We start from the raw sequence: 115343 nt of genomic DNA, 5'->3' as shown, positions 1-115343 counted from the left end.
CTTTTGAATAATGGAAAGGAAGCCCCGGACTGGCCAGATGACGGAGCTGACTGCCACCGTCGACCGCGAGAATGCTGCAGATGATGCCAGGCGCGAGCGCTTCAACCTTGCGGCACATCATTTCCAGCACCGGCACAAGTTGGGTGCCGTTGGCCATCGCCTGCAACATTTCTTGCTGAAGCACGTGTAGCCGCGAAGCAGCCGAGTTACACGCTTCCACTTTCGCAAGCCGGCCGACCGGACCGATGAACTGGCTGATCTCCAGCTTTACCGCGTCGGCCATGCCCCCGGACCCCGACACGGATCTTGGCGCGACCTCCAGAACAGCGATGTGCCGGTCCAGATTGCTATTGGCCCAGATCTCATCCCATCGATCCGCTAGCTCCGGCCAAACGTCACCGGCTCTGCAGTGGTTCAGGTCTTGAATGATGCTGATGCAATGGTCGGCGAAGGCTGGCGACCAGCCTTGAATTCTTCCGGCCTCATCAAACAATGCCACCGGCGCGTGAGGCGCAAGTTGGATATCGGCAGCATATCGGCCCATGGCCATCGCCCAAGCCCCCGCAGTTGGTATGACGCGCATCCGCGCTAAAGCAATTCGAACCCAATGCGCGATAAAAATAGGTTACAAACTCCGCCGATATACGTGCAAAAACCTTATTTGCGGTGCAACAAAAAAGCACAGCTGTTATTTTCAGTGCCAAATCGCCTTATAAAACGCCAATTAATTATCTCCGATCACGCCTTTAATTAATTTTCGGGAATGCTGCGATGGCGAACCAGAGCGGCCTTTTCCAATGCAGCTTTAAGCAGCGCATCAAGTTGCAGCGCCTCCTCCAGTAGCTTTAGAAACTCCCTTTCACCATCCTTGATTGCCAGATCACTGGCGGCCACTTCAGCGGCCAATGCATAAGCTGTTTCGCGAAGATCGGGGGACAGCGCGGCAACTATCATTTGAACGACCTTGCCCATGCCGTCAGGCTTTGAAAGCAGCCGACCGCAATCCTGGGCCTCCCGGCTCATCCAATCGCCACTCAAAGCGCGAAAGGCCGGCAGCTCCGCGACCATGGAATTGATGCGCAACAGCTCCGGCTGAGAAACCGTTCTGTCCGATGCGGCGGCGGCAAACATCGCGTATATCAGTGCTTCCTGCGGCGTCAGAACCCCAGAACTTGTTCGGTCGCTATTCAAATGATCCTCCGCCGTATGCTGCAGACAGAATGGGCGGCTCCCTTTGCCTCAGGGACATTGACGCCGACACCGCGTGGAACATAGGTTCCCGGCACGAAAAATTCACGACCTCCCCAATCCTCGAACCAAAGATAGCTGCTCAATGTCCGCTTCCTCCCCCGACCTGTCGTCAGCTCTGGCAAACGCGCGCGCCTGGCCCTTTGAAGAGGCCCGTCGACTGATCGCGCGTCTCGACAAGATCAAGGACGGTGCGGACAAAACGGTCATTTTCGAGACGGGGTATGGCCCGTCAGGGTTGCCGCACATCGGCACCTTCGGCGAAGTGGCGCGCACCAGCATGGTTCGCCATGCCTTCGAGATGCTGACGGAGGGCAAGCGCCCGACACGCCTGATTTGTTTCTCGGACGATATGGACGGTCTGCGCAAAGTGCCGACCAACGTACCCAATCAGGAGTTGCTGCACGCGGCGCTTGAACGGCCGCTGACGCGCGTACCCGATCCGTTCGGCAAGTTCGAGAGCTTTGCGCATCCTAACAACGCGATGTTGCGCGCGTTTCTCGACCAGTTCGGGTTTTCCTACGAGTTCATGTCCGCGACCGACGCCTACACGTCGGGCCGCTTCGACGAGACGCTGCTGCGTATGCTGGAGGTCTATGACAAGGTCATGGATATCATCCTGCCGACGCTCGGCCCGGAGCGCCGCGCCACCTATTCGCCGTTCCTGCCCGTGTCGCCCACCTCCGGCAAGGTGCTGCAAGTGCCGATGATCGAGCGCGATCCAAGAGGGGCACGATCGTCTACATCGATCCGGACAGCGGCGAGAAGATTGAAACCACCGTAACCGGCGGCGCTGTAAAGTGTCAGTGGAAGGCCGATTGGGCTTTGCGCTGGACCGCACTCGGCGTCGACTACGAAATGGCGGGCAAGGATCTGATCGAAAGCGTTCAGCTTTCTTCGCGCATCTGCAAGGCCCTCGGCGGCACACCGCCGGAAGGCTTCAACTACGAGCTGTTCCTCGACGATCGCGGCGAAAAGATCTCAAAGTCCAAGGGCAACGGACTGACCATCGACGAATGGCTGAGCTATGCCAGTCCGGAAAGCCTGTCGCTGTTCATGTATCAGAAGCCGAAGTCGGCCAAGCGGCTGTACTTCGATGTGATCCCGCGCGCGGTTGACGAATATCTGCAGTTGCTGGCCGCCTATCCGCGTCAGGAAGACAAGGCGCGGCTTGATAACGCCATTTGGCACATTCACTCCGGCAACCCGCCGACCGGCGATGTGCCGCTGACATTCGCGCTGTTGCTGAACCTCGTTGCGGCCTCAAATGCCGACGACAAGGCAGTGCTGTGGGGATTCATTCGCCGGCATGTCGAAGGGGTCAGCCCGGAGACACATCCGCTGCTCGATCAGCTCGCCGGATACGCAGTGCGCTACTACACCGACTTCGTGAAGCCGCAGAAGAAGTATCGCCCGGCCGACGAAGTTGAAGTTGAAGCCCTGCGCGCGCTTTCTGAAGCTCTGGCCAACACCGATCCCGCTGCATCCGCAGAAGATCTGCAAGCGGTCATCTATGACGTTGGCCGCGCCATCCCGCGCTATCAGGACTTCAACGCCAAGAATGCAACGCCGGAGCGGCCGGGCGTCTCGAACGCATGGTTCGGCGCGATCTATCAGGTGCTTCTGGGCGAAGAGAAGGGCCCGCGCTTCGGTAGCTTCGTGCAGGTTTACGGCATCAGTGAAACGCGCGCGCTGATCGATAAGGCGTTGAAGGGCGAACTACTCGCCTGATGGCGAACCCTTCTTCGAAGCTGGGCCTGCAAGACGGGTCCAGTTCATGACCTGAATAGCCATGCCTCCCTCGGTGGCGGCACGGCTTTCAGCGTGGTGTGATATCCGCGTCAGGCGACGACGCTGCGCACGGGTGCCGGTTGCGACATTCCCTGCACATCGATGCCCCACATGTCGCGCATCAGGCCAAGCAACTTCGCCTCACGGGCGCGGATATCCTCGGCGCGCCACGTGGCTGCCTCAGCGGCATCGCGCGTAATCGGCAACACCGGAGGATCGTTGACCGAGCCGCGGTAGATCTCCTGCTTACGGTCGAATTCCTGATTACGTGCGCGGTCGTTCTGTTTCTGCGATACGGCCACGAGATTGCCGAGACTGTCGGTGCACGCCTCGCGCTCTTCCGCATCAGCAAACCAGCGCCGCCATTCGCTTGAGGCGCCGGGCCGTTGCGGCAGCACATGCTCGACACTGTAATCGCGCGGATCTAGCACCGTGGCCGAGCGCGTCAACTCATCGTTGAGGCGCAGCAACAGTTGCTTGCAGACCTGCGCATCACGGCGATACATCGAGCGCAGATGGTAGCCGATGTTGCGCATCTCGTCGCGGCTGATGGCAAACGGCCCGCGCTGAGGATCAATCGGCTCGCCGGACTTGATGATTTGAAGCACGGCGCTCATCCGGCGGATGCGCTTGCCCGTGCCCAGACACAACACGCGCATCAGATGCACCAGCCGGTCAATTTCCTTCAGCAGTTGTGCCGCGCGCCTCGGATCATCGGCGTATTGGCTTAGCGTCAGAATGGCGGCAGGCGCCCAATCACCTTCTGGCAAGCGACCGAGATAAACGAGATAGCGGCGCACCTCGGCGTCGATATTCAGGTTCACGTCGGTAGCGCGCAGAACTGTATCGTAGGCTTTCGATAGCGGTGCCAGCACGTCATTCAAGAACGTTTCGGCGCCACCCACATCCCGGATCGTGCGACGTACGCCGGCGATGATCTTCGCGTCCTCGCGGCCGTAGATCGTGAAGATATGACTGAACAGCGTCTCGAAGTGCGGACCGAGCAACGCTGCGGCCGTTTCCCATTTTTCATTGGCCGCTTCCATGCCTTGCTGCGGCACACCCTTCAGTATTTCAACCTTCAGGATGTCGTTGCGCTGCAGCGCACGGCCGCGCTCGTTCAACACCGTGAACAAACGGTGCGCCCGATCGATATCGCGGGTGAGCACAACTACGAAATGGCACTGCCCGCACAGATAGTCCGCCAGACTGCGGCGGTCGGCTTCATTGAGGGATGACACCTCGCGCATGAAATAATCGCGGACCGCGAGCAGACGCTCCTCCGCTTCGGCGAGGGTGTCTTCCGGCGGGACGACCGTGCACGCACCGCGCACCTGAATATAATTCTCCAGGAACTCCTGTTCCCGCGCGCTTAGCTCAATGCGGAACTTCCCGCTATGCAACGGCGAAGCGAGCCCATCGGCCAATACCATGTGGTCGAGCCGATTACGCGCACCCCAACGCCAGCGCTCTGTTCCCAGGTCGCGCAGCTACGGCCACAAGAATTGCAAGCGTCACAAGCCGCTGCTGACCATCGATGATCTCGAACAGCCGCGCTCTGCGCTCGCGCTCCTTCGGCAAGCCGCGATCGGCATTGTCGAGCAGAAGGATTGTGCCCAGAAAGTAGTCGGGCTCTTCCCAACCCGCGCGACCAGCCAGACCGGCAGCGGTAAGAATGTCCTCCAGCAGTTGCCCCGCCTCACCGGTCGTCCAGGAATACGGGCGCTGGAAAGCAGGCACCGAAAAATGAAACGGCGAAGAGAACAAATCCGTTAGGGTCAGGGACGCTGTTGGAAGACCGGGGAACATAGAGCCGCTTTTTTGTTTTTGATGTTCTACTGGCCTGACGCTAAAGGCGACAGGAGCTGATAAACTGTCGTGTCGTTTTGCTTACTCGCGCAGATGCCGGGGGAGCCTAAGCGCAAGACCTTCGAGGTCTATCACGCCTGCGGGCCGTACAACAGATGAGATGCAATAAATGTGTCGCTGCGTGTTGGCTTCACTACGCAGTGTTGACGACCGGAGACTGCGACGCCGGTATCGCCTGTGTTAGACGTGCAGCCTCCACTCTGATCAAACACGTTCACAGGCAACGATAAAGCAGCGCAAGCAGATGCACACAGACACCAAATACATCTTCAAGGTTGTTCCGCGCGATGCATGGCAAGCGGCCTGCAACGATGGTGTCTATACTGGATCGGCCGACGACCTGCGCGACGGCTTCATACATTTTTCGTTGCGTGATCAGTTGCCCGGAACATTGGCCAAACACTATCGCGGGCAAAGCGATCTGCTGCTTGTTCGGTTTGATGTCGATGACCTGGGCGATGCACTAAAGTGGGAGCCATCGCGCGGCGGCGCGCTGTTTCCCCATCTTTACGCACCGCTTCCCACCCGCCATGCCATATCTGCGGACGAGCTGAAGCTGGAGGGAGAAATTCCCTCGCTTCCAGAAGGCTTTTTGTAATGCTGAAAAAACTGTTCGAGCTGACGCCCAGAGCGCTGCGCCTGCTTGCTCCGGAAGAAGCGCATGAAGTGACGCTGAAAGCGCTTGAATTTGGTGCGTTTCCCACCTCGCATACACCGGATGACCCTGTGCTGGCGACTAACTTCGCAGGGCTTAGCGTACCCAATCCGATCGGCATCGCGGCGGGGTTCGACAAGGATGCGCGCGTGCCGGATGCGCTGCTGCGTCTTGGATGCGGCTTCTCGGAAATCGGCACTGTCACGCCGCTGCCGCAGCCGGGCAATCCAAAGCCGCGCGTGTTTCGTCTGCTTGAGGATCGCGGCGTCATCAATCGCTTAGGGTTCAACAACGGTGGCCATGCGGCAGCGCTGGAGCGCCTCAAGCGTCAGCCAAATCGCGGCGTTGTCGGCGTCAACATCGGCGCCAACAAGGATTCCAGCGATCGCATTGCCGACTATGTGCGCGGCATCAGCACATTCTATGATGTCGCGAGCTATTTTACGATCAACATTTCATCGCCCAACACGCCGGGCCTGCGCGATCTGCAAGATCCGGCCGCGCTGAGCGATCTTGTGCAACGCGTTATGGATGCACGCGCCGAACAAATGCGCGCGGGCAAAGCTAAGCGTCCGCTGATCGTAAAGTTGGCGCCTGATATTCCTGAAGGCGATCTTGAAGCGGTCATAGCGCCGCTCGTCACGCTGGGTGTCGATGGCATCGCGGTTTCGAACACAACGCTAGCTCGCGCCGGGCTGCGCGATGCCAATGCACGCGAAGCCGGTGGACTATCGGGACGTCCGGTGTTTCACCGCGCAACGGTGATGCTGGCGCGCGTGCATCAGATCACCGGCGGCGCCATTCCGCTGATCGGCATCGGCGGCATCGACAGCGGTGAAGCTGCGCTCGCAAAGATCGAAGCGGGCGCTACGCTGCTGCAGCTTTATACCGGCATGATCTATGAAGGACCGGCGCTGATCGGCGACATCAAGCGTACGCTCGCGGCTGCCGCCAAACGTGCTGGCGCGGCGTCGGTCTCGCAACTCACCGGACGTCGTTCCGCCGAATGGGCCGCAAAGCCGCTGGAGGGCTAGCGGCATTCCTACTCTATCGTGCAAAGGATCGGGACGCGGCCTGTGCGAAGGCCGTTCAACCCAACCTGCGCAACTGGCGCTGCGGCCTCAAGCCTGCCCGCCATCCCGGGGCGTTCCGTCTGACTTGCCTGCGGTTTTAAGCAGGCGTGAAATGAACCAGATCGGCACCACCACGATGGCGCCAAGGATAAAGTAGCCAAGCAGCGAATCTATCGCGCCGAAGCCGAGATCGTAGATGCGTTGCAGCAGAACGTTGATACGCTCAAAGATGTTGTCGGGCGTTATTCCCAGCGCCGAGAGGATGACGCCGACCACGACGGACAGCAGCACCAGACGGATGATGACGCCCGCTACGCTGCCCCCAAGGAATGTCTCGCGATCCATGCTGGTCAATCTCCCGTTGCGCGGCCTGGCAAATATTCCGGCGCGTTAATTGTGTCTTCCCTTGCGGGATCGTGGTTTGCCTTGCGGGATGGCGGTTGGCGCACCGAACCACCATCTAAGCCCCAAGGCCTGAATACCTCAGGCGAAGCGAAACGGATCTAACATAGTTGCCGGTCCATTTCGACAGCGCCATTTAACCAACGTACCTGAGTTTGGATGCCGTCCGCCGCAAAGCCCGCCTCTGCCCCTCGATCCCGCGCCAAGCCTTTGACGCGCGGGCGCGTGGCGGCGTCCGCACCTCAGCGCGCCAAGCTTCGGACCAAGAACGAGGCTGAAGCGGCCGGCACTGCAAAGCCTGCATCCCCAGCCGCAGCCCCACCCGTAGAGCTGCCGGAACCGTTTGCCGGCTGGTTTGCGAACCGTGGTTGGACACCGCGCGCCCACCAGCTGGCATTGTTGGAAGCCGCGCGGGACCGCCGTTCCAGCCTGTTGATCGCCCCCACCGGAGCCGGCAAAACGCTGGCCGGGTTTCTGCCCAGCCTCATCGATCTGGCTGCTAAGGGCGGACGACGCGGCAACAGGGCTCCGGGCCTGCACACGCTTTACATCTCGCCGCTGAAGGCACTGGCGGAGGACGTTGCGCGCAACCTCACCCAACCGATTGCGGAAATGAGCCTGCCGATCCGCACCGAAACACGCACCGGCGATACCTCCATTGCACGCAAGGCCCGCCAACGCCGCGCGCCGCCACACATTCTTATGACGACGCCGGAGCAGCTTGCGCTGCTGCTGAGCCATCCCGACAGCGACGCGCTGTTCGCCGGTCTCGACACCGTTATTCTGGATGAGATCCATGCGCTGGCCGCAACCAAGCGCGGCGATCTGCTGTCGCTGGACCTCGCGCGCCTGCGTGCCATCAATCCGGATCTGCGCACCGTCGGGCTATCGGCCACGGTTGCCCGCCCCACGGAATTGCGCGCCTTTCTGGTGGGGCAGAAGTCGCCGCAATCGCACATCGAGCTGGCGGACCTCATTCACGTTGGTGGCGGCGCCGAACCGCACATTGAAATTCTGGAACTGGACGAAACCGTTCCGACCGTCGGCCACACCAGCCTTTACGCCATCGAAGAAATCTACAAGGCGATTGAAGCGCACCGCCTCAGCCTGCTGTTCGTGAATACGCGGCGGCAGGCGGAGCTGCTGTTTCAAGACCTGTGGCGCAACAATGAAAAGTCTCTGCCGATTGGGCTGCACCATGGATCGCTGGATGCCGAACAGCGGCGCCGCGTGGAAGCAGCGATGGCATCCGGCGCACTGCGTGCCGTCGTCGCCACCTCAACGCTGGATCTGGGCATCGACTGGGGCGATGTCGATCTGGTCATTCACGTCGGAGCGCCGAAGGGGGCAAGCCGCTTCGCCCAGCGCATCGGCCGCGCCAACCATCGGTTCGATGAAGCTTCGAAGGCTGTACTCGTGCCATCCAACCGCTTCGAGGTGCTGGAGTGCCGCGCGGCGGTTGAGGCGGCGAAGGCTGGTGCGCAGGATGTAACCTTCACACGTCCCGGGGCGCTCGATGTTCTGGCGCAGCACATTTTGGGCGTTGCCTGCACCGGACCATTCAACGCCAACGACCTTTACGCCGAAGTTATCTCAGCGTCGCCCTATGCCGGGCTGAGCCGCGCCACCTTCGACCGCGTTCTCGGCTTTGTTGCCGACGGCGGCTATGCCCTCAAAAATTATGAGCGCTTCGCCAAGCTGAAACCGACACCCGATGGATTGTGGCGGCTGACGCATCCGCGGTTCGCGCAGGCCTATCGCATGAACGCGGGCACCATCGTCGCCGAGCCGCTGATCAAGGTTCGGCTGATCGGCAAGCGCAGCGCGTCGCGCTCAACGCTTATGGGCGGCCGCGTGATGGGCGAGGTGGACGAATATTTCATCGAGCAGCTGCGCCCGGGAGAGGCGTTCGTTCTGGCGGGAGAGGTGCTGCGCTTTGAAGGCATGGGCGAAAACGAAGCCTACGTCACGCGGGCCACGGCGCGCTCGCCCATCATTCCCGCTTACAACAGCGGCAAGTTTCCGCTCTCAACGCATCTGGCGGAGCGGGTGCGCGTAATGCTGGCGGACGAAAACGCATGGTCGCGTCTGCCCACATCGGTGGAAGACTGGCTGCGCCTGCAGCAGCAGCGTTCGGCCATCCCCGGCCGCGACGAACTGCTGATCGAGACATTCCAGCGGCGCAACCTGCACTATCTCGTCACCTATCCATTCGAGGGACGGCTGGCGCATCAGACGCTTGGCATGCTGCTGACCCGGCGGCTGGACCGCATCGGCGCATCGCCGCTCGGCTTCGTCGCCAACGATTACGGCATGGCGCTGTGGACTCTCGGCGATCTTTCGGCCCTCGTCGCCGACGGCAAGCTCAGCCTCGAAGAACTGTTCGATCAGGACATGCTGGGCGATGATCTCGATGCATGGCTGGCTGAATCCAATCTGATGAAGCGCACCTTCCGCCATGTCGCGCTTATCTCCGGGCTGGTGGAGCGGCGGCATCCAGGCCGGGAAAAAAGCGGGCGCCAGATCGCGGTTTCCACCAACCTGATCTATGATGTGCTGCGGCGGCACGACCCGCACCATGTGCTCCTGGAGGCTACATGGTCAGATGCCGCAACCGGCCTTCTGGATATTGCGCGACTGGGGGATTTTCTGCGACAGATCGAGGGTAGGATACAGCACCAGCCGCTCGACAGGGTGTCGCCGCTTTCGGTGCCCATCCTGCTGGAAATCGGCCGCGAGGCTGTGGCTGGTTTTGCCCGTGAGGAACTGTTGCGTGAAGCGGCAGGCCTTTACGCCAGCGAACAGGAATGATCGCCGGGCCAATCAATTGCTGCGCGCGACGACGAGGAAGCAGAGGGAACTGAATGCTGGAGCTGAAGCCCGAGCGGCTGGCCTTCGACGATTACCAGGATCAGGAAATCTCCATCTGCGGCAAGCTGTTTCGCGCCGACATGTCGGGCGCACTTTACTGGCCTGCCGAGAACGCCCTCATCGTAGCCGATCTGCATCTGGAAAAGGGCTCGTCCTATGCCCGCCGCGGCCAGTTGCTGCCGCCCTATGACACGCGCGAGACGCTGAACAAACTGGCCGCCGCCATTGATCGCTATGACGCCGCGACAGTCATCGCTCTGGGCGACAGCCTGCACGATATTGACGCTGCGACGCGCATCGGCATTGAGGATCTGGAAATTCTGCAGATCATGCAGGAAGACCGCGAGTGGATCTGGGTGACGGGCAATCACGATCCGCACATCACCGAGCGTCTCGGCGGACACGTTGTCGGCGACATTGTCGTTGAGGGCATCACGTTGCGGCACGAACCCCACGCCGGACACATGACTCACGAGATCGCCGGCCATCTGCATCCCGCCGCGAAAATATCGATGCACGGTTACACGCTGCGGCGGCCATGCTTTGTCGGCAATGGCCGCAGGCTGGTGTTGCCTGCGTTCGGCAGCTACGCCGGTGGTCTCAATATTCTGGCCGAGCCATTTGCGCCGCTGTTCGGGCTGGAAGGCATGCAGGCGTGGATGTTGGGTCAGGAAGGATTGTATCCGGTTGCTTCGCGACTGCTGCGCGAGGACTGAGCCGCCGCCGCTGCGACAACAAAATCGCGCGGCGCAGCAACCAACGCCTCACGCCGTTTTGCGTCGGAACAGCATCGAAGCCAGCAGACCCGACAATACGGCGATGATCACGGCGATCAGGCCATAGCTCGCCGGATAAACGAACGCGAAGTTGTGCACCAGCCGCTCGATACCGGCGCGGTGCAGCGTTACGCGCGCGATATGCGCACTCACCACTTCACCGTCGCGGAACAGATACGTGCGCGCCACCAGCGGCCCCACCGGAATGTTGGCGGGCAGCGCAATCGTGCTGCGGAACAGGCTGCGCCCCACGAAGTCGACGCCTTCCGGCTCCAGCACGTAAAGATCCTGGCGATGCTTGAGCCGGATCACCGCTGAACGGAACGCCGCCAGTTGGGAATCCTTCAGTCCGACGCCGCTATTGCCCGCAGGCATCATCTTGATGTGCCGGAAGCCGATGGCATGGCGCTCCAGAACGGCCGGCCCCGCGATCTCCTCAATCGGCTTCGATGACGCGATCGCATAATAGCTCGGCACCGAATTGAAGGTGATCGACCACGTGTTCATCCACACACCGGCCACTTCGCTTTTACGGCGTGCGACGATCGGGAACGGCGTGCCCTCAACCACCACAACAACGTCATAGTAGCTCCCGGCATCGTCCTTGGGAGCCTGACTGTTGTCGATGGCGCCAAACACGACGATCTCGTGCCCGGTGAAGCCGGTGGTCACTTCAAGACTGCGGGTTGAGATGTCGGCCTCGACCGTTTCCATCGGCGGCAACGGAGGCGTCACGACTGTCGGCGGCGGCAGGTTGGGCGGCGGTGTGGCCTCTGCCTCCTGCGCCGATGACCGCGCCGCGTTAAGTGCCATGCAAAGACACATCACCGCGATGATCGCTGACCGCATCATAGCGTGCCCCCGATCAGAGGGCCGATGGAAAATATTTCCGCCGGCGTCACCATCAGATCCCAGGCGATGCGCAGACACACCAGGAGCACCAGCGCCGCCAGCATGAAGCGTAGCTGCTCGCCCTTGAGCTTGCCGCCCGCTGCCGCGCCGAACTGCGCGCCGACAACGCCGCCCACGATGAGGATCAACGCCAGCACCACATCGACGGATTTATTCTCTATCGCCTGCAGCAGCGTTGTCACCGCCATGACGAACACGATCTGGAACAGCGACGTGCCAATCACCACGCTGGTGGGAACGCGCAGCAGATAGATCATCGCGGGCACCATCACGAAGCCGCCGCCGACGCCCATGATCGCCGCCATGAAGCCGACGAACGCGCCAATCATCGCTGGCGGCACCGCGCTGATGTAAAGCTTTGAGCGGTGGAAGCGCATCTTGAACGGCAGGCCGTGCACCCAGCTGTGCTGGCCGGTCTGACGCGTCGGCACGGGTTGGCCGGAGCGCTGCCGTTGAATGCTGCCCACGCTTTCAATCAGCATGAGCGCGCCCACCGCGCCGAGGAACGTGACGTAGCACAGCGACACGAACAGCTCGAACTGGCCCATCTGGCGCAGGATTCTCATCAGCGATACGCCGATGAACGACCCGACGACGCCGCCCGCCACCAGCACCATGCCCATCTTCACATCGACGTTGTTACGCCGGTACTGGGCCATCGCACCTGAAACGGAAGACGCAAGGATCTGCATCGAGCCGGTGCCGACCGCAACCGACGTCGGCACACCGAGGAAAATCAGCAGCGGGGTTAGCAGAAATCCGCCGCCAACGCCGAACAGCCCCGAAAGAAAACCGACTGCTCCGCCCAGGCCCAGAAGGAGCGCTGCATTGACGGACATCTCGGCAATGGGCAGGTAGATGTTCATCCGCTTCGCTTGCGCATTTTCCTTTGCGGCGCCCGGATCGGTCGCCCTGGGATTGCCGCTGCCTGATGCTTCTGCCCCGCTGGCATGTCAAGGCAGCGACGGTGTTCGTTACAGCATACGCGAGGGAAGTAAAAATAGGCGCTTCGCCAACAAAAAATGCGCCACGTTGTCCGCAGCGCATCTGTTGTGATTGAAGCCCCCGCACTTTGCCTCGAAACGCGAGGGTGGCTCATGCCTTCCGATGTGGGGCATGCATCGGCGGGAAGCGGAGCCTCTGAGCGCTAGAAAAAATCAGCCGCGCTTGGCGCCGCCCTGCCAGGCCTGCCCGGCGAGCCGTGCATCGTTGACCATGTTCTGCATCGGCTTGGCCCGCCATGCAGCAGCACCCTGCTCCACAGCGCTGGCAGCCTTGGCGTCCAGCTTTTTCTTAATGGTGTCGCGGCGGCCTGCAGCATCGGTGTCACCGGCCTTGGCAGCCAGGATCAGCCACTTGTAGGACTCTTCCAGATCCTGCTTCACGCCCATGCCGTTCTCGTACAGCACCGCCAGATTGTACTGGCTGTCGGCCAGGCCGTGCTCGCTTGCGGCCTTGAACCAGCGCGCTGCGGTTTCATAGTCGCCGTTGGGGCTGCGGGAAGCGGCAAGCACAGCCAGGTTGTGCATGGCCTTCACATTGCCCTGCGTCGCCGCGCGCTCATACCAGATTTGAGCCCGCTGGCGATCAGCCTTCACGCCCAGGCCGCGCTCATAAAGCGTTGCCAGACGGAACTGGGCCAGTGCAAAGCCATTGGCAGCGGAGCGCTGATACCATTGCGCAGCTTCCCGCAGATCCTGATCGGTGCCCTTGCCCTCGGCGAGGCGCGAAGCAACCTCGAACTGAGCCGAGGCATCGCCCTGAGCCGCAGCCAGGCGCATCGAGAACGGTCCAACAGTCGCCGGCGGAAGCTTGGAAGCCCCCGGCGCGGCAACAATTTCTTCTTCCTCGGTCATGGCCGAGGGTGCAGCGCCACCATGCTGCTCAAGGATGTTCTGTTCCATCAGCGCTGCGGGTGTGGTCTGTGCAGCGGCAATGCCGAGTTGACCGGAGAGGTAAGCCATCCGCGCCTGCTCGCTCATCTGCGCAAGCTGCTCGGGCGAAACCCCGCCCTCCTGCATGGTGATGCCGTTCGGAATCGCCGCCGTCTCAAACGGGCCGTCCTTCGACATCGGCACGCTTTCAAACTCGTTCGCACCCTGCTCGATTGGCGGCACAATCTGATTTTCGCGCTGCGCGGGGGCAGGCGCTACGCCACCGAGCGGCGCGGGCTCTATCTCAGCGGGGATGGTTGCGGTGCTGCCATCGTCAAAATCGGCAGGCGCCGGCGCAATCGTCGCCGTCGGATGTTCTACGGCCGTGGAGGTCGTTGTGCGCGGCATGAAGAAGATTGCCGCCGGAATTGCTGCCAGCAGGATCAGCAGGCCCATCGCAGCCCGCTGCGAACGGAAGCTGAAGATCGAACGGCGTGCGCGTGGCTTCGACGGCCCCTCATCGCCAGCGACGGAAAGCTTGCCGGCACGCAGGTCAGCGTCCGCACCTTCAGGACGGGCAGCGGCCTTCAGCTTCGCGCGGTGCGCATCGGCGATGAAGTCGTGGCGCAGCACTTCCATCGACCGCTTCGCCTCGCCGAGGTTCTCGGCCTCGGCATCAGCCGTGCGCGAGAAGGCAGCGTCGAGATCAAAGCCAGACGTGGTGTAAACCGGAACGCGCGGCGCCTTCTCAGCGGCAGCGTCTTCGCGGTAGGCGCGGACGTTGGCTTCAACCACATCCTCAAGCGGCAGGAAGTCCGTATCGTCCTGTTCCTCGGCAACTTCTGCCCGGAACTCATCGCCAACCGATTGTGAAGCAATGACGACCGGCGCTGCCATCGGGGCCGCAGGGACAACAGCAGCCGCGCGCGATGACGAAGGCATCTGCGCAAACACACGCGCGGTGGCCGGGATCAGATCGTCCTCATCCATTGCCTGAACCGGAGTGGCAATCGGCTGCGGCGCTGGCGGAGCGGCCTGGGCCAGCGGATCGTAATCCTCCTCGACCGGCTCGGCAGCGGCAACAACCTCCTGCAACGAACGGCCGTAACCGGCCGCGCGCGGCGAGCGGACAGGCTGCGCTTCGACATCAGCATAATGGTCGACAGCATAGGCCGACGAGGACTTCGCAGGCGCCGTGATGGCTGCAACCGACGACGATACGGTGGCTGCGGCTTCGGCGGCCTGTTGTGCTGCCTGCCGGTGCGTCTCTTCAAGCTCGTCGATACGGTCCAGCACACGGATGATCGCCTGCTGCATCGTATCCAGCATGCTGGCGTTGTTTTCGTCGCTGTTGCGACGCTCGGCGATCAGGCCCTCGATCATGCCGCGCATCTCGCCGATGTCGCGCGCATTACCGGCGTCGCTGCCGCTGGTCATCTCGGTGAAGTTCGTCATGACGCGACGCGCCGTCGCGTCGGCCAGATCGTCGTAGTCGAGTTCGCGATTGGCGTTGCGGCTCACAAGCCCGCAAAGGCGTTCGTCGGAAAGCTGCACGGCGATGATGCGAAGCTGGGCATCGATTGCGTCGAGGCGGCCAACGTCGGTTACCTGCACGCCCTCGTTGATCAGGCGCGTCAGGCGTTCATCGGAAAGCTGCGACGTCAGGGTTCCGAGGTGCGCGTCGATCATGTCGAGGCGCGCCAGCTGGCGGCGGAACTGGTCGAGATGACCTGCGATCTCTTCGATCTGGCCTTCGAGTGCGCGAATTTCTTCGATGTCGGCACGTGTAGCCATCTGGCCAGCCATGCCGGTGATCTGCGCTTCCAGATCATCGAAGCGACGGCCAAGCGATGCCAGCGCCTTATCAGGGTGGATCTGTGCCAGCGTTTCTTCGATGCGGACTGCAATTTCCGCAAAGCGCTGATCCAGCAGTCCGGAATCGATGGCGCAGCCGCGCGGCGCCGGCCTGGCGCTGTCGCTGACCTGCATGCCCATCGCGCCGCCATGCGGTTGCGGCATAGCCTGCGGCGGCCTGGAGCCCGACGATGACTGCGCACGTGCGCGGACAGGCGCCGCCATTTCGTGGCGGGCTTCGTGGTTGAAGGCCTCACCGGATTCGTAGAGCCGCATCAGCGCGCTGGCCGCAGCTTCATCGAGGTGCTGACCATAATCGCGGATGTAGGCAGATGCGTCGGCCGGGCTGGCGCGGTGGCGCGGCATCGGCTGCGCCGGAACCCTGTGCGCCATGCCATAGCGATCACCCAGCGCGATGACCTCGTCAGGCGTCACGCGGGCAACCCGGACGTCGTCTTCGGTGACATAGCGGATCGCCTTGAAGCGGGCCGAGGCCGTGCGCTTCTCAGGATCGGCAAGATTGTAAGGCACCAGCGCGCCACGTCCCAGATCGGACAAACGCTCGCCCAAGCGGTGCATCTGCTGCTGAATGCGCTCGACATCGGGGCCGAATTCATTCGGCATCTGAGCCCGGATGGAGCGTGCTTCTTCGGTCAGCGCAGCGAGCCGGTCGCGCATCTGATCGAGCATGGCCGCCTGAGAAGTCTCGTGAGCAGCAATGGCAGCAGCGTCCGCGCGCACGCCATAAATTCCATTGTAGGCTTGGTTCGACATCTCAATCCCTTGGCGCTTGTGGCTAGTGCCCTACCGAGGCGGTACGGCGGGCTGCGTTGGCCGAATCGGGACGCGGATACAAAATTCCGATCGTCCTCAGGCTTTGCGAGTCGCGGTAAACGCGAGGTTAAGCGCCGGACAAAAATCGTACTGAGGGGCAAAATTTGCGCGAAAAAACAGTCTTTAAGACCAAAGTTCAAAAGTGAACCGCTATCAAAAGATTAACAGGGAGCGCTCAATGGGTGGCCACAGGTTGCATCAGCCGATGTCTCAGACCTTCGAAACTCTGCGCGTCGCCACCCATGGACCGGCGCTGCTGGAGCAAACCGGCGCCGTGCGGCAATGGCTTGATCAGATCGCGGCGCGCGACGGTCTGCTGACGCTTTTCATCCGGCACACGTCGGCATCTCTGCTGATCCAGGAGAACGCCGACCCCGATGTCCATGTCGATTTGCTGGCGGCCTTTGAGCGGCTTGCGCCCCGCCACCATGCCTATGTACACAGCGTCGAAGGCCCGGACGATATGCCGGCGCACATCAAAGCCGCCGTGCTGCAGACGTCCCTCTCGATCCCCGTGCAGTCAGGGCAAATGGCTCTAGGCACCTGGCAGGGCATATATGTTGTAGAGCACCGCGATCGCCCGCATCGGCGCGAGGTGCTGATGCACTATCTCGGTACGTTCGCCGATTGAACTGGCGCCGCCACCAGCCGCTGCGCCCGTGAGATGCAGCGCGCACGCAAGGGACAGCGCACGCTGCCAAAGGCAGCAGACTAGGCCCGTTCGCGGTTTTTCAGGCGCAGTAGACGCATCTCACGGTCATAGATGCCTTCGCCGCCGGGAATCCGAATCTCCCGCACCAGTTCCAGTTCACTGCGGCTCGGAGCGGGCGTCGCCAGACTTGCAGCCACCACCGCCAGCGCTCCGGCAGGCAGACCAAGCATTGCCGCAAGCGCGCCATCCAATCCGATAACGCCGGAAGTGCTGGCAACAATCATGAGGAACGCAACGCCGAAGCCGCAAGCCATACCGGCCATGGCGCCGAAGGCGTTGGCGCGCTTCCACCAGATGGACAGCACCAGCACCGGAAAGAACGTCGACGCGCTCAACGCCAATGACCACAACAACAGACGCAGCGGATCGGTAGGCGCAGCCAGCGCCACCACCACGCCCAGACCGGCGACACCGGCAATTGTCAGGCGCCCAAGATGAACCCGTGCAGCGCGCGGTAGCGGCTCCCACGAAAGACCGTTCACCGCGTCCTCGGCCACCACGTTGCCCAGCGCGCTCGCAGCGGCTCCGATACCAACCAGAGCCGCCGCAACGACACCCGCAGCGACCGCAAACAGCGCAATCGAGGGCAGCTCGGCAACAACGGGAAGCGACAGCAGCACACTGTCACGCATGAAACCGAAGCCGGTATAGGCCGGCGGCATGCTCGCACCGGGATCGGCAAACCCCAGCCGGGTCAGCTCCTGCATCCACTCCGGCAGCGTAGCCGGCGCCTGCCGGACCAGATCCATCAGATAATCGCGCATGTAAACCGCGACAGCAGCGGCCGTCATTGCGATCAAACCGAAATAGACGGTGGCCCAGCCGAGCGACTTGCGCGTTTCATAAACGCCGGGTGTCATCGTCACGCGCGGCAGCAGCCAGGGCGATGAGGCAATGCCAGCCATGACCGTCAGCATCGCCATTACGAATGCGCCTGAACCCACCGCCCCGAACGGTACCGCGTAGCGTTTCGCAAGGTGCGTCATGCCTTCGCCCGGCACCGCAAATGCAAAGGGCGTGGTCTCAACCGTTGGCAGGCCCTGCGCGATTTCCGGATAATTCAGCGACCGAAGCAGCGGACCGTTGGTCAACTGCGGCAGCGGGAAGTTGCTTACCATCACCGCCACGATGGCCACCGGCACCAGCAGCGCCAGCACCGCCGCGATGGCTGCAGCGCTGCCCGACCAACTCAGCGAGCGCATGCCGCCAATGGCACCGGTAACGACAAACACGAACGCCAGCAGAATGATCATCAGGGTTTGCGGCTGTCCGGAAAGCCAGCCAGCGGCCATCGCACCCATGCGCAGTTCAGCAGCGATCATCAGCAGCGCTGGCACCGCCATGAGCGCGGCAGCAAGCAGTCGCACAATCTTGCTTTCAAAGCGGCGGCCCAGATAGCTCGGCACGGTGAAGGTTCCGAACTTGCGGAAGCAATGGCGCGATCATCACCGCCATGATCACAAAGCCCGCGATCCCGCCGATGGAGAAAAACAGGCCGTCGAAACCGATCAGAAAGAACACGCCCGTCAAGGCAACGATGCCCGTGGCGCCCAACGCCGCTACGCCGATGGCAAGCCCGGTATATCCGGCGGGAACGCGACGCCCGGCAGCGAAAAATTCCAGCGAGTCCTGCGTGGGCGCACACAGTGCAATCGCCATATAGAGGACGAGCGGACCAAGCAGCATGCCCCAGCGCAGCAGCGCATCCGATGTGCCCAGCTCTTCAAAGATGAGCAGCAGCAGCGTCAGCCCGACCAGCAGGCTGACGAAGATGCCGAAATAGGTGCCAAGCCGCGGATTGACGACGCGGGCGCGCGATGTTGTGGGCATGGGCTGTTATCCCGCCAGCTCAACCGTCCTCGTGCGCGCCGTGCCAATGGTCGATCGCATCCTGGCGATTGACGAAGCTGGCAACGGTGAACACCGCAAGCACGAAGACCCCGTGCAAGCTGAGGAAATAGCCAAGCGGAAAGCCGAGAAACCGGCTGGAGTTGAGGCTGTCGGCGTAAAGCGGCAGCACAATAATAAGAACAAGGAACGGAACCACGCTGGCGATCATCTGCCATTTCGTGTGCCGCCAGTACGGCTTACGCTCTTTGCGTTCCATCATGGCCTGCCAGATCCCCCATCCTTGCGTGCTGCAACCGGTCCAGCACAGTGCCTTAGGTCACGTCAATACTGCGACGCAGATAAGGCGGGATACGCGACCGACTGTGCTTGCCCCGAAGCACCGCATATGCCGTTCTTCGCATAAGGTTCCACCGGGGCCAAAAGTTAGTGTCCGCATCCAGTGAGGGAGAAGCAAATGAAGCAGATGTGGGAAGAATTCAAGACTTTCGCAGTCAAGGGCAATGCTCTCGATCTCGCCATCGGCGTCATCATCGGCGCCGCCTTTTCTCCAGTTGTCTCGACACTGGTCGAGAACGTCATGATGCCCATCATCGGTTATGTCACGGCCGGCGTTGACTTTTCTTCGCTCGCGGTCACACCGATCGAAAGCGTCGAAATCAAATACGGCCTGTTCCTCAACGCCATCGTGCAGTTCATGATCACCGCAGTGGCGCTGTTCTTCCTGATCAAGGGCATCAATATGATGCGCAAACCGGCCGCTGAGGCTGATGCCGCACCGCCGCCACCGCCGCCCTCCGAGGTGTACCTCAAGGAAATCCGCGACGCGCTCGTGAAGCAGACGTCCTGATTCTGCGCTCGATCCATTCGCCGCTGACCTGGGCCCAACGCCTTGGGTCAGCGGCTTTCCGGTCCATAGCTCGCCTGTGGCGCTGATGTGGGATGGCCTGTTCGTGCGGCCGTTTGGCAGATCAAGACCATTTGCCGGAACAACCGAATAGGCTACAAACGAGCCCACGCTGGTGACGGCCCGCTAAATCCTTTTTGGCGCGGGCGTTACGGTGTTGCGGGCGTAGTTCAGTGGTAGAACGTCAGCTTCCCAAGCTGAATGTCGTCGGTTCGATCCCGATCGCCCGCTCCATTTTATTGTGATTTTTCAAGCCCCCACGCGCTCCAAAAATTAAACAGACGCGAAACAAATGGACAGCGCGGACACCAGTGTCCCGGAATTGTCCCGGACACTTCTCGCTTGGCAACCTTCGCACGACGCGTGCAACAGCTTTACTGTTCGCGCGCGTAGCTGATGACCGACAGGAACCGGATCGGCAGCCTGGTCAGTTCCTCCGGACCATGCGGCGCATCGGCGTCGAAGAACAGGCTGTCGCCCTTCTTCATCGGATAAAGCCGATCGCCATGCCGATAAACAACCTCACCCTCCAGCATATAAATCAGCTCGTGGCCGCTATGCTGGAACAGCGGAAACACATCTGACTTCTCGGTGAGCTGAATAAGATATGGCTCAACAATGACGCTGCCGGAGAAGCCACCGGTATGCCCGAGCAATTGATACTGATGCCCGGCCCGCGTGCCCCGGCGCTCAATCTGCAGCCCCTTCCCGGCCGAAACAAAAACCGCATCGCGCCGCTCCTCGAAGCGCCGGAACAGCGACGTCACCGGCACACCCAGTGCCTTCGAAAGCCGCTGCAGCGTTGTGAGTGATGCCGATGTTACGCCGTTCTCGATCTTCGACAGCATGCCGAGCGAAAGATCCGCCGCGCGCGCCAGATCCGAAGCGGTGATGCCCAGCTTGTTACGGAACGTACGCACCTCACGGCCAATGGCCACTTCAAGCAGGTTGTCGCGCGCACCAGTAAGCGCATGCGGATCCTGCTCGCCCACAACAGCCACGTTCTGCGCAAGGACATCACGCAAAACGGCTTCTATTTCGCCGTTGCCCGCCTCACCTGGAAGCGGCTTGCCGACAGCCTTTGCAGCGGTCTTTGCCTGAGGCGGCTTACCGGGAGATTTTTTCAACGTCGTAGGTCTTTTCATCCGCCAGCCAGCTTCTGAAATGCGCCAAGTCCAACGAGGCGGCCGTCGAACTCGTCAGCCGCATCAACAATGCAATCGCAGAAGTATTGGGACGCCGCACTGTCTACAAGCAAGTGAAAAACAGGCGTCGCACCCAGGTCAACTCGCGCCAGAATAGCGTTCATTCTGGCGACAGATGTCTGCGCAATCGACAGGTCAGGAAACTTATGCAGCCGCAGATCGATGGCGCACAATTTCGCAAACATCTCCGGAGCCGCGTCGCCCGCAACAGCAAGCCATGCGTGACTATCCCGGCGCGGGAGCGGGTAAGTACGTTCACCGTCGTCAATGTTCCAGCTGGCGTTGAGTTGCTCCAGCCGTTCTCCCGATCCATCCAATGGCGACAACAGCAGCACTTCACTCGGCGCCAGAACGAGACAGACGCTGCCATCCGGCTGACGGAAGGAGCGATTTGGCGTGGCGTCCAAAACAACACCGCGCGTCTGCATGGCTGCAATCGTGCCTCGGCCCTTAAAGCCAAGCCGAGGCAATGGCGATAAATCCGCGACGGCGATTGCGGGCAGCGTATCGTCCCGGCCGAACCGTTCAGCGTACGCCACCTCATCGGCCAGTGCGGCCCAGTTTGCGCCCTGACTGCCGAGACGACGCTGCAACGGCGAACGGCGATAGTAGGCAAATGGATCGATCATAGTCACAGCTCCTGCCGCGCGTTTTCAGGATCGTAGAACAGGGTGGCAACGGTCTCCGCCATAACCATTTGCCCGCCATCCACACGGATTTCAAAGCGACTGCCCGGCTGCGCAAGTTCAGGCGGCACATATGCAAGCCCGATCACCTTGCCGAGCGTCGGCGACCGCGTGACGGACGTAACGCGCCCTGCAATGTCGCCATCGCGGATAATGAGATGACACTCCTTCGGTGTCGGCGCCGTGCTATCGACCAGCGCGAAGCCAGCGAGCTTGCGCGCGACGCCCTTAGCCATCTGCATGTCGACCGCGCGCTTACCGATGTAAAACGGCTTCTTCTTACCGAGCGCCCATTCCATGTTGGCTTCAGCGGGATGCGTAAGCCCGTCCGTATCCTGACCGACGATGATGTGGCCTTTTTCAAGCCGCAGAATGCGCTGCGCCTCGACGCCAAACGGACGAATGCCGAACGGCTTGCCAGCCTGCATAAGATTGTCCCACAGAGCTTCGCCCTGTCCCGACGGACAATGGATCTCGTAGCCAAGCTCGCCCACGAAACCGACACGCAGGATGCGGACGGAAATACCCGCCAGCGTCCCTGTACGCACCGCCATGTATGGAAATGCGGCCGCCGAGAAATCGATGTCGCTTGCCAGCGTCTCAATCACGGCGCGCGCCTGCGGTCCGGCGAGATTGATACCCGCGTAGGCCGCCGTGACATTGGCCACATCGACATCCATCCGCCATTGCGCGTTGAACCACGACATCTGGCGGTAAACCTGATCGACCGCTCCCGTCGTCGCCGTCACGTAATAGTGGCGCTCACCAAGACGCGCGGCAACGCCATCATCGATGATGACGCCGGTCTGGTCGGTCATCAGCGCATAGCGTGCGCGTCCGAGAGGCTGCTTTTCATACGCCCAGGTATACACGCGATCCATGAATGCACCCGCATCCGGTCCGCGCACCTCAAGGCTGCCGAGTGTTGACACGTCGATCATGCCGACGCCGCGCCGAACCGCTTCCACCTCCCGCGCGATTGAGCGCTCGGCGTCGGATTTGGCGCCGTAATAGCGGGGACGCATCCAAAGCCCCGCGCTCATCATCTGAGCGCCGAGTTCAATATGCCGATGATGCATCGCAGTCAGACGTCGGGGTTCAAAAGCGCGCCCCGCCAACATACCGAATTTCTCCGGCACCAGCGGTGGCCGATAAGTTGTCGTGCCTATTGCAGCAGCCGGCTTGCCGATCTGGCGCGCAACAATACGAATGGTGTTGACGTTGGCGTGCCGGCCCTGGCTCGGCCCGAGCCCCGCGGTTGAATATCGTTTTACGAGCTGGATGTCGTCGTAACCGTCTTTAACCGTGTTGACGATATCCTTGACAGTAAGATCCTCGTCGAAGTCGACGAAGTTACTGCCGGTTGCCGCGCTGAAAATTGGATAGGGATGCGAGATATTGCTGGCGCTTGCCCCCGATGACAGCAACGGCTCATCGCCAGAGGCGCTTTCATTTTTTGCGCGGGCTGCTGCACGTTTGCCCGCGACAGCTCCACCAGCGCGGACATCGGTAGCGTCCCAGTGTCCGGCAGCGCTACCGGCAAGCGTAATGCCGTCAGGCACACCTTCGGCCCGCTGCATGTTGGTCTCAGCGTCATACACCGCACGCGCTCCGGCATGGCACGCCAGATTAAGCTGCGGCGCGAAACCCACCGCCATCAGCAGCGCGTCGCAATCGATCCACTGAGCCTGACCCGCCGTTTTTCCGTCATCCGCAATACGCGCAATGGCAACGCTTGTGATGCCGCGACGCCCTTTTGAGTTAACCGGCATGGCTCCGGTCAAAACGCGTACCCCACGGGCACGCACGGCGTCTTCAGCCATGCCGCCTTCGGGTTTCGCGCGCAGATCTACAACCGCCGCCACGGCAACACCGGCATCGAGCAGGTCCAGCGCCGCCTCATAGCCGAAGCGATTGCTGGTTGCGATGACCGCGCGATTGGCCGGGCAAACGCCGTAAAGACGCATCAGGCGCTGCGCCGCGCTTGCGAACATGATGCCCGGCCGGTCATTGTTCGGAAACACGAGCGGCTGCTCAAACGCGCCCGTTGAAAGCACGATTTGCTTGGCCCGGATCTTGTAAAGTCGGTTGGCGTCGAGTGCCGAAACCCAGTTGTCAGCAAACACCCCGCTGACCGTCGTGCCCGTCATCACCTGCAGATTTTCAGCTTGCTGCACGCGCGCCAGCAGATCGCGCCGCACCTCATCGGTGAGACCACGCGAAAACTCGCCGCGGCCATAGAGCAGCGATCCGCCCAACTCCGGCCACTCATCAATCAGCAATGTTTCCGCGCCGCTCTCGGCGGCCGCCAGCGCTGCTTCCATGCCGGCTGCACCACCACCGACAACAAGCACATCGGTGAACTTGTATGCCTTGTCATAAGATCGTGGCTTCGCTGCAGGCTCCAGATAGCCAAGCCCAGCCATGTGCCGGATCGGCTTTTCAAACCAGGGCCAAATGCCTTTTGGACGGAAGAACGTCTTGTAATAAAAGCCGACGGGCAGGAAGCGCTTGAATGCGCCCATAACCGCAAGCATGTCGAAGTTGAGCGAGGCAAGCCTGTTGACCGACGCAACAGAAATTCCGTCGCGAAGGTTGTATCGATCCGCACGGACATTCGGTTCGTCCGCTACCTGAACAATTGTGTTCGCGTCATGCCCGCTCATGGTCAGCGCACCGCGAGGGCGATGATACTTGAACGAACGCGACAGCAGGCGCTGCCCGCCGGCATATAGCGCCGACGCAATCACATCGCCCGCATATCCCATGTGCAGCTTGCCATCGAAGGTGAAGGCGAGAGGCGCGTTCTTGTCGATGAACAGCCCCCACTCCGAACCGTCAAGCCGCACACTCACTTTATTGGAAGAGCCTGTCATGCGGAGATTGCCCCTTCGCGCATGTAATATGCGTCAAGCGTCATGGTTTCGATGATTTCGTCGGTCAGCGTGTTGCGACGAGCGATGAACCAGGTGTTCGTCGGTGTGTGCAGCCACCATTCGGTGACCATGCCCGCGATGTTTGCTTCGAGGAACAGATGGTCTGTCCATGCCTGATCGGTGCACGTTGCCGGATCGACGTCAGGCTTCACTTCACCGCCCCAGGCAAACTCGGCAATGTTGCGCGGCCCGTTCACCGGGCAAATCATGATTTTCATGCGTAGCGTTCCTCTCAATGCCCGACCGAGGCCGCGCCCTTTTCGCCGACGAGATCGAATGATCCGAAGCGGTCGAGCGCGAATGGCTTGAGCAGATCCGGTTGGCGGCCGGTGGCTACGCATTCGGCCATGCGCAGCCCCGAGACCGGCGTCGCCTTGAAGCCCCACGTGCCCCAACCGGCATCGATGAAGAAGTTTTCAATTGGCGTTACGCCCATGACTGGCGAGAAATCCGGCGTCATGTCCGCCATGCCAGCCCACTGCCGCAGCACCTTGAGTTCGCCCATGAAGGGGAACAGCTCCAGCATGTGCGCCATCAGACTTTCCTTGAAGTCGAGCGTCGAGCGGGTTGAATAAAGGCCGTAGGCGTCCGTTGCGCCGCCCATCACCATCTCGCCGCGCGCCGATTGCGAAATGTAAACGTGCAACGACCCCGACACGACGATCTGATCGAGGATCGGCTTTACGGGCTCCGACACGCAGGCTTGCAGCGGAATGGTGCGGATGGGCAGCTTCAGCCCCGCCATGTTCGCGACAACGCTAGATGAGCCAGCAACTGCCTGCAAAACGCGACCGGCATGTATCGTGCCGCGATTTGTTTCCACGCCCACCGCGCGACCGTTCTCGATCAGAATGCGATTGACGCCGGTCTGCGTGTGAATCTCGACGCCATGCCGCGCCGCTTCCTTCGCATATCCCCAGGCCATGGCATCATGCCGCGCAATGGCGCCGGGCGGATGATACAGCGCACCCATGATGGGATAATGCACGTCATCCGACACGTTGAGCGTAGGGCATATGCGCTTGACATCGTCCGGTCCGATAACCTCCGACGACACGCCCATGTGCTTGTTCACTTCCGCACGCCAACGCGCCGTGTTCATCGCGGCGTCGGTGTGCGCAAGCGTGAAATGCCCGCGCTCGGTATACATCACGTTGATGTCGAGTTCGTTCGAAAGCGACCGAAACAGATCGACCGATTCCTTGTAGAACGCGACACCTTCCGGCGTCAGATAATTAGCGCGCACAATGGTTGTGTTGCGCGCAGTGTTGCCGCCCGCAAGCCAGCCTTTGTCGAGCACGGCGATGTTGGTGATGCCATGTCGTGTCGCGAGATAGTAGGCCGCCGCCAGGCCATGCCCACCGGCACCGATAATCACGACGTCATACGTTGGTTTCAGATCTGGACTTAGGCGGAAGTGGCGCTCTGCCGCGTGATCACCTTTGAAGGCGGAGCGCGTGGCGTATTTCAGAAGGGCAAACGGCATGGACGATGGATGCCTTTGGCTGAGATGTCTTGCCCGCGTGCAGCGAGCATTGGGATGCGATCTTTCCATTCCTAAAATGCAAAAATGTTTCCGGCCATTCAAGTCCAAGATGTAGGCTTCTCGCTGCAATAATTTTGGGCAGTTGCCTACTATACTGTCAGGAAAATATTATTCATCACAGTTGAATTGATGTATTCGCGCTGTTACCGTCCATCGCATCAAGATCAAACTCATCAGGTGCACCGGATGTGCGGAATTGTTGGACTGTTCCTGAAGAATGAAGCTCTCGAGCCTCAGCTCGGCGCTTTAACTTCAGCGATGCTCGCCACTATGTGCGAGCGCGGACCGGACTCGGCCGGATTTGCCGTTTACGGACAATCACTGGACGGCGAAGCAAAAATTACGCTGCAGTCTTCCTCTCCCGAGGTCGACTTCCCAGCCCTCGCCAAAGCTCTCGAAAATGAAATCGCTGGCGCTGTGAATCTTACTCAGCGCGCCACTCATGCGGTGCTGACCTGTCAGCGTGACGAACTTGACACCATCCGCGCCGCCGTGCGGCGGCTGGCGCCGTCGGTGCGCGTCATGGGCGTCGGGGAAGCGATCGAGATTTACAAGGAAGTGGGCTACCCGACGGCAGTTGCGGAGCGCTTCGAACTCAAGAGCATGAAGGGTACGCACGCCATTGGCCACACGCGCATGGCAACCGAGTCAGCCGTCACCACGCTCGGCGCGCATCCGTTTTCTACCGGCCCCGATCAATGCCTCGTGCACAACGGCTCGCTGTCGAACCACAATAACCTGCGCCGTTCGCTCGCCCATGATGGCATTCAGCTGGAAACGCAGAACGACAGCGAAGTTGCTGCTGCTTATCTGACTTGGCGCATGAAGCAGGGACTGGATCTCGGCCAGGCGCTTGAGAAAAGCCTCGACGATCTCGACGGATTTTTCACCTTCGTCGTCGGCACCAAGAACGGTTTCGGCGTTCTGCGCGATCCCATCGCATGCAAGCCCGCCGTACTGGCGGAAACCGACGACTATGTCGCGTTTGGTTCCGAATACCGGGCCCTCGTCGGCTTGCCGGGCATTGACACCGCGAAGGTCTGGGAACCTGAGCCTGCAACCGTCTACTTCTGGGAGCGCTGAAATGCCAGCGATAGATCTTTCTACGACGCCGCTGCGCGCACTCAACCAATCTCTGCACGCGCTCGCCGAAGGCTCCAGCGAAACCGAATGGGAAGTGCTGAACCCGGACGGTCGCCACGCCGTAGCGGTCGGCATTGATGCGCCAGTCAGCGTCGATATCCGCGGACCCGTTGGCTACTACTGCGGCGGCATGAACAAGCAGGCGACCGTAACTGTGCACGGCTCTGCCGGCCCCGGCGTCGCCGAAAATATGATGTCCGGCAAGGTCGTCATTAAAGGCGACGTCAGCCAATACGCCGGCGCAACCGGACGCGGCGGCATGCTGGTGGTGGAAGGCAATGCCGCTTCCCGCTGCGGCATATCGATGAAAGGCATCGATATCGTCGTCAAGGGCAGCATCGGCCACATGTCGGCGTTCATGGCGCAGACAGGCAACCTTGTCGTGCTGGGCGATGCGGGCGATGCGCTCGGCGATTCCATCTATGAAGCGCGCCTGTTCGTGCGCGGCAACGTGCAGAGCCTGGGCGCCGACTGCGTCCAGAAAGAGATGCGCGATGAGCATCTCGAACTGCTCGAAGACCTGCTGCAGCGCTCCGGCATCACCGGCGTGAAGCCCAGTGAATTCCGGCGCTACGGATCTGCCCGCAAACTTTACAACTTCAACATCGACAACGCGGACGCCTACTGATGAGCTATCACAACCCGCCAACCACGCCGCGCAAGTCGGCCACGTTCGACGACTACACCCTGTCTGAAATCCGCCGCGCCGCCACCACCGGAATTTATGACATTCGCGGTGCCGGCGCGAAGCGCAAGCTTCCGCACTTCGACGACCTACTGTTTCTCGGCGCATCGATGTCGCGATACCCGCTCGAAGGCTATCGCGAGAAATGCTCCACAGAGGTCGTCCTGGGCACACGCTTCGCCAAGAAGCCGATCCATCTCAAGATCCCGATCACCATCGCGGGCATGAGCTTCGGCGCGCTTTCCGGTAACGCAAAAGAAGCGCTCGGACGCGGCGCAAACATCGCCGGCACATCCACGACCACCGGCGATGGCGGCATGACGCCGGAAGAACGCGGCCACTCCAAAACGCTGGTGTATCAGTATCTGCCGTCACGCTACGGCATGAACCCAGACGATCTGCGCAAAGCGGATGCCATTGAGATTGTCGTCGGTCAGGGCGCGAAGCCGGGCGGCGGCGGCATGCTGCTCGGACAGAAGATTTCCGATCGCGTCGCTGAAATGCGAACGCTGCCCAAGGGCATCGATCAGCGTTCGGCATGCCGGCATCCGGACTGGACCGGCCCGGACGATCTCGAAATCAAGATCCTTGAGCTGCGCGAGATCACCGACTGGGAAAAGCCGATCTACATCAAGGTTGGCGGTGCGCGTCCTTATTATGATGTTGCGCTGGCGGTGAAGGCCGGTGCCGACGTCGTCGTCGTCGACGGCATGCAGGGCGGCACGGCAGCAACGCAGGAAGTGTTCATCGAGCATGTCGGCCAGCCGACGCTCGCATGCATCCGTCCGGCGGTGCAGGCGCTGCAGGATCTCGGCATGCATCGCAAGGTGCAGCTCATCGTCTCCGGCGGCATCCGCAACGGTGCCGACGTAGCAAAGGCTCTCGCACTCGGGGCCGATGCCGTTGCAATCGGCTCTGCGGCGCTCGTTGCTCTTGGCGACAACGATCCGGCGCTGGAAAGCGAATATCAGGCCCTCGGCACAACGGCCGGTGCATACGACGATTGGCACGAGGGTCGCGATCCCGCGGGCATCACAACCCAGGACCCGAAACTCGCCACGCGCCTAGACGCCGAACTCGCCGGGCGACGCCTCGCAAACTACCTCAAGGTCATGACGCTGGAAGCGCAAACGATCGCGCGCGCCTGCGGGCACAACCACGTACACAATCTTGAGCCTGAAGATCTGTGTGCGCTCACTATTGAAGCCGCCGCCATGGCACGCGTGCCTCTGGCAGGAACGAATTGGATACCGGGACAGGGATTCTGAGCATGTCTTTCGATTTCTGGAAAAGACAATCTCTGGAACTGCCGCAGCTAGCTGAGGAATTGAGAGAAGACATGTCACAGGACCTGGCACAAGTCGCGAAAGAGCGCGGCATCCGCTACTTCATGATTTCCTACACCGATCTGTTCGGCGGGCAGCGCGCCAAGCTGGTTCCGGCATCCGCCATTGCCGACATGCAGAAAGACGGTGCGGGCTTCGCTGGCTTCGCGACGTGGCTCGACATGACGCCTGCGCATCCGGATATGTTTGGCGTGCCCGATCCGTCAACGCTCATCCAGCTGCCGTGGAAAAAGGATGTCGCGTGGCTGGCAGCCGACTGCGTGATGGATGACAAGCGCGTCGCGCAAGCCCCGCGTGTGGTTCTCAAGAAAGTGCTGGCTGATGCGGAAAGTCAGGGTCTGCGCATCAAGACCGGCGTTGAGTGCGAATACTTTCTGATCAACGTCGATGGAACCGCCATCTCCGACAGCAAGGACGTTGCCGCAAAGCCCTGTTACGATCAGCAGGCGTTGATGCGCCGCTACGACGTCATCGCCGAAATTTGCGACTACATGCAGGAACTCGGCTGGGGCCCGTATCAGAACGATCACGAAGATGCCAACGGCCAGTTCGAAATGAACTGGAACTTTGATGATGCGCTCATCACCGCCGACCGACATTCGTTCTTCAAGTTCATGGTCAAATCGATCGCAGAAAAGCACGGACTGCGCGCCACGTTCATGCCGAAGCCGTTTTCCGGCCTTACCGGAAACGGTTGCCACGTGCACATTTCAGTGTGGGACAAAACCGGCACGCAGAACATGTTCCTCGACAACACCGATGAAGTTGGCATGTCGCAGCAGGGCTACAATTTCCTCGGCGGCATCATGCGTCACGCCGAGGGGCTGGCAGCGATCACCAACCCGACCGTCAACTCCTACAAGCGCATCAATGCGCCGCGCACCATCTCCGGCGCCACGTGGTCACCGAATTCGGTTACGTGGACCGGTAACAACCGCACGCACATGGTGCGCGTTCCGGGCAAGGGTCGCTTCGAGTTTCGTCTGCCAGACGGCGCGGCAAACCCGTATCTGCTGCAGGCTTCGGTGATTGCTGCGGGCCTCTCTGGCATCGCGCTCAAGGCGCATCCGGGTAAACGCTACGACATCGATATGTATCAGCTCGGCCATACGGTGACGGACGCGCCGAAGCTGCCACTGAACCTGCTCGATGCCCTGCGCAGCTTCGATAAGGACAGTGAACTGAAAAGCGCGCTCGGCAACGAATTTGCGAACGCCTATGTGAAGCTGAAGAATACCGAGTGGAACGCCTATGCGTCTCACTTCACCCAGTGGGAGCGGGAAAACACGCTCGACGTTTGATCTTGTCAAAACACCATAATCGGGGAGCCGTCTCCTGGGCCGGCTCCCTTTTTCGTACACGCACCATCACAGACGGCGTGGCGCACCCTTGCTCATCCACGGTGGATAGACGAAGCGCTCCGTGTTGTATGGCTCCGGCGCAATCATCGACAGCCGCTCTTTCAGATCCTGGATCTGATAGAATATATGCGGCATGCCAAGCGATGGATCGCGCGTAACCACGGGATAAGGCACGACCGCCTGCCAATCGGGATGATAGCGGATCGTGCCGTGCACGGTGCGATAGATCATGCCGCGCAACGCGAACGCCACTTTCCTGTTCTGTTCGAAATTCCCCGGCGCACCGGAGCCCCCCGCCATCGCCGCTGCAACCGCATAGTGATGCATGTTGCTGTAGGATTGGCATCCGATGGAAGCCGTCGAGCCGGAACCAAAGCGCGCCGTGTAACGCTCCTCGAAACGCTTACCCATTTCATCGCGCAGCAGCCCCACGATCGACGAGACGATCACGCCCACACTTGCTTCCTGCGCGATGTCTGTGAAGGTGCGGTGAACAGCCCCGTACTGCAAATAAACAAGGCAATCGATCGGGTTTTCTACGAACTGCCGCTGAAAATATGCCAGATCGCCAGCATAGAAATGCGTGTTGGCGAGCACGGCAGGATCTGTCGCCCGCACTTCCTCAATGACATCGCGCCACTGGCTTGTCGGCGTCTGCACGATCTTCGGGCCGAAGCACACCTTCCAGCCAAAACTTGTGGCCGAGTTCGCCATCGCGTTGGCGATGACGATACTGTACGGCGTCGATCCCGATATGATCGCAATACGATCCGATTTTGGAATCCATTGGCCGGTGTCGCGCAACCACGATAGAAACTTGATGAAGCCCGGGCCATACCAATACTCGGCCGGATCGGCCATGAAGCAGCCGAAATATCGCTGCGGATCACTCATCACCGTGTCGTGGTGTTGCAGCAGCGTGTTGGCATGCACGTAAATGATACCGGCATCCGCTATCGGCTCGTATTCCGAATTCTGCGCGCCGATATTGTATCCGTTGATGATCGCGTGAACCTGATGCTTCTCGATCAGCCAGCGAGCGGCCGTCACAACTTCTTTGGCGGTCTGCCGGCACGTATCGGCGAAGATGGGTTGAAACGGGCGCCCGAAAAGACCGCCGCGTGCATTCAATTCTTCGCAGGCCAAGATCATGCCGTTGCGGAATTCGGCACCATCCGCTGCTGACGGGCCTGTAAGCGGAACCATGCTCCCGATCGGAACGGGCTTGGAGCGATCATCCACGTAAGAGCTGTCCTTCGCTGGCGGTTTCAGATGTCGGCCGATTTCAAAAGATCAGGTTCGAAAAGCAGATTGTGCATCATCACGCGCAGTCGTGGCGGACTAACCGGCTTGATCAAGACGGGAATACCCGCGTCGCGGATGCCGGCAATCACCCGCGGCTCAGCATCTGCCGTAACGATTATGGCGGGCGTATCTTCGCCGGTCCTGGCGCGAATTGCAGCGATTACGTCCGGCCCTGTGCGTACTTCAAGATTGTAGTCCGCGATGATCATGCGGGGCGCGACCGCGCCATCCTCAACCAGCTCCAGCGCTTCGTCCTCGTTCGCGGCAGCATGCACGTCGATCCCCCAGCGCCGCAGCAACTGTGTCATTGACTCGCGCAGAAAATCATCGTCCTCGATGAGCAGCATCGGTATGCCTGCGAACTCACCCGCGACCGTCTCGCTGATATCCACCTCAGCGCTGATATCACTGTGCCAGATGTTACCCAGCGGAACCCAGACCGAAAACGTCGATCCGCGGCCGACCTCAGAGCGCAACCCGATCGGCAGCTCCAGAAGATCCGCCAGACGTTTTGCAATATTGAGACCGAGCCCCAGCCCCTTTTTCTGGATCTGATTATTGTCGGTGACGCGATAAAACTCCTCGAATATGCGCCCGAAATCTTCCTGACGGATCCCGCGCCCGGTATCGAGAACGTCGATGCGCAACCCATGCCCTTCCTTGCGACACCCTACGAGCACGCCACCAAGCTCAGTGAAACGGATCGCATTGCCGACGAAGTTGCTGAGGATGCGCTCCAGCAGCGCGCGATCGGTTGCAACGGTCTTGCTTGGCGCCACGAACCTGAGGCGCAGCCCTTTCTCCGACGCCTGATGATTAAACTGGATATGCAGGCGCTCGAACAGCTCCGAAAGTTGAAACGAGGTGATGCGCGGCTGCACGCGTCCGGCATCGAGCTGACCGATCTGAAGCAGCGCGCCGAGCAGGTCTTCCATGATCGATGTCGCCACGCCCATCGCGTGCAGCATCTCGGCGCGTTTCTCGTCGTCCTGCTCCCGCACGCAGCTGTAGATCAGGATCTTCAGAGAGGCGAGCGGCTGGCGGAGATCATGGTTGGCGGCGCGCAGAAAACGCGACTTCGCCTCATCCATCGCTTCCGCAGCTTCCTTCGCCTCGCGCAACTCCCGCTCGTTGCGCTTGATCGCGGTCACATCGGTGAATGTAACGACCATACCGCCCGGCGCTGATGGCCGCTGCCGGACATGTACAATATGCCCTGAAGCGCACTCATAATCGGCGTCAGTGGCGACGCCGAAATCGTTGAGTGTGTTCTGAAACCGCTCATCCGGTTCGCCGGGGATCATCCACTCCTGCGAATGGGCAATGAGCGAAGCGTACTCTTCGTAATCCATCCCGATGCGGACCGGCAAATCCCAGTTGCGGCGAAAGCCTTCGTTGATGAAAACGAGCGCACGCTCAGCCGACCAAACGAAGATGCCGTCATCAGTGGCATCAAGCCCCGCCCAGATGGCATCGAGCTTCTCGTCGTCGACAGATCGTCGATCGGAAGTATCACGCATCGATTAAACAGGCGCGCGGCCGAAGTGCGTCACCGCATAATGCACGGCGCTCGTCCGGTCCGGGAGATTGAGCTTCTTCATTGCATTGCCGATATGGATACGCACGGTCTGACTGCTGAGCCCCAGCTTCTCGGCGATATTTTTCACAGATGAACCGCTGCCCAGCAGCGAAAGAACATCACGCTCGCGCTCCGTCAACGTATCGACATCGCGAGTGGTTGACGTCTGCGGCTTTGGCGGTGGCGGCGAAGATGAGCGCGAACGTTCCAAGATGCGCCGCGGAAACGAGACTTCTCCGGCCAGAACACGCTCCAGCGCACGCTCTATCTCGGGCCCATCGGACGATTTCGGAATGTAGCCGATCGCGCCTTGCTCTACCGAGCGGATGACATACTCAACGTCTTCATGCACTGAGACGATAACAACCGGAACGTCTCGAAACTTGGTTCGCAGTGCCCGCAGACCACCCAGCTCCTCGAACCCCGGCATCACCAGGTCGAGCAGCACCAGACTCGTGTCCGGATGCTGGCCCAAAAGAGCAGTCAATTCGCCGAAGGTTTCCGCCTCGTACGTTTCAAGCGTCTGGTTAAGTCTACGCATCACCTGCTTGAGGGATTGCCTGACCACCCAGTGGTCGTCCGCGATAATGACCTTCATCGTTTAATCGCTCGCTAGCTCGTTGCATCAGCCAGAGCCTCTAGATGCGAGGCGCCCAACGCTGACCTTCGATTAACCACTGCCCAGATTCCACAATGGTCACACTTTGCCGCTGATTCCAAGCGAACGCCCGTAATTTCTGACGGCCTGCGAGCGGCGCTCCACCCATTGAACCCTCCCGGCAACATCCATCTCGGCTCCATCCGCATCTGCACACTTATACGGCGAATGCATCGGAAAAAACGTAAAATCGCATACCCCTTGGGCAACAACTCATGCGTTTTGTCTAGTCGATAGCTCTAGTTGGTTATAAAAATAATTCTAGCGAACGTGTCGTGGGGACGCGCTCACTCACTCCGCCAGATCCCAGGGGGTACCTGTAATGAAGATTACCCGGCGCAAACTGCTAACCACCACCTTGGCCGCCTCGGCGGCAGTTGGAATGCCGCATGTATGGATCCCGGGCTCACGCGATGCCTGGGGCGCGACGCTGAAGAAGGGCGCGCCGCTTAAGGTGGGCGTCCTCTTTTCGCTCACCGGCGCACTTGCGGTTCCTGAAGAAGACTCCACCCTCGTCCTTCAATATGCCTTTGACGAGATCAACAAGGCGGGCGGCATCGGCGGCGTTCCAGTCGAACCGGTGATTGTCGACGCGAAGTCCGACTTCAGCGTCTACTCAGAGAAAACCAAAGAGCTGATCCTGCGCGAAAAGGTTATCGCCCTGTTCGCCTGCTACACGTCTGCAAGCCGCAAGGCCATTTTGCCGACGATCATGCAGCGGGACCATCTGCTCTATTACCCGACCTGCTACGAAGGCGCCGAATGCACGCAGAACGCCATTTGCACCGGCCCGATCGCCAACCAGCATTCGAAGGACTTGATCCCGTACATGGTCGAGAACTTCGGCAAGAAGGTTTTCTTTGTCGGCTCGAATTATGTGTGGCCGAAGGAATCCAACAAGAACGCCAAGATCTGGCTTGAACAGGTCGGCGGAGAACTGGTCGGCGAAGAATACATTCCGCTCGGCAGCTCCGAATTTGGTCCGGTCCTGAACAAGATCCGCGACGCCAAGCCGAACTTCATCTTCTCCACCGTTGTGGGTGCTTCCGACGTCGCCTTCCACAAGCAGTTCAAGCAGGAAGGCTTCAAGGTCGATCAGATGCCCATCGCATCGCTGACCACCGGCGAGATCGAAACGCGCGCAATGGGTGCCGAGTTCGGTGCTGGCCATTTCCTGTCGGCGCCCTATGTGCAGACGCTCGACAATCCGACCAACCACAAGTTCGTCGAAGGCTTCCTGAAGAGCAAGTACGGCAAGAACGGCGTCACCCATTACAACATGGAGGAGACGTATCTCTCAGCCTACGTGTTCAAGGCCGGCTTCGAGAAAGCCGCTGCTGCGGTCGGCTTTGAGAACGTCACCCCGCGCGCAATTCGCGATCATTCGGGCGGTATTCGCATCAGCGATGACATCTCGCCCGAGGGTGAAGTCTGGATCGACGAAAACAACTTCAACACCTGGCTGAAGCCGAAAATTGCCCAGTGTCAGGGCGACGGCACCTTCAAGGTTTTGAAGTCCGCCGACACCCACGTCGCGCCCGATCCGTTCTCCATCTACCCGGAGTCCGGTGTGTGCACCAAAGACGGCCTCAAAGCGCCGGACGGCAAGATCCGTAAGGGCGTGATCTGAGGTGAGAGCGGGCCGCCCTGCCTCGCCGATCTGGCGGGGCGGCCTGATCCGGACGCTGGATACGCGACCGGCCGCGGTCGCAGGGGGTTGATGTGGATTTTGGCTCAGTTCTGAACGCGCTCATCCTAGGCGTCAGCATCGCAAGCATATGGCTGATAGCCGCCTTGGGCCTGACGATCATCTACGGCGCAGCCGGCGTCATCAACATGGCACACGGCGCGCTGATCATGCTCGGCGCCTACAGCTCCTACATGCTGCAGCACTATGTTGGTGTGCCCTATCTGCTGTGCATTCCAGCTTCGTTCGTGATCGTCGCGATCATCGGCCTGATACTTGAGCGCGGCCTCATTCAATATTTATACGATCGCCCGCTCGACACGCTGCTGGCAACCTACGGCGTATCGCTCGTTCTGGTGCAGGGTGTGCGCCTGATCTTCGGATCGGACCCGAAATATCTCGCAGTGCCCGAGATCTTCTCGTCAAACATCTCGCTCGGCTTCGCAAACATTTCGACATTCCGCGTTGTCGTGATTGCCGTCACCGCGCTACTGGTGCTCGCGTTGTGGATACTGTTCTACAAAACGCGCTTCGGCATCCAGGTGCGCGCGGTGATGCAGAACAAGGAGATGGCCGCATCGTTCGGCATCAACTCCAGCCGCATCTACATGATGACGTTCGCTCTTGGCGCGGGTCTTGCGGGCGTCGCCGGCTCACTGTTCGGCGTTCTGAACATCGTGCTCCCGACCATGGGCGACAGCTACGTCGTGCAAGCCTTCCTCATGGTTGTCGCGGGCGGTGGAACGTTGGCCGGCACCGTCATCGCCAGTGGCTTTACCGGTGAGCTCCAATCCGTCTTCGCCTTCATCACCAACGACACCTTCGCGCGCTTCGTCATCTTCCTGCTGATCGTGGTTTTCCTGCGGTTCCGCCCTCAGGGCCTGTTCGCAAAAGGCGGGGTACGCCGATGAACACGAAAACATCAGCAAAAGGCGTTGGAACAGACAGCGAGACGACGATGGGCAATCCGTATCACAACAAAACCGCGCAATGGATCGCATACGCGCTCTTCTTCCTCGCGCTCGCAGCCATACCGTTCAGCGTTGACGACGACTTTCTGCTCAACCAGCTCGCGACGTACGGCGTATATGGAATGCTGGCGCTATCCATCAGCCTGTGCTGGGGCTTCGGCGGCATTCTCAATCTCGGCCAGGGCATCGCATTCGGTCTCGGCGCCTATGGCATGGCGATGACCATGCAGATGCAGACGCAGACGGCCGAAAATCCAATCCCGCCGATCATGCTGAACAACGGCCTCGACTATCTGCCGTTCCTTTGGTGGCCGTTCCAGAACACGGTCAGCGGCTTGATCTTCGCCGTAGGCATTCCGACGCTGTTCTGCGCCGTGTTTGGACGGATAATGTTCAAGGCCCGCGTGTCGGGAGCATTCTTCGCCATCATGACGCTGGCGATGCTGTCAGCCTTCTACACGATCATACTGGATCAGCAGGCCTACACCGGTGGCGTCAACGGCATCACGCCGCCATCGCCGCTGCAGCTCGGCTCGTTCCAGATCGATCCATACAGCCCCGCTGCGTACTGGACAGTTTTCTTCGCACTGCTGATTGCGACCGTCATCGCCAAACTGATCACGCAGAGTTCTTTCGGCCTGGTGACGCAAGCCATCCGCGATGATGCGGAGCGCGTACGCTTTCTCGGCTACAGCGTCTCCAGCTACGAAACCACCATCTACACAATCTCCGGCCTCATCGCTGCAGTTGCCGGCTGCCTTTGGGTCATGGTGGTGCAGTACGTGTCGCCTGCACAGCTCGATGTTGGCTTGAGCATCTCGATGGTGATCTGGGCGGCGATCGGCGGGCGCATGTCACTACTCTGGGCCATCATTGGCGCGTTTCTCATCCAGGGCGGCCAGAGCTATCTGGGCGACGCGTTCCTCTCCACCTGGCTGCTCATCCTCGGTGGCTTCTTCATCGTCGTCGTACGCTTTCTGCCGAACGGCCTCGCAAGTCTGGTCGAAGCCGGACTGGGCATGCTGGCCAGCAAGCCGAAAGAAACGTCCTTCCGCGAACCCAGCGGCGTCAAACCTGTTCCCTCGGAGTGAGCCATGGCCGGATTGCTTGAAATCTCTCACCTCTGCAAAAGCTTCGACACCATCAAGGTCATCGACGACTTCAGCCTTGAGGTTACGGAAGGCACGCTGTGCTGTCTCGTCGGCCCGAACGGCGCTGGCAAGACGACAACGATGGATCTCATCACCGGGCGCATCAAGCCGACTTCCGGCAAGATCATTTTCGCGGGCGAAGACATCACCGGCGCCGACGAACACGCTATCGCCCGCGCTGGCATCGGTCGCAAATTCCAGGTGCCTGCGGTGCTGCGCGACCTGACGGTGCGTGAAAATCTTTCCGTCGCTTACAGCCGCCAGACCAATCCGTTCTGGAACCTGTGCCGCTTCAAGGTGCCGGGCCTCGAACAGAAGATCGACGAGATCGCAACACTCGCTGATCTCACGCATCGGCTCGGCGAAAAGGCCGGCATCCTCTCCCACGGCGAAACGCAGTGGCTGGAAATCAGCATGGTGCTGATGCAGGAGCCGCGCCTCATGCTGATGGATGAACCCATCGCGGGCATGACCGAAGGCGAGATCGAAAAGACCGCGCGCATTTTCAAAGATCTGCGCAAGAGCACGACGCTCATCGTGGTGGAACACGACATGGGCTTCGTGCGCGAGATCGCCGATGTCGTCACCGTCATGCACATGGGAACGCTTCTCGCGCAGGGCTCGCTGCATGAGATCGAAGCCGATCCACGCGTGCGCTCAGTTTATCTCGGCGAGCAGGAGGCTGCCTGATGCTGCTCAGCTTCGACAAAGTTTCATCCTATTACGGCGCCACCCAGATCCTGCGCAACGTCTCGTTCGATCTGGAACAGGGGCAATGCCTGTGCGTGCTAGGCCGCAACGGCGTCGGCAAGACAACCATCATGCGCACCATCATGGGGCTGACCGATCGCACGACCGGATCGATCACCATGGGCGACGAAGCCATCGCCAATAGACCGCCGTATCAGCGCGCTGGCTACGGCATCGGCTATGTCCCGCAGGGACGCGGCATCCTCGCGGATTTCACCGTGCGAGAAAACATCCTGCTGGGCACGTTCGCGCGCAAGGACAGCGCACCGGAAATCCCTGAACTCTGCCTGCGCATTTTCCCTTACCTCCGAGAAAACCTCGACCGACGCGCCGGGCTGTTATCCGGTGGACAGAAGCAGCAGCTCGCTATCGCGCGCGCGCTTGCTGTCGGTCCGCAGGTGTTGCTGCTCGACGAGCCGACCGAAGGCATTCAGCCCAACATCGTGCACGAGATAGGTGAAATTCTGCGGATGCTGAACAAAGAACTCGGCATCAGCCTCATCCTCACCGAGCAGCACATCAAGGTCGCCCGCAAACTGGGTGATGCTTTCCTCATGGTCGACAACGGCCGCGTCGTTGCACGGGGGCCGATTGGCGAAATGACCGATGAACTGGTGGAGCGGCACATGACGATCTAGGCCGCACCACACGCTCAATCCGCTCGTCTCTGCGGAGACAAATATCAAAACCAAACCTACGGAGCGAAGAATGATCTCAATCCCGAAGAAAGGTACGCCCGAGCGCGAAGAACTTATCCGGCTGCACAGGGAGTGCGTCGACTCTATGAAGGGCGTCGCAGGTTTCTCGGTGCTGAAGTGCGGTGAACCGGGCGACACCACGGTTGTATCGGGCGGTGTGCATGAGCATCCGGTTCTGCGGCGTGTGCTGCTGCGTATGCGCGGCGAGTCACCGAAGGGCAAGCTGATCGTCATCTGCACGAAGATCGACAAGGAATGGCGCATCGGCCGCCTGTCCGGCATCCGCGGTGTGCCACCCGTGTTCGTCAACGACAAGATCTACACCGATGAGCAGGAAATCCAGCACGACATATTCGTGATGCGCCTCGACGAATTGCCGGAAACGGCGGGCATGCCGGAAAACTTCACCGAAGGCTGGAAGCACCGCGACGACAACTGGCCCGTGACCTGACCCCATTCGTGAGCTGAGGCAAGCCTCAGCCCCAACCTGACAAAACAAGTTCCTGCCGCGCACTCCACCGAGTGCGTGAACGGCAAAGCCATGCAGGAAATCCTGACAGACTGGAGAAGAGCATGTGTGCGATGAGGCTAACCGGATACGCTGACAAATTCGGTGTTCATCCGGGCGAAACCATCAAGTTCTACGTCAACTGCGACGGGCCTTCGGAATTCAAGGCCGAAGTCGTGCAGATGATCCATGGCGACACCAACCCGCGCGGCCCCGGCTTCATCGAACGCCCGATCGAAACCAAGGCAACCGGCACATACAAAGGCCGCAAGCAGATCATCCACGGCGGCTCTTACGGCTACGTCGAAGACAAGCCGCAGCTCCACGTCGACAGCTTCACGCTGCAGTGCTGGATCTGGCCGACAACACCGAAGACGCATCCGCGCTACTGGAAGCACGGCGCGCAGGGCCTCGTCACCAAGTGGATGAGCGGTCAGGGTTACGGCAAAGGCTACGGCCTGTTCATCAACGATCAGGGCTGCCTTGAGCTGCGCATTAACGAGCACAAAGTTACCACCAACGTTCCGATCCGCGATCACGCGTGGCACTTCGTGGCCGCAAGCTACGACGCAGCAACCGGCGAAGTGGTGCTCTATCACGAGCCGCAGGTTGTCTATGCGCTCGATCCGGTCATTGAGCCGGTGAAGGCGAACATCAAGACCAAGATCATTCACACCCCGGCGCCGGTTGCACTTGGCGCTTACGTTGATCGCATCGACGATGATCCGCTGGCGAAGTCAGCGCTGCCGTCAGGCGTTTGGTTTTCCGGCAAGTACAACGGCAAGATCGACAGCCCCCGGATCTGCAACCGCGCGCTAAACCGGTTCGAGATCGAACAGATGAAGGCCGGCGCGCAGCCTGGACTGACGGAGCGACGCAACTCCGGTCCGACCGGCGCACTCTCGGAAGTGATCGTTGCAGCCTGGGATTTCTGGGACGGCATCGACACCATCGTCGCCAAGGACAACGGCCCGTATCGCTTTGATGCCAAGCTGGTCAACTGCCCGACGCGCGCGTTGACCGGTTACAACTGGTCCGGCCAGAACTTCGACTGGAAGTACGCCAAGAAGGAATATGGCGCGATCCACTTCCACGACGATGACGTCGACAACGCCCGCTGGCAGGTCGATGTTGAATGGGACGTTCCAGCCGAAGGCATCAAGAGCCGCTTCTATGCGCTGAAGGTCACCACAGCCGAAGGCGACGAAGATTACATCCCGTTCTGGGTCGTGCCAAAGATCGGCAAGGAGCAGTCCAAGATCGCCGTGATGGTGCCAACCATCAGCTACATGGCCTATGCCAACGAGCACGTCGCGTGCAACGCAGGCGGCGCGGAGCTGTTTGTATATCGTGTTCCGATCATGCAGCACCAGAACATGTTCCTGGCCGAGCACCGCGAGTACGGCGGATCGATCTACGACACGCACACCGATGGCTCGGGCATCTGCCTGTCTTCGCGTCTGCGGCCTATCCTCAGCATCCGGCCAAAATACGATCACTTCCTTGCGCAGGCGCCGTGGCAGTATCCCGCCGATCTCCACCTCATCTACTGGCTGGAGACGATGGGCTATGAATACGACGTCATCACCGACGAAGATGTAACCTACGATGGCGTCGCGCGTCTGGAGAACTACAACGTCGTCATCACCGGTTCGCATCCAGAACACAACTCAGGCACACAGCTCGACGCACTGCATAACTATACGCAGCGCGGTGGCCGCCTGATGTATATGGGCGCCGACGCGTGGTACTGGGTGCACTCGTTCCATCCGGCATACGAAGGCATCGGCCGCGGCGTCGTCACGGAGATGCGGCGCTGCAGATCCGGCATCCGCACCTGGCGCGCCGAACCCGGCGAATACTACCACCAGGGCACCGGCGAACTGGGCGGCATGTGGCGCTTCCGTGGTCGCTCGCTGTACTCGGTCGCCGGCGTCGGCATGACGAACGAAGGCTTCGACGTTTCGACCTACTACAGCCGCACACCGGACAGCATGGACCCGCGCGTTGCGTGGGCGTTCGAAGGCATTAGCTATGACGAACCGATCGGCAACTTCGGCCTCGTCGGCGGCGGTTGCGCCGGCCTCGAACTCGACATCGTCGACGTTACGCTGGGTTCACCGCCGCACACGCTCGCGGTTGCCACGTCCGCTGGCCGGCACACCGAAGCCTACCTCCTCGTCATGGAAGACTTCGGCTTCAACCAGCAGGGTCTCGACGGCACCACGCATCCACGCGTGCGCGGCGACATCGCCTTCCACGAAACACCGAACGGCGGCGCGTGCTTCGCGTTCTCGTCGATCGCGTTCTGCGGCTCGCTGCCCTGGAACAACGGCAAGAACAATGTCTCGACGCTGGTCGGCAACGTGCTCAACCGCTTCATGATGGATGGCCCGTTGCCACCACCACCCGCTGACGCGGTGAAGCATCGCGGCCGCGCAGACTACGAGAGCCCTGCCCTCACTCCGGCAACGTAAGGGCACATCGGCCCGGTGCCCGCGCCCCCGTCCGCGGGCACCGGTTCTCTGCCATCGAATGGCATAAACGTGGAGGGTTGTTTCGCATGTTGCTTCGCCCCGACCTCGGCTTCCACGACGAAGGACACGATCTGTCCAGCGCAGCATTCTATGCCGACGCCTGCGCTCCGTTCGGCACCGCGCGCGTGCTATCGCCGATCTCCGTTCGCTCGCTGCGCTTCAGCATGCTTGAGGACGAAACAATCTGGACCAGAGATTGGGTCGTCATCGGTTACGAAAAACAAATTCAAAACGACGGCGATCTACTGCCGTTCACGGTCGGCAATCACGGCATCCATGTGCAGCGCCAGGATGGCGGACTGACCGGACGCTTCAACAAAGCCCAGCATGGCGGCTGTCGCGCTATTCCGCTGCAATGCCGCACGGGCAAGAAAACCAAATGCTCGTTCACGTCGTGTGGCTACAGCCGCGATCGCGACGTTATCCCTGCTAGCGATCTGGGTGACGCGACGCCGGAGATGGAGCAATACCTCGGACTACGACCTGAACGGCTGCTCAATGTGCGGACGTTTACGTTCGGGCCGATGATACTTGTCAACCTCGACGTCTATCCGGCACCGATTGGCGACACGTTGCAGGCGCTTAATCAAGCCGGGGGCTTCTTCGCCACTCCCCAGCCAGCGCTGACGGATTCGTGGCTGTGCGAATTTGATGCCAACTGGAAACTGCTTGGCAAGCATCTGTCAGAGGGCGATGGCAGTGCCAGCCAGGCTGACAGCGATGCAGGCATCTGGCGGCTGGTGCACGGCGCAATCCAAGGACAACCGGCAACGTTCGCATGGCTTTTCCCCAACCTCGTCCTGATCCGAGCGGGCGATGAAACATGCGCGATCGTTCTGCAGCCGACAGCGCTTGGTCGAACGATGTGTCGCTGCTTCGTCTTCAACAGCAACCGCGATGATGCCGCCTCGTTCTGGCGCAGCGAGATAGAGCGCCGCGCCGCTGCGGCGGTGGAAGAACATGTGCAGCTGTCGCGGTGGGGCACGAGCTTCAAGCCGGAAACGATCGGCGCAGCAATGCCTCTGCAAACAAGCCAGCAAGGTCACTGGATGCAACGGATGCTTGCGGAACGCGCCGTACGTGCGCCGCGAAAACCGTTTGCGCAACCGATATTTCAGCAAGTGAGAGGATAACGGCCATGCTTTCGCTCAAACTCACCGTCGATAAGAACAACAAGCTGGCCGAAGGCGTGACAGCCTACGGGCGTGGCGCATTCACAGAAGCGTTCGAGCTGTTCACCGAACTTGCAGACCACGGCGATGGTGACGCCAAAGCCTGGCTCGCCGCGATGTATGCCAATGGTGAAGGTGTGTCAGCCTCCATGCCTACAGCGGTTTGCTTCTATCGCGAGAGCGCGGCAGCAGGAAACGTTCAGGCGCAGACCAACCTCGGCGCGATGCTGGCCATGGGACAAGGTGTTGAACGCGACGTCAACGAAGGCATCGCGTGGCTGACAAAAGCGGCCGAACAGAACGACATGTTCGCGCAATTCAATCTGGCGACATTGTATTCCAAGGGCGAAGATATTCCGCTCGACAATGAGCGTGCGGCCAAATGGTATCGCGCAGCAGCCGAGGCTGGCCATTATCCCTCGCAGGCGCGGCTCGGATATTTTTATGTCAATGGCATTGGCGTCAAAAAGGATCGCGTCGAGGGCTACCTGTGGCTGACGCTGGCTGCACAGCACGGGGTCGGCACCGCACTGAACGCTCTCGAAGCGCTCGTGCCGCAAATGTCGCTGGATGAAAAGCGCCAGGGGTCTGCCCGCGTCAGATCCTGGCGTTCGCGCACCGCCGATGTTTCCCGCCACGCGCGCCTGCGTCTTTTTTGAAAGGCGCACGCGATGGTCTTCAGTGCACAGCAGATCAAGTTCGAGTTTCTTAGCTACATAAAGGAATTCGGCGGACAGCCTGCGGAGTGGCACGTCGGATGCGCTCCCGATGCCCCCAAGGCGATGTTCGAGCAGGCTGACGTCGATTCCGAACATGACATCTGGCTTTGGAAGCCTGCCCTGTCACCGGCGGCAGCGCGTATCGTGTACCGCTACCTGACCGAACAACTGGGCGTAAACCACGCAGCATCCGCCTGCGACGGAGCTAATATATTCCTCTACAAGCGCACGCCCCAGCGTGACGCATAAATGGGCTGTTCTCCTTAAAAAACTGCACATATTCAGCTCATTGCGATTTGCGCGCCACTACCCTAGCGACATCCTCAAAACGCCAGCATTTCTCCTAGATATTCTTTCTAGACTCCATCTAGACTTTCCAGTGTCAGTTCTTGATCCAGGGGAATGCCAACTATGTCGTCGTACAAGCCTTCGCTTTTGGTTGCGGGTCTCATGTGTGCCGCTGTCTCGCCCGCCGTCGCCGGAGATTCTTCGTCTTCGCAACTTCCGTTCAACGTGCTTTTCGGAACTAAGATTGCGAACGAATACAATCTGCGCAGCGTGTCGCAAACACAGGGCCGTCCGGCCGCGCAGGGATACATCGAGCTGAATTTCGCCAACGGTCTTTACGCTGGCTTCTGGGCATCGAATGTCGACTTCGACGCGACAGATCCGTACGCTGAATTCGACTACTACGGCGGCATCCGCCACAGCTTCGATGCCCTCTCGCTCGATGTTGGCTACGTCTATATCGACTACATCGGCGAGAACCCCGGCAATCAGCTCGATTTCTGGAAGATCTACGGCATCGCCAAGTATGCGCTCACCGACGATCTCACCATCGGCGCCAACCTTTACTGGTCGAACTCATTCATCGGTTTCAACGGCGTCGATGGCACTCACTCGTCATTCTTCGCCCGTCGCGCGCTGCCGGAGTTGAACCTGCCCTACGACATCTCATCGTACGTTTCGGGTGAGATCGGCCATCAGTGGGTGGGCAGCAATTTCGCACCCGGCTACACGTTCTGGAATGCCGGCATGGGCTTCACGCACAAGGCCATGACGCTCGACCTGCGCTACACTGGCTCAGACCTTTCGAAAAGCGAATGCGTTGCCTTCATCGGCCAGGCCGACTCGTGCGGCAACCGGTTCCTGCTCAGCCTGTCGTTCGATACGTCGCTGAACCAGATCAAATAGGCGCGAAAACGCCATTGCGAACGCGCACGCTGCAATGTCGATCACACGAGCGCCATTAGCCAAGCCGCGAAGCTGGCCAGTGGCGCTTGCGTTTCGAATACTGTTCCGAGGACCGCCGACACGCGTCATTACTGTTTGCGCTCGATGACAAACTTTCCGTCCGCCAGACGCCCGGTGATGGTGCACGATGCCGCGCCAGCCTTGCCGCATGCGCTGCCGTGCACGGATATGGCGATGCGCCGTTTCTTGCCGCTACCACGCAACTTCAGGCCATAGGATAGAAACTCGCCGGCTTCGGCGAACGCGCCATTCCGGCTGCCGCTATACAGTCGCAACGTACATCCGCCCGATCCGCAGAAGGTCTCCGTCGCTCCGTCGCAATGGACGTATTGATAGTCGATGATCGCATCCTCACGGCCATCGCCGTTCAGGTCCATCATCTCGATGAAGCCGGGATAGAATTCGATCTCGCTGCACTGGCCAGCCAGCAACTGCCGCTCATGCTGAAGGATGTCCTTGACTTCGGCCGCCTGCACGCTCCCACACAACAACAGAGCGGCAGCAGTAAGCATCGCGCGGGCAATCATGGTGTGCTTCCCCCAAATCGGCTGGCGTAAATCCTCCAGCAGGATATTCCACCGCCAAACTAATGTCTGCGTACGCGTTGCACCGGCAGCCCGCTATCAGCAGCAGTCGGCTCCTGGGGCCCTCCGACGCCCCCACCGACCATGCGCCTCGGTGCCACAAATGCCGCACCCGTCCCTGGGTTGGGCGCCGATTGCAAGAAAACATGAACGCCGTTGCGTCGGGCGGGTTGACGGCAAGCCCCGCGCCTGAGAAGTCAAGCGTGCATCCGGCTGCGGTTGCGGGGCATTTCCCGCATTATTCATACCCTCAGGTCCCACCGTGCAAGATTACGTCAGAAAAGTCCTCGGCGCTCGCGTCTATGACGTCGCCATCGACAGCCCGCTCGACGACATGCCGCGCCTTTCCAAGCGGCTGCATAACCGCGTGCTTCTGAAGCGCGAGGACCTGCAGCCGGTGTTCTCGTTCAAGCTGCGTGGCGCCTATAACAAAATGGCCGGCCTTTCGCCCGAAGCACTCGAGCGAGGCGTTATCTGCGCATCCGCCGGCAACCACGCACAGGGTGTCGCCCTTTCCGCCCGCATGTTGGGCACCAAGGCCACCATCGTGATGCCGTGCGCCACACCCGGCATCAAGGTGCAGGCGGTGCGCAGCCGTGGTGGCAATGTCGTACTCCATGGCGACAACTTCGACGAAGCCGCCGCCCACGCCCGCAAGCTGGAAGCTGAGCAAGGACTCGTCTTCATTCATCCCTACGACGATCCAGATGTGATCGCCGGGCAGGGCACGATCGGCATGGAAATCCTGCGCCATCATCCCGATCCGATCGAAGCCATCTTCGTGCCGATCGGCGGCGGCGGACTGGCCGCGGGCATTGCCATCTACACCAAGTTCCTGCGCCCCGAGATCAAGATCATCGGCGTTGAGCCGGATGATGCGGCGTGCATGCAGGCCGCTGTGCGTGCTGGCGAGCGCGTGCTGCTGAACCATGTCGGCTTCTTCGCGGACGGTGCAGCCGTGCGCCTTGCGGGCGAAGAAACGTTCCGCATCTGCCGCGAATATCTCGATGACATCATCACCGTCACCACCGATGAGGTCTGCTCGGCCATCAAGGACATCTTTGAGGATACGCGTGCAGTTCCCGAACCCGCTGGCGCACTGTCGCTCGCTGGCCTGAAGCAATACGCCGAAGCACATGACATTGCAGATCGCACGCTGGTTGCCATCAACAGCGGCGCCAACATGGACTTCGACCGCCTGCGCCACATCTCGGAGCGGGCCGAGCTCGGCGAACACCGCGAAGCGTTGCTGGCTGTGACCATTCCGGAAACGCCAGGCAGCTATCGCCGGTTTATCCAGCTTCTCGGCCGCCGTGCCATCACCGAGTTCAACTATCGCTTTGCCGATCCGAAGTCGGCGCACATCTTCGTCGGCGTGCGGCTGTCCAACGGCGAAACAGAAAAGCAGCAGATCATCGAAACACTGGCCGAGAACGGCTATGGCGTCGTTGACATGAGCAACAATGAGATGGCCAAGCTGCATGTGCGCTACATGGTCGGCGGCCGCGTCGAAGGGCTCGACAACGAGATGGTGTTCCGCTTCCAGTTTCCGGAGCGGCCCGGCGCGTTGCTGCAGTTCCTCGACAGCCTGTCCGACCGCTGGAACATCACGCTGTTCCATTATCGCAATCACGGCGCCGATTATGGCCGCGTGCTGGCGGGCATCGACGTGCCACCGCATGAGCGCGCTGATCTGAAACGCAGCCTGGATGAGCTTTCGTATCCCTATTGGGACGAAAGCGACAACCCGGCCTACGCGTCGTTTCTGTCGGACCGCAACGGCAACGGCCGACTGCCCAAGACGAAGTCGGCCTAGAACGCCAACTCTTCCATCAACCACGGCGCTGCTCTGACCATACACTGGCCACGTCCGCGCCTGAAGGGGTGTGTGCGAAATGCGACACGCCGCACCTAAAGTACGTTTCGCTGGACAGCTTGAGATGCCGGAGGCGGGCACCACCCCACTCGTTCCCAACCGGCAATGCATTGACCGCAATCGATAAAAATGACTTTTTTTGTATAGTTATATTCTAGCCCACCAGCACGGACGGCAAGCGATGGTTCATCGCGCTGTTGCCAGCATAAAAGTGCTGGTTTATCGGGAGGATAGTGGCGCTCTGCGTGGCCTTCCAACTGTCTTACCGCAGGCCATGCCGCGTCCAACTCAATGGGTTCTGGGGGCTGTTTCGTATCGCGTAGTCAGCGGGGCATCTGTGGCCATCTCGGAAAATCGCTTCGACCAATATCTTCTGCACCGCGGCGAGCTGGTCGACTACGCAACGGCCATCGTGGGCGATCGCGCGGGCGGTGAAGACATCGTCCAGGACGCGTTTATTCGCCTGCGCTCCATGGCGGCCGATCGCACGATTGACGAGCCGCTCGGATACCTGCGCCGGATTGTGCGCAACCTGGCTCTGGATTGGGTGCGCAGGCTTTCGTTCGAACGACGTTTGTTCGACGGCGAGCAGGCATCGGCGACGGTAGCGGCGGACAACCCGACCCAGGAACAGGCGCTGTCTTCGCGGGATGATCTTCGCTTGCTGATGCAGGCAGTTGCGGAGCTACCGGAGCGCACGCGCATCGCGCTGGAATTGCACCGTTTCCACGGCTGGAAACTGAAGGACATTGCCGATCATCTCGGCATCTCGCCGGCGCTGGCGCACAATCTCGTCTATGAGGGGCTGGACCACTGCCGCCAGCGGCTGGCGCAGCCCAAAGCGCGCTGACCGGTCGGAAATTTTCTTGAGAACTTTTTGAAGAACTGCCGTGCCCATTCGTTTTATGAATGAGATGCGCTGTGATTCCCCAACGCGACGACTGTTGGCGCAGGAGATATGACAATTTCGCCGACCGAGAAAAACGATGATCTGTCTCGCGAGGCGCTGCACTGGCTTATCGCGCTGCGCGACGATCCCGATGATCGTCAACTGCGGTCCCGCTTTGAGGCCTGGCTGGCCATCAGCGATGCGCATCAGCGCGCGTGGCAAGAAGCCGAGCATACCTGGAGCCTGCTCGGGAATTTGCCCGAGGCGACGCAGCATCGCGCGACGGGCAAGGCCACGGCGTCGAGCGATCATCGTCGCGATGTGACAGGTGGACGGAGCCTGCACACTGCCGCAACATCCGCAAACAACAGAGGCGTGGCGCGACAGCGACTAGCATTGCGTAGATCCGCTGGCGGCACCGGTCGACATTTCGGCAAGGCATCCGTTGCAGCGGCGTTGGCGGCGGCTTGCATCGCCATCGCTTACCTGCCGACGTTTTCGACCTGGCTTGAGGCGGACTACGCAACCGGCACGGGCGAAGTACGGCGTATAGAACTGGCCGACGGCAGCGAAGTATATCTCGGTGCATCGAGCGCTATCACGGTGGACCTGAGCGCCGAAGCACGGCGTGTCAGTCTTTTATCGGGCCAGGCATTTTTTGAGGTTGCGCCCAACCAGCATCGGCCGTTCGCTGTGATAGGCAATGGCGTCGAGACGAGAGTTCTCGGCACTGCATTCGATGTGCGCGTGTTATCGGACGGCGCGACAATTGCGGTCGATCATGGCAGTGTCGCCGTTGGACAAGTCGGTGCTTCAGCGTCCGACGGCCCTCTGGGGCCGGGCGATTGGGCCCGCGTGGACATTGCCAATGGCGCCATCGAGCGCGGTACCGGCGCAGATGCCGGCGCATGGCGCGATGGCAAGCTGGTTGCTATCGATGAAGAGGTCGACAGCGTCGTTGATGAACTGCGCCGCTACTATTCCGGCCGCATTGTAATCCTGAGCGCGTCGCTTGGACAGCAGCGCGTCAGCGGTGTTTACAGGCTCAACGACCCAATCGCCGCATTGCGGGCCGTAGCGGAAGCGAATGGGGCTTCGGTCCAGCAGATCAGCCCGTGGCTGGTTGTTGTTTACGGCGGCTGATTGATCACGCCATCACCCGCGCTACTCTAAAATTCTTCAAGCCATTTTAGCCGCCATCCATGCGTACGCTGCGCATGGCAGCGGGCAGGTTTGCTGTCGCGCCCATCGCCCGCGCTTGCGAAAAAAGTTCCCTACGGTTGCCATAAATTTTTGAAAACGCCCCGAGCCCGTTCGTTCTTTGCATAGGGGACAGGACATCAGCTGCGCCTGCCCGATGAAAAGTATGTTTGAGGGTGTTTGTGTATGCGTACGCGTATTGAGGGGGCGATCAGCCATAGGCTGGTTGCAGCTTTGCTTGCCGGAGCGGCGCCGGCAGCGCTATCGGTCATCGCACCGGCTATGGCCCAGGAAACGGCGGCGGTTCGCACGTATCAAATTTCCGCCCAGCCTCTCGCCAGCGCGCTGACGAAATTTGGCCAACAGTCGGGCTTGCAGGTTTCAGTCAGTTCGGCGACCGCCAAAGGCCGTACATCGCCAGGCGTTTCCGGCACGTTGTCCGCTGATCAGGCGCTGTCGCAGCTGCTTTCCGGAACGGGTGCAAGCTTCAGGTTTAGCGGCAACGACACGGTTATCATTTCATCCAGCGAGGGCGCGGGCAATGAAACCGGCGCGACCGTCGATGGCGCAATATCTCTTGATACGATTGATGTGAGCGGAGGAGCTGGAGCCCAGCTGCAGGGTTCAGGCTGGCAGCCTGCGCCAGATCAGATCTACGAGACACCAGCCAGCGTTGCACAGATCAATGCCAGCACAATCGCAACCTATGGACACGATCTCAATGACGCGATGCGTTCCGTCGCGGGTGTATATAGCTGGGAGAATGCAGCCCAGCCCGGTATGGCGGTCAACATCCGCGGTCTTGAAGGCATGGGTCGCGTCACCAGCACGATTGACGGTGTGCGGCAGAACTATCGCTTCACCGGTCACGGCCCGGCTGGATACACGTACATCGAACCATCACTGCTGGCAGGCGTCGACATTACCAAGGGCGCTATAACGACAACGGGCGGTGCGGGAACACTGGCCGGATCGGTGAACTATCGCACGCTCGGCATCGATGACGTTCTCAATCCACACGAGAAGGTTGGTGGCATCGTAACGACGACATTCGGCGGCAATGCCAGCGACGACATGTCGATTACCAAAGCCGGCGGTGCGCGATTTGGTGTTGGAGATAATCCCACCGGCGGCAGCGTGTTTGGGGCTGTAAATCTAACAAGCGCCGACGCATACAAGGACGGCGACGACAAGCTCGTCACCAACAGTTGGCGCGATGTGAAATCGGGTCTGTTCAAGTTCTCAGTCTCACCAAACAGCGAGCATCGGCTTGATGTCGGTGGCATTTATTATTCGACGGATTTCAGGGCCAACTTCTACGATCAAACCGTCACCAACAGGACGCTGACAGCGAAGTATGCCTACACACCTGGCAACGATCTCGTCGACCTGCGCATCAACGGCGCCTTCAACGAGACAAGCTCGCAGTGGACGGGTAGCCTGAGCTATGGCGGCCGCATCATCACCAACGAGGGGCTGTCATTTGATATCAGCAACACATCGAAATTCCAGTTCGATCAAGCGGCACTGAAGCTACACTACGGCCTGGAATATTATCGCGACGATTTCTCCGGCAACACGACGGCGGATGCCAACCCGGATGGCGTTTCCAGCGTCGGCGGTGCGTTCGTGCAGGCAACGTTGACGTCTGGAATTTTCGAGTTCATCCCCGGTGTGCGTGTCGACCGGTTCACGATGAAGAGCGCGGGATCGACAGGAAATGTGTCGGATGTCTACTGGACGATTTATGACAGCGTCGCGAATTCCACTAGGGATACTCTGACGCGTCCATCGAACTCCTACTGGAACAATCCAGCGCGCTACACAATTACAGAGTCTCCGTTCAATGCACCATGGCGAGGTGACTTCTCAGTCGACGACACCACGTATGCGGTGAGCCCGAAGGCGACGTTGGCCGTCAAGCCAGTCGATTGGCTGCAGCTCTATGGAACCTACGAGGGGAGCTTCAGGCCACCATCCGTAAATGAAATGTTTTTCGGCGGCTCACACGGCGCCGGAGCAACCGCCAGCTTTCTGCCCAACCCGGCCCTGCAGCCTGAAACGGCCGCAGGCTGGGAGTTCGGCGCCAACATCCTGCGCAATGGCATCCTTACGGATGACGACGCGTTCCGCCTCAAGGCAGCGTGGTATCGCAAGGATGTAGAGGATTTCATTATCGCAAAATGTTTTGCGAGTGCATCCGTATGCTGGTTTCAAAACGCGCCTGGCACCAGCTTGCTGACAGGTTATGAGCTGGAGGCCAGCTACGATATCGGGTGGGGGTTTGCAGCCATCACCTACGCGAAGAATGAGTCAAATCTCACTTTTGGCGATGGCATCGGCGGCATGGGTGAACCAAGCCGGTTGCCTGACGACTACACAACACTGACAGGTGGCATTCGGCTGTTCGACCGCAAGCTGACGCTCGGGGCACGCATGAACGATGTGTCGCAAGGCACACTTGTTGAGGGCGGCACTTGGCAAACGGATGCCTATCGGACGTACGATCTGTTCGCCAACTTCCAGCCATCGGAGCGCTTGAACCTGTTTGCTAACGTGACCAACCTAACCGACGTCGCGTACATGCCGGCAATGTCGCAGGACATGGGCCCGGGTCGGCGGATATTCGGCGGCGCGTCGGTGAAATTCGGCGAAGGCGACTTGTTCGGAAACGGCTCTAACAGCGTGCTGGCCGGCTTGCTGCCGTTTGGTGGTCAAGGTTCAACGGATAGCACAGCGTACGACTGGAGCGGTGTGCGCATCGGACTTGATGGCGGCTATCAGTTCCTTGAAGCTGCGACTGACAAAATCATGGCTCCGGTAGCACGTTTGCCTACAACCGGCTTCCTTGTCGCCAAGGACACCCGTGGCTATTCGGGTCGTCTGCGCGCCGGCGCCGACCGGCAGTTCGCTTCCGGCTTGGTTGTCGGCATCGACGCAGGGCTATCGCTGAGCAACGCTGAGATCAAGGAGAGCGTTGTCTGGAGTGGTACAGTTACCAGTAGCGGCATAGATCGACGTCATTTCGCCGGTATCAATTCCGAGCTCGATTGGAGTGGTGCGGTGAAGGGGCGACTTGGTTACGCAATCGGAAGATACCTGCCGTTCATCACCGGCGGTTTTTCCGCGGCAAAATACAGTCACGAATTTAATTTCTGGACCGGCAGCGGACTAGCCATCACGCCAGCTCCGGCAGTGAACTACAAAGGTGAGACCTATACCGGATGGACAATCGGTGCTGGTCTTGAACATGCGTTGAGCGATAACTGGACAGTGCGTGCGGAATACAGCTTTTCTGATCTCGGCTCCAAAAGCTTTACTTGGTATCAGGCTCCTTTAACACCCGCTGGTCCTTACAACGTGCAAGGGCAGTATCACATGGACCTGAAGCTACATGACTTCAACGTCGGCATCGCCTATCGCTTCTGATCGTTGGTTTCTATCGGTGTGCCGTCGCTGCGCGTCGGCGGCGGCACACCGATCAGGATCAGGAGCCGGTTTCGACCGGCTTCACCAGACCCTGCCGCATGCAGAAATAAACGAGTTCGATATCGGAGCGCACGCCCAGCTTCGATTTGATCTCGTAGTGATAATTCGCAATCGTTTTCGGACTGAGATTGAACGCCGACGCAATTTCATCCGTCGGCTTGGCGTCTAAAATCATACGCAGCACTTCGAACTCGCGCGGGGACAGCTCATCCAGCGCCGTACCTTCGCCGCACAATCTGCTGGTTGCGAACACCTCATTTATTTCCGCGCACAGAGCTGGCCGACCAGCGTACACACTGCGAATTGCACCAACCAGAACTTCGGGCGGACTGCTCTTAGTGACATACCCACGCGCTCCGGCATTGAACGCCTGCTGCGCATAGGTTGCACTGGCATGCATCGTGAAAATCAGAACGCGCGCTTCTGAATTCAGTTGCCGGATCTGACGCACGAGATCGATCCCACCTCGCCCCGGCATGGAAATATCCACCACGACAACATCTGGCCTGGCATCCTTGAACGCCTTGTATCCGCTCGCAGCATCTTCCGCTTCGGCAACGACTTCAATATCGCGGTGCATTTCGATCAGACGCCGATAGCCTTGGCGCACCACGGCGTGGTCATCGACAAGGAGCACGCGAATGTTCGATGTCATCATGCCCCCTGTTGCGTGCATGGGAATTCAATTTCAAGCGCGAAGCCGCCGCCGGACACTGGCGCTGCGGAAAAGGTGCCGCTCAACGCGGCCACCCGCTCCCGCATGCCGACCAGCCCGGCACCAGTACCGGCAGAAGAAACCTCGCGACACCCGACCGCGTGCAGCTTGGGGCTGCCGCCCTCACCCGTGCCGATCCCGTCGTCAGCAATCCGCAGCTGGATCAGCTCATGTCCGTTCGCGCCATTCTTCTGCGACTGGCGCAACACAATCTGCACATTGCGCGCATTAGCGTGTTTGGCAGCGTTTGTGAGCGCCTCCTGCACGATGCGATAGACGTGTGCATTCGTTTCAGCATTCAATCCGTCAAGCGCGCCTTCCAGTTGCAGCGTAAAAAGTGTCGTACCGGCTGCCGTTTTATTATAGTGCGCCACCAGCGCCTCAAGGCTCGCGACAAGACCGAGATCATCAAGCTCCTGTGGCCGCAGATTGGTCAGCGTCCGCCGCACGGTTTGCATCAGGTTTGAGATCACACTTTGCAACGCTGCCGCTTCCGCAGCGAGGCTGCCCTCCTCACGTTCCGCCTTCGTGCGCAATATCGCAGCTTGCGCGTTTAGCGCACTTAGTGTCTGCGCGATTTCATCGTGCAGTTCGCGCGCAATGTGGCGGCGCTCGCGTTCCTGAGCATCAACCAGTCTGCGTGCCAAGCCGGCGCGCTCCACGTTGGCCTTTGTCAACTCCGCGGCGACATAATTGAACACCGCGCTGATGCGATCGAACTGAAGCAGGCGGAACGCGGGCAAGCGAAAAGCCATATCACCGCGGGCCATCCGATTGAGTCCATCCACGATCTGCTTCGTTGGCCGCAGCGCGCGATCTATTACCAGGAATGTCATGAGACACAGCACTGCCACCAGCGCGGCCGCGAATCCCAGCAGAGGCGCGATCCTGTTCCACGCCAGGCTGGCGCTTGCGATCGGCTCATAACGGGCGACGACGCTGCCGTGCACTGTGCCCCTATGGAAAAGCTCGCGCATGGCCGATGCCGACGACCCTTCGCCTGCCACGTTGCGGTAAAGCCAGACAAACCATGCCGGTGCTGACACCGCAGCCCGATCCAGCCCCGCGCAGTTCAGATGCCGGACCTCGCCTGTATTGGTGCGCAATTCAGCACACTGGCCGGACTGCAGCAGCGGTGTCGTCACCAGATCCCAATCCGGAAAACGCTCTGGTATATCCTCGACGCGGCCGTACATCGAAAAGCGATGATCCATCTGCCGCCCGACACCGTCCACAAGCTCAAGGTTTTGACGCTTGGTGGCCAGTGCACTTTGATAGATCAGCAGTAGCGCGCCGACGATCAGACATGCCATGGCGACTAACGCGATCCTTCTGATCAGCAGCCACTTCAAGTCCATGCAAAGCGATCCCAGGCATCAGCATTCAGGCGAGGCTATGCTCTGCTTCCCTGCATGTGAAGCGTTCCGCGCTATCGTCGGGAAATTTGCCCAACGGTCCGCATGGGCATCGCCGTTGCCATCGCCCCGGCGGGATAACACCCTGCCCGCAGCGGATCTTGAGCACTTTGCGGTTCAGCCCGTCGGCAAAGCAGAATGCGCATTGGGGCAAGGTGCAGCGTGGAACAGGCTGAAGCATACCGTGCCGAGGATGACAGCTTGCGGCAACGCAAGCCTCAAGTCAGCAGTGCCTTTCCGCTGGCGTTGCTGCTCCTGACCGCCGTGTTGCTGGCGTTGCTGGGTTTTGGACTGAAGCAGGCGAGTTCTTCTGACAACAATCTCAAAGCGCTTCTTGCCAGCCTCGAAACAGCTCTCTGCATCGAAAAAACCCAGCAACCGGTTTCGACACAGTCGCCGCATCACCCGACCAGAGATCAGCTCGCCAACCATTAGCAAAAAACGCACTCAGGAGGATCTGATGAAACCCATGCTCGCCGCGCTCGCCTTCATGGCGATCACTTGCCCCGTGTTCGCCCACGGCACAGCCGACGGCGCCAAGGAATTGAACCCTAGCGATATCGTCTTCCGCGATGATCCTGCATTCCCGAATGGCGGCCAGACTGCCCTCATCCATGGCGATCCGGACAAACCAGGACTGTTCATCCTGCGCATCAAGTTTCCGCCCAACTACATCGTGCCGCCGCACACGCATCCGGGCTTCGAAACCGTCACCGTGCTTTCCGGTGCGATGGGGAGTGGAATGGGCGAAAAGACCGATTTGACCAAGGGCAAAATGCTTGAAGCCGGGGGCATTCTTGCGCTGCCGGCTAACCACGCGCACTACGTTTGGACCACGGATCGGGAGACCATCATTCAGGTCGCGGCCATCGGGCCGTTTGACCTGATTTACATCAATCCTGAGGACGATCCGCGCAAGAAGGCAGCCAAGAAATAGCCAGGTAGCATCCCGCCGGGTCAGGGGGCGCTTCCCCGATCCCGGCGGGAGGTGCGCACACCTCCGGTGGGCGGCGCGCCTGTTCGAAAGCAACCTGTGGCTGGCCGCGCGCCATGCAGCGACGCGCGGTCAGCCAACCTTTTCTGACGCTGGCTCGGGCGACAGCTCCGCAAGTTTTCCCGGTCGCCCGTTTTCTTCGTCAGCTCCCGGCATCGGCGGTATCTTGCCGGTTATGTTCGGCCATAGTTCAGAGTATTTGCGATTGATCTCCAGCCACTGCTCCGTGGCCTGCGGTTCGCTATCCGAGAAAATCGCCTCGGCCGGACACTCCGGCACGCACACCCCGCAGTCGATGCACTCGTCCGGATGAATGACGAGCATGTTCTCGCCTTCATAAAAGCAGTCGACCGGGCACACTTCCACGCAGTCCGTATATTTGCATTTGATGCAATTTTCGGTGACGACATAGGTCATTGTCGCTTCCCAATTACTTCGGGCCGTTTTACGGCGTCACACTCACTGGCTGCCCTCTGCTTCCGCCAGCCGCATACTCTCAACAGCTTCCCGATGCAGCGCAATTCCCATCTGTAGCGACTGCGCAATCCGCTCCGCCCTGTCGATGAAAACAGCTGCAGCCGGTGGTTCGCAAACTTCCGCCGCCGTTGCGCGGAACAGCGCCAGCCAATGTTCGAAGTGCGCGCCGTTCAGCTCCGTTATGCGGGCGTGGACCGGCATCGGGCGTCCTTTATAACGACCCGACATCAACACCACTGACGACCAGAAGGCGCACATTTTCTCCAGATGCTCAGGCCAGTCATCGATACGGGCAGCAAAGATCGGCCCTAGCGTTGGGTCCTGCTGCACACGGCCGTAAAAGCTGTGCACTAGGGTATGGATAGTCGCGTCCGTGATACCAACGGCAAAACCCGGCGATCTAGGATCTGCTGTCCAATGTATTTCAGCGGATGGTGCACGTTCCATCACCAAGTCCTTAATTTGGAGTCACCGACGCTGTCCGGAGCACCGATGACCTAACTTCTGGAGCTGCTTGTGCGGTCCGCAGCATATCATGCATATCTAATGCATCATATAGCGCTAGCCGTCCATTTGCATGAGTGTCCCAGGTATCAACTCCATGTGAGCCGTGCCACCGATTGGATCAATCCATTGCCGCTGCGCGTTATCAGCGAAGGCCTGCAATATTTGGCCCCTCTGACGCTTCATTTCGGGCAAAACCCCATGGCAACCAAATCAGTCCGCCGGCAGCAATCAATCGCTCTCAAACGTGTCTACGATAGTCCCTCCGCGAATGACGGCTTGCGCGTTCTTGTTGACAGGCTCTGGCCGAGAGGCCTCAGCAAAGACGCGGCGAAGGTTGATGTCTGGATAAAGGAAGTCGCCCTGAGCGCGGAACTCCGCAAATGGTTCAATCATGAGCCGGAGCGCTGGACCGAGTTCAAACACCGCTACCGACAGGAGCTCGCAGCCAACGTCGACGCGATCGAGCATCTAAGAGAACTGTCGAAAACAAAACCGCTGACACTGCTGTTCGCTGCGCACGACACCGAACACAACAATGCCGTCGTGCTGCTCGATTTCCTGCAGCACAGCCCTGCGCCCCATTCACGCGCAGCTCAGGCTTAACCGCGCTGAACTACCAAAGACGCACGACGCCGAAGTGGATCAGCGTGATGCCAAGAATCAGAATTGCAAGGAAAACTGCCCGTCTGCCCGGATCGGCGTATTTATGATCGCGATCCTCTCTATTACTGTTAAGCATTGCTCCGGCTCCGCTTAGAAAAAGCTCATCGCTGCTTAAAAATAATGCGGCCTGCCCAACTTTGTTCAGGCGCCATCGTCTTACGATAGTCACGATCACGAAATTTCTATAAAAAATCAGTCGCGCTAATATCCCACTGGGCTATACGATGCAGCAGGCAGCCTCTGATGACATTCGGCTGCCGCACTCTCATATTATATCGCGTAACGATACGCACAAGAGATCCAATATGGCGAAAGCACCTGCGCGCAAAACGTTTCCAAAGAAAAGCTACGAAGCCCTCGCCGATTTCCGGCATGCACTCCGACAGTTCTTCGCGTTCAGTGAGCAGGAAGCCAATTCCGCAGGATTAAGCCCCCAGCAATATCAGGCACTGCTGGCGATCAAGGGCTCAGCGAAGGGCAACGACATCGGCATCCAGGAAATCGCCGACCGGCTGCTCATTCGCCATCACACTGCCGTTGAGCTGGTGGATCGCCTGGTGCGTAACGGCTTCGTCACCCGCATCAAAGATAAGTCGGATCTGCGGCGCGTTCAGGTGCGTTTGACCGCGAAGACCGAGCGGGTGATGGACAAGCTTGCCGCAGCGCACCTGCGCGAACTCAAGGGCATTCGGCCCGCTCTCGACCAACTGCTCGATCAGTTCGACTGAGGCTTCAGAAGTCGGTGGAAAAATCGCTGCAAAGCCAGCCGTAAGCGCCCTGTTCGGCGCGCAAACAAGCACGGCTCCCATATCAAATGGGCGCCGACAGCAACGAAGTATCGTGCGGAAAATGGGAAGCGATGATGTCTGCGTTTGCAGAATGCGGTCCAGCCGCTTTCCTGGCGCGCCGCTGAGCCCCTATGGCGGGTCCGGCGTGGATGGCTCGCCGGGCCCGCAAAGGGGCGCTCTTTGGCGTGAGGGCGCCACAAGCGGGATAATTTCCCCAGGTCGTCTTCCCGCACCCCTTAGTTAGCACAATTTAGAATGCTTTGAATTGAAAAACGCCGAGGGCCATCAATCCGGCATCGGGATGTGGCGATCCTGGCACGGCCGTCGATCAGGTCCCGCCCGATCCACATCCGGAGCTCCTGCCTGCGCCACCGGTCATTGAAACATGGCATTGACAAAACGGCAGAACCGGACAGACTCTCAGCATGGCAAGACTGCAAACGAGCACAACCCGGGTCGTTTTGATCGCGGAATTTTAGCCCTGGGGCTCGGTCGCGTGCGCCCCGAGTTCCAGGGGCTTTTCGGGCTTTGCGTTTTCGCCAACTAGCCCACAGGCGCCTTCAAAAAATCATCGGCCGACTGGCGTATCGTACCGCCAGAATATTTGCGCATTCACCTGGAGCAGACGGACTATGGCTGACGTTTCGAATCCGCAGAACAAGCCTGCCATCATGGTCAGCGACGTTGACTATAAGCGATTGAGCGACCTCGCCGTGGCCGCCCTCGAACGCATGCCTGCAGTGGCTGAAGTGCTGCTGGCCGAAATGGACCGCGCCGAAGTTGTGGCTTCCACGACAATTCCCGCCAATGTTGTGCAGATGCAGTCGACGGTGAACTATCGCTCTGATGCGGGTGAAGAACGCCGCGTGACCCTCGTATATCCGGCTGAGGCTGACATCGCCCAGGGCCGCATTTCCATCATGACGCCGATCGGATCGGCGCTTATCGGCCTGTCTACCGGCCAGTCGATCGCGTGGACGACCCGCGACGGCCAGCGCCATGAACTCACGGTCGTGAGTGTCGAGCAGCCGAGCACCCTGCTGGCCGGCTAGCATCCACCGATGCACAAAAAATAAGGCCGCCCCGCAGTCGAGCGGAGCGGCCTTTTTTATTAGTGCGTCCTGTACATTGGGCTCGACTATGGGCCCTGCTCGATCTGGCTTGGGGGGACGATCCCTGCGCTGATTGCCAGCCAGACGAGATGCGCGTCGTTCGCCGCACCGATCTTTGCCTTGATGGCATAATGGTGATTGCGAACGGTTTTGTGACTGAGATTGAGAAGTTCGGCGATTGTCTCGCTGCTGAGGCCGGTTGCCAGCATCCGCAGAATTTCGGTCTCGCGCGCGGACAGATCGCCGATACCGGAACTGCCGCCGCCGAGCCGATCAGCAGCGAGCGCCTGCGCAATATCTTCACTCATCGCGCGACCACCGCGTGCCACAATCTCAACCGCACGGATGAGCTCGTCCGGCGGGCTGCTTTTGGTTATGTAGCCGCTGGCACCGGCATCAAACGCCTTCAGTGCATACGCAGCACCCTGATGCATGCTGAACACCAGCACGCGCGCATTCTTGTCCCATTCCCGGATGCGGCGCAGCGCTTCCAGGCCACTTGCCCCACCCAGCAAGGTCAAGTCCATGATGACGACATCAGGCGTGTGCTTCTTGTAAGCCAGATACGCCTGCGCAACATCCTCCGCTTCAGCCGAGACGCTGAAACGCCCACGCTGCTCAAGCAACCGACGATAGCCTTCCCGCACCACCGGATGATCGTCGACAAGAAGAATTGAAATGCCGCTCATGCGCAAAGCCCCGACGCACCCAGCGGCACGGTCGCAGTGATGCGGATGCCTTGCCGGCCGCTGACTATCGACATTGCGCCACCCAATGCAGCAAGGCGTTCACGGATGCCAATGATGCCATGGCCGAAAGAGGTTTGAATTCGGCTTGCATCACCACCGCCATCGTCCTCAATCGTCAGCGCCAGTTCCGAAGCAATACTGCCGGCGATCTCAAGGCGCACCGTGACCTCTGATGGCTTGCCATGCTTCGACGCATTGGTCAGACATTCCTGCACGATACGATAGACATCGATAGCAGCCCGTTTAGGCAGCTCTGCAAGGTCGCTGACAATCTGAAGACGATATACCGTGCCGGCTTTCGTCTGCCGGTTAAAGTCGCTCACGAGCTGCCGAAGACTTGCTTCCAGGCCCACTTCCTCGATGCTTTGCGAACGCAACCGCACCAGTGTGGTGCGCAGTGTATCCATGATCTGCTGCTGGGTACGCAGGATTGAGCGCGCGTCTTCGGCTATGTCGGGTCGGTTTTCCGGAGCGTTGGTCTCGATCAACGCTGCCAGCGCCGAAGTTGCTGCGAAGGCTTGCCCGAATTCATCGTGCAGGTCGCGGGCCAGCGCCCGGCGCTCGTCTTCCTGCACCTGAAACAGCTGCGCCGTCAGTGCTAGACGCTCGGCATTCGTCTGCTGCAAACGGTCCGCGAGCCGATTGACAGCATCGGCGATGTGGTTGAACTCGGCGCTTTTGAAACGTCCGATCGGTCGGCGTAACCATCCATCTTCCAGTTTGTGCAGCGCTTCGACGATGGTATTAGCAGGCAACAAAGCATGCCCGATCATAAACGCCGCGAGCAGTGCAATGCCAGCCGCCATCAGCACTGACACACGCACTACGGTCGAAATCTCATGCCATGCGCGCCGCAGCGATGCGCTCTGATCCGCATAGGTGATCACGAGCCCGGCGTCCTTTTCACGTATCGACAAATATTGCTGCACAGGCTGATGCGCGCCGAACAACGTCATGTAAGCACTGCTGAACCAATCCGGTGGAAGCGGTCCCAGCGCTTCAAGCTGACTGCACACCGTGCGCACATCGCGCTGCGGCGGACCATAGGTTACGCAAACGCCGGGCGAAATCAGGCTTTGAGTTGAGAGCGTCTCCCACTCCATCCGGGACATGATGTGCTGCCAGTGCAGCATCTGCAGATGCTGCCCCATACGCTCCGAAGTGGCGGCGACGTCAGCTTCAATTTCGCGGTACGTATCGCGGATGAGCCACCCCACCGTGACGGCGAGGCACAGCAGCACGATGGCCGCGAGACGTATCAACAGAAGCGTTAAAAGGCGCATGTTTCTTCCCCAGTTGGGGGCGATGCTGCCACAGAATGCCGGTGGATTAGAAGCTGCGGACCGCTTCAGCGGGCAATTTGCCCTGAGCGCAACACATGTTTTACGGCCATATGTCAGCCTGAACCGGCAATCCCTCAGGTCCGGCGGCCCACCATCAGGACGGGGCGGTATAGGGTAAACGGCGTATGGCAACTGTACGTTTACAGCCCGGCAACAGCCCCAAGGGGGCAGCAACGGCTTATGCAGCTGCGAAGGCCAGTGAGCGACCCAGCCGGAGCACCGCCGCCCCCAAAAATCACGCTGCACCGCCGCAATCCATATCCCCGCAACTGGCGACGCTGGTGACCGCGCCGCCCGAGGGCGAGGAGTGGGTGCACGAAATCAAATACGACGGCTATCGCGCAATCGCTGCCATCGGCGACGGAACGTGCCACATTTACACGCGCTCGGGCCAGGACTGGACCCACAAGTTCCAGCCGATCGCTACGGCGCTGCTGAGCCTGCGTGTAAGCAGCGCGCTGCTGGATGGTGAAATCGTTGCGCTGGATGCCGAGGGCCGCTCGCGCTTCCAACTGCTGCAGAACGGCCTGCGCCAGAGCAACGCTCCTCTGACGTACTATGTTTTCGATCTGCTCGAACTCGACGGCAAGGATCTGCGCGCCGAACCGTTGCGCGAGCGCAAGGAAATTCTGCGCAAACTGCTCAAGGGTGCGCCGGACGCGATCCGTTACAGCGCCGACATTGCCGGACACGGCCGCGACGTACTGAGCGAATGCTGCCGCCTTGGTCTTGAGGGCATCATCTCAAAGCGTGCCGACAAACCTTATGTCTCGGCGCGCTCAATGGGATGGCTGAAATCGAAATGCCTCGGCAACGATGAATTCGTGATCGGCGGCTATCGCGTCTCGGACAAGAAGGGCCGCCCATTCGCTTCGCTGCTGCTGGGCGAGTTTGTCGATGGCGAGTTGCATTATCGCGGCCGTGTCGGCACCGGCTTCGACACCGCGATGCTGGATCAGCTCGGCGCGAAGTTGCACAGGCTCGAACGCAAGACCAGCCCGTTCGTAGACGCTCCGCGGGAAGTGCTGCGCGATGCCCGCTGGGTGAAGCCGGAACTTGTGGCGCAGATCGCGTTTACTGAAAGAACCGCCGACGGCATTCTTCGCCATCCGGCCTTTCTTGGACTGCGCGGCGACAAGCCCGCCAGAGAGGTGCAAACGCCAATGGCCCGATCTTCGACACAGGCTGCGGTTAAAAAGGCACCAGCCCCAAAGAAGCCCGCGAAAAAAGCTCCGGCAACGAAGCGTCCACCGCAGAAGGCGCCGGGCCGGAACACCACGCCGGTAAAAGCGCCGCGCAAATCCAGCGTGAAAGACGCGCCAGAATCCGCCGAGGGCAGCATAGCCGGTGTGAAGCTTACGCATCCCCAGCGCGTGCTGTTTCCCGATGAAGGCATCACCAAGCTTGATCTCGCCGCGTATTTTTTTGCGGCTAGCGGGCGCATGCTGCCCTATGTGCAGGAGCGCCCGCTCAGCATCGTGCGCTGCCCTGAAGGCATCGCTGATCAGTGCTTCTTCCAGAAGCACACCAAGAAGGGGCTGCCCGGCGCGCTCAAATCTGTTCCGGTCACTGAGAGCGACGGCGCTATTGCGCAGTATCTGATGCTCGACGATGCAGCGGGATTGGTCGCTGTGGCGCAGATCGGCGGGATCGAAATCCATCCATGGGGTGCTACGGCCGACAACCTTGAACACCCCGAGCGGCTGATATTCGATCTCGATCCGGACCCAAGTGTTGCATTCAGCGATGTGGCTGAAGCCGCCAGCGACATTCGCAAGCTGTTGCAGACCGCAGGGCTGACAAGCTTTCCGTTGCTGACCGGCGGCAAAGGCGTTCACGTCATCGCGCCGCTGGACCAAAGCCAAGACTGGGAAACGGTGAAAGGCTTTGCGCGCGGGTTTGCGACCAAACTGGCCGACAGCGAACCGCAGCGCTTCACAGCGACGATGTCCAAGGCGAAACGGCGCGGGCGCATTTTCATCGATTGGCTGCGCAACGAGCGCGGTGCCACCGCCATCGCGCCTTACTCGCCGCGGGCGCGTGCCACCGCCAGCGTGGCGGCGCCGGTGACGTGGAGCGAACTGATCAAGATTGAGACGGCGAACGCATTCACCATCCCGACAATGTTGCAGCGGTTGCGCAAAAACAGTGACCCGTGGGCGAAATACACCACCACGCGGCAGCACATTTCAGAGCAGGCGCTGAGTTTCTTTGCCTGATGCCGACGCCTGATTGCTTGCAATCGGCACGGCAATTTCGGCTTCAGCCGCGTCGTCATCGCCCAACTCAGGCCGTCCACTGCCGGTAACACTCGCCGCAGTTTTTGCCGCCACCACGCCTGACTGCACGCGCTGGCTTTGTTCCGCAGCAACACGGCCGACGTGCTCGGTTTTTTCCCAGTAGTGCGGTGCCCATAGCAACTCCAGCAACGCGCGATGCGCCGCGAACGAGATCAGCAGCCAATAGGCCGGCATCATCAACGCATGGGCTGCAAGATCGAGACGGGAGCGCCGGGCCGCCGCCACGGTGCCAAGCGCAATGGCGCTGACATAGCCGACGGACAGATTCAGCAAACCGACGCCGAGCAGTGCCTGCCCAACTGCGCCTTGCGGCAAGGTGAGCATGCGGCCAGACCAGAGCTCGAACGCGAGCAGCAGATAGAACCACGGGTGCACCAGCGCCGACAGGATCATGCCGCCCATCAGCACCTGAAAGCCCGCGAAGCGACGGGCGCCCAGCTCGCGCCACAGCGCGCCCGGTTCACGCATGTGCACGCCGTAGGTCTGCATCCAGCCTTTGAGCCAGCGCGTGCGCTGACCTTTCCAGACGCGGAACGTGGTCGGTGCTTCCTCCCAGGTGGTCGAAGGTATTACGCCGACATCCCAGCCACGGCGGGCAAGACGCATTCCGAGATCGGCATCTTCGGTTACGTTGTATGGGTCCCAGCCGCCGACATCATCAAGCACGTGGCGCGGAAAATGGTTGGACGTGCCGCCCAATGGAACCGGCAGACGCAGGCGGTCCAGCGTCGGCAGGATGGCGTCGAACAGCGCGGTGTATTCGATGGTGAACTGGCGCGAGAACCAGCTCAGGTTTGAATTGTGAATGTTGAGACGCGCCTGCACACATCCGAGACGCTCGCCACCGTTCTGGAGCGCTGACAACGCGCGGCGCAGCTGATCAGGCTCGGGCTCGTCCTCGGCATCGTAGACGACGACATAAGCGCCCTTGGCAAACTGCAGCGCATATTGCGTTGCGCGCGGCTTGGTGCGCGGTTCACCGCCCGGCACGACAACGATCTGCATATGCGGATCAAGCTGAGCACGCCGCAACGCCACCTGCGTGTCTATGTCGACCTCTTCGGCGATCAGCATGATTTCGAGGCGATCGGCTGGATAGTCGAGCGCGCGCAGGGCGGCGACGAGGCCGGGAATGACCGCAGTCTCGCGGAACAGCGGCACCAGGATGGTATAGACCGGCAGCTCACCATCCGCCGGAGGCAGCGGCTGCGCCTGGACGGGCCGATGCAGGCAAACGTGCGCCAGCGCGGCGACACGGACGGCGACCACGCACACAAACGGCACCAGCATGATTGCCAGCAGCGCATAAAGCGTCGCTTCCGGCGCGAAAATCGCGCCTGTCGAGGCGGCCACCAGCATGACCAGCAGCGCAAAGCTTTGCCACGGCCAGAGGCCATAACAGGCCGAGTATGCGGGATTTTTCTGCTTCAGTGCATCGACGGCCGTGCGCAGATGCCGATGACGGGTCGCCTGCAAGGCTTCAGCATCCGCCTCAGCCCGGGCCCCCACATGCACGCTATCGCCGGTGGTTGATCCACCGCTTTTTCTGGTCGAATTACTCAGCACAACGGCCCTCCCCCCGGTGAGCCAGACGCCATCTTGCCATAGTATGGCGTTTCACCATAGTGAGCGCGACTCAAAGTGGAGCCCCCGGCCTATGCTCATGGTTAACCCCCCGGCACTTCATCTGGCAGCGATGCTGCGTGCGGTGGCGGCTGGTCTCATCGCCTTGATGGCGGTGGCGCTATGGCTGCCTGCCAGCGCACAGGCGCAGCAGGAGCCGGCTGCACCTGAGGAAGTGCCGGTGGCGGGCGAGACCGATGGCACATCGCGCCGTGTTGTTGTGCGCTTCCTTACCGAAGGCGATTTCCCGCCATTCAATTTCTACGATGAGGATGGCTCGCTGGCCGGCTTCAATGTCGATCTGGCGCGCGCGATCTGCTCGGAACTGAACACGGCCTGCGATATCAAGGTGCGCCCGTGGGGCGAGCTGCTGCTGGCGCTGCGGCGCGGCGATGCCGACGCGGTGATCGCCTCGCATGCGGTGACGCCACAGGCGCTGACCGAGGTGGATTTCACCGACCGCTATTTCCAGATGCCAGGGCGCTTTGCCGGACCGAAGTCGCAGGAGCAAACGGAGATCAGCCCGGAAACGCTGGAGAGCAAGCGCATCGGCGTGGCGCGCAATTCTCCGCATGAAGCGTTTGTGCGCGCGTTCTTCCGTTCCAGCGCCGTGCGGCCGTTTGAAAATCCCGATCTGGCGCGCGATGCGCTGCTGCAAGGTCAGGTCGACTACATCTTCGATGACTCTGTGAGCCTGGTGTTCTGGCTGCACGGCACCGCATCCAAGCGCTGTTGCGAGCTGAAAGGCGGGCCATACCTGGAGCCGAAGTTCTTCGGCGATGGCATGGCGATTGCGGTTCCCAAGACCGACTCCCAGATCAAGGCGATGCTGAACGGTGCGCTGGCCAGACTGCGGTCGGACGGACGCCTGGAAGAGATCACCGAACGCTATTTCCCGGTGAAGATTTTCTAGGGGCAGGAGAGCGTCGCAAGGATGCGTCGGCGTAGTGCGGATGGAAGCCTGCGGGCGCCGCGATCGGCCCTCAACGAAGCAACGGGGAGCCTCAGCGGTTAATTTCAACCCTGATTAACCGCGTTGGCTGCGGCATCGGCGCGACTGTCACAATACTGCAAACTGAATCCGGTCATTGGAGCCATCCAAGCGCAAGCAACCTTGCTGCTGAAAAGGATGGACAATGGTCCAATACCGCACACTGTTCATTTCCGACGTCCACCTCGGGACGCGCGCGTCACAGGCGGATTTGCTCCTAGACTTTTTACGCGAGACGGAAGCCGACACGATTTATCTGGTCGGCGATATCGTCGATTTCTGGCGTATCCGGCGCGGTCCGATCTGGCCGCAGGCGCACAACGACGTGCTGCAGAAGCTGCTGCGCAAGGTGCGCAAAGGCACGCGGGTCATCTTCATTCCCGGCAACCACGACGAAGGTTTGCGCCCCTATTGCGGCCAACACTTCGGCGGCATCGAGATCGAGCATCAGACGGTGCACGTGACGGCCGATGGCAAGCGCTATCTGGTGCTGCACGGCGATGAGTTCGACGTCGTGGTGCGTTACGCGCGCTGGCTGGCGTTTCTGGGCGACCGCGGTTACGAGTTCGCGCTGTGGCTCAACCATCCGCTGAACTTCATCCGTCGCCGGTTCGGGCTGGGATATTGGTCGCTCTCGGCGCATTTGAAGCTGCGCGTTAAGACGGCGGTGAACTTCATCGGCGAGTTTGAGAAATCGCTTTCGGATGAAGCGCGGCGGCACGGTGTTGACGGCGTGATCTGCGGTCACATCCACCACGCTGCCTCGCGTCAGATGGACGGCGTGCACTATCTCAACACGGGCGATTGGGTTGAGAGCTGCACGGCGATCGGCGAAACCGAAGACGGCCGCATGGAGCTGATCCGCTGGCACGACGTTGTGAAAGCCCGCGATCAATCCATCACCAAGCAGTTGACCAAAGCCCTGCAGGTGGCGTGATGCGCATTCTCACTGCGTCGGACGCTTGGCACCCCCAGGTGAACGGCGTAGTGCGCACCTACGAGCGTTTGTCGATCGAGCTTGCCGCGCTCGGCGTTGAGATGAGCGTGGTGGGGCCGGAGGAATTCCGCACGCTGCCGTGCCCTACCTATCCCGAAATACGCTTGGCAATGCCGGGTATGAAACGGTTTGCCCAGCGCTTCGAAGCGTTGAAGCCCGACGCGGTGCACATCGCCACGGAAGGCCCGATCGGCTGGATGGCGCGGCGCTACTGCCTGAAGCGCGGCATACGCTTCACGACCAGCTTCCACACGCGTTTTCCGCAGTACCTCAGTCAGCGCTTTGCCGTTCCGGAAAACTGGACGCTGTCGCTGCTACGCCGGTTTCACAATGCCGGAGCGGGATTGATGGTGGCGACGCCGTCTTTAGCGCGCGAGCTTGAGGCCAGCGGCTTTGAGCGCGTGATGCCATGGACGCGCGGTGTCGATACCGATCTGTTTCATCCGCGCGACATTCGGCTGTTCGGCGATGGACCGGTGTTTCTCTATGTCGGACGCGTCTCGACGGAGAAGAACATCGGCGCGTTTCTCAATCTCGACCTGCCCGGCCGCAAGGTGGTTGTAGGCGGTGGCCCGCAGCTCGATGAATTGCGCGCGCGTTATCCCGACGTGACATTCACCGGCAAACGAACGGGCGAAGAGCTGGCGCAGTGCTATGCGTCAGCCGATGTGTTTGTGTTCCCCAGCCGCACCGACACGTTCGGCATCGTGCTGCTGGAAGCGATGGCTTCGGGTCTGCCGGTGGCGGCGCTGCCGGTTTGCGGACCGCGCGACATCGTCATCGATGGCGTGAGCGGTATTCTGTCGGAAGACCTGCGTGCTGCGGCTTTGTCGGCGCAGCGGCTGGACCGCGATATCGTGCGTGCCAGCGTGGCGCATTACAGTTGGGCCAGCGCGGCGCGGCTGTTTCTGGCCAACATCACCGACGCATGCCTGACGGGCGAAGCGCGGGTATGCGCCCGGCGTGATCTGCGGTTGCCAATCGCATCGCGTGTTCCCGTCCGGCAACCACGCGCGACGCATTGAGTATTTCTTTCGCGCCAGCGACACCGCTTCGCGGAGCCGGCCGCTGGCGCATGATTGTCTTCTTGGCACCGGCGACTGCCTTCGGGGAGCCGGCCGCCGGTGCATGATTGGGGGGCAGCCAACGGTGCGCTATTGGGCTTCGCGTTTCTCGGCCGCGAACTCTGCCTCAAGATTTTTTTCCATCTCGACCAGATCCTGCGGCAACGGCATACCGAAAGCCTTCAGCTCGTTCAGCTTTTCCGTCAGCTGCAGATAAAGCTCGTGCCGATCGGTCGGCTCGTTCTGCATTTGCGTGAACAACAAACCGACTTCCGCCTTCAACGCTTCAAATGCCATTTACGGTTCCTCGCCGTTCAAGCCTCAACAGGTATCCATGAACATAGATGGCAACGGTTACTGACTATTCCACCGGGAAGTCGAAATAAGTGTTCGGATAGGGCTCGTTGCGCAGGGTGTAATGCCACCACTCGCTATAAAGGTTGCGGAAGCCACACGCCGACATGGCGTCGCGCAGAATGGTGCGGTTCTGGCGTTGTACGTCGCTGACCTTCTGCGATCGCGTATGCGACAGCGTTGAAAAACAATCGAAACCCGTTCCCATATCGACGCTGCCGTCATCGGTGCGTCTGCCACTGCTGGAATCGCAGGCGCGCACAACGTTGTCACCAGCCTCAAACGGCACAGCGGGCTTTGCCGCCGGCACGATGGAGAGATCGATCGTGCTGCCGCGGCTGTGGCCGGAGCGCGATGAAATGAAACTGTCACGGAACAGGTTGCGCTTATCGACTTCTGGATAATACGCCTGCTTCATCTTCTGGTCGCGCAGATTGCGCCCCCAGTTGACAAAGGCATTCACCGCCCGCTGCGGACGATAACAATCATAGACCTTGATGGCATAGCCGCGCGGGCGCAGCGCATCCGCCGCGCACTGCAACGCCTTGGCGGCGCGATGCGTCAGCAGACAGCGCGCGCCGTTGTAACCGGGAATCGGTTTGCCGACGAAATTCTGCGCCGTCACATAACGCATTTCGACGACGAGATCGGGAATGAGCGATCGAGCGTCGACGAATGATTTGTGCGGAGATTTATATTCAGCAGCGGCGGAATTGGTGCCGAACGCCAGACCAGCAAAACACATTGCTAACAGCAATGCGCATCGCGCGTCATCCAGCACATTCTGCCGACGCACCATCGTCAGCCGGCTTTCTGATAGGTGCCGACGATCTGCGCTTCCGCCAGCACATGCCCCTGCATCGCCGCCAGAAGTTCAGCCTTGGTCGGCCGATCGAGATGCGAAAGCGTTGTATCCAGTGCGTAGAGCTTGAAGAAGTAACGGTGGCGGCCGATCGGCGGGCACGGGCCGCCATAACCGGTGCGCTTCCAGTCGTTGAGGCCATCTTTCGCGCCAGCCGGCAACGACGTGACGCCTTCAGGCAACCCCGGCGTATCGGGCGGCAGATCGAACAGCACCCAATGCACGTATGTCATTTTCGGCGCAGCGGGATCGGGCGCATCGGGATCATCGACGATCAACGCCAGGCTCTTCGCCTCGGCGGGTACGCCGGAGAATGTCAGCGCAGGTGACAGATCACGGCCCTCGCAGGTGAAGGCGGCTGGAATTTCGCCGCCATCCTGAAACGCCGGAGCTGAGATGCCGAGTGCCATGGCCGTCTCCCTTTAGCTGTGCGCGTGACCTCAATCGCTGCGGAGCGGCACGGTTTAAAACAGGTTCAAACCGGGGGGCAGCGCAATGCCACCCGTTACTTCCTGCATCTTCTCCTGCATCGCGGCGTCGAGCTTGCTCTTGGCATCAGCCGACGCAGCGACGATGAGATCTTCAAGGATTTCGACCTCGTCGGGCTTGGCCAGACTTGGATCGATCTGCACGCGACGCACATCACCCTTGCCTGTCAGCGTGATTTTGACGAGGCCACCACCGGACTGGCCTTCGATTTCCATCAACGCCAGCTCTTCCTGCATTTTCTGCACGCGTGCCTGCATCTGGCCCACCTGCTTCATCATGCCCATCAGGTCTTTCATCTCGCTAGCTCCGCTGAGAAAAGTTGTTATCCGGTGCGCGACTTGTTTTGTTCGCTGCGCGGCAACGGACGGATGCTTGATATCTTCGCGTCCGGAAAATGCCCAAACACTGCCTTCACGGCCGGGTGGGCCTTGAGTGCCTCGATCTCGACTGCCTCACGCTCGCGATTGACCTCGCCAACGGGACGCGCACCCTTTTCGCGCGACAGTACGACAACCCATTTGCGGCCCGTCCAGGCGTTCAGCTTTTCGCGCAGTTCGTTGGCGATCTGAGGCGGCGCGCCGGGCAGCAAGAACAAATCGATCGCGCCGGAATTGGCATCGAATTTTACCAGACTGACGCGGTCTTCAAGGTTCATCTTCAGCATCATGTCGCGGCGTTCGCCGATGAGAGCGATGACTTCCTCGAACGAGCGCGGATCGGCGGCAGGCACGGCTGCGGAAACCGCGTTCTGATCTTCGATCAGCGCGTTGAGTGATGCGTCATACTCGGCGTCAAAACCGTCATCGTCGCCGAAGCCGCCATCATCCTCGAATGGAATCAGCCGGTCGGCGGGCGAGAGCGGCGCGCGGGCTGGCGGCGTCGCGTGATCGACGTGCGCTCCGGAACCCGAAGACGGCTCCAGTATTTCGCGCGCCGTTGGCGTGAACGGTTCTGCCCGGGGCGGCATTGCAGCGCTGTTGAGCGGCGCATCGCGCGATGGCGCGCCACCCGCAGGGGCTGGGGATTGCGATGAACGCGCCAGCGCGCCCTCGCCGCCCAGCATGCGGATGAGTTCATCCGGCGAGGGCAGATCAGCGGTGTAGGCGAGGCGGATCAGCAGCATTTCAGCGGCAGCGCGCGGATTGGCGGCGCGACCAACCTCATCGCCGCCCTGCAGCAACATCTGCCAGGCGCGCGACAGCAGCGGCGTGGACAGGCGCTCGGCCAGCGCAGCGGCGCGGCGGCGCTCCTCGGCGCTCAGGCCGTCGCTGCCGGCATCCGAGCCAACCGCCTTGATGCGCGTTGCGGTGTGCACCGCCTCGGCCAGATCGGCGACAAGCTGCACCGGATCGGCGCCGTCGCGGTGCATGTCATCCAGCGCCAGCAGCGCGGCTTTGGCGTCGCCTCGGAACACATGTTCCAGCAGGTCGAAGATGCGGCCGCGATCTGCAAGGCCCAGCATGGCGCGTACGGCTTCAACGCCGACGTTGCCCTGCCCCATCGCAATCGCCTGATCGAGCAGCGACAGGCCATCGCGCACCGAACCTTCAGCCGCGCGGGAAATCAGCCCCAGCGCGTCGGGTTCGGCGGTGGCGCCTTCCTTGGTGACGATGCCGGTGAAGTGCGCGGCCAGCTCCGGCACGTCGACGCGGCGCAGATCGAAGCGCTGCGTGCGCGACAGCACCGTGACCGGAACCTTGCGGATCTCGGTCGTGGCGAAGATGAACTTCACATGCTCGGGCGGTTCTTCCAGCGTCTTCAGAAGGGCGTTGAAAGCGCCCTTCGACAGCATGTGAACCTCGTCGATGATGAAAACCTTGGTGCGGGCGATGATCGGCTTGTAGCGCGCGCTTTCGATGAGCTCGCGGATGTTGTCGACGCCCGTGTTCGAGGCGGCGTCCATCTCGATCACGTCCGGATGGCGGCTCTCGATGATCTCGGCGCAGTGCTTGCCCAGCACCGGCATGTCAAAGGTGGGCGCGGTGACGGTGTCGGTTTCATAGTTGAGGGCGCGGGCGACGATGCGCGCGGTGGTTGTCTTGCCGACGCCGCGCACGCCGGTGAGCATGTAGGCCTGGGCGATGCGACCCGATGCGAAGGCGTTGCGCAACGTGCGCACCATCGCCTCCTGGCCGATCAGATCCTCGAAGCTTTGCGGACGATATTTGCGGGCGAGCACCACATAGGGCTTCGCCGCCGCCTGCGCCTGATCCGAACCTTGAGAATTATTGCCGGCCATGTCTCTACCTTTGGTCCGCATGGGCCATTGCAGCGAATGAGCCATGGGAGCAAGGCGACCGTCCCGGCGCAGCCGAGCTAGCTCGGATGACAGGTCGCGCCCTCGCGGAGGGCAGCTCGTCGCACAGCGGCAAGCGATCGGCCCGTGAGCAGAAATAATAGAGGAGGCTGACGAACGACCCGCGTCCTAATCGTTAGGGCTGCTTCCTTCCGGACCTGACCCGGTTGGCGAGGGATGCGCCCGCCGCCAACCTCCCGCGCTGATTATGGCTGCTGCCGCCTCCGCTTACAAGCCTTCAGGCCCCTCTCCCCAACTTCTTCCACGCCGCACCCCATGGGCCGCCATGGGCCGTCATTTTTCGGGCTTAGGCTTGCGGCAGAAAGACCGGTGGTGATCGCCAACGGCCACCGGGCTGACCTGGCAACCGGAATTGACTCCGCCCGCAGGCGAATTAGGCTCGCGGACGCGATTATGTTGGGGGACCAATTGCATATGAAGTACTTTGCGTCGCTCTGTGCCAGCGTTGTGGCCGCCATTGCGGTTGCCGCACTTCCGTCCATGGCCATGGCTGCCTGCCCCGCGGGCGACGACCTGGACCTCCAGCTCCGCGACAAGGAGCTTCAGCGCCATCTTATTCTGTCCGGCTTCCTGGCCGCCGAGATCGGCCGCGCCAACGAAAAGATGCTGCGCGAGGCCATCACTGATTTCCGCACCGCCAACGCGCTGCCCGGCGGCGAGGACGCGGTGCTGACCGAGGCCGAGTGCGCCATCCTGAAGCACAACAACAATGCGGTCTATAAGTTCATCGGCTTCAAGCAGGTCATCAATCCGGTCAACAACCTGAAGATGACATTCCCGGCCGGGCTGCTGCCGCCGGAACCCAAGCCCTCCAACACGACCTGGCAAGAATACGATCACCCCGGCAAAAGCCGCGTCGCCATCGATGTGTTCCGCGTCTCAAGCCGCGAATCCTCCACCAGCTCGTTCACGCGCGGCTTCCAGGCCTACAACGCACTGACGCTTACCTATCTGCATAACTCCGGCTCTGAGGTGATTGCGGAGGGCGCCGGCAACCGCTGGGGCAACCGCTACTACTTCCACAACATGAACTTCGAATATCAGGGCGGCCAGCGCGGCATCTACATCCGCTTTGATATGCGCCCACCGGCGGATTTTGTGCCGCCGCCGGAAATCTTGGCCGCAGCGAAGCTTGAGAAGGTCCAGAAACAGATCGCCAAACTGTTCACCGCCGGACTGGCAGGCGCGCGCCCACCGACGGAAACCGAAGTTGCATGGTCGCTGATCGCGCGGGCCGTGTTCAACATCGTTGCATCTGACTTCTACGACCAGAACGGCTGGCAGGAGCTGACGACGCGAGAGTGCGTATTTGGCCCGCAGCGTCGCGCCCGACGTGGTGGTGTGCGCGTGGTGTTTGCAACAACGCGCGCCATCGCCGACCCCAAGGGCGACATGACGACGATGTTCGCCAACGCCCCCAGCGACAAGCTCACCATCGGCTGCATACAGGTGAACCCGCGCATGTCGCTCTCAAGCGGCAACAACACCTACCGTGGCGCATGGCAGGGCGGTGCGCGGGCGGCCAACGCACGCATCAAATTGCTGACCGATCCGATTGACCGCAGCACCGAAAATTATGTGCGCATCGTCGATACCGCAGCGGCGGAAGATGCGACGCACGCGCTGCTGGTTATCCATGGTTACAATAACTCGTTCTACGAGGCATTGCAGGCCACAGCACAGATTGCGGGCGGCGCCGACTACAAGGGCCGCGTCTATATGTTTTCCTGGCCCAGCGTGCGCAGCTCGCTGCGCTATCTGCAGGATGCCGACAACGCCGAGGAAGCCGAGGGCTCACTGCAGGCGTTCATTGCCGCCATCCTGCGCGACAACAACATCCGCACGCTTGATATTGTTGCCCACTCAATGGGTTCGCAGAAGCTGATGCGCGTGATGGGCTCGATCCGCTCCATCCTCGACGGCCGCCGTCAGGATGAAGGCACGCTGCGCCTCGGGCAGGTTGTATTTGCGGCGCCGGACGTTTCAGCGGCGGTGTTCAACACCAAGATCAACACCTGGGCCAAGCTTGCCGAGCGGGTGACGATCTACACTTCCGGTGGCGACTGGGTGCTGTGGCTTTCCTCGCTGCTGCGCGGCCTGAACGATCGCGCCGGCGGCCACGTGCCGTGGGGCGAACCGCTGTATGTGAACGCCAGCAACGTCTATGTCATCGACAAGACACCGCCGAAGTATGACTTCTGGAAGTTCTTCACCTACACCCACTCCGACTACGTGGACGACAAAGTGATCCTGAACGACATCCAGGCCGTCATCACCGGCAAGCCGTCGGGCGATCCGAGCAAGCGCGATCCGGAAGGCAAGCTGTTTACTGCCAAGCCCTACGTCGGTGTTTCGAACAAGAAGTACTGGGAGGCCAACCCGGAAGGCCTGCTGGCCGACGCGAAGGAAAAGGTGAAGGAAGGTTTCGACCGCAAGCTGCCGCCGCCGCGCTGGCGGCGAGAAGCACCCGCAACGGATAGCCCGGCCGCGGACCCAGCGTCGGAAACGCCAACGGCGCAACAGCCAGCGGCGGCACCAACCGCAACCGGCACGGCGCCATAAGCCGATGGCACCGCTGCCCGATGCTGCCAGCAGCACGACGACCTAACGCAACAACGCCGGACCGATTGATATCGGTCCGGCGTTTTCATTTACAGGCGCTGCGGCTTGGGGCAGCCCTTGCATTGCTGCCTCGCCTTTGAAGAGAAACAGCGTGCCCCCCGATGTCGAGGGCATGGGCGCGGTAGGCGTTTGCTTCACCCTTGTGCCAGATCGCCGGTCAGTCAGGCGCGCGCCCAAACAACGCCTAGTTTCGGTTGCATTTCCACACCATCGAAGGTCAAATCGCTTTCTCTGACCGATTATCGATGCCATTTTTCCTGAATTATTTTTAGCGCCCGAGATACATGCTCTATTTTATTGGTCCACCCGGCTTTAACCCAGCCGTCGACACACCCGTATTGCTGACAGGATCACCGCAGCAGGCCTGCATCGACTGTTGCGCATCGCGCAGTCCTCGGCGGCTTGCAGAGGCGTTCGCCAGCGGCTGCGCCAGCTCATCCATACCGACCGCGATTTACCGCGGCGACAGAACGGCAGCCAAATAGTGCGGTCTTCATCTCCGCCCCGAAATCTCCTGTTCTGGGGATGCAGTTTCGTCTTGCTGGCCGCGCTTCTCATCGGCGGCGCGTCACGGCCGCGGCTGGCCTCCGACCTGATACTGCAGCTCATGTCCATTCCGCTGCTCGCGTTGGCGCTGTGGCAATGGTCGCCTGCGCCCGCAGCCAATGCGCAGCGCTGGATCAACCTCGTTCCGGTGCTGCTGCTGGCGCTGCTGGCCGCTGTTACGGCTGCACAGCTGATCCCACTGCCGCCGGAAATCTGGCAGGCATTGCCAGGCAGAGAAACGATCGTCGAGACGTATCGGACTTTAGGTGTCGAACTTCCCTGGCGACCGCTCAGCGTTGCGCCATCCGAAACCTATGCCAGCCTGCTCTCGCTTGTGGTTCCGGCGTCGATATTTCTAGCCGTTTGCCAACTCGACGCGCTGCAGCGCAGGACGTTGACCCTCATCGTGCTTGCCGTGGCGGCAGCATCGGTCGTGCTGGGGCTGACACAGGTCGCATTTGGCAGCGCGGGCGCAATCCGCTTTTACGACTTCAGCAACCAGAGCGAGGCGACAGGATTTTTCGCCAACCGCAACCACTACGCCGCGCTGCTTTTCTGCGCCTTTCTGCTGAGTGCCGTGTGGGCAGGAGAAGCGCACCAGCGCTTCATCGCCTTCGGCCGCCGACGCCCGTTTTATGTCGCCTTGCTGGCGGCCGCACTGCTTCTCATGATCGCTTTGCTTGCCGCCCAATCGATGGCCCGTTCACGCGCGGGCCTGCTGCTGGCCATTGTCGCCATGGTCGGCGCGCTGGCGTTGGCGTTCATGACGCCGCGTCAGACGCAGGGCCGCATTTCAACCACCAAAATTCTGGCCACCGTTTTCGCGATCGCCAGCGTGCTGGGAGCGCAGTTCGCTCTGTACCGCATCATGCAGCGTTTCGATGCCGATCCGCTGCAGGACGCGCGGGTGCACTTTGCTCAGACCACAGCCGAAACAGCTTACAAGCTGATGCCGTTCGGCGCGGGATTGGGATCGTTTGAATCGCTCTACGGCGTTTACGAGAAGATTGAAAATCTGCTGCCCAATACGTTCGCTAACCGGGCCCATAACGATTTGCTCGAGTTCTGGCTGGAACTGGGGCTGTTTGCTGCGCTCATCCTCGCGGCATTCATCATCTGGCTTGGCATACGCGCGGTGGCGGTGTGGCGGCGTTCGGATGAATACTCTCTCGATACATCGCTGATGCGCGCGGCGGTTCTCATTGTTGGCCTGCTGTTGCTGCATTCGCTGGTCGATTACCCGCTTCGCACCGGGGCAATGGCGGCCGTTTTCGCGTTGGCATGCGGGCTGCTGATGCCGCCTCCAAGATCGGCAAATGACCGCGCAGATGCGCCCAGCGCAGCCGAGCCACGCTCCGCACCGAAGCCACAGAGGTCCGGAGGGACGGCTGGAAAACGGCCGTTCCGGTTAGCGCCTGAGCATCACGCCAAGGTGTCCGCTGAGACGCTGCCTCCCCGCGCTGCGACGTCGAAGGATGCCAGATCCAACGGCGCTGGTACGCGCACGTGGACATCTCCGGAAGGCTGGCCGGAGGAATGGAAAAAGGGCGATCGCGAAAGCTGACGGCTGACGGCTGACGGCTGACGGCTGACGGCTGACGGCTGACGGCTGACGGCTGACGGCTGACGGCTGACGGCTGACGGCTGACGGCTGACGGCTGACGCTATTAGCTAGTGGTCACCTGGCGCGCGCAATAGCGTTCTGGATAAATGGCGCAGCACGGCTGAAATGATTGCGCGACAGGTAGCGAAGCCGTCACCGACGACGACCTATTTCGCCGGAAGCACTGCATCGGGGCGCCACCAATTCCGATGCGGCCGCAGTGAACCGGACGTCCGCAGGCAGTCAGCTAACCGTCAACAAAGCAGCCCTCTGACAAAGGCCCTTCTTACAACAGAAGCAGGAAACTCGCCGTGCTCGGCAGGATACGCAGCAAATTCTGGTACACGGTTTTCGTGCTCGACGTGTTCACCACGATCAGGTCGCCGTCACGAATATCCGGATCGGCCGTCTTGCCGCCGCGGATGTCGTCGATATCGAAGCGCGCTACCGACTTCTGACCGCCGCTCTGCCGGAACACAACGATCTCGCTGTCCGCCAACTCCGTGACACCTTCTGCAATCGAGATGAACTGCAGCAACGATGTGCGATCGCGGATCGGATAGACGCCCGGCTTCTTGACCGCGCCTTCGATTGTGACGCGACGGCTGTTGTATTCCTTCACGAACACCGTCACCTGCGGCGACTGCAGATATTTGTCGCCCAGTTTTTGGGTCAATTCCTGCTCAAGATCGCGCGCCGTCTTGCCAGCGGCATCCACCTCGCCGACCAACGGCAGATTGATGCTGCCAGCATCGGCCACCTGTACGCTGCGCGACAGCTCGGGAACCTTGAACACTGAAATTTCGAGCACGTCCTGCGGACCAACCTTGTAGCCGTGGCTGCCGGGTGTTGCAGAGGCCATCAACCGATCGACCCCGTCGACACGCACAGGCGCGCCGCTCAGTGTGGGTGAGCCCATCGTTGAGCCACCGGAGGGGTCTGCGAATGAGGCCGATACCGATTGCGGGGAAACATCGCCGCCAAGGCTTGCCGTTGCCCCATCGCCCATGGATGCGCCACATCCTGCGGCGAGCACCCCGGCCAGCAGAAAAACCGTCATCAAGAACAAATGGTTAGGCAATACGCGGAGCCAAGAAAATGGCATAATCTAATACTCCTGAGCCGGAACAAAATGAGTTCCAGCAATAATTATCTGGCAGGAAACAACACTAGCCGACTACCCGTCAACGGCGAAAAGTACCGTGGTGCTCGCTTAAGCGGTATTGCCGACAAGCGATTGCCCGGCGGCCACAGGGACGGGCAATTCCCGCCACAACGAGCGCAGGGTGAAACGTTAAAAAGCCAGCCGTCAGACCGCGCGCTCCGGTCAACGCCGTTATGGCCCGCCGCAGCCTGAGCTATTGCTCCTCATCGTCCTGGCGACGGATCTTCAATGCGTCATACCAAACGTACCCGGAGATCAGCTCCTCCGACGCCGAACGGGCATCCAGCACTAGCCGGACCTCCTGCGCGGAACAGTCTTCCGCCGGCACTTCGATATCGGCTTCAAACGGGGTCCAGTTAGGCTCGCGCGCCAGGAACATCGGGCTTTCCGCGATAACCTTGTTCGTCGGCAGGCACCGCATCCGCCAGACCATTCCCCTGCGCCCTGAAAGCTCACCTTGCAGGCGGCCTGAAAGCTTATATCGCCCGGCCGACAGAACGGTGATCTGACTTACACCGCGGAACTTTGCGCGCCCGGCGCCAAACTCCAGATAGAGCGCCCGATCACCATCCGCATCGATGCGCTCAACCGTGTCGATGCTGACCCCGCTCCCGCCCGCAATCGCCCAGTCAAACGGTGCTCCGCTCGGCTGGACATCAAAACTGCCGTTGGTCAAAAATCCGACCTCGGCGAGATGTTCCTTGTCGATGAACTGCAGCCATACGTAGTAGGCGAAGCTGTAGAGCCGCTTTTGTATGAGGAAGTTCAGATAGCCGTTAATCTCCTGCGCCGTTGCCGGCGCTTCAGTTTCCCGAAGCGCGGTCATCAGCACGAGCGGCGTGCGCGCATCGTGGATATGCCGGACAACCCCACCGAAGAAATTTGCGCGCCAGCGAGGCTCGCCCGCCAGCAGTTCGATGAGCTTTTTCTGCGCTTCAGTCGCCGGAAACGGTCCACCCGACGAGCGCTCAGCGACATAGGCCAGCACCGGAAACAACTGGTCGCCGGTTTGCGGCCGCTTGCGCAACAGAATGTCCGTATACCGCAACGCCGTGTCGGCATCTTCGCGGATCGTGGCGTCACGTATCAGCCAGACAAGCGCGTCTGTCGATCCGGCTGAACGATTGACAGCGGCGCGCATGTAAATGTCGGCACGCACCCGGTCGCCATCAAGCTCAGCCAAACGCCCGAGAATTTCGAAACCGCGCGCGCTTAACGGCCTCGACTGCAGCACACGCGTCAGGTCAGCCGTTATCTGCTGGCGTTCACCCGCAGCCAGTGGAAGCTCCGATTTCGGTTTCAGCGCCAGACGCCCGATATCAGACCATTTCAAAAGCTCTGGTTTCTCGACCTGCCCCGGCGTGGCGCTATCGGTGCGACGCAGCTTTTCGTCTGCCAGTTCGACCAGCGCCGTCGCATCGGAAGCGTTGAGCATCAATGCCGTCTCGGGCGCTACCGTCGCGAGATACGCGGGCAGTTGGTGCGCAAACCACACGTAGAGCGCAAGCCCCGCGATCAGAACGGCGCCAACGCTGCGACCGGTCAGAAATTTCACTGGCTTGGGAACGGTCTCAGAAACGCGGGCCATGCGTCAACCGCCCAGGCGCGGAACGGAACGGTCGCTTGAGCTCAGCTTCGGATCCACACCGTAACTGTAGTCATAGCCGTAGCCATAACCGTAGCCTTCCGCCACGGCGTCAAATTTGGTCAACACGGCGCCGATCAAATTCGGATGACCCAGCCGCAAGCGCTTCAGCACAGCGCCGATCTGGCCCGATGTCGATTGGCCAGCGCCAACAACGAACACCGTTGCTTCAACGGTGTTGGCGAGAATGCTCGCATCCGCCATGCCCATGACGGGCGGCGCGTCGATAATGATGAGATCGAAGACCTCCAGACCTACGCGCAACAGCGAATGCAAACGCGGCCCCGCAAGCAGATCCGCTGCGCTCGGCGGCAACGGACCCGATGACATGAATGCAAGCGTCGCAATGTCGGTGGCCTGGAACGTCTCCGGTGGCGCACACGCACCTGCCAGATAACTGCTAAGGCCCGCGCCATTGGGAATAGCCATCTTCTTGTGCAGCGAAGGATTGCGCATATCGCCATCCACAAGCAACACCTTGAGGCCCATGTTGGCGAAATGGCGGGCGATGGCCAATGCGGTGATGCTCTTGCCTTCACCCGGTCCGGCACTTGTCACAGCCAGTGACTTTGGCAAACCCGTCGCCGTGGTCAACTGCAACGAGGTGCAAAGCGACCGGTAGGATTCCATCAACGGCGAGCGTGCATCGGCGAACTCAGCCTCCGGCGGATCACTGCTGACCTTGGGAATGACGCCCAGCGATGCAAGCCCGGTCACCCGTTCCAGATCATCGATATTGCGAACGGAATCGTCCATCATCTCCTGCAGGACCGCCACGCCGACCCCGACACCAAGACCGAGCAGCAGCGACAGCAGGATCGACCGCACAAGCTTGGGCGATGAAGGCGCAATCGGCACTTCGGCCCGATCGACGACGAAGATATTGTTCGCTCCGACGCCCCCCGCAACGTCAACTTCCTTGTGGCGCTGCAGCAGCCCCTCATACAGGCCACGGTTGGTGTCAACTTCACGCTTTAGAATGTTGTAGCGGATGCTGCGCTTTTGCAGATCGAGCGCCTCGACACGCAACTGCTCGATCTGCTTTTTCATCTCCTCTTCCTGCGCGGCTGCGTTCGCAAACCCGGCCTTCAGAGAATCCTTGATCGTGCGCACTTCAACGGCCAGCTGACGGTCGATCTCATCGATCTTATTCTGGATCTGCACCATCGCCGGATAGCCAGGTTTGAACGTCTCCAGCTTCTCCTGATACTCGGTCGCCAGAAGATTACGCTGGTCGCGCAGCCCCTCGATCACCTTGTTGCTGAGAAGCTGGGGCATGTTGATTGCGTTGGCGTTCTCAACCTGACGCCAGAGCTGTTCGGTTTTGATCCGCTCCGAAACCAGCACGCCCAGCGCGGCGTTGGCGCTGGCGAGATTATTCTCCGCGATCGATGCCTTTTCGGAAACGGCAACGATCTGTTCCCTCTGCGCGAATTCCAGCAGCTGCTTTTCCGATTCCTCAAGCCGCAGCTTCAGTTGCTTGACCTGATCCTCAAGGAAAGTCTTGGCGTAGACGTTGGCCTGAAAGCGCTTATCCAGATTGGAATCGCTGTAAGCGCTGGCCAGCGCTGTCGCGATCCGTTGCGCCATGACCGGATTAGGATCCGTGAAGCTGATATCAACCAGGCGCGAGCCAGCGATGGGACGCACCGAGCGGTTGTCGAGCACAATCTCGGTTGCCTTGCGTTCACGCTCCGCGCGCTGATTGCCCTTGGTCGCCGTCTCGCCCGATGACGTCAGCAGACCGATGAGACTGCCCAGCAGCGAAGGTCCGTGCGCTTCCTGAAAGCCTTCATTGTCGCCCAGTTTCAAAGCGACGACGACACGCTCCGCAAGGCCGCGGCTTTGCAACAGCTCGTACTGCGTCTTTAGAAACTCGATGTCTGTGCCTTCCAGCGGCGTGACGTTGCCGCCATCCACCACCTTGGCAACGTTGCGATCGATCTGCAGCCTGACGCTGGCGGTATAGAGCGGTGTCGTCATCAGCGACACGATAACGCCCAGCACAAGAAACGTGCCGACGACGCCCAGGATCATCCACTTGCGCTTGTTCGCGATCCGCCAGTATTCGCGCAGGTTGGTTGCCGGTTCTTCGCGCAGCATCGCCGCGTCGGCATAACCCGGATACCCTCCGTCATACCCAGCCAGCACATGACGCTGCGCCTGCGGGATCGGGGCAATACTGGAAGAACGACGCTCGTCGCCGGAGGGAATATTCTCGTTACTGGTCATGTCAACGGCTGAGATTGTATCATTGGTAAATATGCTGGCCGGTCATCAATATCCGCAACCTATCCCGAACCGGGATGGCTTAAATAAGCCCACGTGACTTTAATATGCCCACGTGGCAACGACGTACTCTCTCACTCAATATCCGCCAACCCAAGCCCTGACCGGAGCGCGCGTCTCAACGCAGAGAGAACGCCACACATTCCGGCTAAGCGCTACATTCTGTAAGCGAACGAAGCCCCGAAAAGTCACCGGCGGACATCCGTGACGCCACCGCCGACCGCCACAAATTGTGCCCCACAGCGGCCTATCTCAACATCGCTCGTAGAGATAGCACAGGAGCATGGCCGCGCATCCATAAATCCGAACTCCGACACTGTAGCGTGTCAGCCGCACCGGTTGCTACAGAACTCAGTTCTAAGGTTAGGCATCGCACCCCGTGCGCACTCCGCCAGCCCGCGTGCCAGCCGACAAGAATAGGTCGAGTCCGTCAACGTCTGTCAGCCAAGGCGCAGCAGCCAGGCAAGCTTGAGGGACAACTATTGCCGGCGTGGGTATCGGCCGCTGTGCTGCGGACTGCACCACGGCGAACCTTGCCCATGACACACCGACAAGAGCCTGCTGACCGAACCACGGGCCGTACGCCTTGGGCACTAGGCCGTCTTTCACAACACTCCTTGCCTGGCGCGCGCGGAAAGCAACCGTGACAACAAAAAAGGCTGGCGTCGCGGCCAACCTGCCATGTAGAACCGCAACTGCCCGTTAGGGCTCACTTTGTGCGTCGACGCTTATATAATTTAGTCTTTCTAGGGGTACAGGACGTGTTTATGGGTATGCATTTTTCCGACAGCGCACTGCTCTCTGCGCCCGCCCTACGGGCCCAAACCACCCCTGACATGTTATAGCGTGACGGCCAAAACGACCGCATCACGTGTCGATCATGCGACCTACTTTAACTGTCAATCCCAGCACACCACGATGTCGGCAATTGCTACCGACCTTTGGCGACAAGCTGCACGCATGCCTGATCTCAACCTACGTAGCCATCGCAGGAATTTACTGGCTGCCGGGAATAAATGCTAATCTCATCGCGCAAGCTAAAATCGCTTTGTTTGGCACGCTTGTCATAATTGGGCTGGCACGTTTCCGAATATCACACCGACAGCAAAGTAACTTGTATTTCTTGATGGGACTTTGCGCAGCCGCCGCCCTAACAACAAACATCATAAATGAAAACGCCGAAGTAGCTATCGGTCGAGCCAGAGATTTCATTGAACCATTGTTATGGCTAATCGCCTTATTCGCCCTACCCCACCGGGCTTTTCCATTTTTATTACGGGCACTAACATGGGCCATGGCAATTTTCTTGTGCCTAGCAATGTATCCTGTTTTTGCTTATGCGGGCCTTCTTCCTGACTTTCCCGTCCCACCTCAATTTTTCGAAGGCGGCCCATACTGGCTTATTGAAAGCTCTATGGTGTCAAACTCTGGTTTCTCGGCATCTCGTACGGGTTGGGGAGCCGTACTCGCGCCCGCTGCCTTACTCGCTGCGGTGCTCTTTTTGAAATCTCCAAAACCCAGCAAGCTACTCATCGCTACAACTGGCGTGTTACTTATCGGTGCGCTCGCCAGCATGATCGTAACCGGTGGCCGGGGCGGACCATTAGCTTTGGTCGCAGCTGTTGCATACGGGTTGGCCACAACCGGAGGATTGCGCGCTTCCAATATCGTCTTGCTAGCCGCAATAACTGGCGTGTTCTTATTCTCTGGCGCCATGGCATTTATCCCAGATCTTTTTTTCCGAAACACCGACGCGGGGGGCAGCCTATTTGACAAATTGAATGCTTTGTCTACCGGGCGCCTTGCATCTTTTGTTGCAGCATTCGATCGCTGGCAGGAAGCGCCTATCGAGGGGGTTGGTGTAGAAAATGCCCGTGTTTGGCTTGACAATTATGGCATTGTAGCAGTTCACAATGTCTGGTTAAGATTCTTAGCTGAATCAGGCCTTCTTCTTTTTGTTCCTTTAAGCTTGGTTACGCTGGAACTCGTCCGCCTTTCCTTAAACAAAGTCGATGCCAACATTCCCAGAGCATCGCTTGTCATAATTTGCGGTTTAGTTTTGGGGTTGCTCGAACCTAGCGTCGTTTTTGGATCGTTTAACGCAAATGCGCCAATATGGACGTCCGTTTGGATTATGCTTTTCACCGCCAAAAAACGGGTCAGGCGATTTGGCGGTTATTCTGGGGCATTTGGACATGCTTCTGCTACCCGCCTAGGCAGGTTCGAAACTCATGCGGGGCCACACTAAAATGGCACTCCGCAGCGGCATGTTAGCTCAAGGCGCATGGGTATTTGCTGGACAGGTCCTGTCCGCACTGGCCATCCTTGCCTCCTTGAAATTATGGGCCGTTTATCTGTCGCCATCCGAAGTCGGCACAATGGGCCTGGTCATCGGGCTCGCGTCTATCCTTTCTGGAATAGCGTCCGGCCCGCTGACACAATCCATTCTCGTCAGCTATGCAGGATACGCTCGCGAGGGGCAGGGCAGCACATTCCGCGCCGTGGGCTGGAAACTCATGGCGCGCGTCACATCCATCGTCGTGACGACGGTGCTGATCATCGGCGTCCCCTTGGCGCTGATGCTGCAATTGCCAGTATTTGTACCTGTCCTCGTCGCCGGCTTGTTCGCAGCTGACGCATGGCGCGGCTTCGAGATTTCGTTATTGGCAGCGGCGCGGCGGCAAAAGCTTGTTGGCATCATTCAATGTGCCGATGCTTGGTTGCGATTTGCCTTCCTATGGCTTGCGCTGCTGATGATACCCGCAACCGCCTACACAGCCATCGGCGGCAATCTGGCCGGGGCGGCCGTGTTGGTTTTGATTGTGCGGCTGACTGTGAAGCTTGAAGCCCAATCCGACACCAATGCAACGACGACTGCCAGCGAAGCGGCATCAATTTCAAATCGCCTCGTCTCACTTTCCAAGCCATTATTCCCGGCTGCCCTGCTGGCAAATGTCACCGAGATGCTGAACCGATACCTGATCGCTGCAACGATCGGACTGGCTCCCGCCGGCTTGTTTGTCATCAGCTACGGACTGGTCAAAAGACCATATGGGCTGCTCAATGCGGTGACCGACTGGACGATGCGGCCGATGATGGCAAAGGCGATCGCGGAGAATAACAGTGCCGAAGTCCGACAGGCGCGCCGGATCTGGCTCGCGGCCGGTGGCGGCTTTGCGTTGCTTGGCGTCGCGCTGTTCTTTTTGCTGCGCGAGCCGATCGTGCACGTAATTCTGTCGCCTGAGTATGCTTCCACCGCCCATCTGCTGCCGTGGCTTGCGCTCGCGATCGCCCTGTTCAACATCGCCAACATCTTCGGTGGCTTTTCGTTGACGATGGGCGACACGCGAGCGGTTTTGATCAACAATGCCGTCGGCGCCGTCACCGGCGCAGTGCTAACTGTCGTGCTGAGCTTGCAGTTTGGATTGCTCGGCGCCGCCTGGGGTTTGTTGGGCGGCTACGTCTGCCAACTCGCCACATCGATCGCAACCGCGCAGCTTCGCACACGGCGTCAATCGCGGGCCGAGCGGTAGGGCTTCCGCTTCGATCATACCTCAAGCGCCGGAGCAATCGCCTGTGCGGCTATCGCGCTATAGCTGAATGTCCCGGGGCCTTTGTCCGCGGCCACGCTTTTTAACGCGCGGATTTTCGCACAGTCGTCGCTGACCAAATCCCGCAGCACGCCGTCCAGTGTGTCGGGATGCGCATCATCAAGAAAGAGCGCGTTGCCGCCAAGATCCAGATGCTCCATGCCACGCCAGCGGTGAAACACTGCCCCCAGCCCATGACCAATCGCCTCCTCCCACAACACGGAGTGCGTACCGGGAAAAAGAGCAAGATCGGCAGCCCAGAACGCGCGGAATATCTCCGCCGTCGGCACCCACCCCATCATATGCACGCTGGCATCGCATTCGACATTCAGCAGCGCGGCGCGCACCTCATCATCCGGCTTGCCAAACACCAGCAGATGGCAGTTCGGGAGTTCACCGGCGCGCTTCAAGCGCGAAAAACGATCGACCAGCACATGAATGTTTTTGCGCATATCTAGCTTGCCGCCAGTCACAAACACGCAAGCATCTTCAGGAATTGACAGCGCTGCGCGCATCTCGTTGCGGACTGCCGCGCGATCCAAACCATGCAGCGCGGTGTCATCAACACCGAACGGCAGCAATCGCATTTTGGCGCGATCCAGACCGTATACATTGGCCATGAAATCACCGCGCGCCGGCAATGTCGGATAAAAACGCTCGATAACGTCACGGCAGCGCCTGACGATATTCCGATAGTAAATTCCATGCAGCAGGCGCCGGGAAACGAAACCGCGCGCACTGTTGACAAAGTCGGTATGGCTGTCGGCAAGCACGCGCACCGGTGTACGCTTCGCAAAGCTCCGAATTTTCAACAGATCCCAGAACTGCACGTCATGAATGAAAATGACTTCTGGTTGGAATGATTCCAGCCTTTCAAGCAGTCCTTCGTATGCACGAATTTTGGCCTGCGCCAGTTGCGGCACATAACGAGAATACGGCAAGCGATGCACCCAGATGCCATGCTCGTTAATGTAACTGCCCGGATCTACGTACGAAAGCTGAGTTTTATTGACGTAGCTCTCGGTCGACGCGATAATGACGACGTCGTGCCCCATGAGCTTATGGATCTTGGGTAGAATATTTTCCTGATAACCAAAGCCGTCAATATAGAAATTAGACAAACAAACGTGTGCTATGCGCATACCCTGCCCCGAAATAAATTTATCATAATGAATTGATTATAGAGAGCTTCAAACAATGGACCATCGCGAATTCATAGCACAACATTTTTGCCGACGTAAATTCATCTAGAAAATTGGTCTATAGAATCCGATGCTATGCCGCTCAATGTGCGGCATGCTCTTTTCGATTTTCAGTTAGCTAACAATCCAAGTCAAGCTGGCTAGTCCGCAGTCGAAACTTACCGCCAGGCTTCCAGGCTTGGCACCACGCCATAATAGAATTCAGGACCGATTGGTATAGCGCCCGGAACGAGAAGAGGCGCCGCAAGATAGAAGCGAGTTTCCGGCGTAGCGAAGATATTATGCATGATATTGTCGTAGCCCTCGAATTGTCGGGGATCCCGATTGTAAAGCCGTGTCAACTGACGCCAGCCGTCAGCAGGGGTTATCTGCTGCGATGCCGTTCGGCGCACACCGTCAATGTACATGTCGCCGACACTGGCGAGCGTCGACGTGCACCCGACGCTGCCCGATTTCACGCGGATATGGCAGTTGAACGCCCACTGCGGTGGCAGCGGCGCAGTCAACAGCGCGAACGGCAGATAGTGGTTGAGTCCGTTGATCGTTCGCGCAGTTCCGGTGCCCGTCCCTGCGGTGATGTCGAGGAGGTAGAACTCGACGCCGTAACGCCGTTTGCCAGCGTCTTTCAGCTTGTCGATCAACGCTCTCACGTCGACATCAAGCGCACCGGCCGTGCCACCATAATCGTTGTTGTTGGTGATGAACTTCGGGCCGCCAGCGATCGTCGCCCCGTTGGCCGCCAACACATAACTGGGCGCCGTGAAACTTCCTACGCTGCCCGACTGCGGCTCCGGGCTGCCGGCAAAGCGTCCGGCGTCCTTCAGGAGATTGTAGGGCGCCGACAGCGGCACACTTGCTGGCATGCGTACCGCGCCGCTGGTGCGGTCAATAATCAGCGCCTCATGCCATGTCGCGCCGTCCGGACTCACCTTGATGTGGAAGTCGTCGTCGCCGACAGTGCCGAACTCCGCCCGCCCAGACCAATCCGACTGGTAGAGCACCGACGCAGTACCGCCCGCAGCAGCCTTGTTCAGTTTGAGGCGCATGTCGCCCGAGCCGGGGGTTGTATCGTCATGACTCAGAAGCACGGCATCGGATTTCACCGCGAGCCGGTTGCCCATGTCAGCCGTCGCGTTGACGCCGACCAGCGCTGCCGGATTGAGACTGGCCGCTTCCGTCAGGGAAACCCACTGCGCGCCGTCGAATACAAGCGCCATGCTCTCCGCAGCCACCCAGGCGATCCATCCGCTGTTCGGGCTGAAATAGGCCCACGCGCCATCCTGAAAGGCCGCGATCTCTCCACCTCGGTCTGCCCAAATGCCAGTTGCGCTGCCGCTAACGATATGGCGCTGACCTTCGAGCGGTTCTTCGGGGGCTGTGGCAAGATCACGATCGACCACGGACAGGTGGACGATGGCATCAAGCGCCCGCAGCGCCGCATTATGCGTCACATGTTTTTGAGCTTGGGCGGCCATGATGTAGGGGAGCGCGAGATTTTTAGTCGTATCCATACTGGCCATCCTCCGTGGGGAAACGGACGGCATTGTGCTGTTCGTCGGCCGCGCGTGGATAACTGTTGTTGTTAAAAATCATTGGCGGGCCGACCATTGCCGATCCTTACGGCAACGACATGCCCGCAATCAGATAATGCATTGAAGGCGGAACAACTTATTTATGAACGCTCGCCCATATCAGATCTGCACGTCCTGCGTCATGGATACTTCGGATTCAGCCATCGTTTTCGATAGCGCCGGTGTCTGCGATCACTGCAACACCTTCCACACGAAGATCGAGTCGAACTGGCATCCCGATGAGCGAGGCGCGCGCGAGCTTGCAGACATTGTCGAACAGATAAAAGCCGCCGGTCGGGGCAAGGACTTTGACTGCATCATCGGCATGAGCGGCGGCATCGACAGCTCCTATCTGACCTATCTGGCGAAGGAAAAACTCGGGCTCCGGCCGCTGATTTTTCACGTCGATGCCGGGTGGAATTCGCAGATCGCCGTCAACAACATCGAGCGGCTGGTTGATGGACTGGGCCTTGATCTCTTCACTGAGGTCATCGACTGGCCAACGATGCAGGATCTTCAGCTGGCCTTTTTCCGTTCGGGCGTTTCTCACATCGACACGCCCCAGGACCACGCGTTTTTCGCCACGATGTATAAATTCGCCGAGCGTCACAACGTGAGATACATCCTGACCGGCGCAAACCTTTCGACGGAATGCATCCGTAACCCGATTGAATGGATGTATTACCAGTCGGACTCGCGACAGATCCGCGACATCCATCGCCGCTTCGGCAAGCGCTCGCTGGCGGCGTTCCCGCTGACATCAATCGTCTGGCACAAGGTTGTGCTGCCGTACGTGAAGGGCATCAAGGCAATACGGCCGCTCAACTACATGCCGTACGTCAAGGAAGATGCCATCAAGCTGCTGACCGAGCGCTTCGGCTGGCAGCCCTATCCGCAGAAGCATTTTGAATCCCGCTTCACGCGCTTCTACGAAAGCTACTGGCTGCCAAAACGTTTTGGCTACGATGTCCGCCGCGTTCAATACGCGAGCCTCATTCTGACCGGCCAGATGACTCGCGACGAAGCGATCGAGAAGCTCAAGGAGCCGCCCTACGACGAAGCCACCATCGGGCATGAGCTTGAGTTCGTTGCCAACAAGCTCGGCATCACCGTGGATGAGCTCAACAGCTACATGGATCTGCCGAAGCGCACCTATAGCGACTACAAATCCCAACGCCAGATCTATGACGTCGGCGCACGCATGATGCGCTACCTGGGCCTGGAACTCGGGGGCAAGCGATGATTGCGCTGGTCGATTATGGCCTCGGCAACATCCAGGCCTTTGCCAACATCTACCGCCGCCTTGGCTTTCCTACCGTGCAGGCGCGCACACCCGAAGAGCTTGAGGGCGCGCGCAAGCTGGTGCTGCCCGGCGTCGGCGCGTTCGATTGGGCAATGGAGCGGCTCGATGCTTCCGGTCTGCGCGCAACGCTTGACCGGCTTGTGCTGGAACAGAAGGTTGATGTGCTCGGCATCTGCGTCGGCATGCAGATGATGGCGCGCAGTAGCGAGGAAGGCAAAAGACCCGGCCTCGGCTGGATCGATGCCGATGTGGTACGCTTCGACACCAGCCACTTCAACCACAAGACCCAACTGCCGCATATGGGCTGGAACGACATCGTCCCTACCGCCGACGACACACTGTTTCGAAGCATCGCATCACCCCGATACTACTTTCTGCATTCCTATCACGTGGTGCCTGAGAACAAGTCGGATGTGCTGGCAATAGCCACCTACGCCGAAACCTTCGCTGCCGCCATCCGCGTCGGTAACATCTACGGAACGCAGTTCCATCCCGAAAAGAGCCACGACTGGGGTGTAAACCTGCTCCGCAACTTCGCGGAGATATGACGTGCTCCGACCTCGGCTGATACCCTGCCTGCTTGTCCATAACGGCGGACTTGTAAAAACACGCAAGTTTGCCGACGCGAAATACGTGGGCGATCCCATCAACGCTGTACGCATCTTCAATGAAAAGGAAGTCGACGAACTCATCGTCGTCGATATCGACGCCACCCGTCTGCAGCGTGAACCCGACTACAAGCTTATCAGCAATCTGGCCGTCGAATGCCGGATGCCGCTTTGCTACGGCGGCGGCGTCACCTCAACCGAGCAGCTTGAACGCATTATCGGCCTTGGCGTGGAAAAGGTGGCCATCAGCAATGCCGCCGTCACAACACCTCATCTCATTACCCAGGCGGCGCAACGTGTCGGCAGCCAAAGCATCGCCGTCGTCATCGACGTAAAAAAAACCGGTCTCATGCGTCGCTATGAGGTGGTGACGCACAATGGCACGCAGCGCACCGGGCTAAATCCGGTCGAGTTCGCACGCCGCACCGAGGAGCTCGGCGCCGGCGAAATCGTCATCAATTCCGTCGATCACGATGGCGAGATGTCAGGCTACGATCTCGACCTTATAGCCGCTATTCGCCAGTCCGTTTCCCTGCCTATGACTGTACTGGGCGGCGCAGGAACACTCGCCGACATTGAAAAACTTTTTGCAACCCACGGCATTATTGGCGCCGCGGCCGGTAGCCTGTTCGTGTTCAAGGGCAAATACCGCGCCGTACTGATTAATTATCCGAACAGAATTGAGAAAGAAGACATGTTGATGCGTGCAGGAGTTGACTCGTGAAGCAGATTCTCCAGTCGCTGCGATCCGGCACCACCGAAATTGCCGAAGTGCCATGCCCTGCCGCAGGGCGAGGGCAGGTTTTGATACGCACGCACCGCACGCTCGTGTCGGCCGGCACGGAACGGATGCTGGTCGATTTTGGCAAGGCCGGTCTCATCGGCAAGGCACGTCAGCAGCCTGACAAAGTGCGTCAGGTGTTGGAAAAGATCAAAACCGATGGTCTCGTGCCGACGCTTGAAACGGTTTTCAACAAGCTCGATCAGCCGCTGCCGCTGGGCTACTGCAACGTCGGCACGGTGCTCGACGTTGGCTCCAGCGTGACCGGCATAGATCCCGGCGCGCGCGTGGTATCAAACGGCAAGCATGCTGAGGCTGTCGCCGTTCCTGCCAATCTATGCGCGCCTGTTCCCGAAACTGTTTCCGATGATGAAGCGGCCTTCACGGTTCTGGGCGCAATCGCGCTGCAAGGCATCCGTCTCGTAAAACCGACGCTTGGCGAAACAGTCGTCGTAACCGGTCTCGGCTTGATCGGCCTGATGACGGTGCAGCTGTTGCGCGCCCACGGTTGCCGCGTGCTGGGCCTCGATTTCGATCGCGACAAGCTGCGGCTGGCACAGCAGTTCGGTGCTGAAACGGTCGATCTTTCCACCGGCACCGATCCCGTCGCGACGGCGCAGACATTCTCGCGCGGACGCGGCGTCGATGCCGTCATCATCACCGCGTCGACCACCAGCAACGAACCCGTGCATCAAGCCGCGCTCATGTGCCGCAAGCGCGGCCGCATCGTTCTGGTCGGCGTAACTGGCCTTTCGCTTTCCCGTGCCGACTTCTACGAAAAGGAGCTGATCTTCCAGGTTTCCTGCTCCTACGGACCGGGCCGCTACGATCCCAACTACGAGGAAAAGGGCCAGGATTATCCGGTTGGCTTTGTCCGCTGGACCGAGCAGCGCAATTTCGAAGCGGTACTCGATATGCTGGCCGATGGCCGGCTTGACGTGAAGCCGCTGATCTCGCACCGCTTCCCGCTGGCGGACGCTGCGAAAGCCTACGAACTCGTCACCGGCGACGAGCCATCGCTCGGCATCTTGCTCGAGTATCCGACGCGCGCTCAAACGCCGGACGCGATTCTGACCGATCGCACAGTCACACTTGCGCCAGTCATGGCTGCGTCCAACAGCAAGGTCGTGGCTGGAGTGATAGGCTCCGGCAACTACGCTACAGCGGTTCTCGTTCCTGCTTTCAAGGCGGCAGGAGCGCAGCTGGAGAACGTCGTTTCCAGCGCCGGTGTCAGTGGTGTGCATGCCGGTCGCAAATTCGGCTTCCGCAAAGCAACGACCGATGCGAACTCTGTATTCAACGACGGATCGATAAACGCGATCGTCATTTCAACGCGCCATGACAGCCACGCCGATCTCGTGTGCAGGGCATTGCAGGCCCGCAAACATGTCTTCGCCGAAAAACCGCTGGCGTTGTCTCTGGCAGAATTAGATACCATCGTTGCCGAGCGGCGCGCTGCGATAGCAGCGGGTTTCAACCCAGTCGTCATGGTGGGCTTCAACCGGCGCTTTGCTCCGCATATACAAAAAATCAAAACGCTGATTTCCGAGTCGACCGGGCCAAAGTCATTCGTCATGACGGTCAACGCTGGCGCAATTCCCGCCGATCACTGGACGCAGGACCGCGCAGCGGGTGGCGGACGTATTATCGGCGAGGCCTGCCACTTTATCGATCTTTTACGCTTCCTCGCCGACGCATCCATTACGGCGCAGCACGCCACCATCATGGCAACGCCAACCGGCGACACCGCTACACTGACGCTTGCATTTGACGATGGCTCGATCGGAGCGATCCACTATTTCGCGAATGGCAGCAAGGCGTTCCCGAAGGAGCGCCTCGAGATATTCGCTGGTGGTCGCATTCTCCAGCTCGACAACTTCCGCAAGCTCCGCGGATATGGCTGGCCGGGCTTCAAGACAATGAAGCTATGGCGACAGGACAAAGGCCAGGCCACCTGCGCCGCCGCATTCGTCGACGCAATTCAACACGGCGGTACAGCTCCGATCCCGTTTGCCGAATTGGTCGAAGTCTCGCGCGTTACGATCGCATTGGCTGGGGAGGTTCGATCATGAGCCGCACCGTTCAATGGATGGATAACAGATTTTTCCCCGAGCACGGCAAGAACTGGGACGACACACTATTTCGCGAACGCATCATCGCGCACTTGCGCCCGGAAAGCACTGTTCTCGATCTTGGTGCCGGTGCTGGCATCGTCAAACAGATGGATTTCCGCAATGGTCCGCAGGGCCGGCTGGCGGCGCGGATCTGTGGCGTAGATCTCGATCCGCGGGTCGAGCAAAATCCATGTCTCGACGAAGGCCGGCGCGCAGATGGCGGATCGATTCCCTACGCTGACACCTCGTTCGACCTTGTATTCGCCGACAACGTACTCGAACATCTTAGCACGCCGGCAGAAGTGTTTTCGGAAGTCGCGCGGGTCTTGAAACCTGACGGCCTGTTCCTCTTCAAGACGCCTAACAAGTGGCACTATATGCCGCTGATCTCCCGTTCCACACCGCACGCATTTCATCGCTGGATAAATCGTCGTCGCGGACGGAATGAGATCGACACCTTCCCAACGGTGTATCGGGCTAACAGCCGCCGAGACATTCATCGGTTGGCCGCACAGACCGGCTTCGCGGTAGAAAACATCGAACTGATTGAAGGCCGCCCCGAATACCTCCGCATGCACCCGATTACCTATGCGGCCGGCTTGGCTTACGAGCGCACGGTCAATATTTCACGGCTTCTTTCCAACTATCGCATTCTATTAATTGGCACACTGAGAAAAATTTCATGACCACCATTGATATTGTTGCAGGTGCGCGACCGAATTTCATGAAGATCGCGCCGATCATCAAGGCACTGGGACAACACAAGGCAAACGGCGGCAAACTGCGCTACCGGCTTGTGCATACCGGCCAGCACTATGACGCACGCATGTCGGGCGACTTCTTCACCCAGCTCGGCATTCCAGAGCCCGACATCAATTTGGAATCCGGCTCCGGTACACAGGCCGAGCAGACCGCAGCCATCATGGTGCGCTACGAGAAACTGCTGCTCGACGCGCCGAGCAAACTTTGCCTCGTCGTCGGCGACGTAACCTCGACGATGGCGTGCGCAATCGCGGCTCAGAAGCTGAAAATTCCAGTTGCCCATGTCGAAGCGGGTATCCGCTCTGGCGACTGGGGCATGCCGGAAGAGATCAACCGTATGGTGACTGACGCCATAACCAACTGGTTCTTCACCACCAGCTCATGGGCAGGCGACAACCTGAAGCGCACCGGCGTGAGCGACGATCGCATCTTCTTTGTCGGCAACACCATGATCGACACGCTGCTCGCCAACCTTGAGCGTCTGCGTCCGCCGCCGTTCTGGGACGAACTGAAGCTGGAGCCCAGCGGATACTTCGTCGTCACGCTGCACCGGCCCGCGAACGTCGATGGCGTAGCTGCCTTCGAAAATCTTCTGCGTGCCATCGGCGAAGGGACGCGCGGTCTGCCGGTCATTTTTCCGGTGCACCCGCGCACGGCTAAAACGTTGCAAGCTATTCCGGGGCTGCCGCCGTCTATCCACTTCGTTGAACCGCAGCCCTACTTCGAATTCAACTACCTGACGCGACACGCCAAAGCCGTTATCACCGACTCCGGTGGTATCACCGAAGAGACAACGGTCATGGGCGTGCCGTGCATGACGATGCGCGACAACACCGAGCGGCCGGAAACAGTGGAGCTCGGCACCAACGAACTCCTTGGTACCAATCCAGCGGCGCTGCAGCCGGCGCTCAATCGCCTTTTTGCCGGTCAATGGAAAAGCGGGCGGATCCCCGACCTATGGGATGGAAAAACAGGCGAACGTATCGTCAGCACGGTTGATCGGCTGCTGGCGCCGTGACATCGCATTTCAAAAAGTCGCGTCTGTACTGGAATACCGTGCGCCATCTGCGTCCAACGCAGATCTTGGGGCAACTGCGCTTGCGCACGCAGCCTCCGCCGCGTCCCGATGCGCGGCCTGCACCTCCTGTACGGCGGCAGCGCGGAATGTCTTGGACGTTGCCCGCGCGGCGCCGACAAAGTCAGACCGGCGCAAACACGTTCCTATTCCTCAACACGCCTGGAACGCTTGCCGGTTGCGGATGGGACGACGCCGCAGTTCCGATGTTGTGGCGCTATAACCTGCACTATTTCGACGATCTAAATGCGGAAGGCGCCGCTGCACGCGCGCACTGGCACGGTTATCTCATCCAGCGCTGGATGGCAGAAAATCCGCCCGCGCAGGGTGTCGGCTGGGATCCCTATCCAACGTCACTGCGCATCGTGAACTGGATCAAGTGGGCGCGCGCAGGCAACACCCTGCCCAGCGCAGCACTCGATAGCCTCGCAATCCAGACGCGATGGGTGCAGCGTCGGCTTGAACGCCATTTGCTCGGCAATCACCTGTTCGCCAACGCCAAAGCGCTCGTATTTGCCGGATGTTTCTTTGCCGGTGAGGAGGCGAGCCGCTGGCTGCAACAGGGCCTCGACATCCTTACTCGCGAGATACCGGAGCAGATCCTGTCCGACGGCGGACACTTTGAGCTCAGTCCGATGTACCATGCACTGGCGCTGGAGGACATGCTCGATCTGGTGAACATTCTGCGCGGTTCCGGCGTCGATATCCCCGCATCGTGGCACGATATAATTGACGCCATGCGCGCCTGGCTGCGCACCATGAGCCACCCGGATGGCGAGATTTCGTTTTTCAATGACGCCGCCATTGGCATCGCACCGGCGCCAGCGGAGTTAGAGCGCTATGCCTCTGATCTCGGCTTTGGCCAGCTCTCGTCTCCCTCCGGCTCGCTGACCTGGTTGCAGGATAGCGGCTACATCCGGCTTGAAGACGAGCATGCGGTCGTCCTTATCGATGTGGCGCGGATCGGACCGGATTACATTCCGGGCCATGCCCATGCCGACACCCTGACGTTTGAAATGTCCGTCCACGGCCAGCGCGCAATCGTCAATTCCGGCACGTCCGAGTACGGCAGCGACCCGGAACGCCTGCGCCAGCGAGGCACCACCGCGCACAACACCGTCGTCATCGACGGCGAAAACTCGTCGGAGGTCTGGTCCGGATTTCGCGTTGCCCGCCGCGCCTACCCGCAGGATGTTTCCGTTACGCAAGATGGTGAGACCTGGGTGATTACGGGCGCTCACAACGGCTACACCCGCCTTGCCGGGCGTCCGATCCATCACCGAACATGGCGTTTCTCGGCCGGTCATCTCACCGTTCAGGATCTCATTTCCGGACACTATCGCCACGCCGCCGCGGCATTCCATTTCCATCCGCAAACCACCGCCAACCTGATGGCTTGCAATAGCGCCGGTTCGCTCCGTTACGACCAAGCCAAGACAGACGCCTCGCTAAGACAACCGCTCTACTTTCAATTGTCAGGGACGCGAGGCCGCATAGAGCCAAGCACGTGGCACCCTGAATTCGGCAAGACATTCCCTTGTCAAAAGCTCATTTCCGACGTCGCCAATCATCAGAGCCAAATTCATTTTTCCTGGATCGAGTAGATGCATATTCTGTTTCTCACCGACAATTTTCCGCCCGAGGTCAACGCTCCTGCAAGCCGCACATTCGAACATTGCCGCGAATGGGTGAATGCCGGTCATCGCGTCACCGTCATCACCTGCGCGCCCAACTTTCCCCGTGGGCAGGTATTCGATGGCTACCGCAATCGGCTGTTCGCGCGCGAAGAGATGGACGGCATCGAGGTTGTGCGCGTGTGGAGCTACATCACCGCCAACGAAGGATTTCTGCGACGCACGCTCGACTACATGAGCTTCATGGCTTCGGCGACTCCAGCCAGCCTGCGCGTCGATCGGCCAGACATAATCATCGCTACTTCCCCGCAGTTCTTCACCGCCTGCGCCGGTTACATCGTCAGCCGCCTGCGCCGCGTGCCGTACATTTTTGAGCTGCGTGACATCTGGCCGGAATCGATCCGCGCCGTTGGTGCGATGAAAGAGTCGCGCGTGCTGGACTGGCTCGAAAAGCTGGAGCTGTTTCTCTATCGAAAGTCTGCCGCGGTCATCTCTGTCACTCACGCGTTTAAACGCATTCTGAGCGAGCGCGGTATTGACCCCGGGAAAATCCAGGTTGTCACAAACGGCGCGGACCTATCGCTGTTCAAGCCGCGCCAGCGCGACGCAGAACTGACTGAAGCGCACGGGCTCACCGGAAAGTTTGTCGCTGGATATATCGGTACCCACGGCATGGCCCACGCGCTGCAAACGTTGCTTGATGCGGCAGAGATATTGCAGGAGCAGGGCCGCGATGACATCCACCTGCTATTCCTCGGCAACGGCGCGACCAAGGCGCACCTCGTTGCACGAGCAGCTGAGATGAATCTGCGCAACGCAACCTTCGTCGATTCAGTGCCAAAATCGGAGGTGGTGAAATACTGGTCGCTGCTGGACGCAAGCATAATTCACCTGCGCAAGACCGAGCTTTTCGCAACGGTCATTCCGTCCAAGCTGTTTGAATGCATGGCAATGGGCATACCGGTTTTACACGGCGTCGTGGGCAGATCCGCCGACATCGTGCGCAACGAGAATGTCGGCCTGCCGGTGGAGCCTGAAAACGCCCAACAGCTCGCCGCCAGCATTGTCAGGCTCAAGGACGAGCCCGAATTAATCAGTCAGTTCCAGCGCAACGGTCCGATCGCCGCCGCCCGCTATGATCGCAAGTCGCTGGCGATGAGCATGCTTCAGCATATTGAGCATGTAGCGGCACGATCAACGGCCCGCGCCGACACTACGAACCGGCCGGATACGCCAGCATCATCTGATGCGGCCGGCGCATGAAGCGGTGGTCATTCTCGCGATTGGCCCCAGCCAAATGCACCGCCTACGGCAGCGGGCCGGTGCGATAGAGCACGATGCGCAGGCCACCATGCAGCACCGGTTCCGCCGTCAGCGAAAACGGCAGGCCGGTTGCCTGCGCGAGTTGCTCCTCATTGGTCACCAGCCCGACGCGCCAGCCGCTGAAGCGCTTCAGCAGCGCATCGCCCATGGTGCGATAAAGCAGCTTCAGATTGGCTCGGTTGCCGATGCGATCACCGTAGGGCGGATTAATGATCACGATGCCCGGCTCCGCGCCTTCCGGCGGCGTGATGTCGGCGATGTCCATCTCCTGAAATGATGTGATGTCCGCCACGCCAGCACGCTCGGCATTCTCCCGGCTCATGCGGACGGCGCCTGCATCGATATCGCTGCCGTAGAACCGCACCGCCGGCTTCGAAGCAACATGTGCTTCGCGCATCGCCCGCCATGCCACATCATCAAAGCCCTTGAGCTTTTCGAACGCAAACCGGCGCGCACGTCCCGGCATCAGAGCCGACGCCGTCTCCGCCGCTTCGATCACGAAAGTGCCCGATCCGCACATTGGGTCCAGCACGGTCTGCGTGCCATCGAAACCGCATTGACGCAGAAACAGCGACGCCATCGTTTCACGCATCGGCGCCTTGGCAACGGCCTGCTTGTGTCCGCGCTTGTGCAGCAACTCGCCCGACGTATCGACCGCTACCGTGCAGATGTTGTTCTCGATGCGCACCTTGATGCAAACGTCGGCGTTCTCGTCAGGAACAGCGTCGACCTGCTCCGTGATCGCCTGCGCGATGCGCTCCTCGGCGGCGCCCGAGTGATACACCTTCGAGCTCTTGCATGTGGCCTCAACGCGGAACGGCATCGCCTTGCGCAGCACTTGCCGCCACGGCACCGTTTTCGCGCGGCGCTCAAGCTGCCCCAGGTTCTTCACGTGGAAGCTGTCGATCCGCGCATAGACCTTGCCCGCGCCGCGCAGCTCAAGATTGGCGCGCCACACATCCGGCCAGCCGCCCTTCATCTCAACGCCACCCGGCACGGTCTTGGCCTTGAAACCGCAGGCGCGCGCCTCCGCGCACAACGGTCCCTCAAGGCCCGGCGTCGCAACCAGAAATATCTCGAACTGCTGATCCTGCTTCATGCCGTGGGGGTGAAACCTTTTGTAGGAATGTGCGAGGGGCGTCCCGAATGTTGCAGCGCCGCCACGCCTGACCAAAATCGTGCGCCGCTAAATGCTACTCACTGTCGGTGACGCCTGCCCTTAAGCCATGGAATAGAAACATAAAACTATACCACGCAAGTAAACTATCCAACGGCGGCCGCAGACCTGTCTGGACCCGATCTAAATCATTGGGATTGAAGTGAAACGCCAGCCAGCGTTTTTACTCCTCTGGCAATGGCAGGCGCCCCGGTGAGGGGCAACCCACAGGTTCGCGTAATCGGGGATCGCATGATTGGCACGCTAGTCTATGAACTCCACCGACGCGAGGAAGGCCGCCTGCGCTCGTTTTTCATGCGGAGACTGCGCAACGCCGCTGACGCGGCCGACGCCACCCAGGAAACGTTCCTGCGCCTGCTGGCGGCATCGCCGGCAACGCCGATCGAACAGCCCAACCATTACCTCTATCGGACCGCACAGAGCGTCGCCGTCGACCAGAGCCGCCGCGCCATCAGCCGTTCGCGCGTTGAATGCCCGATCACCGACGAACGCGCGATCTGGAACATCGCGTCCGACGCACCAACCCCGGAAAAGGAAGTCATCGACCGCGAGCGTCTGGCAAAGTTCGAAGCCGCCCTGATGACGCTGCCGCCAAGAGCGCGCGCCGTTCTGCTGCTGAGCCGCAAGGAAGGCTGGACCTTTGCCGCCATCGCCGATCATCTCGGCGTGTCCACCAGCACGGTTTATAATGAACTGCGGATGGCGATGGCCCACTGCATGGACGCCATGGCGCGGCTGGACAGGGACTGAGCGATACGCCCGTCAACGCGCCAGCCCGGTTTGCACCCAATGCGAATGCTGCTACCTCCTGCCGTGACGAAGGCGATACACGCATGGCCGCGGCGATGGTCGCGGCGCATCCGGGGGCAGCGGTGACGCAGGACGACCAGAGCAACGCGCACGCGCAGGCTTCCAGCCCCGGCAATGAAACGCAGTATCGGGACGAGGCGCTGGACTGGTTTGTGCGTCTGCAGGCGGCCACCAACGACCCTGCGGTCCGCCGCAATTTCCGCGCCTGGAGCGAAAGCGACCCGCGCCGCGCAGCAGCCTTCGCTGAAGTGGCCGCATTGTGGGGCGAGCCGGAATTCCTGAAAGCGGCTGAAAACGTCGCCGAAGCTACCCGGCCCGCCAACGCAACGCGCAAGCGACGCCGCAACGTCACGACGGCCGCAACTGCAATCCTGCTGTTGTGGGGCGCGACCCATGCGTCCGATATCATGCTGTGGGCACGCGCCGACTACATGACCGCGACTGGGGAACAGCGCGCGATCAGCCTGCCCGACGGCTCGCGCATGATCCTCAACACCGCTTCTGCCGTTGCCGTCAACTTCACCGACAGCAGCCGCGCCGTTCACGTGCTTGAAGGCCAGGTATTCTTCGACGTCGCGCGCGACACAGCACGCCCATTTGTTGTCGATGGCAACTACAGCCGCGTCAGCGTCACCGGCACCGCGTTCGATGTTCACCTTGAAAACAACGTTGATGACGTCGCCCTCGCCCGCGGCCAGGTTGCGGTCAGCAGGCTCGCACAACCGTCCGATCACACCGATCTGGCGCCCGGAGAAGCCGTAAACGTTGGCCCAGCGACAATGGCTTCCGTGCGCGCCATCGACACCGCATCGGCATTCGCCTGGGTTGAAGGCCGCATCACATTCGATCAGCAGCCCTTCGGTCACGTGCTGAAGCAGCTTCAGCGCTACTACGGCGGCCGCGTCGTCGTGTGGAACAGCGCGCTGCAAGGCACCGCCGTCAGCGGCAGCTACAAACTCGACGATCCCGCGCTCGCCATCCGCTCGCTGGCGGAGGCGGCAGGCGCGAAAGTTACGACACTGCCGGGCGTCATCATCCTGCGCTGACTTCGCTGACGCGACGGCTCGGGCAGATTCCGAAAACTTTTTTTAAGAGATCGTCGGTGGTCCTGCGTCCTTAGCGTTGAGGCCGGTGCAAACCAGCCCCAGCGTATGAGGGAATTGAGTAAATGGCGTTGAGTAAGTTGGCGCGTATCGCCACCAGCCGTGACGCGCGCGTCACGCGATCCGTTTTCACCTTCGTGCTGCTCAGCACGACGATGCTGACACCCGTAGCCGCACCATTTCAGCCCGCTTTCGCCCAGGGCGCGGGGCAGACCCAGGCGCGCAGCTTTTCCATTCCGGCGCAGCCGCTATCATCGGCACTCAGCGCCTTCATTACGGCCAGCGGCTGGCAGGTGGGCTATTCCTCCAGCATCGCCAGCGGCGTCACCGCGCAAGGCGTATCGGGCACGATGTCGCCAGAGCAGGCATTGCGCACGCTACTGTCGGGCACCGGCATTTCAGTGCGCATGACCGGCGCCAACACCGCAACGCTGGTGCAGGAAAGCGCTGGCGCAGAAGGCGCAACGGTCGATGGCGCAATCGCACTCGACACGATCGATGTCAGCGGTGGCGCGGGCACTAGTACATCAGTTTATACGCCATATGAGACGCCCGGCGCAGCAGCGCACATTTCCAGCCAGACCATTGAACGTTTTCGCGGCACCAGCCCAGCGGATATCTTTCGTGGCACACCGGGCGTGATGTCGGGTGAATCGCGCAACAGCGGCGGTCTCGATGTGAACATCCGCGGCATGCAGGGCATGGGGCGCGTCGCCACCACCATCGACGGCGCCGAGAATGCTGTATCAATCTATCAGGGGTATCAGGGCGCTTCCAATCGCACGTTTGTCGATCCTGATTTCATCTCGTCCATCGACATCAACAAGGGCTCGGACGTCGCATCCCGCGGCATCGCCGGAACGGTGACGATGCGCACCGTGGATGCCGACGACATCGTAAAGCCCGGTGAAACATGGGGCATGCGTGTCAAAGGCAGCTTCGGCACAAATACATCATCGCCGGAAGCCGGGGCGCTATCGGGATATGCCTATCCCAGTCGACCGGGCCGGCCGCTCGTTGAATCTCCCGATGGCATGGATCGCCCGAGCATATTGCAGCCAACCAACGGCGCAGCAAGTATCCTTGCTGCCACGAAAGGCGATAACGTCGATCTCGTCGTTGGCTATGCGCATCGCAAGCAGGGCAACTACCATGCGGGCAAAAACGGACCCGCAGCCGAAGCCATCAACGCCGGCCCAAGCGACATCTGCAACACCAACGGCATCTGCGAGCACTGGCCGCAGTACTTCTACAACCCCGGCATCAGCAGCTATCGCGCAGGCGAAGAGGTGCTCAACACCGAGCTTGAAACGCGATCATGGCTCGGCAAAGCAACCATCCGCCTGAACGACGAGCACACGCTGCAACTGGGCTACACTGCATATCGCGGCGAAGCTGGCGACCGGATGGCCTCGCAGTTGACCTCAAAGCTCACACAGTCAACACAGCAAAGCCAAACCGCAGGAACAAGCCTCGACACCGGAACGCTGCGCTACCGTTGGAAACCAGTCGACTCCAAACTGTTCGAGCTGAAAGCCAACGTTTGGCTGTCTGATCTCGAACAGCGCAATCCGCCGCGTAACGCTTACGGCACACAGCCGCCGACACTCGGATTGCCTGTCGGCTATCGCACCGGCGCCGACACGATCATGTACGGCGGCGACGTCAGCAACACATCCACATTCGATAGCGACCAACTCGGCGCCCTCAGTCTCAGCTATGGCCTGTCATGGCTCACTGAGGACACGCGACCGCGTGCGTACGCCGACATCATCGAAGGCTGGCTCAATGTGCGTGACGCCAAGCGCGACGAGGCCAGTGCATTCGCCAAGGCGGCATACACACCGTGGGATTGGATGACGGTGAATGCCGGCCTGCGATACTCCGAATATAGCATGCTCGACCGCAAGACGTGGGCCAACGCGGTGGAGTATCTGAATAAAGATCCGCGCCGGGAAGATAGCGGCTTCAGCCCCTCAATCGGTGTCACGTTGCAGCCAATTGATGGCGTTCAGCTCTATGCCAATTACTCCAGCTCGCTGCGCTATCCCAGCCTGATGGAGGTTTCCTCCGCCTTCACCCTGATCATCAATCCTGATCTCGGTCCCGAGCGCGCCAATAATTGGGAAATCGGAGCCAATCTGCATAAGGACGGCGTGTTTACAGCGCGCGACCGCGGCATGATCAAGCTTGGCTACTTCAACTGGAACATCGAAAACTACATCTCGCGCCAGTGGAGCGAATACGAGCCCAATCGCCTCGGCATGCGCATCCTCAATCTCGATAACGCGAAATTCTCCGGTCTGGAGTTTTCGGGTCATTACGAAGTCGCCGGTTTCAGCGCAGACCTCGCCGCCAACTATTATCTGGGCATAGAATACTGCTCAAAAGGCCAACCCTGCGACAGCAAATCGCTATATTCAGATTACGCTACCAACCACGTACCGCCGAAGTACTCCATCGACCTCACGGTTGCACAGAAGTTGCTGAAAGATCGCCTGACAGTCGGCGGCCGCGTTTCATACGTCGGTCCGCGCGCTATTGGCCATGGTCAGATCACGCAGACCGGCATGAGCAGCTTCATCTCGCAGATTAAATGGAAGCCCTACACGCTCGTTGACGCCTTCGCCGAGTACAAGATCACCGATCAGCTTAAAGCCAGTGTGTCCGTTGAGAACATCACCGATAAATACTACGTGGATCCGCTTGGCCTTGTGAACCAGCCGGGGCCGGGCCGTACCGTGCGCATGGGATTGACCGCTGAGCTGGGCGGCGGCAGCGACGTCACCCTGCCCGCAATAAACAATCTGCCGTCGCTCGCTGAAGCAGGAGAGTGGCGTGGTCTTTACATGGGTATCCACGGCGGCATGTCCCTGGGCCGCACCAAGGGCACGACAACAGCTCTCGACGGCACAAGCGATCCCGTATCGATAACAGAATCTGTAAATCTCGCACTACGAGATAATTTCTTCGGCGGCGTACAGGCAGGCTTCAACTGGCAGCTTCGCAATCGCTTCGTTGTGGGCCTCGAAGTTGATTACTCAACTTCCAACCTCGCGACGCTGCATGAAGCGCGCGCAACTGAGACATCCCTGAATGGACTCAACGTGCTGCAAGCGGCAACACTTTATGAGATTGACTGGACATCCAGCTTGCGCGGCCGTCTCGGCTATGCGTTCCAGAATGGCCTGCTGCTCTACGGCACCGGCGGCTATGCACTGGCCAGCGAAACCGCCCGCCGAAGCCAGTTCCGCTCAACCAGCGGCAACAACCGGAGCCCGAACGGAACGGCCACTACATTCGCATTCCAGGAAGAAACCAAAGAGCTGCGCTCAGGGTGGATACTCGGCGCAGGCACTGAATACGCAATCGACAACCACTGGTCGATCAAGAGCGAATACACATACAGCCACTTTGGCAACCACGACTTCGCATTCCCGCTCGCTAAGTCCGGCACGGGTATTCCCTACACCTATCAGGGCGTAACCAATCCCGGCAGCTTCAGCATCGTGAATGGACGCAACGCATCCAATTCGATCGACCTGCATACACTCAAGGCCGGTTTGAATTATCGCTTCTGATGGCCACCAATACTGCACCCGGCAAAGAACATTTTTACCGGGTGCAGTATTTGTTAATCGTCCGATGCGTCCGAGAACTGGTTTTTCGCCTGCACCATTTCCTGCGGTGAGATGAAACCGTTGCGATCAGTATCGATCGACGCAAACTCCGGCAGACGCTTGCCGGACGACGACTTGTAAGCCGCCCATTCCTCAATCGTGATCGCTGAATCCCGGTTGGTATCGGCAGCCGAGTGCATGCCGAAGTGCCGGCCATCGCCAGCCCGCCGGTCGGCCGCCGGATCTTTTCCCAACGTCCCACCGCCAGCAAATGCTGACGATCCAAACGACAAAGCTAGCAGGCTGAAAGCGATTTTCCCGAAGGCCGATTTCATGGCGGTTGCTCCTGTGAGGTGTATCTGACACCCCACAACCGTCATGGCCGCGGATGGTTCCGACATCAAATCTGATTAAATTGATATATTACAGCCTGTTGCGCAGCCATGCTGATGTACCATGAAAGCTTGAGCACTAAAAGGCCGGCAATCCACGCATTGGGCGCATCCGACGGGCGCTCGCGGGCGCCGCGATTCACAAAATTCGACGCTTGCCGCCAAAAGCATTGCAAACATCAACAAATTCAGGAATTTCGCGCAGGCAATACGTTGCGGATAATGCGAACAACCAAATCTGGCAAGGGCTTTTCAGCATGGGCGCAGCTATCATGACCGCAGCGAATGCAATGCAATCGAAGGAGCGGGCACAATCGCCTGACCAGCAGCCAAACGCCGACACTCTGGTAAAGCGTCTCGCCGACACGCTGCATCGCCTGAACGAGCAGATTGAGGCGGCGGTGAAAGCAGGTGCCACGGTCGAACTGATCCGCGCATCGCGTTATCACAACGGTGCCGGTCAATGGGGGGATCAGATGATGCCCATCGTGCGGCTGCCGGACATTCCCGACCGTAGCGAATAAACCAGCGCTGTCATTTGGTCTAAGGCTCGCGTGTTCCTTTTTGCCTTGCGCGCCGACGGCAAATGCCTGCAGGTCGCCAGTGAATATTCTGGTGGCCGACGACTTCAGGACCACCATTACAAGGATAATGCACCCATGAATGTGCACGAAAGAGCGCCGAACTGCGAGCCCGCCGCCGAGCTTACGCTGGAACGCAAGCTCAGCCGTATGCCCGTTCGCAGCGGCACGCTCGGTCCTGAGGTTATCGAAGTTGGCAAGCTCTATCGCGACACCGGTTGCTTCACCTACGATCCCGGCTTCACGTCCACGGCCAATTGCACGTCGCGCATCACCTACATTGATGGCGATGAAGGCGTGCTGCTCTATCGCGGCTATCCGATCGACCAGCTTGCCGAGCGCTCAACCTTTCTTGAGGTGTGCTACCTGCTGCTGAACGGCGAACTGCCGACCACGGGCCAGCTCGATGAATTCCGCGGCACAATCAACCGCCACAACATGCTGCATGAGCAGGTGACGCGGTTCTTCACCGGTTTCCGGCGCGATGCGCACCCGATGGCCGTGATGGTTGGCACCGTTGGCGCGCTGTCAGCATTCTATCACGACTCGACCGACATCAATGATCCGGCGCAGCGCGCAATGGCGTCCAATCGCATGATCGCCAAGATGCCGACGATCGCCGCCATGGCCTACAAGTATTCGATCGGCCATCCGTTCATCTATCCGCGCAACGATCTCGATTTCGCGGCAAACTTCATGCAGATGTGCTTCGCCATTCCATGCGAGCCCTACAAGATCGACCCGATCCTTACCCGCGCGCTGGATCGCATCTTCATTCTGCACGCAGACCACGAACAGAACGCCTCGACTTCAACCGTGCGTCTTGCCGGTTCTTCCGGCGCAAATCCGTTCGCCTGCATTGCCTCCGGCATCGCCTGCCTGTGGGGCCCGGCGCACGGTGGCGCCAATGAAGCAGCGCTCAACATGCTGATGGAAATCGGCTCGGTTGATCGCATCCCGGAGTACATCAAGAAGGCCAAGGACAAATCGTCCGGCTTCCGCCTGATGGGCTTCGGTCATCGCGTTTATAAAAACTACGACCCGCGCGCCAAGGTGATGCAGAAGACCTGCCACGAGGTGCTCAACGCGCTTGGCATCAAGCACGACCCGGTGCTGGAAGTTGCGATGGAGCTGGAGCGCATTGCGCTGCAGGACGAGTATTTCATCGACAAGAAGCTCTATCCAAATATCGACTTCTATTCCGGTATCACGCTGCGCGCGCTCGGCTTCCCGATGTCGATGTTCACGGTTCTGTTCGCTATAGCGCGCACCGTCGGCTGGGTCGCGCAGTGGAATGAGATGATCGAAGATCCCGAGCAGCGCATCGGCCGTCCGCGTCAGCTTTACCTCGGCCCGGCAGAGCGCAATTTCGTGCCGATGGATCAGCGCAGCTGACCGATCCGCGCCGGCTCGCAATGAAAAACGGAGCTCAAGCCATCAAGGCGGGCGCTCCGTTTTTGTTTCTGAACCGCACGCACGTGATTTGTGCGCCAGGAATGAATCAGAAAAGATCGTCCGGCAGCGCCATGGTGGAATTGCTGCCTGACGCAATCGCAGCTGCAAGGCCTTGGGTTTGCGGTAACAAACGCTCGCAATAGAACCTCGCGACCACAAGCTTGCGTCGCTCCAACAGCCTATCGCCCGCGCTCGCCGCAGCAGCCATCCGCACCCACATCCAGCCGATCGCCGTCAGAGCGAACAACTTCAGGTAGTCGGTAGCCGCAGCACCCACCGCTGCCGCATCGCTTTGCGATGCAGCCTGCAGCACCGCCGTTGTGCTTTCGAGCCGAGCCAGCGCCGCAAGAACTTCTGTAGCAACGTCCTTTACGCCCGGCGCCGCATGGGTTTCTGCTGCCGCCTCGACATCCCGGCGCACCAGCGCAAAGAACCGCTTCGGCAACGCGCCACCTTCCAGGCTCAGCTTGCGGCCCGCAAGGTCCATCGCCTGCACGCCGTTGGTGCCTTCGTAGATCTGCGTGATCCGTGCATCGCGCACAAACTGCTCCATGCCCCACTCGCGGATATAGCCGTGGCCGCCGAACACCTGTTGCGACAACACCGCCACGTCGAAGCCGAAGTCGGTGAATGCCGCCTTGATAACCGGCGTCAGCAGCGCAACCATGCCATCGGCTTCAGCGCGCGTTGCAGCATCCGGATGGCCTGCAGCGATGTCCATCTGCAATGCCGTCCAGATCGCCAGCGCGCGACATCCATCGGCCAACGCGCGGCCGGTCATCAGCATGCGGCGCACATCGGCGTGCTCGATGATCGGCACCGGCCCGCGCGCGCCATCCAGCGAGCGGCCCTGCAAACGCTCACGCGCGTAAGCCACAGCCTTCTGCGTTGCAGCTTCAGCAATGCCGAGCCCCTGAATGCCAACGAACAGCCGCTCGGCATTCATCATCGTGAACATGGCGTTGAGACCACGGCCCGGCTCACCCACCAGCCAGCCGATGGCCCCGTCGTAATTCATCACGCATGTTGGCTGGGCGTGGATGCCCATCTTGTGCTCCAGCGAACCCACCGACATCGCGTTGCGTTCACCCAAGCTGCCATCGTCGTTCAGCAGAAACTTCGGCGCCAGAAACAGGCTGATGCCTTTGACACCCTTCGGCGCATCGGGCAGCCGCGCCAACACCAGATGCACGATGTTGCCGCCGAAATCATGATCGCCTGACGATATGAAAATCTTTGTGCCAGTGATGCGATAACTACCGTCGCCGACGGGTTCAGCGCGCGTTGACAGCAGACCGAGATCCGTTCCCGCCGATGCTTCAGTCAACGCCATGGCGCCGGTCCACTCCCCCGCAACCATCTTCGGCAACCAGATCGCCTTCAGCTCATCGCTGGCATGATGCGCGACGGCTTCCACGGCGCCGCGCGTCAATCCCGGAAACAGACCGAACGACATGTTGGTCGCCGACAGCATTTCATCGAGCAGGATCTGTACCACGCGGGGCAGCCCCTGACCGCCGAAGGCAACGTCGCCGGAAAGCCCCGGCCATCCCGCGTCAACGAACGCGCGATAAGCCTCCTTCACGCCCTTCGGCGTCACAACGGCACCGTCGACGATACGCGCGCCTTCCTCATCGCCCGGACGATTGAGCGGCTCCAGCACTTCGCGACAGAAGCGGCCAGCCTCCTCCAGCACCGCGACCGCAAAGTCCGCCGTCAGTTCCTCGTGGCCGGGGAGCGCTGCAATCTGCGCGTCAAACCCAAACACGTTTTTCAACAGGAAGCCGACATCATCCGTCGGCGGCATATATGAAGACATTGCGCGTAGTTCTCCGGCACCCGGCTGTTATTCCTGCGGCCGTTTATAGCTCAGTGCCGCAGACGATCGCGCCCGCGCACGTGGTCGCGCATGAACTGTCTCAGCTGGCCCGCAGCAAGCGCAACCATCGACGATCAATGCCTTCCGATTGCGCTTAAACCGCCAGCGCGGCCAGCAATTGCCGTGGCTGGCGCACCAGACTGGCCAGCGTCACGCCATCGAGCACCGCGAGATAAGCGTCCATCGCATCAGCCAGCGAACGCTTGAGCAGACACGGGCCCATAATCGGACAGGAATTGGTCGCGCGAAAGCATTCGACCTGATCGAAATCTTCCTCGGTGGTGCGGATCACGGCGCCCACGGTGATCTGACTTGCATCGCGCGCCAGCTTCAACCCGCCGCCACGTCCGCGCTGCGCCTCGACCCAGCCATGGCGCGCCAGATTGTTGACCACCTTCATCAGATGGTTCTGCGAAATGCCATAGACGCGCGCGATCTCCTCAATCGTCGCCCGCTCGTCGGGACGGGCGCCGAGATACATCAGCACGCGCAGTGCGTAATCGGTGTGAGTGGTCAACCTCATCTGATTTTGTTCGCCGCTTGTTCGCCAGTGTGCAAGCCCAAATGCGCTTCCAACATGCCGCCACACCGACGCATCCACAAGCGAGCGCCGGCTGCCCATCAAGGATCGCCGTTAATTCATGCGCGAACAATACATATTTGTCGCATGTATAAGATGCATAAAAAATGCATGTTATAGGCCAAGACAAAAAAAGCTGCTGGGGAGCATCTGTCATGGACCAATCAATCCGCCCCTACCGATCAACGCCGATTTTCGACCAGACGACACTGCCCCGTGCTCTGCGACAGGAGCATTCGACCAAGGCAGGCGTCTGGGGCGTGATCAGAATCCATTCCGGGCGGCTGCAGATTGCATATCCCGACGATGGCATAGAGGCGGTGCTTGATCCCGAGCATCCCGGCCTGGTTCAGCCAGAACAGAAGCATTTCGTGACCCCGCTTGGGCCGATGCAAATGCAGATCGACTTCTACGACCGCGTGCCTGTTAGCGACGCCCACTAATCCATTTCAAAAAACATCGTCAGGAGCATGTTGATGTCTAAGACAGTCAGCACGAGCACGATTGCGCTTGTTAAAGCCACCGTCCCCGCACTTGAGGCCCACGGACTGGACATTGTCCGCGAAATGTATTCGCGCATGTTTCGCAATCCGGAAATCCGCGATCTTTTCAATCAATCGCATCACGATGGAGTCGGCGCCCAGCCCCGCGCGCTGACCGGCGCCATACTTGCCTATGCCAGCAACATCGACAATCTCGCGGTGCTCGGCCCTGCGGTTGAGCGCATCGCCCAGAAGCACGTTGGCCTGCAGATCCTACCGGAGCACTATCCGCACGTCGCCGATGCACTGTTGGGCGCCATCAAGGCCGTGCTCGGCGATGCCGCAACGGACGAGATACTCGCCGCATGGGGTGAAGCCTACTGGTTTCTCGCCAACATCCTGATCGAACGCGAACGCAACATCTACACCGAGCAGAAATCCGCCGATGGCGGCTGGAACGGCTGGCGCGACTTCCGCGTCGAAGAAATAATCGAAGAAAGCCAGCTCATCCGCTCGTTCGTGCTGCGCCCAGCCGACGGCGGCAGCATCATCAGGCACAAACCGGGCCAATACCTGACATTCTGGCTCGACGTGCCCGGTCATCCGCCGCTGAAGCGCAACTATTCTATCTCCAACGCCCCCAACAGCGCCGTCTATCGCATCTCCGTGAAGCGTGAACCACAGGGCCTCGCGTCGGGATGGCTGCACGATAACGCCAAGCCGGGCACCATCCTCAAGGTGTCGGCACCAGCTGGCGAATTCTTCCTGCCAGAGAACGTTGAGCGCCCGGTTGTTCTGCTGTCCGGCGGCGTCGGCCTCACGCCGATGGTGTCGATGCTGGAAACTCTCGTCGAGCGCGGCAGCGCCGTGCCGGTGCACTATATCCACGGCACGCAGAACCGCGCCACGCATGCCATGCGCGATCACGTACGCAAACTCGCCAGCAACGGGACGGCTGTATCAATCACCGCTTTCCACGAAGAACCGCTGACCGACGAAGTGCAGGGACATCACTACGAGCAGGTCGGCCGAGTCACTGACGAATGGCTGCTGACGAATACGCCCGTCGATGTCGCTGACTACTTCATCTGTGGCCCGCGCCCGTTCCTGCACGCAACGGTCTCTACGCTTGCCGCAGCGGGCGTACCGGCCAGCCGCATTCACTATGAGTTTTTCGGCCCCGCCGATGAAGTTCTAGCGGCCTGACTTGAGCAGACAGAACTTGCGAACGCCGCACCTTGCAGCGTTCGCAACTAGCTTAGCTGACCGGAAGAAGCAGCGTCCACACAAGGGCGCTGCTTTCCGTTTTTCTCTTCACCCATCCACCTCTCCGCATACCTCGGACCCCGATGCTGCGAAAATTCCGCTCCACCGTGTCGCGACTGCAAAAGCGCATCCGTAGCTCACTGTTCGTGCCCATCCTTGCCGGCGCCACCTTGCGTGAACGATTGCTCGCGTGTGTCGGCGCACTGGTCGGCATCCTGCTCACCGGATTTATCTGCCAGGCGCTTTACGGCGACAGCATTTACTTGCCGCTCATCGTTGCGCCGATTGGCGCTTCGGCCGTACTGCTGTTCGCTGTGCCATCCAGTCCGCTTGCGCAGCCCTGGCCGATCATCGGCGGCAACGTCATCTCCGCCATAATCGGCATCGCATGCGCCAATCTCATCGACCACGCGATTATTGCCCCGGCGGTTGCGGTTTCCGCGGCAATCCTGCTGATGTCATTCACGCGCTGTCTGCATCCGCCCGGTGGCGCCACTGCCCTCACCGCCGCAATTGCGCATTCAGACTACCTGTTTCCCTTTCTGCCCGTCGGCCTCAACTCATTTCTTCTCGTTGCCATCGGCATCGGGTTTCATGCGATGACGCGCCGTAAATATCCGCACGTCGCAACGCCCGCCGCGCAGGCAAGCCACGGCACGAAGGATCTGCCCGCACCCGCCCGCGTCGGCATCCAGAGCGCCGACATCGACGCCGCGCTGGCGTTGCTCGATGAAACATTCGACATCGATCCTGCCGATCTTGAGCGGCTGCTGCGGCAGGTGGAGCACGAAGCGCTTGTCCGCACCAATGCCGAAACGCGGTGTGGCGATATCATGTCCCGCGATGTCATATCGGTAGACGCCGATTGCGCCCCGGCGATAGCGCGCGCACTGCTGCTCAAGCATAACCTGCGCACGCTTCCGGTCACAGATCGCGACGGTCAGCTGCTGGGCACCGTTGGCCTGCGCGAACTGACACCCGGCGACGACAAGGTCAGCGCTGTTCTTTCCGAGGCTGTCACCGCATCCGAGCACGATCCCGCGCTCGCGCTGCTCGCACCGCTCACCAACGGCCGCACGCATGCCGTCGTCATCGTTGGTAATGATCGCCGCGTGCGTGGCCTTATTACTCAAACGGACCTGTTAGCGCTTCTCGCGCAGAAACTCTCAGACCGACGCGCCGCCGCCTAGGTTTCACGGCGCGCCACCCATCCAACGTTGCGGCGATGTAACGGCTCAGCGTTACCACTCGCATCACCACACCGCACACAGCAAAACGCAGCCACTCCGAAAAGCGACTGCGCTTTCACTTTATCTTCGGTACATGCGGTCCGATCGCAACCGGCCTACTCTCCGAACGTATGCGTGAACCCGATGCGCGCCGTCCGGCCGGGCGATGGCATGGCGGTGGTCGACAGCGGGCCGTAATAATACTGGTCGGTGGCGTTCTCGACGCTGAAATTCAGCATCGTCTTCTCGCTGAGCTGATAGCTTCCGAACAGATCGAACACCACAAAGTCCGGCCAGGTGTTCTGGAAGCCGATCAAGCCGGGTCTCGTCGTCGGCCAGTCGGTGCCGATGCGGGTCGATGAGAAGATCACGCGTGTGCCCAACGTCAGCGACTGGTCGAACAATCGCACACCCGCCGTGACGCTGCCGCTCCACTCCGGCGGCACATAAGTTGGCGGTGTTACGTTGGAAATGACTTCACCGAAGTTGGGCATCCGGCACCCGGTTGCTCCGGTGCAATACTCTGCCTTCAGATATTTCGTGAAAGCACCCTCAGCGAAAAACACACCGGCGTCATACGAACCCGACAGCTCCAGGCCGTGATAGTTGGCGCGATCAATGTTGGTAAACTCATACGGGCCGGAGAATACACCGCCGCCCGGCACCAGCGCATAGAGAATGAAATCATCGTACTGGTTGCGGAAATAGCTCGCCTTAAAACGCGCCTTATCGCCATCCATCAGAACATTATCGCGCAGCACATTGGCGCCGAACTCCGTGTTCTTTGACACCTCGCCCCTGATGTTCGGATTTACACGCAGCAACGCCGTCCGAAAATCCCAATAGAGTTCGCGCAAACTTGGGGCACGGAAGCCTTCGGTGTATTGCGCATAGAGCTGCAAGCCGTCGAATGGCTTCACGATCAGACCCGCGTTCGGGCTGAACCGCTCCTGTTCTTTATCCGGGTGATTAGCGGCAATGCGCTTGCCTTCGGCCGAGTAATGGTCAAACCGCGCCCCGGCCGAAAGCTCCAGCCAGTTTGTCGGCTCAAGCGTTGTCTTGCCATAGGCGCTTGCTAGATTGCGGACGCCGTTCGGACCACGGCTTTCGCGCCAGCGTTCATTGGTTTCGGTTGCGAACGCCACCTCTTGCCGGTATTCGCCGCCGGCATCCACAGTCAACTCGCCGACAGCGGTTGTGATAACGGAGCGGTTGGAAATGTCTGCGCCGGTTGTTTCCATGCTGTGGTTGCGGCCCACGTAGGTCCAGCCGATATCCCGCGTGTGCTCAAGGTCCGCATACCACAGGTTGGCTTTCACGTTCAGCAGCCGGTTGTCCGACGGCGCGTAACGGTAGCGTGCGGTGTAGGTATCGACCTTTGTGCGGCTGAGATTGCGCTGCCCGTAGTTGAGGCCCAGCTGCGGTTCATCAACAACTTCGCCGGCAAGGCTGTCGAATCAAGCAGCAACCAGCTCCAGCGACTGGCCGTCGCCCCACTTACACGTGCCCTTCGCCAGCAGCGAGGTCCGTCTCCGCGGACGTATTGTAAACTTCATCGCCCGGCGCGACACGCGCGTTGCGTGCACCTCCAGAAAGGCAAAGCCGTCTGGAACGT

The 115343-nt window shown here is 60.1% G+C and carries 97 protein-coding genes, 1 tRNA gene, 1 other RNA gene and 1 pseudogene (1 of these 100 running past the window's edge); 56 read left to right on the top strand and 44 right to left on the bottom strand.

What is annotated here, in order from left to right; translation table 11 throughout:
• A protein-coding gene (locus tag QEZ49_RS00500; RefSeq protein WP_280383163.1) for a GGDEF domain-containing protein crosses the window boundary here: on the bottom strand, nt 1–283 show its 5' end (the start). Its footprint begins 1610 nt before the window's first position; only the first 283 of its 1893 coding nucleotides appear in the window; the start codon lies at nt 281–283; the stop codon falls past the left edge of the window.
• Between the two features lie 467 nt (nt 284–750).
• Nucleotides 751–1131, bottom strand: coding sequence for a Tellurite resistance protein TerB (locus tag QEZ49_RS00495; protein WP_280383161.1), 381 nt, complete (start codon nt 1129–1131; stop codon nt 751–753).
• A 202-nt stretch (nt 1132–1333) separates the two neighbouring features.
• Here QEZ49_RS00495 and QEZ49_RS00490 point away from each other — a divergent pair.
• Nucleotides 1334–2979, top strand: a pseudogene (locus QEZ49_RS00490) (lysine--tRNA ligase).
• Between the two features lie 110 nt (nt 2980–3089).
• On the opposite strand, the gene QEZ49_RS00485 reads toward QEZ49_RS00490, so the two are convergent.
• Nucleotides 3090–4472, bottom strand: a complete 1383-nt coding sequence (locus QEZ49_RS00485) for an HNH endonuclease family protein (protein WP_280383159.1) — start codon at nt 4470–4472, stop codon at nt 3090–3092.
• Between the two features lie 13 nt (nt 4473–4485).
• Complete coding sequence (locus QEZ49_RS00480; protein WP_280383157.1) at nt 4486–4848, bottom strand: DUF262 domain-containing protein; 363 nt, start codon at nt 4846–4848, stop codon at nt 4486–4488.
• Between the two features lie 304 nt (nt 4849–5152).
• Between QEZ49_RS00480 and QEZ49_RS00475 the strand changes: the two genes are divergently transcribed.
• Nucleotides 5153–5506 (top strand): DUF952 domain-containing protein, encoded by a 354-nt coding sequence (locus QEZ49_RS00475; RefSeq protein WP_280383155.1) that lies wholly within the window; start codon nt 5153–5155, stop codon nt 5504–5506.
• On the top strand, nt 5506–6597 hold the full coding sequence (locus QEZ49_RS00470) for a quinone-dependent dihydroorotate dehydrogenase (RefSeq protein WP_280383153.1): 1092 nt from the start codon (nt 5506–5508) through the stop codon (nt 6595–6597). Before QEZ49_RS00475 ends, QEZ49_RS00470 begins: the two co-directional genes overlap by 1 nt.
• Nucleotides 6598–6684: 87 nt before the next feature.
• Here the strand turns inward: QEZ49_RS00470 and QEZ49_RS00465 are convergent, their stop codons facing one another.
• Nucleotides 6685–6981, bottom strand: a complete 297-nt coding sequence (locus QEZ49_RS00465; protein WP_280383152.1) for a DUF6460 domain-containing protein — start codon at nt 6979–6981, stop codon at nt 6685–6687.
• A 387-nt stretch (nt 6982–7368) separates the two neighbouring features.
• Here QEZ49_RS00465 and QEZ49_RS00460 point away from each other — a divergent pair, with 387 nt between their 5' ends.
• Both QEZ49_RS00460 and pdeM read left to right on the top strand, forming a co-directional pair.
• Entirely contained in the window at nt 7369–9849 is a 2481-nt protein-coding gene (locus QEZ49_RS00460; protein ID WP_280383677.1) for a ligase-associated DNA damage response DEXH box helicase, read from the top strand.
• 53 nt (nt 9850–9902) lie between these two features.
• Entirely contained in the window at nt 9903–10625 is a 723-nt protein-coding gene (gene pdeM / locus QEZ49_RS00455) for a ligase-associated DNA damage response endonuclease PdeM (protein ID WP_280383150.1), read from the top strand.
• 48 nt (nt 10626–10673) lie between these two features.
• Here pdeM and QEZ49_RS00450 read toward each other — a convergent pair whose 3' ends face one another.
• From QEZ49_RS00450 to QEZ49_RS00440, 3 genes are all read right to left on the bottom strand, one after another.
• The gene (locus QEZ49_RS00450) at nt 10674–11498 is read right to left on the bottom strand and encodes a TIGR02186 family protein (protein ID WP_280383148.1); all 825 of its coding nucleotides are present in this window, start codon (nt 11496–11498) and stop codon (nt 10674–10676) included.
• Nucleotides 11499–11533: 35 nt separating this feature from the next.
• Nucleotides 11534–12463: a sulfite exporter TauE/SafE family protein gene (locus QEZ49_RS00445; protein WP_280383147.1), complete on the bottom strand. Its 930-nt coding sequence runs from the start codon at nt 12461–12463 to the stop codon at nt 11534–11536.
• Between the two features lie 291 nt (nt 12464–12754).
• Nucleotides 12755–16099 (bottom strand): hypothetical protein, encoded by a 3345-nt coding sequence (locus QEZ49_RS00440; RefSeq protein ID WP_280383145.1) that lies wholly within the window; start codon nt 16097–16099, stop codon nt 12755–12757.
• A gap of 265 nt (nt 16100–16364) precedes the next feature.
• Here QEZ49_RS00440 and QEZ49_RS00435 point away from each other — a divergent pair, with 265 nt between their 5' ends.
• Nucleotides 16365–16790, top strand: coding sequence for a secondary thiamine-phosphate synthase enzyme YjbQ (locus tag QEZ49_RS00435; RefSeq protein WP_280383143.1), 426 nt, complete (start codon nt 16365–16367; stop codon nt 16788–16790).
• A gap of 80 nt (nt 16791–16870) precedes the next feature.
• On the opposite strand, the gene QEZ49_RS00430 is transcribed toward QEZ49_RS00435, so the two are convergent.
• Genes QEZ49_RS00430 through QEZ49_RS00420 form a run of 3 tightly spaced genes read right to left on the bottom strand, consistent with a single transcriptional unit; the run spans nt 16871 to nt 18981 of the window.
• A complete protein-coding gene (locus QEZ49_RS00430; RefSeq protein WP_280383141.1) occupies nt 16871–18277 on the bottom strand; it encodes a sodium:solute symporter in 1407 nt (468 codons plus the stop codon).
• Nucleotides 18249–18701: a hypothetical protein gene (locus QEZ49_RS00425; protein WP_280383139.1), complete on the bottom strand. Its 453-nt coding sequence runs from the start codon at nt 18699–18701 to the stop codon at nt 18249–18251. Before QEZ49_RS00425 ends, QEZ49_RS00430 begins: the two co-directional genes overlap by 29 nt.
• Nucleotides 18702–18720: 19 nt before the next feature.
• Entirely contained in the window at nt 18721–18981 is a 261-nt protein-coding gene (locus QEZ49_RS00420; protein ID WP_068463356.1) for a DUF4212 domain-containing protein, read from the bottom strand.
• A gap of 195 nt (nt 18982–19176) precedes the next feature.
• Between QEZ49_RS00420 and mscL the strand changes: the two genes are divergently transcribed.
• Both mscL and QEZ49_RS00410 read left to right on the top strand, forming a co-directional pair.
• The gene (mscL, locus tag QEZ49_RS00415) at nt 19177–19569 is read left to right on the top strand and encodes a large conductance mechanosensitive channel protein MscL (protein ID WP_280383137.1); all 393 of its coding nucleotides are present in this window, start codon (nt 19177–19179) and stop codon (nt 19567–19569) included.
• Between the two features lie 216 nt (nt 19570–19785).
• Nucleotides 19786–19860: transfer RNA gene (locus QEZ49_RS00410), tRNA-Gly, on the top strand.
• A 140-nt stretch (nt 19861–20000) separates the two neighbouring features.
• Here the strand turns inward: QEZ49_RS00410 and QEZ49_RS00405 are convergent.
• From QEZ49_RS00405 to QEZ49_RS00385, 5 genes are read right to left on the bottom strand one after another with little or no spacing between them, the layout of a single operon-like run.
• Nucleotides 20001–20771 (bottom strand): XRE family transcriptional regulator, encoded by a 771-nt coding sequence (locus QEZ49_RS00405; RefSeq protein WP_280383135.1) that lies wholly within the window; start codon nt 20769–20771, stop codon nt 20001–20003.
• Nucleotides 20768–21460, bottom strand: a complete 693-nt coding sequence (locus QEZ49_RS00400) for a hypothetical protein (RefSeq protein WP_280383133.1) — start codon at nt 21458–21460, stop codon at nt 20768–20770. The genes QEZ49_RS00405 and QEZ49_RS00400 overlap by 4 nt, the downstream gene beginning before the upstream one ends.
• A gap of 2 nt (nt 21461–21462) precedes the next feature.
• A complete protein-coding gene (locus QEZ49_RS00395; protein WP_280383131.1) occupies nt 21463–24393 on the bottom strand; it encodes a glycine cleavage T C-terminal barrel domain-containing protein in 2931 nt (976 codons plus the stop codon).
• Nucleotides 24390–24671: a sarcosine oxidase subunit delta gene (locus tag QEZ49_RS00390; protein ID WP_280383129.1), complete on the bottom strand. Its 282-nt coding sequence runs from the start codon at nt 24669–24671 to the stop codon at nt 24390–24392. Before QEZ49_RS00390 ends, QEZ49_RS00395 begins: the two co-directional genes overlap by 4 nt.
• Nucleotides 24672–24685: 14 nt before the next feature.
• Nucleotides 24686–25939 carry an FAD-dependent oxidoreductase gene (locus QEZ49_RS00385; RefSeq protein WP_280383128.1) on the bottom strand — a complete coding sequence of 418 codons (1254 nt, stop codon included), beginning with the start codon at nt 25937–25939 and terminating at the stop codon, nt 24686–24688.
• Between the two features lie 246 nt (nt 25940–26185).
• On the opposite strand from QEZ49_RS00385, the gene QEZ49_RS00380 reads away from it, so the two are divergent.
• From QEZ49_RS00380 to glnT, 4 genes are all read left to right on the top strand, one after another.
• Nucleotides 26186–27082 carry a glutamine amidotransferase family protein gene (locus QEZ49_RS00380; RefSeq protein WP_280383126.1) on the top strand — a complete coding sequence of 299 codons (897 nt, stop codon included), beginning with the start codon at nt 26186–26188 and terminating at the stop codon, nt 27080–27082.
• Between the two features lies 1 nt (nt 27083).
• Entirely contained in the window at nt 27084–27770 is a 687-nt protein-coding gene (locus QEZ49_RS00375) for a GXGXG domain-containing protein (protein WP_280383124.1), read from the top strand.
• Nucleotides 27770–29095: an FMN-binding glutamate synthase family protein gene (locus QEZ49_RS00370; RefSeq protein ID WP_280383122.1), complete on the top strand. Its 1326-nt coding sequence runs from the start codon at nt 27770–27772 to the stop codon at nt 29093–29095. The genes QEZ49_RS00375 and QEZ49_RS00370 overlap by 1 nt, the downstream gene beginning before the upstream one ends.
• Before the next feature lie 71 nt (nt 29096–29166).
• On the top strand, nt 29167–30474 hold the full coding sequence (gene glnT / locus QEZ49_RS00365) for a type III glutamate--ammonia ligase (RefSeq protein WP_280383121.1): 1308 nt from the start codon (nt 29167–29169) through the stop codon (nt 30472–30474).
• 66 nt (nt 30475–30540) lie between these two features.
• On the opposite strand, the gene QEZ49_RS00360 is transcribed toward glnT, so the two are convergent.
• Genes QEZ49_RS00360 through QEZ49_RS00350 form a run of 3 tightly spaced genes read right to left on the bottom strand, consistent with a single transcriptional unit; the run spans nt 30541 to nt 34016 of the window.
• The gene (locus QEZ49_RS00360) at nt 30541–31776 is read right to left on the bottom strand and encodes an ABC transporter substrate-binding protein (protein ID WP_280383119.1); all 1236 of its coding nucleotides are present in this window, start codon (nt 31774–31776) and stop codon (nt 30541–30543) included.
• A 26-nt stretch (nt 31777–31802) separates the two neighbouring features.
• The gene (locus QEZ49_RS00355; RefSeq protein ID WP_280383117.1) at nt 31803–33359 is read right to left on the bottom strand and encodes an ATP-binding protein; all 1557 of its coding nucleotides are present in this window, start codon (nt 33357–33359) and stop codon (nt 31803–31805) included.
• Between the two features lie 3 nt (nt 33360–33362).
• Complete coding sequence (locus QEZ49_RS00350) at nt 33363–34016, bottom strand: response regulator transcription factor (protein WP_280383116.1); 654 nt, start codon at nt 34014–34016, stop codon at nt 33363–33365.
• A 382-nt stretch (nt 34017–34398) separates the two neighbouring features.
• Here QEZ49_RS00350 and QEZ49_RS00345 point away from each other — a divergent pair, with 382 nt between their 5' ends.
• The 11 genes from QEZ49_RS00345 to QEZ49_RS00295 all read left to right on the top strand — a co-directional run bounded on the left by QEZ49_RS00345 (nt 34399) and on the right by QEZ49_RS00295 (nt 45463).
• Nucleotides 34399–35706: a transporter substrate-binding domain-containing protein gene (locus QEZ49_RS00345; protein ID WP_280383114.1), complete on the top strand. Its 1308-nt coding sequence runs from the start codon at nt 34399–34401 to the stop codon at nt 35704–35706.
• Nucleotides 35707–35798: 92 nt separating this feature from the next.
• The gene (gene urtB / locus QEZ49_RS00340) at nt 35799–36674 is read left to right on the top strand and encodes an urea ABC transporter permease subunit UrtB (protein WP_280383112.1); all 876 of its coding nucleotides are present in this window, start codon (nt 35799–35801) and stop codon (nt 36672–36674) included.
• Between the two features lie 47 nt (nt 36675–36721).
• Nucleotides 36722–37825, top strand: coding sequence for an urea ABC transporter permease subunit UrtC (urtC, locus tag QEZ49_RS00335; RefSeq protein ID WP_348534780.1), 1104 nt, complete (start codon nt 36722–36724; stop codon nt 37823–37825).
• A 3-nt stretch (nt 37826–37828) separates the two neighbouring features.
• The gene (urtD, locus tag QEZ49_RS00330; RefSeq protein ID WP_280383108.1) at nt 37829–38575 is read left to right on the top strand and encodes an urea ABC transporter ATP-binding protein UrtD; all 747 of its coding nucleotides are present in this window, start codon (nt 37829–37831) and stop codon (nt 38573–38575) included.
• Nucleotides 38575–39273: an urea ABC transporter ATP-binding subunit UrtE gene (urtE, locus tag QEZ49_RS00325; RefSeq protein WP_280383106.1), complete on the top strand. Its 699-nt coding sequence runs from the start codon at nt 38575–38577 to the stop codon at nt 39271–39273. Before urtD ends, urtE begins: the two co-directional genes overlap by 1 nt.
• A 70-nt stretch (nt 39274–39343) precedes the next feature.
• Nucleotides 39344–39784: a N,N-dimethylformamidase, small subunit gene (locus QEZ49_RS00320; RefSeq protein ID WP_068463385.1), complete on the top strand. Its 441-nt coding sequence runs from the start codon at nt 39344–39346 to the stop codon at nt 39782–39784.
• A gap of 122 nt (nt 39785–39906) precedes the next feature.
• Entirely contained in the window at nt 39907–42318 is a 2412-nt protein-coding gene (locus tag QEZ49_RS00315) for a N,N-dimethylformamidase beta subunit family domain-containing protein (protein ID WP_280383103.1), read from the top strand.
• Between the two features lie 86 nt (nt 42319–42404).
• On the top strand, nt 42405–43511 hold the full coding sequence (locus tag QEZ49_RS00310; RefSeq protein WP_280383101.1) for a ring-hydroxylating oxygenase subunit alpha: 1107 nt from the start codon (nt 42405–42407) through the stop codon (nt 43509–43511).
• Between the two features lie 5 nt (nt 43512–43516).
• Nucleotides 43517–44209 carry a tetratricopeptide repeat protein gene (locus tag QEZ49_RS00305; protein WP_280383099.1) on the top strand — a complete coding sequence of 231 codons (693 nt, stop codon included), beginning with the start codon at nt 43517–43519 and terminating at the stop codon, nt 44207–44209.
• Between the two features lie 12 nt (nt 44210–44221).
• Entirely contained in the window at nt 44222–44518 is a 297-nt protein-coding gene (locus QEZ49_RS00300) for a hypothetical protein (protein ID WP_280383097.1), read from the top strand.
• Between the two features lie 162 nt (nt 44519–44680).
• Nucleotides 44681–45463: a TorF family putative porin gene (locus tag QEZ49_RS00295; protein ID WP_280383095.1), complete on the top strand. Its 783-nt coding sequence runs from the start codon at nt 44681–44683 to the stop codon at nt 45461–45463.
• A gap of 128 nt (nt 45464–45591) precedes the next feature.
• Here QEZ49_RS00295 and QEZ49_RS00290 read toward each other — a convergent pair whose 3' ends face one another.
• The gene (locus QEZ49_RS00290; RefSeq protein ID WP_280383093.1) at nt 45592–46050 is read right to left on the bottom strand and encodes a hypothetical protein; all 459 of its coding nucleotides are present in this window, start codon (nt 46048–46050) and stop codon (nt 45592–45594) included.
• Between the two features lie 319 nt (nt 46051–46369).
• On the opposite strand from QEZ49_RS00290, the gene ilvA reads away from it, so the two are divergent.
• The 4 genes from ilvA (at nt 46370) to QEZ49_RS00270 (ending at nt 53501) form a co-directional block, all read left to right on the top strand.
• Nucleotides 46370–47923, top strand: coding sequence for a threonine ammonia-lyase, biosynthetic (gene ilvA / locus QEZ49_RS00285; RefSeq protein ID WP_280383092.1), 1554 nt, complete (start codon nt 46370–46372; stop codon nt 47921–47923).
• 397 nt (nt 47924–48320) lie between these two features.
• Nucleotides 48321–48833, top strand: a complete 513-nt coding sequence (locus tag QEZ49_RS00280; RefSeq protein WP_280383090.1) for a sigma-70 family RNA polymerase sigma factor — start codon at nt 48321–48323, stop codon at nt 48831–48833.
• Nucleotides 48834–48941: 108 nt separating this feature from the next.
• Complete coding sequence (locus tag QEZ49_RS00275; RefSeq protein WP_280383089.1) at nt 48942–50015, top strand: FecR domain-containing protein; 1074 nt, start codon at nt 48942–48944, stop codon at nt 50013–50015.
• Nucleotides 50016–50258: 243 nt separating this feature from the next.
• On the top strand, nt 50259–53501 hold the full coding sequence (locus QEZ49_RS00270) for a TonB-dependent receptor (RefSeq protein ID WP_280383087.1): 3243 nt from the start codon (nt 50259–50261) through the stop codon (nt 53499–53501).
• A 58-nt stretch (nt 53502–53559) separates the two neighbouring features.
• Here QEZ49_RS00270 and QEZ49_RS00265 read toward each other — a convergent pair whose 3' ends face one another.
• Entirely contained in the window at nt 53560–54219 is a 660-nt protein-coding gene (locus QEZ49_RS00265) for a response regulator transcription factor (RefSeq protein WP_280383675.1), read from the bottom strand.
• Nucleotides 54216–55634: a sensor histidine kinase gene (locus QEZ49_RS00260; RefSeq protein WP_280383085.1), complete on the bottom strand. Its 1419-nt coding sequence runs from the start codon at nt 55632–55634 to the stop codon at nt 54216–54218. Before QEZ49_RS00260 ends, QEZ49_RS00265 begins: the two co-directional genes overlap by 4 nt.
• Before the next feature lie 219 nt (nt 55635–55853).
• Here QEZ49_RS00260 and QEZ49_RS00255 point away from each other — a divergent pair, with 219 nt between their 5' ends.
• Both QEZ49_RS00255 and QEZ49_RS00250 read left to right on the top strand, forming a co-directional pair.
• Nucleotides 55854–56126: a hypothetical protein gene (locus QEZ49_RS00255; RefSeq protein ID WP_280383082.1), complete on the top strand. Its 273-nt coding sequence runs from the start codon at nt 55854–55856 to the stop codon at nt 56124–56126.
• Nucleotides 56127–56151: 25 nt separating this feature from the next.
• The gene (locus tag QEZ49_RS00250; RefSeq protein ID WP_280383080.1) at nt 56152–56628 is read left to right on the top strand and encodes a cupin domain-containing protein; all 477 of its coding nucleotides are present in this window, start codon (nt 56152–56154) and stop codon (nt 56626–56628) included.
• A gap of 129 nt (nt 56629–56757) precedes the next feature.
• Here QEZ49_RS00250 and fdxA read toward each other — a convergent pair whose 3' ends face one another.
• Both fdxA and QEZ49_RS00240 read right to left on the bottom strand, forming a co-directional pair.
• Nucleotides 56758–57102 (bottom strand): ferredoxin FdxA, encoded by a 345-nt coding sequence (gene fdxA, locus QEZ49_RS00245; RefSeq protein ID WP_280383078.1) that lies wholly within the window; start codon nt 57100–57102, stop codon nt 56758–56760.
• Nucleotides 57103–57144: 42 nt separating this feature from the next.
• Complete coding sequence (locus QEZ49_RS00240) at nt 57145–57513, bottom strand: group III truncated hemoglobin (protein WP_348534771.1); 369 nt, start codon at nt 57511–57513, stop codon at nt 57145–57147.
• Between the two features lie 252 nt (nt 57514–57765).
• Here QEZ49_RS00240 and QEZ49_RS00235 point away from each other — a divergent pair, with 252 nt between their 5' ends.
• Nucleotides 57766–58272, top strand: coding sequence for a DUF488 domain-containing protein (locus tag QEZ49_RS00235; RefSeq protein ID WP_348534770.1), 507 nt, complete (start codon nt 57766–57768; stop codon nt 58270–58272).
• 10 nt (nt 58273–58282) lie between these two features.
• Here the strand turns inward: QEZ49_RS00235 and QEZ49_RS00230 are convergent, their stop codons facing one another.
• Complete coding sequence (locus tag QEZ49_RS00230; protein WP_280383073.1) at nt 58283–58507, bottom strand: hypothetical protein; 225 nt, start codon at nt 58505–58507, stop codon at nt 58283–58285.
• Between the two features lie 130 nt (nt 58508–58637).
• Between QEZ49_RS00230 and QEZ49_RS00225 the strand changes: the two genes are divergently transcribed.
• Together QEZ49_RS00225 and rnk are read left to right on the top strand one after the other, a co-directional pair.
• Nucleotides 58638–59060: a MarR family winged helix-turn-helix transcriptional regulator gene (locus QEZ49_RS00225; protein WP_068463412.1), complete on the top strand. Its 423-nt coding sequence runs from the start codon at nt 58638–58640 to the stop codon at nt 59058–59060.
• A 692-nt stretch (nt 59061–59752) separates the two neighbouring features.
• Entirely contained in the window at nt 59753–60172 is a 420-nt protein-coding gene (gene rnk / locus QEZ49_RS00220; protein ID WP_280383070.1) for a nucleoside diphosphate kinase regulator, read from the top strand.
• 86 nt (nt 60173–60258) lie between these two features.
• On the opposite strand, the gene QEZ49_RS00215 is transcribed toward rnk, so the two are convergent.
• Both QEZ49_RS00215 and QEZ49_RS00210 read right to left on the bottom strand, forming a co-directional pair.
• Entirely contained in the window at nt 60259–60921 is a 663-nt protein-coding gene (locus tag QEZ49_RS00215) for a response regulator transcription factor (protein ID WP_280383068.1), read from the bottom strand.
• Nucleotides 60918–62264 carry a histidine kinase gene (locus QEZ49_RS00210; RefSeq protein ID WP_280383066.1) on the bottom strand — a complete coding sequence of 449 codons (1347 nt, stop codon included), beginning with the start codon at nt 62262–62264 and terminating at the stop codon, nt 60918–60920. Before QEZ49_RS00210 ends, QEZ49_RS00215 begins: the two co-directional genes overlap by 4 nt.
• Nucleotides 62265–62449: 185 nt before the next feature.
• Between QEZ49_RS00210 and ligD the strand changes: the two genes are divergently transcribed.
• Nucleotides 62450–64543: a DNA ligase D gene (gene ligD, locus QEZ49_RS00205; RefSeq protein ID WP_280383064.1), complete on the top strand. Its 2094-nt coding sequence runs from the start codon at nt 62450–62452 to the stop codon at nt 64541–64543.
• On the opposite strand, the gene QEZ49_RS00200 is transcribed toward ligD, so the two are convergent.
• Nucleotides 64514–66190, bottom strand: coding sequence for a glycosyltransferase (locus QEZ49_RS00200; protein ID WP_280383062.1), 1677 nt, complete (start codon nt 66188–66190; stop codon nt 64514–64516). The two genes, ligD and QEZ49_RS00200, sit on opposite strands and share 30 nt — an antisense overlap.
• Before the next feature lie 91 nt (nt 66191–66281).
• Here QEZ49_RS00200 and QEZ49_RS00195 point away from each other — a divergent pair, with 91 nt between their 5' ends.
• From QEZ49_RS00195 to QEZ49_RS00185, 3 genes are all read left to right on the top strand, one after another.
• Nucleotides 66282–67160, top strand: coding sequence for a transporter substrate-binding domain-containing protein (locus QEZ49_RS00195; protein WP_280383060.1), 879 nt, complete (start codon nt 66282–66284; stop codon nt 67158–67160).
• Nucleotides 67161–67383: 223 nt separating this feature from the next.
• Nucleotides 67384–68175, top strand: coding sequence for a UDP-2,3-diacylglucosamine diphosphatase (locus tag QEZ49_RS00190; RefSeq protein WP_280383058.1), 792 nt, complete (start codon nt 67384–67386; stop codon nt 68173–68175).
• Nucleotides 68175–69260, top strand: coding sequence for a glycosyltransferase family 1 protein (locus tag QEZ49_RS00185; RefSeq protein WP_280383056.1), 1086 nt, complete (start codon nt 68175–68177; stop codon nt 69258–69260). The genes QEZ49_RS00190 and QEZ49_RS00185 overlap by 1 nt, the downstream gene beginning before the upstream one ends.
• Before the next feature lie 129 nt (nt 69261–69389).
• Here QEZ49_RS00185 and QEZ49_RS00180 read toward each other — a convergent pair whose 3' ends face one another.
• The 6 genes from QEZ49_RS00180 to ffs all read right to left on the bottom strand — a co-directional run bounded on the left by QEZ49_RS00180 (nt 69390) and on the right by ffs (nt 73498).
• The gene (locus QEZ49_RS00180) at nt 69390–69596 is read right to left on the bottom strand and encodes a hypothetical protein (RefSeq protein WP_068463449.1); all 207 of its coding nucleotides are present in this window, start codon (nt 69594–69596) and stop codon (nt 69390–69392) included.
• Nucleotides 69597–69660: 64 nt separating this feature from the next.
• Nucleotides 69661–70398: a M15 family metallopeptidase gene (locus QEZ49_RS00175; protein WP_280383053.1), complete on the bottom strand. Its 738-nt coding sequence runs from the start codon at nt 70396–70398 to the stop codon at nt 69661–69663.
• 56 nt (nt 70399–70454) lie between these two features.
• A complete protein-coding gene (locus QEZ49_RS00170) occupies nt 70455–70925 on the bottom strand; it encodes a YbhB/YbcL family Raf kinase inhibitor-like protein (RefSeq protein ID WP_280383051.1) in 471 nt (156 codons plus the stop codon).
• A gap of 54 nt (nt 70926–70979) precedes the next feature.
• The gene (locus QEZ49_RS00165) at nt 70980–71300 is read right to left on the bottom strand and encodes a YbaB/EbfC family nucleoid-associated protein (protein ID WP_280383049.1); all 321 of its coding nucleotides are present in this window, start codon (nt 71298–71300) and stop codon (nt 70980–70982) included.
• A gap of 26 nt (nt 71301–71326) precedes the next feature.
• A complete protein-coding gene (locus QEZ49_RS00160; protein ID WP_280383047.1) occupies nt 71327–73264 on the bottom strand; it encodes a DNA polymerase III subunit gamma/tau in 1938 nt (645 codons plus the stop codon).
• A gap of 138 nt (nt 73265–73402) precedes the next feature.
• An RNA gene (ffs, locus tag QEZ49_RS00155) (signal recognition particle sRNA small type) lies at nt 73403–73498 on the bottom strand.
• Nucleotides 73499–73735: 237 nt separating this feature from the next.
• Between ffs and QEZ49_RS00150 the strand changes: the two genes are divergently transcribed.
• Together QEZ49_RS00150 and QEZ49_RS00145 are read left to right on the top strand one after the other, a co-directional pair.
• Nucleotides 73736–75883, top strand: a complete 2148-nt coding sequence (locus QEZ49_RS00150; RefSeq protein WP_280383045.1) for an alpha/beta hydrolase — start codon at nt 73736–73738, stop codon at nt 75881–75883.
• Nucleotides 75884–76481: 598 nt separating this feature from the next.
• Nucleotides 76482–78053: an O-antigen ligase family protein gene (locus QEZ49_RS00145; RefSeq protein ID WP_280383043.1), complete on the top strand. Its 1572-nt coding sequence runs from the start codon at nt 76482–76484 to the stop codon at nt 78051–78053.
• 325 nt (nt 78054–78378) lie between these two features.
• Here QEZ49_RS00145 and QEZ49_RS00140 read toward each other — a convergent pair whose 3' ends face one another.
• From QEZ49_RS00140 to QEZ49_RS00130, 3 genes are all read right to left on the bottom strand, one after another.
• Entirely contained in the window at nt 78379–79152 is a 774-nt protein-coding gene (locus QEZ49_RS00140) for a polysaccharide biosynthesis/export family protein (protein WP_280383042.1), read from the bottom strand.
• Between the two features lie 298 nt (nt 79153–79450).
• A complete protein-coding gene (locus tag QEZ49_RS00135) occupies nt 79451–80845 on the bottom strand; it encodes a hypothetical protein (RefSeq protein WP_280383040.1) in 1395 nt (464 codons plus the stop codon).
• A 3-nt stretch (nt 80846–80848) separates the two neighbouring features.
• Nucleotides 80849–83134: a polysaccharide biosynthesis tyrosine autokinase gene (locus tag QEZ49_RS00130; RefSeq protein ID WP_280383038.1), complete on the bottom strand. Its 2286-nt coding sequence runs from the start codon at nt 83132–83134 to the stop codon at nt 80849–80851.
• 985 nt (nt 83135–84119) lie between these two features.
• On the opposite strand from QEZ49_RS00130, the gene QEZ49_RS00125 reads away from it, so the two are divergent.
• Entirely contained in the window at nt 84120–85439 is a 1320-nt protein-coding gene (locus QEZ49_RS00125) for an O-antigen ligase family protein (RefSeq protein ID WP_280383036.1), read from the top strand.
• Between the two features lies 1 nt (nt 85440).
• The gene (locus tag QEZ49_RS00120) at nt 85441–86724 is read left to right on the top strand and encodes a lipopolysaccharide biosynthesis protein (protein ID WP_280383034.1); all 1284 of its coding nucleotides are present in this window, start codon (nt 85441–85443) and stop codon (nt 86722–86724) included.
• 14 nt (nt 86725–86738) lie between these two features.
• Here QEZ49_RS00120 and QEZ49_RS00115 read toward each other — a convergent pair whose 3' ends face one another.
• The gene (locus QEZ49_RS00115; protein WP_280383032.1) at nt 86739–87923 is read right to left on the bottom strand and encodes a glycosyltransferase family 4 protein; all 1185 of its coding nucleotides are present in this window, start codon (nt 87921–87923) and stop codon (nt 86739–86741) included.
• A 218-nt stretch (nt 87924–88141) separates the two neighbouring features.
• Nucleotides 88142–89494, bottom strand: a complete 1353-nt coding sequence (locus QEZ49_RS00110) for a DUF2793 domain-containing protein (RefSeq protein ID WP_280383031.1) — start codon at nt 89492–89494, stop codon at nt 88142–88144.
• A 163-nt stretch (nt 89495–89657) separates the two neighbouring features.
• Here QEZ49_RS00110 and QEZ49_RS00105 point away from each other — a divergent pair, with 163 nt between their 5' ends.
• From QEZ49_RS00105 to QEZ49_RS00070, 8 genes are all read left to right on the top strand, one after another.
• Nucleotides 89658–90797, top strand: coding sequence for an N-acetyl sugar amidotransferase (locus QEZ49_RS00105; protein ID WP_280383029.1), 1140 nt, complete (start codon nt 89658–89660; stop codon nt 90795–90797).
• On the top strand, nt 90794–91405 hold the full coding sequence (gene hisH / locus QEZ49_RS00100; protein WP_280383027.1) for an imidazole glycerol phosphate synthase subunit HisH: 612 nt from the start codon (nt 90794–90796) through the stop codon (nt 91403–91405). Before QEZ49_RS00105 ends, hisH begins: the two co-directional genes overlap by 4 nt.
• A gap of 1 nt (nt 91406) precedes the next feature.
• Nucleotides 91407–92189, top strand: coding sequence for an AglZ/HisF2 family acetamidino modification protein (locus QEZ49_RS00095; protein WP_280383025.1), 783 nt, complete (start codon nt 91407–91409; stop codon nt 92187–92189).
• Complete coding sequence (locus QEZ49_RS00090; RefSeq protein ID WP_280383024.1) at nt 92186–94318, top strand: bi-domain-containing oxidoreductase; 2133 nt, start codon at nt 92186–92188, stop codon at nt 94316–94318. Before QEZ49_RS00095 ends, QEZ49_RS00090 begins: the two co-directional genes overlap by 4 nt.
• Nucleotides 94315–95046, top strand: a complete 732-nt coding sequence (locus QEZ49_RS00085; RefSeq protein WP_280383022.1) for a class I SAM-dependent methyltransferase — start codon at nt 94315–94317, stop codon at nt 95044–95046. The genes QEZ49_RS00090 and QEZ49_RS00085 overlap by 4 nt, the downstream gene beginning before the upstream one ends.
• The gene (gene wecB / locus QEZ49_RS00080; RefSeq protein WP_280383021.1) at nt 95043–96140 is read left to right on the top strand and encodes a UDP-N-acetylglucosamine 2-epimerase (non-hydrolyzing); all 1098 of its coding nucleotides are present in this window, start codon (nt 95043–95045) and stop codon (nt 96138–96140) included. The genes QEZ49_RS00085 and wecB overlap by 4 nt, the downstream gene beginning before the upstream one ends.
• A 146-nt stretch (nt 96141–96286) precedes the next feature.
• On the top strand, nt 96287–97801 hold the full coding sequence (locus tag QEZ49_RS00075; RefSeq protein ID WP_280383019.1) for an alginate lyase family protein: 1515 nt from the start codon (nt 96287–96289) through the stop codon (nt 97799–97801).
• Nucleotides 97802–99094 (top strand): glycosyltransferase family 4 protein, encoded by a 1293-nt coding sequence (locus QEZ49_RS00070; protein ID WP_280383017.1) that lies wholly within the window; start codon nt 97802–97804, stop codon nt 99092–99094.
• Nucleotides 99095–99137: 43 nt separating this feature from the next.
• On the opposite strand, the gene QEZ49_RS00065 is transcribed toward QEZ49_RS00070, so the two are convergent.
• Nucleotides 99138–100253 carry a class I SAM-dependent RNA methyltransferase gene (locus QEZ49_RS00065; RefSeq protein ID WP_280383016.1) on the bottom strand — a complete coding sequence of 372 codons (1116 nt, stop codon included), beginning with the start codon at nt 100251–100253 and terminating at the stop codon, nt 99138–99140.
• Nucleotides 100254–100562: 309 nt separating this feature from the next.
• Between QEZ49_RS00065 and QEZ49_RS00060 the strand changes: the two genes are divergently transcribed.
• The 3 genes from QEZ49_RS00060 to QEZ49_RS00050 all read left to right on the top strand — a co-directional run bounded on the left by QEZ49_RS00060 (nt 100563) and on the right by QEZ49_RS00050 (nt 105825).
• A complete protein-coding gene (locus QEZ49_RS00060; RefSeq protein ID WP_280383014.1) occupies nt 100563–101081 on the top strand; it encodes a sigma-70 family RNA polymerase sigma factor in 519 nt (172 codons plus the stop codon).
• Between the two features lie 83 nt (nt 101082–101164).
• The gene (locus QEZ49_RS00055; protein ID WP_280383012.1) at nt 101165–102187 is read left to right on the top strand and encodes a FecR domain-containing protein; all 1023 of its coding nucleotides are present in this window, start codon (nt 101165–101167) and stop codon (nt 102185–102187) included.
• A 122-nt stretch (nt 102188–102309) separates the two neighbouring features.
• A complete protein-coding gene (locus QEZ49_RS00050; protein WP_280383010.1) occupies nt 102310–105825 on the top strand; it encodes a TonB-dependent receptor in 3516 nt (1171 codons plus the stop codon).
• A gap of 53 nt (nt 105826–105878) precedes the next feature.
• Here the strand turns inward: QEZ49_RS00050 and QEZ49_RS00045 are convergent, their stop codons facing one another.
• Nucleotides 105879–106199, bottom strand: coding sequence for a hypothetical protein (locus tag QEZ49_RS00045; protein WP_280383008.1), 321 nt, complete (start codon nt 106197–106199; stop codon nt 105879–105881).
• Between the two features lie 329 nt (nt 106200–106528).
• Here QEZ49_RS00045 and QEZ49_RS00040 point away from each other — a divergent pair, with 329 nt between their 5' ends.
• Nucleotides 106529–106780 (top strand): hypothetical protein, encoded by a 252-nt coding sequence (locus QEZ49_RS00040; protein ID WP_280383007.1) that lies wholly within the window; start codon nt 106529–106531, stop codon nt 106778–106780.
• Nucleotides 106781–106915: 135 nt separating this feature from the next.
• Nucleotides 106916–108232: a citrate synthase gene (gene gltA, locus QEZ49_RS00035; RefSeq protein ID WP_280383005.1), complete on the top strand. Its 1317-nt coding sequence runs from the start codon at nt 106916–106918 to the stop codon at nt 108230–108232.
• Between the two features lie 106 nt (nt 108233–108338).
• Here gltA and QEZ49_RS00030 read toward each other — a convergent pair whose 3' ends face one another.
• Together QEZ49_RS00030 and QEZ49_RS00025 are read right to left on the bottom strand one after the other, a co-directional pair.
• A complete protein-coding gene (locus tag QEZ49_RS00030) occupies nt 108339–110111 on the bottom strand; it encodes an acyl-CoA dehydrogenase (protein WP_280383004.1) in 1773 nt (590 codons plus the stop codon).
• 154 nt (nt 110112–110265) lie between these two features.
• Nucleotides 110266–110694, bottom strand: a complete 429-nt coding sequence (locus tag QEZ49_RS00025; RefSeq protein ID WP_280383002.1) for an Rrf2 family transcriptional regulator — start codon at nt 110692–110694, stop codon at nt 110266–110268.
• A gap of 212 nt (nt 110695–110906) precedes the next feature.
• On the opposite strand from QEZ49_RS00025, the gene QEZ49_RS00020 reads away from it, so the two are divergent.
• The 3 genes from QEZ49_RS00020 to QEZ49_RS00010 all read left to right on the top strand — a co-directional run bounded on the left by QEZ49_RS00020 (nt 110907) and on the right by QEZ49_RS00010 (nt 113689).
• Nucleotides 110907–111194, top strand: coding sequence for a DUF1971 domain-containing protein (locus QEZ49_RS00020; protein ID WP_280383001.1), 288 nt, complete (start codon nt 110907–110909; stop codon nt 111192–111194).
• Between the two features lie 33 nt (nt 111195–111227).
• Entirely contained in the window at nt 111228–112439 is a 1212-nt protein-coding gene (gene hmpA / locus QEZ49_RS00015; RefSeq protein ID WP_280382999.1) for an NO-inducible flavohemoprotein, read from the top strand.
• 143 nt (nt 112440–112582) lie between these two features.
• On the top strand, nt 112583–113689 hold the full coding sequence (locus QEZ49_RS00010) for an HPP family protein (protein WP_280382997.1): 1107 nt from the start codon (nt 112583–112585) through the stop codon (nt 113687–113689).
• 155 nt (nt 113690–113844) lie between these two features.
• On the opposite strand, the gene QEZ49_RS00005 is transcribed toward QEZ49_RS00010, so the two are convergent.
• Nucleotides 113845–115146: a TonB-dependent receptor gene (locus tag QEZ49_RS00005; protein ID WP_280383671.1), complete on the bottom strand. Its 1302-nt coding sequence runs from the start codon at nt 115144–115146 to the stop codon at nt 113845–113847.
• Nucleotides 115147–115343 lie beyond the last annotated feature (197 nt).

The organism is Hyphomicrobium sp. D-2 (assembly GCF_029872155.1).
GTDB lineage: Bacteria > Pseudomonadota > Alphaproteobacteria > Rhizobiales > Hyphomicrobiaceae > Hyphomicrobium_A.
This window is presented reverse-complemented; position numbering and strand designations above follow the sequence as displayed.

Coding starts and splice junctions, on each gene's coding strand:
- fdxA (WP_280383078.1), bottom strand. CDS start 57,102: ATGACCTATGTCGTCACCGAAAATTGCATCAAATGCAAATATACGGAC.
- QEZ49_RS00225 (WP_068463412.1), top strand. CDS start 58,638: ATGGCGAAAGCACCTGCGCGCAAAACGTTTCCAAAGAAAAGCTACGAA.
- urtD (WP_280383108.1), top strand. CDS start 37,829: ATGGCCGGATTGCTTGAAATCTCTCACCTCTGCAAAAGCTTCGACACC.
- QEZ49_RS00350 (WP_280383116.1), bottom strand. CDS start 34,016: ATGAAGGTCATTATCGCGGACGACCACTGGGTGGTCAGGCAATCCCTC.
- urtC (WP_348534780.1), top strand. CDS start 36,722: ATGGGCAATCCGTATCACAACAAAACCGCGCAATGGATCGCATACGCG.
- QEZ49_RS00150 (WP_280383045.1), top strand. CDS start 73,736: ATGAAGTACTTTGCGTCGCTCTGTGCCAGCGTTGTGGCCGCCATTGCG.
- QEZ49_RS00295 (WP_280383095.1), top strand. CDS start 44,681: ATGTCGTCGTACAAGCCTTCGCTTTTGGTTGCGGGTCTCATGTGTGCC.
- QEZ49_RS00270 (WP_280383087.1), top strand. CDS start 50,259: ATGCGTACGCGTATTGAGGGGGCGATCAGCCATAGGCTGGTTGCAGCT.
- rnk (WP_280383070.1), top strand. CDS start 59,753: ATGGCTGACGTTTCGAATCCGCAGAACAAGCCTGCCATCATGGTCAGC.
- hmpA (WP_280382999.1), top strand. CDS start 111,228: ATGTCTAAGACAGTCAGCACGAGCACGATTGCGCTTGTTAAAGCCACC.
- QEZ49_RS00115 (WP_280383032.1), bottom strand. CDS start 87,923: ATGCGCATAGCACACGTTTGTTTGTCTAATTTCTATATTGACGGCTTT.
- QEZ49_RS00440 (WP_280383145.1), bottom strand. CDS start 16,099: ATGTCGAACCAAGCCTACAATGGAATTTATGGCGTGCGCGCGGACGCT.
- QEZ49_RS00025 (WP_280383002.1), bottom strand. CDS start 110,694: ATGAGGTTGACCACTCACACCGATTACGCACTGCGCGTGCTGATGTAT.
- QEZ49_RS00055 (WP_280383012.1), top strand. CDS start 101,165: ATGGCCGCGGCGATGGTCGCGGCGCATCCGGGGGCAGCGGTGACGCAG.
- QEZ49_RS00135 (WP_280383040.1), bottom strand. CDS start 80,845: ATGGCCCGCGTTTCTGAGACCGTTCCCAAGCCAGTGAAATTTCTGACC.
- QEZ49_RS00065 (WP_280383016.1), bottom strand. CDS start 100,253: ATGAAGCAGGATCAGCAGTTCGAGATATTTCTGGTTGCGACGCCGGGC.
- ligD (WP_280383064.1), top strand. CDS start 62,450: ATGGCAACTGTACGTTTACAGCCCGGCAACAGCCCCAAGGGGGCAGCA.
- QEZ49_RS00425 (WP_280383139.1), bottom strand. CDS start 18,701: ATGCCCACAACATCGCGCGCCCGCGTCGTCAATCCGCGGCTTGGCACC.
- QEZ49_RS00050 (WP_280383010.1), top strand. CDS start 102,310: ATGGCGTTGAGTAAGTTGGCGCGTATCGCCACCAGCCGTGACGCGCGC.
- QEZ49_RS00020 (WP_280383001.1), top strand. CDS start 110,907: ATGGACCAATCAATCCGCCCCTACCGATCAACGCCGATTTTCGACCAG.
- wecB (WP_280383021.1), top strand. CDS start 95,043: ATGACCACCATTGATATTGTTGCAGGTGCGCGACCGAATTTCATGAAG.
- QEZ49_RS00170 (WP_280383051.1), bottom strand. CDS start 70,925: ATGGCACTCGGCATCTCAGCTCCGGCGTTTCAGGATGGCGGCGAAATT.
- QEZ49_RS00450 (WP_280383148.1), bottom strand. CDS start 11,498: ATGGCACTTAACGCGGCGCGGTCATCGGCGCAGGAGGCAGAGGCCACA.
- QEZ49_RS00180 (WP_068463449.1), bottom strand. CDS start 69,596: ATGGCATTTGAAGCGTTGAAGGCGGAAGTCGGTTTGTTGTTCACGCAA.
- urtE (WP_280383106.1), top strand. CDS start 38,575: ATGCTGCTCAGCTTCGACAAAGTTTCATCCTATTACGGCGCCACCCAG.
- QEZ49_RS00075 (WP_280383019.1), top strand. CDS start 96,287: ATGTCTTGGACGTTGCCCGCGCGGCGCCGACAAAGTCAGACCGGCGCA.
- hisH (WP_280383027.1), top strand. CDS start 90,794: ATGATTGCGCTGGTCGATTATGGCCTCGGCAACATCCAGGCCTTTGCC.
- QEZ49_RS00495 (WP_280383161.1), bottom strand. CDS start 1,131: ATGTTTGCCGCCGCCGCATCGGACAGAACGGTTTCTCAGCCGGAGCTG.
- QEZ49_RS00400 (WP_280383133.1), bottom strand. CDS start 21,460: ATGATCGATCCATTTGCCTACTATCGCCGTTCGCCGTTGCAGCGTCGT.
- QEZ49_RS00265 (WP_280383675.1), bottom strand. CDS start 54,219: ATGATGACATCGAACATTCGCGTGCTCCTTGTCGATGACCACGCCGTG.
- QEZ49_RS00485 (WP_280383159.1), bottom strand. CDS start 4,472: ATGGTATTGGCCGATGGGCTCGCTTCGCCGTTGCATAGCGGGAAGTTC.
- QEZ49_RS00355 (WP_280383117.1), bottom strand. CDS start 33,359: ATGCGTGATACTTCCGATCGACGATCTGTCGACGACGAGAAGCTCGAT.
- QEZ49_RS00185 (WP_280383056.1), top strand. CDS start 68,175: ATGCGCATTCTCACTGCGTCGGACGCTTGGCACCCCCAGGTGAACGGC.
- QEZ49_RS00405 (WP_280383135.1), bottom strand. CDS start 20,771: ATGAAAAGACCTACGACGTTGAAAAAATCTCCCGGTAAGCCGCCTCAG.
- QEZ49_RS00175 (WP_280383053.1), bottom strand. CDS start 70,398: ATGTGTTTTGCTGGTCTGGCGTTCGGCACCAATTCCGCCGCTGCTGAA.
- QEZ49_RS00370 (WP_280383122.1), top strand. CDS start 27,770: ATGAGCTATCACAACCCGCCAACCACGCCGCGCAAGTCGGCCACGTTC.
- QEZ49_RS00085 (WP_280383022.1), top strand. CDS start 94,315: ATGAGCCGCACCGTTCAATGGATGGATAACAGATTTTTCCCCGAGCAC.
- QEZ49_RS00435 (WP_280383143.1), top strand. CDS start 16,365: ATGTCTCAGACCTTCGAAACTCTGCGCGTCGCCACCCATGGACCGGCG.
- QEZ49_RS00070 (WP_280383017.1), top strand. CDS start 97,802: ATGCATATTCTGTTTCTCACCGACAATTTTCCGCCCGAGGTCAACGCT.
- QEZ49_RS00040 (WP_280383007.1), top strand. CDS start 106,529: ATGACCGCAGCGAATGCAATGCAATCGAAGGAGCGGGCACAATCGCCT.
- pdeM (WP_280383150.1), top strand. CDS start 9,903: ATGCTGGAGCTGAAGCCCGAGCGGCTGGCCTTCGACGATTACCAGGAT.
- QEZ49_RS00375 (WP_280383124.1), top strand. CDS start 27,084: ATGCCAGCGATAGATCTTTCTACGACGCCGCTGCGCGCACTCAACCAA.
- QEZ49_RS00130 (WP_280383038.1), bottom strand. CDS start 83,134: ATGACCAGTAACGAGAATATTCCCTCCGGCGACGAGCGTCGTTCTTCC.
- QEZ49_RS00395 (WP_280383131.1), bottom strand. CDS start 24,393: ATGACAGGCTCTTCCAATAAAGTGAGTGTGCGGCTTGACGGTTCGGAG.
- QEZ49_RS00445 (WP_280383147.1), bottom strand. CDS start 12,463: ATGAACATCTACCTGCCCATTGCCGAGATGTCCGTCAATGCAGCGCTC.
- QEZ49_RS00190 (WP_280383058.1), top strand. CDS start 67,384: ATGGTCCAATACCGCACACTGTTCATTTCCGACGTCCACCTCGGGACG.
- QEZ49_RS00195 (WP_280383060.1), top strand. CDS start 66,282: ATGCTCATGGTTAACCCCCCGGCACTTCATCTGGCAGCGATGCTGCGT.
- QEZ49_RS00215 (WP_280383068.1), bottom strand. CDS start 60,921: ATGAGCGGCATTTCAATTCTTCTTGTCGACGATCATCCGGTGGTGCGG.
- gltA (WP_280383005.1), top strand. CDS start 106,916: ATGAATGTGCACGAAAGAGCGCCGAACTGCGAGCCCGCCGCCGAGCTT.
- mscL (WP_280383137.1), top strand. CDS start 19,177: ATGAAGCAGATGTGGGAAGAATTCAAGACTTTCGCAGTCAAGGGCAAT.
- QEZ49_RS00380 (WP_280383126.1), top strand. CDS start 26,186: ATGTGCGGAATTGTTGGACTGTTCCTGAAGAATGAAGCTCTCGAGCCT.
- QEZ49_RS00465 (WP_280383152.1), bottom strand. CDS start 6,981: ATGGATCGCGAGACATTCCTTGGGGGCAGCGTAGCGGGCGTCATCATC.
- QEZ49_RS00345 (WP_280383114.1), top strand. CDS start 34,399: ATGAAGATTACCCGGCGCAAACTGCTAACCACCACCTTGGCCGCCTCG.
- QEZ49_RS00475 (WP_280383155.1), top strand. CDS start 5,153: ATGCACACAGACACCAAATACATCTTCAAGGTTGTTCCGCGCGATGCA.
- QEZ49_RS00030 (WP_280383004.1), bottom strand. CDS start 110,111: ATGTCTTCATATATGCCGCCGACGGATGATGTCGGCTTCCTGTTGAAA.
- QEZ49_RS00060 (WP_280383014.1), top strand. CDS start 100,563: ATGATTGGCACGCTAGTCTATGAACTCCACCGACGCGAGGAAGGCCGC.
- glnT (WP_280383121.1), top strand. CDS start 29,167: ATGTCACAGGACCTGGCACAAGTCGCGAAAGAGCGCGGCATCCGCTAC.
- QEZ49_RS00010 (WP_280382997.1), top strand. CDS start 112,583: ATGCTGCGAAAATTCCGCTCCACCGTGTCGCGACTGCAAAAGCGCATC.
- QEZ49_RS00045 (WP_280383008.1), bottom strand. CDS start 106,199: ATGAAATCGGCCTTCGGGAAAATCGCTTTCAGCCTGCTAGCTTTGTCG.
- QEZ49_RS00305 (WP_280383099.1), top strand. CDS start 43,517: ATGCTTTCGCTCAAACTCACCGTCGATAAGAACAACAAGCTGGCCGAA.
- QEZ49_RS00420 (WP_068463356.1), bottom strand. CDS start 18,981: ATGATGGAACGCAAAGAGCGTAAGCCGTACTGGCGGCACACGAAATGG.
- QEZ49_RS00320 (WP_068463385.1), top strand. CDS start 39,344: ATGATCTCAATCCCGAAGAAAGGTACGCCCGAGCGCGAAGAACTTATC.
- QEZ49_RS00140 (WP_280383042.1), bottom strand. CDS start 79,152: ATGACGGTTTTTCTGCTGGCCGGGGTGCTCGCCGCAGGATGTGGCGCA.
- QEZ49_RS00250 (WP_280383080.1), top strand. CDS start 56,152: ATGAAACCCATGCTCGCCGCGCTCGCCTTCATGGCGATCACTTGCCCC.
- QEZ49_RS00165 (WP_280383049.1), bottom strand. CDS start 71,300: ATGAAAGACCTGATGGGCATGATGAAGCAGGTGGGCCAGATGCAGGCA.
- QEZ49_RS00470 (WP_280383153.1), top strand. CDS start 5,506: ATGCTGAAAAAACTGTTCGAGCTGACGCCCAGAGCGCTGCGCCTGCTT.
- QEZ49_RS00390 (WP_280383129.1), bottom strand. CDS start 24,671: ATGAAAATCATGATTTGCCCGGTGAACGGGCCGCGCAACATTGCCGAG.
- QEZ49_RS00275 (WP_280383089.1), top strand. CDS start 48,942: ATGACAATTTCGCCGACCGAGAAAAACGATGATCTGTCTCGCGAGGCG.
- QEZ49_RS00290 (WP_280383093.1), bottom strand. CDS start 46,050: ATGATTGCCCGCGCGATGCTTACTGCTGCCGCTCTGTTGTTGTGTGGG.
- QEZ49_RS00120 (WP_280383034.1), top strand. CDS start 85,441: ATGGCACTCCGCAGCGGCATGTTAGCTCAAGGCGCATGGGTATTTGCT.
- QEZ49_RS00480 (WP_280383157.1), bottom strand. CDS start 4,848: ATGTTCCCCGGTCTTCCAACAGCGTCCCTGACCCTAACGGATTTGTTC.
- QEZ49_RS00160 (WP_280383047.1), bottom strand. CDS start 73,264: ATGCGGACCAAAGGTAGAGACATGGCCGGCAATAATTCTCAAGGTTCG.
- QEZ49_RS00315 (WP_280383103.1), top strand. CDS start 39,907: ATGTGTGCGATGAGGCTAACCGGATACGCTGACAAATTCGGTGTTCAT.
- QEZ49_RS00110 (WP_280383031.1), bottom strand. CDS start 89,494: ATGGATACGACTAAAAATCTCGCGCTCCCCTACATCATGGCCGCCCAA.
- QEZ49_RS00385 (WP_280383128.1), bottom strand. CDS start 25,939: ATGCCGTTTGCCCTTCTGAAATACGCCACGCGCTCCGCCTTCAAAGGT.
- QEZ49_RS00105 (WP_280383029.1), top strand. CDS start 89,658: ATGAACGCTCGCCCATATCAGATCTGCACGTCCTGCGTCATGGATACT.
- QEZ49_RS00310 (WP_280383101.1), top strand. CDS start 42,405: ATGTTGCTTCGCCCCGACCTCGGCTTCCACGACGAAGGACACGATCTG.
- QEZ49_RS00260 (WP_280383085.1), bottom strand. CDS start 55,634: ATGGACTTGAAGTGGCTGCTGATCAGAAGGATCGCGTTAGTCGCCATG.
- QEZ49_RS00300 (WP_280383097.1), top strand. CDS start 44,222: ATGGTCTTCAGTGCACAGCAGATCAAGTTCGAGTTTCTTAGCTACATA.
- QEZ49_RS00210 (WP_280383066.1), bottom strand. CDS start 62,264: ATGCGCCTTTTAACGCTTCTGTTGATACGTCTCGCGGCCATCGTGCTG.